This is a genomic window from Rhizobium sp. Root1334 (assembly GCF_001426665.1).
In the GTDB taxonomy this organism is placed as follows: Bacteria; Pseudomonadota; Alphaproteobacteria; order Rhizobiales; family Rhizobiaceae; genus Pararhizobium.
Genome location: NZ_LMEY01000031.1, coordinates 1 through 115,343 on the forward strand (window position 1 = coordinate 1; position 115,343 = coordinate 115,343).

104 protein-coding genes and 3 pseudogenes (1 of these 107 running past the window's edge) are annotated in these 115,343 nt (G+C 59.8%); 45 read left to right on the forward strand and 62 right to left on the reverse strand.

Features of this window, described 5'->3' with window-relative positions:
• The 10 genes from ASD36_RS28155 to ugpC form a co-directional block, all read right to left on the reverse strand.
• Positions 1 to 623, reverse strand: a 623-nt coding sequence (locus ASD36_RS28155; protein ID WP_060509529.1) for a TSUP family transporter, incomplete at its 3' end; no start/stop codon positions are given.
• 2 nt (positions 624 to 625) lie between these two features.
• The coding region (locus tag ASD36_RS31620) for an alpha-glucosidase (protein WP_244489876.1) at positions 626 to 1,962 on the reverse strand (1,337 nt) is incomplete at its 5' end.
• A gap of 786 nt (positions 1,963 to 2,748) precedes the next feature.
• On the reverse strand, positions 2,749 to 3,513 hold the full coding sequence (locus ASD36_RS28165) for an SDR family oxidoreductase (RefSeq protein ID WP_060509326.1): 765 nt from the start codon (positions 3,511 to 3,513) through the stop codon (positions 2,749 to 2,751).
• A gap of 3 nt (positions 3,514 to 3,516) precedes the next feature.
• Entirely contained in the window at positions 3,517 to 4,401 is an 885-nt protein-coding gene (locus ASD36_RS28170; protein ID WP_060509328.1) for an SMP-30/gluconolactonase/LRE family protein, read from the reverse strand.
• Between the two features lie 10 nt (positions 4,402 to 4,411).
• The gene (locus ASD36_RS28175; protein ID WP_060509330.1) at positions 4,412 to 5,215 is read right to left on the reverse strand and encodes an HpcH/HpaI aldolase/citrate lyase family protein; all 804 of its coding nucleotides are present in this window, start codon (positions 5,213 to 5,215) and stop codon (positions 4,412 to 4,414) included.
• A 10-nt stretch (positions 5,216 to 5,225) separates the two neighbouring features.
• Positions 5,226 to 6,971, reverse strand: coding sequence for an L-arabinonate dehydratase (araD, locus tag ASD36_RS28180; RefSeq protein ID WP_060509332.1), 1,746 nt, complete (start codon positions 6,969 to 6,971; stop codon positions 5,226 to 5,228).
• Entirely contained in the window at positions 6,968 to 7,822 is an 855-nt protein-coding gene (locus ASD36_RS28185) for a carbohydrate ABC transporter permease (protein ID WP_060509334.1), read from the reverse strand. The genes araD and ASD36_RS28185 overlap by 4 nt, the downstream gene beginning before the upstream one ends.
• 5 nt (positions 7,823 to 7,827) lie before the next feature.
• Positions 7,828 to 8,763, reverse strand: a complete 936-nt coding sequence (locus ASD36_RS28190) for a sugar ABC transporter permease (protein WP_060509336.1) — start codon at positions 8,761 to 8,763, stop codon at positions 7,828 to 7,830.
• Between the two features lie 144 nt (positions 8,764 to 8,907).
• Positions 8,908 to 10,143, reverse strand: coding sequence for an ABC transporter substrate-binding protein (locus ASD36_RS28195; protein WP_060509338.1), 1,236 nt, complete (start codon positions 10,141 to 10,143; stop codon positions 8,908 to 8,910).
• A gap of 59 nt (positions 10,144 to 10,202) precedes the next feature.
• Positions 10,203 to 11,279 carry a sn-glycerol-3-phosphate ABC transporter ATP-binding protein UgpC gene (ugpC, locus tag ASD36_RS28200; protein WP_060509340.1) on the reverse strand — a complete coding sequence of 359 codons (1,077 nt, stop codon included), beginning with the start codon at positions 11,277 to 11,279 and terminating at the stop codon, positions 10,203 to 10,205.
• Positions 11,280 to 11,544: 265 nt separating this feature from the next.
• Here ugpC and ASD36_RS28205 point away from each other — a divergent pair, with 265 nt between their 5' ends.
• The 5 genes from ASD36_RS28205 (at position 11,545) to ASD36_RS28225 (ending at position 19,143) form a co-directional block, all read left to right on the forward strand.
• The gene (locus ASD36_RS28205; protein ID WP_244489877.1) at positions 11,545 to 12,591 is read left to right on the forward strand and encodes a LacI family DNA-binding transcriptional regulator; all 1,047 of its coding nucleotides are present in this window, start codon (positions 11,545 to 11,547) and stop codon (positions 12,589 to 12,591) included.
• A gap of 186 nt (positions 12,592 to 12,777) precedes the next feature.
• Positions 12,778 to 13,836: an LLM class flavin-dependent oxidoreductase gene (locus ASD36_RS28210; protein ID WP_060509342.1), complete on the forward strand. Its 1,059-nt coding sequence runs from the start codon at positions 12,778 to 12,780 to the stop codon at positions 13,834 to 13,836.
• A gap of 222 nt (positions 13,837 to 14,058) precedes the next feature.
• Entirely contained in the window at positions 14,059 to 16,053 is a 1,995-nt protein-coding gene (locus ASD36_RS28215; protein ID WP_060509344.1) for an AAA family ATPase, read from the forward strand.
• Positions 16,054 to 18,006, forward strand: a complete 1,953-nt coding sequence (locus ASD36_RS28220) for a UvrD-helicase domain-containing protein (protein WP_060509345.1) — start codon at positions 16,054 to 16,056, stop codon at positions 18,004 to 18,006.
• 75 nt (positions 18,007 to 18,081) lie between these two features.
• Positions 18,082 to 19,143 carry a hypothetical protein gene (locus tag ASD36_RS28225; protein ID WP_060509347.1) on the forward strand — a complete coding sequence of 354 codons (1,062 nt, stop codon included), beginning with the start codon at positions 18,082 to 18,084 and terminating at the stop codon, positions 19,141 to 19,143.
• Positions 19,144 to 19,211: 68 nt separating this feature from the next.
• On the opposite strand, the gene ASD36_RS28230 is transcribed toward ASD36_RS28225, so the two are convergent.
• The 4 genes from ASD36_RS28230 to ASD36_RS28245 all read right to left on the reverse strand — a co-directional run bounded on the left by ASD36_RS28230 (position 19,212) and on the right by ASD36_RS28245 (position 22,349).
• Positions 19,212 to 19,880, reverse strand: coding sequence for a class I SAM-dependent methyltransferase (locus tag ASD36_RS28230; RefSeq protein ID WP_060509349.1), 669 nt, complete (start codon positions 19,878 to 19,880; stop codon positions 19,212 to 19,214).
• Positions 19,877 to 20,803, reverse strand: coding sequence for a hypothetical protein (locus tag ASD36_RS28235; protein WP_060509351.1), 927 nt, complete (start codon positions 20,801 to 20,803; stop codon positions 19,877 to 19,879). Before ASD36_RS28235 ends, ASD36_RS28230 begins: the two co-directional genes overlap by 4 nt.
• Before the next feature lie 306 nt (positions 20,804 to 21,109).
• The gene (locus ASD36_RS28240; RefSeq protein WP_060509353.1) at positions 21,110 to 21,970 is read right to left on the reverse strand and encodes an ImmA/IrrE family metallo-endopeptidase; all 861 of its coding nucleotides are present in this window, start codon (positions 21,968 to 21,970) and stop codon (positions 21,110 to 21,112) included.
• Positions 21,963 to 22,349, reverse strand: a complete 387-nt coding sequence (locus tag ASD36_RS28245; RefSeq protein ID WP_060509355.1) for a helix-turn-helix transcriptional regulator — start codon at positions 22,347 to 22,349, stop codon at positions 21,963 to 21,965. Before ASD36_RS28245 ends, ASD36_RS28240 begins: the two co-directional genes overlap by 8 nt.
• A gap of 181 nt (positions 22,350 to 22,530) precedes the next feature.
• On the opposite strand from ASD36_RS28245, the gene ASD36_RS28250 reads away from it, so the two are divergent.
• Genes ASD36_RS28250 through ASD36_RS28260 form a run of 3 tightly spaced genes read left to right on the forward strand, consistent with a single transcriptional unit; the run spans position 22,531 to position 24,546 of the window.
• Complete coding sequence (locus ASD36_RS28250) at positions 22,531 to 22,983, forward strand: multiubiquitin domain-containing protein (protein ID WP_060509357.1); 453 nt, start codon at positions 22,531 to 22,533, stop codon at positions 22,981 to 22,983.
• Positions 22,943 to 24,145 carry a ThiF family adenylyltransferase gene (locus tag ASD36_RS28255; RefSeq protein ID WP_060509359.1) on the forward strand — a complete coding sequence of 401 codons (1,203 nt, stop codon included), beginning with the start codon at positions 22,943 to 22,945 and terminating at the stop codon, positions 24,143 to 24,145. Before ASD36_RS28250 ends, ASD36_RS28255 begins: the two co-directional genes overlap by 41 nt.
• Positions 24,142 to 24,546, forward strand: coding sequence for a DUF6527 family protein (locus tag ASD36_RS28260; protein WP_060509362.1), 405 nt, complete (start codon positions 24,142 to 24,144; stop codon positions 24,544 to 24,546). Before ASD36_RS28255 ends, ASD36_RS28260 begins: the two co-directional genes overlap by 4 nt.
• Before the next feature lie 147 nt (positions 24,547 to 24,693).
• Here ASD36_RS28260 and ASD36_RS28265 read toward each other — a convergent pair whose 3' ends face one another.
• A complete protein-coding gene (locus tag ASD36_RS28265) occupies positions 24,694 to 25,245 on the reverse strand; it encodes a hypothetical protein (RefSeq protein WP_060509364.1) in 552 nt (183 codons plus the stop codon).
• 79 nt (positions 25,246 to 25,324) lie between these two features.
• Here ASD36_RS28265 and ASD36_RS28270 point away from each other — a divergent pair, with 79 nt between their 5' ends.
• Together ASD36_RS28270 and ASD36_RS28275 are read left to right on the forward strand one after the other, a co-directional pair.
• Complete coding sequence (locus tag ASD36_RS28270) at positions 25,325 to 26,926, forward strand: adenylosuccinate synthetase (protein ID WP_060509366.1); 1,602 nt, start codon at positions 25,325 to 25,327, stop codon at positions 26,924 to 26,926.
• On the forward strand, positions 26,919 to 27,608 hold the full coding sequence (locus tag ASD36_RS28275; RefSeq protein WP_060509367.1) for a hypothetical protein: 690 nt from the start codon (positions 26,919 to 26,921) through the stop codon (positions 27,606 to 27,608). The genes ASD36_RS28270 and ASD36_RS28275 overlap by 8 nt, the downstream gene beginning before the upstream one ends.
• Here the strand turns inward: ASD36_RS28275 and ASD36_RS28280 are convergent.
• Both ASD36_RS28280 and ASD36_RS28285 read right to left on the reverse strand, forming a co-directional pair.
• Positions 27,605 to 29,026, reverse strand: coding sequence for a hypothetical protein (locus ASD36_RS28280; RefSeq protein WP_244489878.1), 1,422 nt, complete (start codon positions 29,024 to 29,026; stop codon positions 27,605 to 27,607). The two genes, ASD36_RS28275 and ASD36_RS28280, sit on opposite strands and share 4 nt — an antisense overlap.
• Before the next feature lie 55 nt (positions 29,027 to 29,081).
• On the reverse strand, positions 29,082 to 30,221 hold the full coding sequence (locus ASD36_RS28285; RefSeq protein WP_060509536.1) for an RHE_PE00001 family protein: 1,140 nt from the start codon (positions 30,219 to 30,221) through the stop codon (positions 29,082 to 29,084).
• 179 nt (positions 30,222 to 30,400) lie between these two features.
• Between ASD36_RS28285 and ASD36_RS28290 the strand changes: the two genes are divergently transcribed.
• The 3 genes from ASD36_RS28290 (at position 30,401) to ASD36_RS28300 (ending at position 32,318) form a co-directional block, all read left to right on the forward strand.
• Positions 30,401 to 30,694, forward strand: a complete 294-nt coding sequence (locus tag ASD36_RS28290) for a type II toxin-antitoxin system prevent-host-death family antitoxin (RefSeq protein WP_060509369.1) — start codon at positions 30,401 to 30,403, stop codon at positions 30,692 to 30,694.
• Positions 30,691 to 31,068, forward strand: coding sequence for a type II toxin-antitoxin system VapC family toxin (locus ASD36_RS28295; protein ID WP_060509371.1), 378 nt, complete (start codon positions 30,691 to 30,693; stop codon positions 31,066 to 31,068). The genes ASD36_RS28290 and ASD36_RS28295 overlap by 4 nt, the downstream gene beginning before the upstream one ends.
• 107 nt (positions 31,069 to 31,175) lie before the next feature.
• Positions 31,176 to 32,318, forward strand: a complete 1,143-nt coding sequence (locus tag ASD36_RS28300) for a site-specific integrase (protein ID WP_060509373.1) — start codon at positions 31,176 to 31,178, stop codon at positions 32,316 to 32,318.
• A gap of 334 nt (positions 32,319 to 32,652) precedes the next feature.
• Here the strand turns inward: ASD36_RS28300 and istB are convergent, their stop codons facing one another.
• From istB to psrA, 5 genes and pseudogenes are all read right to left on the reverse strand, one after another.
• On the reverse strand, positions 32,653 to 33,411 hold the full coding sequence (istB, locus tag ASD36_RS28305) for an IS21-like element helper ATPase IstB (RefSeq protein ID WP_060509375.1): 759 nt from the start codon (positions 33,409 to 33,411) through the stop codon (positions 32,653 to 32,655).
• Positions 33,408 to 34,863, reverse strand: a pseudogene (istA, locus tag ASD36_RS28310) (IS21 family transposase). Before istA ends, istB begins: the two are co-directional and overlap by 4 nt.
• Before the next feature lie 395 nt (positions 34,864 to 35,258).
• Positions 35,259 to 36,710, reverse strand: coding sequence for a phosphonoacetaldehyde dehydrogenase (phnY, locus tag ASD36_RS28315; protein WP_060509378.1), 1,452 nt, complete (start codon positions 36,708 to 36,710; stop codon positions 35,259 to 35,261).
• A 4-nt stretch (positions 36,711 to 36,714) separates the two neighbouring features.
• Positions 36,715 to 37,965 carry a phosphonoacetate hydrolase gene (phnA, locus tag ASD36_RS28320; RefSeq protein WP_060509380.1) on the reverse strand — a complete coding sequence of 417 codons (1,251 nt, stop codon included), beginning with the start codon at positions 37,963 to 37,965 and terminating at the stop codon, positions 36,715 to 36,717.
• 12 nt (positions 37,966 to 37,977) lie between these two features.
• Positions 37,978 to 39,087 carry an iron-containing alcohol dehydrogenase PsrA gene (gene psrA, locus ASD36_RS28325; RefSeq protein ID WP_060509382.1) on the reverse strand — a complete coding sequence of 370 codons (1,110 nt, stop codon included), beginning with the start codon at positions 39,085 to 39,087 and terminating at the stop codon, positions 37,978 to 37,980.
• Between the two features lie 179 nt (positions 39,088 to 39,266).
• Here psrA and ASD36_RS28330 point away from each other — a divergent pair, with 179 nt between their 5' ends.
• A complete protein-coding gene (locus ASD36_RS28330) occupies positions 39,267 to 40,127 on the forward strand; it encodes a LysR substrate-binding domain-containing protein (protein WP_060509537.1) in 861 nt (286 codons plus the stop codon).
• 130 nt (positions 40,128 to 40,257) lie between these two features.
• Here the strand turns inward: ASD36_RS28330 and ASD36_RS28335 are convergent, their stop codons facing one another.
• From ASD36_RS28335 to ASD36_RS28355, 5 genes are read right to left on the reverse strand one after another with little or no spacing between them, the layout of a single operon-like run.
• Positions 40,258 to 41,166 carry a CehA/McbA family metallohydrolase gene (locus ASD36_RS28335; RefSeq protein ID WP_060509384.1) on the reverse strand — a complete coding sequence of 303 codons (909 nt, stop codon included), beginning with the start codon at positions 41,164 to 41,166 and terminating at the stop codon, positions 40,258 to 40,260.
• Positions 41,156 to 42,823: an ABC transporter ATP-binding protein gene (locus tag ASD36_RS28340; protein WP_060509386.1), complete on the reverse strand. Its 1,668-nt coding sequence runs from the start codon at positions 42,821 to 42,823 to the stop codon at positions 41,156 to 41,158. The genes ASD36_RS28335 and ASD36_RS28340 overlap by 11 nt, the downstream gene beginning before the upstream one ends.
• 1 nt (position 42,824) lies before the next feature.
• A complete protein-coding gene (locus ASD36_RS28345) occupies positions 42,825 to 43,709 on the reverse strand; it encodes an ABC transporter permease (RefSeq protein WP_060509389.1) in 885 nt (294 codons plus the stop codon).
• The gene (locus ASD36_RS28350; protein ID WP_156393928.1) at positions 43,702 to 44,679 is read right to left on the reverse strand and encodes an ABC transporter permease; all 978 of its coding nucleotides are present in this window, start codon (positions 44,677 to 44,679) and stop codon (positions 43,702 to 43,704) included. Before ASD36_RS28350 ends, ASD36_RS28345 begins: the two co-directional genes overlap by 8 nt.
• 54 nt (positions 44,680 to 44,733) lie before the next feature.
• Positions 44,734 to 46,536 carry an ABC transporter substrate-binding protein gene (locus ASD36_RS28355; RefSeq protein WP_162252468.1) on the reverse strand — a complete coding sequence of 601 codons (1,803 nt, stop codon included), beginning with the start codon at positions 46,534 to 46,536 and terminating at the stop codon, positions 44,734 to 44,736.
• A gap of 124 nt (positions 46,537 to 46,660) precedes the next feature.
• Between ASD36_RS28355 and phnF the strand changes: the two genes are divergently transcribed.
• Positions 46,661 to 47,410 (forward strand): phosphonate metabolism transcriptional regulator PhnF, encoded by a 750-nt coding sequence (phnF, locus tag ASD36_RS28360; RefSeq protein WP_060509395.1) that lies wholly within the window; start codon positions 46,661 to 46,663, stop codon positions 47,408 to 47,410.
• Between the two features lie 118 nt (positions 47,411 to 47,528).
• Here phnF and ASD36_RS28365 read toward each other — a convergent pair whose 3' ends face one another.
• The 6 genes from ASD36_RS28365 to ASD36_RS28390 all read right to left on the reverse strand — a co-directional run bounded on the left by ASD36_RS28365 (position 47,529) and on the right by ASD36_RS28390 (position 53,917).
• Entirely contained in the window at positions 47,529 to 48,653 is a 1,125-nt protein-coding gene (locus ASD36_RS28365) for a substrate-binding domain-containing protein (RefSeq protein ID WP_060509397.1), read from the reverse strand.
• A gap of 61 nt (positions 48,654 to 48,714) precedes the next feature.
• Positions 48,715 to 49,716, reverse strand: a complete 1,002-nt coding sequence (locus tag ASD36_RS28370) for an ABC transporter permease (RefSeq protein ID WP_060509399.1) — start codon at positions 49,714 to 49,716, stop codon at positions 48,715 to 48,717.
• Positions 49,713 to 50,693 carry an ABC transporter permease gene (locus tag ASD36_RS28375; RefSeq protein ID WP_060509401.1) on the reverse strand — a complete coding sequence of 327 codons (981 nt, stop codon included), beginning with the start codon at positions 50,691 to 50,693 and terminating at the stop codon, positions 49,713 to 49,715. The genes ASD36_RS28370 and ASD36_RS28375 overlap by 4 nt, the downstream gene beginning before the upstream one ends.
• Positions 50,690 to 52,198, reverse strand: a complete 1,509-nt coding sequence (locus ASD36_RS28380; RefSeq protein WP_082562868.1) for a sugar ABC transporter ATP-binding protein — start codon at positions 52,196 to 52,198, stop codon at positions 50,690 to 50,692. Before ASD36_RS28380 ends, ASD36_RS28375 begins: the two co-directional genes overlap by 4 nt.
• Entirely contained in the window at positions 52,195 to 53,043 is an 849-nt protein-coding gene (locus tag ASD36_RS28385; RefSeq protein WP_060509404.1) for a sugar phosphate isomerase/epimerase family protein, read from the reverse strand. The genes ASD36_RS28380 and ASD36_RS28385 overlap by 4 nt, the downstream gene beginning before the upstream one ends.
• A 7-nt stretch (positions 53,044 to 53,050) precedes the next feature.
• Positions 53,051 to 53,917, reverse strand: coding sequence for a sugar phosphate isomerase/epimerase (locus tag ASD36_RS28390; RefSeq protein WP_060509406.1), 867 nt, complete (start codon positions 53,915 to 53,917; stop codon positions 53,051 to 53,053).
• Positions 53,918 to 54,078: 161 nt separating this feature from the next.
• On the opposite strand from ASD36_RS28390, the gene ASD36_RS28395 reads away from it, so the two are divergent.
• On the forward strand, positions 54,079 to 55,113 hold the full coding sequence (locus tag ASD36_RS28395) for an AraC family transcriptional regulator (RefSeq protein ID WP_060504091.1): 1,035 nt from the start codon (positions 54,079 to 54,081) through the stop codon (positions 55,111 to 55,113).
• A 182-nt stretch (positions 55,114 to 55,295) separates the two neighbouring features.
• On the opposite strand, the gene ASD36_RS28400 is transcribed toward ASD36_RS28395, so the two are convergent.
• The 3 genes from ASD36_RS28400 to ASD36_RS28410 all read right to left on the reverse strand — a co-directional run bounded on the left by ASD36_RS28400 (position 55,296) and on the right by ASD36_RS28410 (position 58,154).
• The gene (locus tag ASD36_RS28400) at positions 55,296 to 56,579 is read right to left on the reverse strand and encodes a type II toxin-antitoxin system HipA family toxin (protein WP_060509408.1); all 1,284 of its coding nucleotides are present in this window, start codon (positions 56,577 to 56,579) and stop codon (positions 55,296 to 55,298) included.
• The gene (locus ASD36_RS28405; protein ID WP_060509410.1) at positions 56,579 to 56,923 is read right to left on the reverse strand and encodes a helix-turn-helix domain-containing protein; all 345 of its coding nucleotides are present in this window, start codon (positions 56,921 to 56,923) and stop codon (positions 56,579 to 56,581) included. Before ASD36_RS28405 ends, ASD36_RS28400 begins: the two co-directional genes overlap by 1 nt.
• 448 nt (positions 56,924 to 57,371) lie before the next feature.
• Positions 57,372 to 58,154, reverse strand: a complete 783-nt coding sequence (locus ASD36_RS28410) for an IclR family transcriptional regulator (RefSeq protein ID WP_060509412.1) — start codon at positions 58,152 to 58,154, stop codon at positions 57,372 to 57,374.
• A gap of 225 nt (positions 58,155 to 58,379) precedes the next feature.
• Here ASD36_RS28410 and ASD36_RS28415 point away from each other — a divergent pair, with 225 nt between their 5' ends.
• From ASD36_RS28415 to ASD36_RS28450, 8 genes are read left to right on the forward strand one after another with little or no spacing between them, the layout of a single operon-like run.
• The gene (locus ASD36_RS28415) at positions 58,380 to 59,453 is read left to right on the forward strand and encodes an ABC transporter substrate-binding protein (RefSeq protein ID WP_060509414.1); all 1,074 of its coding nucleotides are present in this window, start codon (positions 58,380 to 58,382) and stop codon (positions 59,451 to 59,453) included.
• 22 nt (positions 59,454 to 59,475) lie between these two features.
• Positions 59,476 to 60,984, forward strand: a complete 1,509-nt coding sequence (locus ASD36_RS28420; protein ID WP_060509416.1) for a sugar ABC transporter ATP-binding protein — start codon at positions 59,476 to 59,478, stop codon at positions 60,982 to 60,984.
• Positions 60,981 to 61,946 carry an ABC transporter permease gene (locus tag ASD36_RS28425; protein WP_060509418.1) on the forward strand — a complete coding sequence of 322 codons (966 nt, stop codon included), beginning with the start codon at positions 60,981 to 60,983 and terminating at the stop codon, positions 61,944 to 61,946. Before ASD36_RS28420 ends, ASD36_RS28425 begins: the two co-directional genes overlap by 4 nt.
• Positions 61,943 to 62,884: an ABC transporter permease gene (locus ASD36_RS28430; RefSeq protein WP_060509420.1), complete on the forward strand. Its 942-nt coding sequence runs from the start codon at positions 61,943 to 61,945 to the stop codon at positions 62,882 to 62,884. Before ASD36_RS28425 ends, ASD36_RS28430 begins: the two co-directional genes overlap by 4 nt.
• On the forward strand, positions 62,881 to 63,837 hold the full coding sequence (locus ASD36_RS28435; RefSeq protein ID WP_060509421.1) for an amidohydrolase family protein: 957 nt from the start codon (positions 62,881 to 62,883) through the stop codon (positions 63,835 to 63,837). The genes ASD36_RS28430 and ASD36_RS28435 overlap by 4 nt, the downstream gene beginning before the upstream one ends.
• The gene (locus ASD36_RS28440; protein WP_060509422.1) at positions 63,830 to 65,134 is read left to right on the forward strand and encodes an alanine racemase; all 1,305 of its coding nucleotides are present in this window, start codon (positions 63,830 to 63,832) and stop codon (positions 65,132 to 65,134) included. The genes ASD36_RS28435 and ASD36_RS28440 overlap by 8 nt, the downstream gene beginning before the upstream one ends.
• Before the next feature lie 36 nt (positions 65,135 to 65,170).
• Positions 65,171 to 65,515: a RidA family protein gene (locus ASD36_RS28445; protein WP_060509423.1), complete on the forward strand. Its 345-nt coding sequence runs from the start codon at positions 65,171 to 65,173 to the stop codon at positions 65,513 to 65,515.
• A 9-nt stretch (positions 65,516 to 65,524) separates the two neighbouring features.
• On the forward strand, positions 65,525 to 66,538 hold the full coding sequence (locus ASD36_RS28450; protein ID WP_060509425.1) for a succinylglutamate desuccinylase/aspartoacylase family protein: 1,014 nt from the start codon (positions 65,525 to 65,527) through the stop codon (positions 66,536 to 66,538).
• 219 nt (positions 66,539 to 66,757) lie between these two features.
• Here the strand turns inward: ASD36_RS28450 and ASD36_RS28455 are convergent, their stop codons facing one another.
• The 5 genes from ASD36_RS28455 to ASD36_RS28475 all read right to left on the reverse strand — a co-directional run bounded on the left by ASD36_RS28455 (position 66,758) and on the right by ASD36_RS28475 (position 72,797).
• Positions 66,758 to 67,942: a hypothetical protein gene (locus ASD36_RS28455; protein ID WP_060509540.1), complete on the reverse strand. Its 1,185-nt coding sequence runs from the start codon at positions 67,940 to 67,942 to the stop codon at positions 66,758 to 66,760.
• Positions 67,943 to 68,423: 481 nt separating this feature from the next.
• Entirely contained in the window at positions 68,424 to 69,518 is a 1,095-nt protein-coding gene (locus ASD36_RS28460; RefSeq protein ID WP_060509427.1) for an NAD(P)-binding domain-containing protein, read from the reverse strand.
• Between the two features lie 448 nt (positions 69,519 to 69,966).
• Positions 69,967 to 71,625 carry an FMN-binding glutamate synthase family protein gene (locus ASD36_RS28465; RefSeq protein ID WP_060509429.1) on the reverse strand — a complete coding sequence of 553 codons (1,659 nt, stop codon included), beginning with the start codon at positions 71,623 to 71,625 and terminating at the stop codon, positions 69,967 to 69,969.
• 211 nt (positions 71,626 to 71,836) lie between these two features.
• Positions 71,837 to 72,043 carry a hypothetical protein gene (locus ASD36_RS28470; RefSeq protein WP_060509431.1) on the reverse strand — a complete coding sequence of 69 codons (207 nt, stop codon included), beginning with the start codon at positions 72,041 to 72,043 and terminating at the stop codon, positions 71,837 to 71,839.
• A gap of 217 nt (positions 72,044 to 72,260) precedes the next feature.
• The gene (locus tag ASD36_RS28475) at positions 72,261 to 72,797 is read right to left on the reverse strand and encodes an NUDIX hydrolase (RefSeq protein WP_112834527.1); all 537 of its coding nucleotides are present in this window, start codon (positions 72,795 to 72,797) and stop codon (positions 72,261 to 72,263) included.
• A 579-nt stretch (positions 72,798 to 73,376) separates the two neighbouring features.
• On the opposite strand from ASD36_RS28475, the gene ASD36_RS28480 reads away from it, so the two are divergent.
• Entirely contained in the window at positions 73,377 to 74,297 is a 921-nt protein-coding gene (locus tag ASD36_RS28480; RefSeq protein ID WP_060509433.1) for a LysR family transcriptional regulator, read from the forward strand.
• Positions 74,298 to 74,324: 27 nt separating this feature from the next.
• Here the strand turns inward: ASD36_RS28480 and ASD36_RS28485 are convergent, their stop codons facing one another.
• The 5 genes from ASD36_RS28485 to ASD36_RS28505 form a co-directional block, all read right to left on the reverse strand.
• Positions 74,325 to 75,569 (reverse strand): Zn-dependent hydrolase, encoded by a 1,245-nt coding sequence (locus ASD36_RS28485; protein ID WP_060509435.1) that lies wholly within the window; start codon positions 75,567 to 75,569, stop codon positions 74,325 to 74,327.
• 36 nt (positions 75,570 to 75,605) lie between these two features.
• Positions 75,606 to 76,886, reverse strand: a complete 1,281-nt coding sequence (locus ASD36_RS28490; RefSeq protein WP_060509437.1) for a TRAP transporter large permease — start codon at positions 76,884 to 76,886, stop codon at positions 75,606 to 75,608.
• Positions 76,883 to 77,359, reverse strand: coding sequence for a TRAP transporter small permease (locus ASD36_RS28495; protein WP_060509438.1), 477 nt, complete (start codon positions 77,357 to 77,359; stop codon positions 76,883 to 76,885). The genes ASD36_RS28490 and ASD36_RS28495 overlap by 4 nt, the downstream gene beginning before the upstream one ends.
• 89 nt (positions 77,360 to 77,448) lie before the next feature.
• Complete coding sequence (locus ASD36_RS28500; RefSeq protein ID WP_060509440.1) at positions 77,449 to 78,447, reverse strand: DctP family TRAP transporter solute-binding subunit; 999 nt, start codon at positions 78,445 to 78,447, stop codon at positions 77,449 to 77,451.
• A 135-nt stretch (positions 78,448 to 78,582) separates the two neighbouring features.
• Entirely contained in the window at positions 78,583 to 78,975 is a 393-nt protein-coding gene (locus ASD36_RS28505; RefSeq protein WP_060504078.1) for a RidA family protein, read from the reverse strand.
• A 308-nt stretch (positions 78,976 to 79,283) separates the two neighbouring features.
• Between ASD36_RS28505 and ASD36_RS30390 the strand changes: the two genes are divergently transcribed.
• Complete coding sequence (locus tag ASD36_RS30390) at positions 79,284 to 79,487, forward strand: hypothetical protein (RefSeq protein WP_244489889.1); 204 nt, start codon at positions 79,284 to 79,286, stop codon at positions 79,485 to 79,487.
• Here the strand turns inward: ASD36_RS30390 and ASD36_RS28515 are convergent.
• Complete coding sequence (locus tag ASD36_RS28515; protein ID WP_244489879.1) at positions 79,450 to 80,673, reverse strand: patatin-like phospholipase family protein; 1,224 nt, start codon at positions 80,671 to 80,673, stop codon at positions 79,450 to 79,452. The two genes, ASD36_RS30390 and ASD36_RS28515, sit on opposite strands and share 38 nt — an antisense overlap.
• Positions 80,674 to 80,758: 85 nt before the next feature.
• Entirely contained in the window at positions 80,759 to 81,007 is a 249-nt protein-coding gene (locus tag ASD36_RS28520) for a hypothetical protein (protein ID WP_060509444.1), read from the reverse strand.
• Between the two features lie 67 nt (positions 81,008 to 81,074).
• Here ASD36_RS28520 and ASD36_RS28525 point away from each other — a divergent pair, with 67 nt between their 5' ends.
• From ASD36_RS28525 to ASD36_RS30865, 9 genes and pseudogenes are all read left to right on the forward strand, one after another.
• On the forward strand, positions 81,075 to 81,566 hold the full coding sequence (locus ASD36_RS28525) for a LysR substrate-binding domain-containing protein (RefSeq protein WP_244489880.1): 492 nt from the start codon (positions 81,075 to 81,077) through the stop codon (positions 81,564 to 81,566).
• A gap of 173 nt (positions 81,567 to 81,739) precedes the next feature.
• On the forward strand, positions 81,740 to 82,666 hold the full coding sequence (locus ASD36_RS28530) for an amino acid ABC transporter permease (protein WP_082562870.1): 927 nt from the start codon (positions 81,740 to 81,742) through the stop codon (positions 82,664 to 82,666).
• Positions 82,663 to 83,427, forward strand: a complete 765-nt coding sequence (locus tag ASD36_RS28535; protein ID WP_060509446.1) for an amino acid ABC transporter ATP-binding protein — start codon at positions 82,663 to 82,665, stop codon at positions 83,425 to 83,427. Before ASD36_RS28530 ends, ASD36_RS28535 begins: the two co-directional genes overlap by 4 nt.
• A 31-nt stretch (positions 83,428 to 83,458) precedes the next feature.
• Positions 83,459 to 84,322, forward strand: a complete 864-nt coding sequence (locus tag ASD36_RS28540) for an ABC transporter substrate-binding protein (protein WP_162252469.1) — start codon at positions 83,459 to 83,461, stop codon at positions 84,320 to 84,322.
• 22 nt (positions 84,323 to 84,344) lie between these two features.
• A complete protein-coding gene (locus ASD36_RS28545) occupies positions 84,345 to 85,130 on the forward strand; it encodes a GntR family transcriptional regulator (RefSeq protein ID WP_060509451.1) in 786 nt (261 codons plus the stop codon).
• A gap of 27 nt (positions 85,131 to 85,157) precedes the next feature.
• Positions 85,158 to 85,898, forward strand: a complete 741-nt coding sequence (locus tag ASD36_RS28550; RefSeq protein ID WP_060509454.1) for a BtpA/SgcQ family protein — start codon at positions 85,158 to 85,160, stop codon at positions 85,896 to 85,898.
• Complete coding sequence (locus ASD36_RS28555; protein WP_060509456.1) at positions 85,895 to 86,407, forward strand: ureidoglycolate lyase; 513 nt, start codon at positions 85,895 to 85,897, stop codon at positions 86,405 to 86,407. Before ASD36_RS28550 ends, ASD36_RS28555 begins: the two co-directional genes overlap by 4 nt.
• Complete coding sequence (locus ASD36_RS28560; protein ID WP_060509458.1) at positions 86,404 to 87,336, forward strand: carbohydrate kinase family protein; 933 nt, start codon at positions 86,404 to 86,406, stop codon at positions 87,334 to 87,336. Before ASD36_RS28555 ends, ASD36_RS28560 begins: the two co-directional genes overlap by 4 nt.
• An 87-nt stretch (positions 87,337 to 87,423) precedes the next feature.
• Positions 87,424 to 87,525: pseudogene (locus tag ASD36_RS30865) on the forward strand (IS5/IS1182 family transposase); the annotation flags it as partial.
• A 163-nt stretch (positions 87,526 to 87,688) separates the two neighbouring features.
• On the opposite strand, the gene ASD36_RS28565 reads toward ASD36_RS30865, so the two are convergent.
• From ASD36_RS28565 to ASD36_RS28575, 3 genes are all read right to left on the reverse strand, one after another.
• The gene (locus ASD36_RS28565) at positions 87,689 to 88,135 is read right to left on the reverse strand and encodes a DUF2721 domain-containing protein (RefSeq protein WP_060509460.1); all 447 of its coding nucleotides are present in this window, start codon (positions 88,133 to 88,135) and stop codon (positions 87,689 to 87,691) included.
• Positions 88,136 to 88,505: 370 nt separating this feature from the next.
• Complete coding sequence (locus ASD36_RS28570; RefSeq protein ID WP_156393929.1) at positions 88,506 to 89,090, reverse strand: hypothetical protein; 585 nt, start codon at positions 89,088 to 89,090, stop codon at positions 88,506 to 88,508.
• A 47-nt stretch (positions 89,091 to 89,137) separates the two neighbouring features.
• Positions 89,138 to 95,971 carry an autotransporter outer membrane beta-barrel domain-containing protein gene (locus ASD36_RS28575; RefSeq protein ID WP_060509463.1) on the reverse strand — a complete coding sequence of 2,278 codons (6,834 nt, stop codon included), beginning with the start codon at positions 95,969 to 95,971 and terminating at the stop codon, positions 89,138 to 89,140.
• 286 nt (positions 95,972 to 96,257) lie between these two features.
• On the opposite strand from ASD36_RS28575, the gene ASD36_RS28580 reads away from it, so the two are divergent.
• Together ASD36_RS28580 and ASD36_RS28585 are read left to right on the forward strand one after the other, a co-directional pair.
• Entirely contained in the window at positions 96,258 to 97,706 is a 1,449-nt protein-coding gene (locus ASD36_RS28580) for a HAMP domain-containing sensor histidine kinase (protein WP_060509465.1), read from the forward strand.
• On the forward strand, positions 97,703 to 98,398 hold the full coding sequence (locus ASD36_RS28585) for a response regulator transcription factor (RefSeq protein WP_060509467.1): 696 nt from the start codon (positions 97,703 to 97,705) through the stop codon (positions 98,396 to 98,398). The genes ASD36_RS28580 and ASD36_RS28585 overlap by 4 nt, the downstream gene beginning before the upstream one ends.
• A 93-nt stretch (positions 98,399 to 98,491) precedes the next feature.
• Here ASD36_RS28585 and ASD36_RS28590 read toward each other — a convergent pair whose 3' ends face one another.
• The 5 genes and pseudogenes from ASD36_RS28590 to ASD36_RS28605 all read right to left on the reverse strand — a co-directional run bounded on the left by ASD36_RS28590 (position 98,492) and on the right by ASD36_RS28605 (position 102,459).
• Positions 98,492 to 98,926 carry a hypothetical protein gene (locus tag ASD36_RS28590; RefSeq protein WP_060509469.1) on the reverse strand — a complete coding sequence of 145 codons (435 nt, stop codon included), beginning with the start codon at positions 98,924 to 98,926 and terminating at the stop codon, positions 98,492 to 98,494.
• A gap of 198 nt (positions 98,927 to 99,124) precedes the next feature.
• Positions 99,125 to 99,283 (reverse strand): annotated as a pseudogene (locus ASD36_RS31625) (IS6 family transposase); the annotation flags it as partial.
• A 27-nt stretch (positions 99,284 to 99,310) separates the two neighbouring features.
• Positions 99,311 to 100,093, reverse strand: coding sequence for a sulfite exporter TauE/SafE family protein (locus tag ASD36_RS28595; protein ID WP_244489882.1), 783 nt, complete (start codon positions 100,091 to 100,093; stop codon positions 99,311 to 99,313).
• Positions 100,094 to 100,097: 4 nt separating this feature from the next.
• Positions 100,098 to 100,976, reverse strand: a complete 879-nt coding sequence (locus ASD36_RS28600; RefSeq protein ID WP_060509474.1) for an MBL fold metallo-hydrolase — start codon at positions 100,974 to 100,976, stop codon at positions 100,098 to 100,100.
• A complete protein-coding gene (locus ASD36_RS28605) occupies positions 100,963 to 102,459 on the reverse strand; it encodes an aminotransferase class V-fold PLP-dependent enzyme (protein WP_060509476.1) in 1,497 nt (498 codons plus the stop codon). The genes ASD36_RS28600 and ASD36_RS28605 overlap by 14 nt, the downstream gene beginning before the upstream one ends.
• A gap of 99 nt (positions 102,460 to 102,558) precedes the next feature.
• On the opposite strand from ASD36_RS28605, the gene ASD36_RS28610 reads away from it, so the two are divergent.
• The 6 genes from ASD36_RS28610 (at position 102,559) to ASD36_RS28635 (ending at position 109,130) form a co-directional block, all read left to right on the forward strand.
• On the forward strand, positions 102,559 to 103,041 hold the full coding sequence (locus tag ASD36_RS28610; RefSeq protein ID WP_060509478.1) for an Lrp/AsnC family transcriptional regulator: 483 nt from the start codon (positions 102,559 to 102,561) through the stop codon (positions 103,039 to 103,041).
• 446 nt (positions 103,042 to 103,487) lie between these two features.
• Positions 103,488 to 104,549 (forward strand): LacI family transcriptional regulator, encoded by a 1,062-nt coding sequence (locus ASD36_RS28615; RefSeq protein ID WP_060509480.1) that lies wholly within the window; start codon positions 103,488 to 103,490, stop codon positions 104,547 to 104,549.
• Between the two features lie 29 nt (positions 104,550 to 104,578).
• Positions 104,579 to 105,325 carry a transporter substrate-binding domain-containing protein gene (locus ASD36_RS28620; protein WP_060509482.1) on the forward strand — a complete coding sequence of 249 codons (747 nt, stop codon included), beginning with the start codon at positions 104,579 to 104,581 and terminating at the stop codon, positions 105,323 to 105,325.
• A gap of 77 nt (positions 105,326 to 105,402) precedes the next feature.
• Positions 105,403 to 107,052: an amino acid ABC transporter permease gene (locus tag ASD36_RS28625; protein ID WP_060509484.1), complete on the forward strand. Its 1,650-nt coding sequence runs from the start codon at positions 105,403 to 105,405 to the stop codon at positions 107,050 to 107,052.
• A complete protein-coding gene (locus ASD36_RS28630) occupies positions 107,033 to 108,448 on the forward strand; it encodes a GH1 family beta-glucosidase (RefSeq protein WP_060509486.1) in 1,416 nt (471 codons plus the stop codon). The genes ASD36_RS28625 and ASD36_RS28630 overlap by 20 nt, the downstream gene beginning before the upstream one ends.
• 16 nt (positions 108,449 to 108,464) lie before the next feature.
• Positions 108,465 to 109,130 carry an SDR family oxidoreductase gene (locus ASD36_RS28635; RefSeq protein WP_060509544.1) on the forward strand — a complete coding sequence of 222 codons (666 nt, stop codon included), beginning with the start codon at positions 108,465 to 108,467 and terminating at the stop codon, positions 109,128 to 109,130.
• Between the two features lie 381 nt (positions 109,131 to 109,511).
• On the opposite strand, the gene ASD36_RS28640 is transcribed toward ASD36_RS28635, so the two are convergent.
• The 6 genes from ASD36_RS28640 to ASD36_RS28665 all read right to left on the reverse strand — a co-directional run bounded on the left by ASD36_RS28640 (position 109,512) and on the right by ASD36_RS28665 (position 113,637).
• Complete coding sequence (locus ASD36_RS28640; protein ID WP_244489884.1) at positions 109,512 to 110,237, reverse strand: MBL fold metallo-hydrolase; 726 nt, start codon at positions 110,235 to 110,237, stop codon at positions 109,512 to 109,514.
• Between the two features lie 8 nt (positions 110,238 to 110,245).
• On the reverse strand, positions 110,246 to 110,986 hold the full coding sequence (locus ASD36_RS28645) for an amino acid ABC transporter ATP-binding protein (RefSeq protein WP_060509488.1): 741 nt from the start codon (positions 110,984 to 110,986) through the stop codon (positions 110,246 to 110,248).
• Positions 110,987 to 111,010: 24 nt separating this feature from the next.
• On the reverse strand, positions 111,011 to 111,688 hold the full coding sequence (locus tag ASD36_RS28650; RefSeq protein ID WP_060509490.1) for an amino acid ABC transporter permease: 678 nt from the start codon (positions 111,686 to 111,688) through the stop codon (positions 111,011 to 111,013).
• Positions 111,689 to 111,704: 16 nt separating this feature from the next.
• A complete protein-coding gene (locus tag ASD36_RS28655; protein ID WP_082562861.1) occupies positions 111,705 to 112,541 on the reverse strand; it encodes a transporter substrate-binding domain-containing protein in 837 nt (278 codons plus the stop codon).
• Positions 112,542 to 112,663: 122 nt separating this feature from the next.
• Positions 112,664 to 112,966 (reverse strand): GYD domain-containing protein, encoded by a 303-nt coding sequence (locus ASD36_RS28660; protein ID WP_060504528.1) that lies wholly within the window; start codon positions 112,964 to 112,966, stop codon positions 112,664 to 112,666.
• Positions 112,963 to 113,637: an isochorismatase family cysteine hydrolase gene (locus tag ASD36_RS28665; RefSeq protein ID WP_060509492.1), complete on the reverse strand. Its 675-nt coding sequence runs from the start codon at positions 113,635 to 113,637 to the stop codon at positions 112,963 to 112,965. Before ASD36_RS28665 ends, ASD36_RS28660 begins: the two co-directional genes overlap by 4 nt.
• A gap of 108 nt (positions 113,638 to 113,745) precedes the next feature.
• Between ASD36_RS28665 and ASD36_RS28670 the strand changes: the two genes are divergently transcribed.
• Complete coding sequence (locus ASD36_RS28670; RefSeq protein WP_060509494.1) at positions 113,746 to 114,654, forward strand: LysR substrate-binding domain-containing protein; 909 nt, start codon at positions 113,746 to 113,748, stop codon at positions 114,652 to 114,654.
• A 30-nt stretch (positions 114,655 to 114,684) separates the two neighbouring features.
• Positions 114,685 to 115,343 carry the 5' portion of a LysR substrate-binding domain-containing protein gene (locus tag ASD36_RS28675; RefSeq protein WP_060504531.1) on the forward strand. The gene runs 232 nt beyond the window's last position, so only the first 659 of its 891 coding nucleotides appear in the window; its start codon is at positions 114,685 to 114,687; the stop codon falls past the right edge of the window.

The window sequence follows — 115,343 nt, forward strand, 5'->3', positions numbered from 1 at the left end:
ACCGGAACGCAGAGCAGCCCCCACCAGAAGCCGCCATGTGGTACATCGCCGGCGGCCGCGACCATGGCCAGTCGAATGACGGCATTGACGGCAAAGACCGCCACCAGCGTTTCGCGGATGCTGACCGCCGGCAATGGTTGCCGGTAGAGATGGTAGACCAGCGGCGGACCGGCGGTGGAAAACAGCCCGCCCATGAGACCGGCAACGGCGCCGAAAAACGCGAAGGAAGCGGTCGACGACCGCACCGCCAGCGGCTGAGGTTTCAGTGCAAGCTGCAGGCTCGAGGCAATGATCACGATGCCGAGCACAAGCTTCAGCCAGTCGATCGACGCCGAAACCATCACGCCCAGCAGCCAGTATCCGGCAGCAAGCGCAGCAAGGCTGGAGATGATGACCGGCCAGAATTCAGCCCAGGCAATGTCGCGCCAGCCGCGTGCCAGAACCTGCGCGGCATTGACGAGCACCAGGAAGCCGACGAGCACGGCGGCTTCCGGCAGGAGCATTAGCCCGGAAAGCCCAATGCCGCCCATCATAATCAGGCCGAAGGCAAAACCGGTCAGGGTCTGCATATAGGCGGCAACGCCCGCCAGCACCAGAAGCCCCGCGAGACCGGCAGCACTCACCGTCACAGGCCCCGAAGACCGGCGAACAGCGCCTCATTTGCGCAGCCTGGCCGGTAGAAGACGGGCGGCTGCCCGAGCGGCGCGGCAATCCGAACCTTTTCGCCGCCGGCGAATGTTTCGCCTGTCCAGGCGTGAACCCAGCGTTCGCCCCGCGGTAGATAGACGACACGATCCGCCTGCGCGGCCTCCCAGACCGGCGCGACCAGCATATCGGCGCCGTAGAGGTAGCTGTCCTGGATCGCATAGGTCTCGCGATCGTCCTGATAATGCAGGAAGAGTGGCCGCTGCACCGGCAGACCCCGCGCAACCGCCTCATCGGACAGGGATTTGAGATAGGGCGCAAGATGGGTGTAGATCCGCGTCATCCGGGCAAAGTGCGACAACACCTGCGGATCTTGATCGATCTGGACGTTTTCGCGCGGGCGATTTCCCTCGTGGCTGCGCATGACCGGCGTAAATGCCGCCATCTCGGCCCAGCGCATCAACAGCTCCGGCGTGCGGACATTGCCGAACAGGCTGGTATAGCCGCCGATATCCGAGTGGTGATAGGCGTTGCCGAGCAGGCCGGAAGACAGGGCCGCACAGATGACGGTGACCAGCCCGTCGTGACGGGAAAAATCCACCGACTGGTCGCCGCCCCACAGCAGCGGGCAATGTTTCTGGACGCCGGTGAAGCCGGCGCGCATGAAAAACAGCGCCTCACCCGTCTGGCCACGGCTTGCAACCGCCTTCGCATTGACCTCAGCCCAGAGCGTCGGCCACTGATTGTGCATCAACTTGGCATCGATGCCGTTCGAAAGATGCACGTCGATCGGCAGATATTCGCCGAAATCGGCCATCCATCCGGAAAGGCCGTAGTCCATCATCTTCTTGCCGATGATGTCCTCGGCAAACCATTCGGCCGCAGCCGCATTGGTGAAATCCACGACGCCGCAATCGAACTCGCCAAAGTCCACGAGCGCGGTCTTGCCGGCTGCATCCGTCGCGAAATAACCGGCTTTCTCCGCGATCTCAAACAGCGGGCCATCGACACAGAGATACGGGTTCACGTAGCCCAAGAACCGGATGCCGTCATCGTTCAGCTCGGCAATCCTCTGGCGCAGGCCCGGATAACGATCTTCGTTGGCCTGCCAGTCCCAGAAAAGACGTGCACCGAAAGAGGTCTGGCGCAGGCCGACCCAGTCCTCGCACCAGAGCGCGGAGACCGCGACACCGGCATCGCGCATCGCTTGAAGCCGCGAAAAGGAATTCTCCCCATCCTTCAGGCCGATGATCGCGCCGTTATACACCCAGTCGGGAAGCGGCGGCTGGCGGCCGAAACGGTCTGACAACACCTCGANCCGCGAAAAGGAATTCTCCCCATCCTTCAGGCCGATGATCGCGCCGTTATACACCCAGTCGGGAAGCGGCGGCTGGCGGCCGAAACGGTCTGACAACACCTCGAGCAGTTCGACGAATGTCGGCGCGGCGAAAAGCTCGATTCGCTCGGGGATCGCCCATATCTCAATCTCGTGAAAGGTCTTGCGGCGGAAATCGAAGACGGAATAGGCCGACGTCTCCACATGCAGCGCGTAGAGCGCCGAGGAAACATAGGTCGGCTGCGGATAGTTCGTGTTGAAATAATCGCCGCCCGCCCTGTCCTTGACGTTCGACTTGAAGGTGATCTCGCTTGTCCGGTCTCGACCGACGCCGGGTTCGGAGGTCCACATCGGGAAACGGCGGCCACGCATGTCGAGATAGGACATCTGCTCGCCGCCGCCCCAGACATGTTCGTCCTGATCCGCCACGACGCGAATCCAGAGCCGGTTCAACGATGCATCAAGCGCCTCGAGGCCGATGGTGCCCGCGTCCACGATCAGCACGAGACACGGCGGCCGGCCCGGCGCATCCGACAGGAATACCCGGTTGCCTTCTATCTCGGCATGGGCAAGCGAGCGGCGCTCGACGACATAGTCCTCGATTTCGAAATTGCCGCGATACATCTCCATGCGTTCCTCGCCATGACCAGCAAAGATCGCAGGCGCTAAGGCGCTATGATCGAGAATTGTCCGGCCGCCGAAAGAGAGCGTGAAGCCGGTTTCCGTCTGTTCGAGTTTCATCGTAATTTCTTTCACGTCTTGCATGTTCAATTCTGGGTGAGACCGGCATCGACGACGAAGTTCGCGCCGGTGCAGCCACAGCTTTCGTCGGAGCCGAGAAACAGCGCCATACGCGCCACATGGCTTGCATCCAGCCTGAATTTCAACGCCTGCAGATCGATGAACTGCTGGTTCTGCTCCGGCGAGGTCCACAGTTTCAGCTGCCGCTCGGTGACGACAGCGCCGGGCACGATGCAGTTGACCCTTATTCCGGAGGGGCCGAGTTCGCGGGCAAGCGTCTTCGTCATGCCGTTGATGGCAGCCTTGGCGGTGGTATAGCCGACCATGCCCGGACGCCCGCGCATCCAGGAAATCGAACCGAGCATGATGACCGACCCCGCTCCATTCTCCGCCATGCGCGGGCTGACGGCCTGCGTGGCGAAGAACTGGTGATCGAGATTGAGCGACAGCGCCCTGCGCCAGCTGTCCGGTTCGACATCGGCCATCGCGTGACGATCGTCCTTGCCCGCATTATTGACGAGTGTGTCGATGCCGCCGCACGCCTGCTCTATCCCGGCGATGGCAACCCGCAAGGCTGCAATGTCGGTGATATCGCAGGCGGAAAAGGTGGCACCGGTTTCTGCGGCAACCCTTGCCCCTTCGACCGCATCGATATCGATGAAAGAGACATTCGCGCCCTGCGCCGAAAATGCCTTGACCATTTCCGCGCCGATCCCCGAAGCGCCACCGGTAATCAGCACGGCGCGGCCTTGAAGAGATGCATAGCGGACGGTGTCATAGGTGGCTGGCATGGATCAGACTTCCGGATTGAAAAGAGGTTTTGACAGCCCCGCAACGTCGGTGCGCATGGCAAAGAGACCGCCGGACAGCGGGAATGCTTGAAGCTCTGCCTCGGAGCGGCCGACGCTGGCGCTGGTGCAATAGAGCGTGCACATGTCGGCACCGCCGAAGCTGACCATTGTCGGGCATTTGACGGGCAGCGGATATTCGGCCAGCAGCGCGCCGTCCGGGCTGTAGCGCTGCACCCGTCCGCCCTCGAACAGCGCCGTCCAGTAGCAGCCGTCGAGATCGATCGCACCGCCATCCGGGCGGCCCCTGTCCGTTTCGCTGCCGAAGCGGGCAAAGACCTGCCGGTTGGACGTGGTGCCGGTTTCAGGCGCGTAATCGTAGGTGTAGAGCGTGTAGCGGAGTGTGTCTGCGTGATAGAGCCGCCGGCCATCCGGCGAGAAAGCGAGGCCGTTCGAGGTCAGCAGACCATCGGCCAGTTGCGCCAATCCGTTGCGGTCATACCGGTAAAGTCCGGCAATGCCTTTTTCGCGGCTTTCATCCACGGTTCCCGCAATGAATCGGCCCATCGGATCGACCATGCCGTCGTTGAAGCGGCTGATCGCCTGGTCCTCGGGATTGTCGGCCAGCTTGCGAACCGGCTTGCCATCCGCATCGATCAGCCAGATCCCCGATCGCAAGCCCGCCACGAAACCGCCCGCTGGAACAAGTCCGATGCAGCCGACTTCTTCCGAAAGCTCAAGCGCCGTCAAGCCGCCGGCCTCCGGATCGAAACGATGAATGCAGCAGCGCTTGATATCGACGAAATACAGCACCTGCTCGGCCACCGACCACAAGGGGCATTCGCCGAGAGACGTCTTTGCGTCGAGAACGAGATCGAAGCCGGTTTGCAAGACAGTGTCCTCAATAGGCAGCGGCTGGTGCCGCGACAGGAGCCGCCTGGCCCTTCAGCACGCCGAGCCAATCGCTGGCGCGGCCGGTCATCATGGCGATATCGGAAGCGATGGCCGCGAAATCATAGCCATAGTCGAGGAAGCGCTTCACCATGTCGGGATTGGGACCGACGATGCCGACCGGCTTGCCGGCCGCATGCGCGTCCTTCGCCGCCTTCTCGATCAGGGACTGGACTTCCGGGTGGGCGATGTTGCCGATGTGGCCCATGGCGGCTGACAGGTCGCCCGGACCGACGAACAGCGCGTCTATGCCATCGACAGCCGCGATCTGCGGCAGCCGCTCGATCGCCTCCGGCGTTTCGAGCTGTACGATGGTGCAAACCTCGCCATTGGCTTTTTTCAGGTAGTCCGGGATGGTGCCGAACTTCGAACCGCGATGGATCGCCGCCACGCCACGTATGCCCTCTGGCGGATAGCGGGTATAGGACGCGGCGGCGCGGGCCTCTTCCGCCGTCTGGACGAAGGGCAGCATGACGGTGCGCGCGCCGGCATCCAACACGCGCTTGACCAATACCTGGTCATTCCAGGCGAGCCGCACGACAGCCTCCGCCGGCGTGCAGCCGATGGCGCGCAGGATGCCAGCGACGTCCGAGACCTCGACCGGCACATGTTCCATATCGACGACGAGGAAATCGAACCCGGCATAGCCGAGCGCCTCCGCCGTTGAGGGTGCCGCCGCCATCAACCAGGTGCCGAGCGGTGTTGCCCGGTCCTTTTCGGCAAGCCATGCCTTGAAATGGTTGGTCAGGCTCATGGTCGTCTCCTCAATAGATCGCGGGATCGGGCACGACGGCCGTTCCGCTCAGAAAATCGAAATCGCAGCCCTGATCGGCCTGGCTGACATGGCTCTGGTAAAGCGCCGCAAAGGACCGCTGGTAGACCGGCGGGGCGGGTTTCCACTCCGTACGCCGGCGGGCGATTTCCGCCTCATCGACCTTCATGTTGATCGTCCCGGCCGTCACGTCGAGTTCGATCAGGTCGCCGGTCTTGAGCAGCGCCAGCGGTCCACCGATGGCAGCTTCGGGAGAGACGTGCAGGATGCAGGTACCGTAATGCGTGCCGCTCATGCGGCCGTCGCAGATGCGCACCATGTCGCGGACACCCTGCTTCAAGAGCTTCTTGGGGATTGGTAGATTGCCCCATTCCGGCATGCCCGGCGCGCCGACCGGGCCGGCATTACGCAGCACGATCACCGTATCCTCGGTGACATCCAGATCGGGATCGTCCAGAGTTTTGTTCATGACGCCGGGATTATCGAAGACGATCGCCGGGCCGACATGCTTGAGGAATTTCGGATTGGCCGCTGAGGACTTCATCACCGCACCGTTCGGCGCCAGATTGCCGCGGAGCACTTCGAGCGTCTTGCCACGCGACAGCGGCACCACCGGATTGTCCTCGCCACGAATGACATCGTCGTTCCAGCAGTCGGCCCCGGCGATGTTTTCGCCAAGGTTTTTGCCGTTCACGGTCGGTCGCGACAGATCGAGCTGATGGGAAAACTTCTTCAGCAGCGCCAGAAGGCCGCCGGCGAAGTAGAAATCCTCCATCAGATATTCGCCCGACGGAAAGACATTGACAGCGACTGGCACCTTGCCGGCCATCGCCGACATGTCGTCCAGCGTCAGGTCAACCCCGGCCCGGCGTGCCATGGCGACCAGATGCACGGCCGCGTTGGTTGAGCCGCCGAGCGCCATATAGGCAACAAGGCCATTCTGGAAGCTGGCCTTGTCGAGGATGTCTGACGGCTTCAAATCCTCCCAGACCATCTCAACGATGCGCACGCCGCACGCAGACGCCATGCGCGGATGGCCGGAATCGGTCGCCGGGATCGAGGACGCGCCCGGCAAGGTCAGCCCCATCGCATCGACGATAGACGTCATGGTCGAGGCCGTGCCGATGGTGTTGCAGGTGCCGGCCGACCGCGTCATCCGGCTTTCGAGATCGACCCAGTCATCCTGCGTGATATTGCCGGCGCGAAGCTCGTCCCAGTATTTCTTGGTGTGGGTGCCGGCGCCGGTCTTCATGCCGCGCCACTGGCCATTCGACATCGGCCCCGCCGGACAATAGATAACTGGAATATCCATGGAGATCGCGCCCATCAGGAGCGCCGGCGTCGACTTGTCGCACCCGCCGAGCAGCACCGCGCCATCGACCGGATGCGAGCGCAAAAGCTCCTCGCATTCCATCGCCAAAAAATTGCGGTAGAGCATTGTCGTCGGCTTGACCATGACTTCGCCGACCGACAGCGCCGGCATCTCGACGGGATAGCCACCCGCTTGCCAAACGCCGCGTTTCACCGCCTCCGCCCGGTCGCGCAAATGCGCATGGCAGGGGCTCATCTCGCTCCAGGTGTTGATGATACCGATCACTGGCCGGCCCATGAACTCGTCGCGGCGCATGCCCATCTGCTGCGTCCGCTGCCTGTGGGCAAAGCCGCGCATGTCGTCCGAGGCAAACCAGCGCTGGCTGCGCAGTTCCGAAAGATCGCGTCTTTTCTTCACGTCGCTCATCCCTTGATGCCGCCCGCGGTCAGGCCGGAGACGACGCGCTCCTGGAAGATGACAATGAGGATGGCCACCGGTACGATGCCGACGACCAGCGCTGCAGAGATCACCGGCCAGGGGAAGGCGAACTCGCCCTGATAGAGCTGGATGCCGACCGGCAGAGTGCGCAGCGATGGATTGGAATTGAAGGACAGTGCCAGCAGGAATTCGTCCCACGCGTTGACGAATGCAAGTATCCCCGCCGTGAACACGCCCGGCGCACAGAGCGGCACCACCACCTTGAACAGCGCTCCCATGCGCGTACAGCCGTCGATCATCGCGGCATTCTCCAGATCGCGCGGAATGCCCTCGAAGAAGGAGACCAGCATCAGCGTGCAGACGGGCAGGCTCAGCACCGTGTAGGGCAGGATCAGCGCCGTCCAGCTATTCAAAAGATTGAGCGTCCGCATGATTTCGAACAGCGGCACCAGCAGCGTCACCAGCGGAAATGTCGAGACCGCGATGATTAGCGACAGGATTAGGCCGCGATAGGTCAGGTTGAGCCGGGCGAGCGCATAGGCTGCCAGCACCGAAACGAGCAGCGTCAGCGCGGTCGAAAGCAGCGCCACCATGAAGCTGTTGAACAGGAAAACATGCAACGGCTGGTCGGAAAAGGCCTGCACATAGTTCTGCACGGTAGGCGCGTGTGGAATCCAGGTGATCGGCTTGGCGGTCAGCTCGGCCTCGGTCTTCAGCGAGGTGAACAGGATCCAGAGCGCCGGGAACATGCCGTTCACCAGAAGGATGCCGGCGGCGATGAACCGCAGCGGCTTGCCGGACAGGAAGGATGTCGAACCGGGGGCGGTTAGCGTGCTCATGGTGATTACTCCTTGGTCCGGATCATGCGGAGGTAGACCGCCGTCACGCACATCGACAGCGCGAACATGACGACGGCGAGCGCAGATCCGTAGCCGAGATCGAGGAAGGACACAGTGTTCTGGTGGATGTACATGGCAAGCGTCGAGGTGGACGTGCCCGGCCCGCCACCCGTCATCATGTAAGGAATGTCGAAGGTCTGCAGAGCGGTGATGGTGCGGAAGATCAGTGCAACGACGATCGACGGTTTCAGCAGCGGCAGCGTGATTTCGAAAAACTGCCGCAGACGCCCGGCGCCGTCCACGTCCGCTGCTTCATAGAGCGAGCGCGGGATGGTTTGCAGGCCCGCAAGGATGATCAGCGCCATGAAGGACGACGTTTTCCAGATGATGGTCAGACAGATGGCGGCGAAGGCCCAGTTCGGCGAGTTGAACCAGATGATGCCTTCAAACCCGAAACGGTTCAGCACGTCGTTGACGACGCCATATTCCGAATGGAAGAACCAGGCGAAGATCAGGCCGGCGAAGGACAGCGGCAGCGCCCAGGGGATCAGCAGCGACAGGCGCACTGGCCACTGCATCGCAAACGGAAGGTTCGCCATCAGCGCGAGGCCGAGCCCGACCAGCAGGGCACCGGGAACGGTGATCAGGGTGATCAGAACCGTATTCCACGTGGTTTCCCAAAACACCGGATCGTCGATCATCAACCGGTAGTTCTCCAGCCCGACGAATTCGGCAGGAAGGCCAGAGGTGAGCGAGAGGTTGAAGACGCTGGTATAGGCCAGCCGGCAGACGGGATAGACGATGATCAGCGCCAGAAGGATCGCGGCCGGCGCCAGAAGCAGCACGGCCAGCGAACGGTCGCTGAGATCAAGCCAGCGTGTCCAGCCCGCGGGTGGGGCTTCCCCTATGTCCGTTGCCTTGAATGTGGTTGTCGTCGCCATGGTTTCGTTCCGAAGCGTTGAGAGGTCTGGACGGCAAGGCCCATGCCCCACCCCGGGCGACCGAATGGCCGCTCGTCCCGTCTCTTGAGAAGATCTCCCCTCTCGCAGCACAGGGAGGGGATGGAGCAAGGCGTTAAGGGCGCCTCACCGCAGGATGCGCTTCAGGCGTGCCTCGATCTGGTCGGCGCCATCTTCCGGCGTCGTCACCCCGGCGAGAACCGCGTTGACCGTGGTGCGGATCACTTCACTGACTTCGTTGTAGCGCGGTGTCACCGGGCGCGGCTTGGCGGTCTCGACAACCTGCAGCGCATCGGCAAACCACGGCGCACTCTTCGTCACCTCTGCATCCTGGTAAAGACCCACATAGGTCGGCAGCAGCGAGGCATTGATGGCCATGAACTTCGAAACGTCCTCAGACGACAGGTATTCGATCAGTTTCTTGGCCTCGTCCTGATGCTCGGAATAGGCAGACACGCCCCATTCCCAGCCGCCAAGGCAGGTTGCCTGCTCGCCGCCCGTCATGGCCGGCAGCTTGGCAACGCCAACCTTGCCGGCGACTGCGGATTCAGCACCTTGCGACTGCGCCCAGGCATAGGACCAGTTGACCGCGAAGATCACGTTGCCCGCCTGGAATTCCTTGCGCGTATCGTCGGTGCCGACTTCAGCGATGTTCTTCTTGGCAACGCCTTCATCGGCAAAACTCTTCCAGAGGCTCAGCGACTTGATCGCCGCATCGCGATCGAAGGTCAGGCGACCGTTGTCGGTCAGCATCTTGCCCTGGCTCCAGTACGGCAAAAGGAAAGTGCAGACGGCACCCTCGATCGCCTTGCCCTGGAAGGACAGGCCCTGCAGATCGGCATTGCCCTCGCCTTCGGCGATCTTCTTCGCCGCAACCTTCAGCTCGTCCCAGGTCTTGGGCGGCTCGATGCCGTATTTCTCCAAAAGATCCTTGCGATAGTAGAGGAACTGGGAGTCCGCGAAGGCCGGCAGGGCGATGACCTTGCCATTGACGGTGTTGGCGCCCGCATAGGCCGGCAGGTAAGACGACATGTCCTTATCCGCGAAATCACTTGTCCAGCCGGCAGCGGCAAACTGCGCCGGGCGGATGACGTCAAGGATCAGGACGTCGAGCGAAGTATCCTTGGCCGACATCACGGTGTTGAGATACTGTGCCTGGGCTTCGGACGTATTGCCGCCGGTCTCGATCTTGACCTTCACATCCGGATTGGCGGCTTCATACTTGTCGAGCGCCTTGCGCCAGACGTCCGGCTGGTGCTGGCTGGAGATGTAGATGTTCAGCGCCGTCTCGGCCGAAGCCGGCATCGCGAAAGCCAGCATCGTCCCGCAGAAAAGTGCGCCTGTTAATTTCGAAAAAGTCATGATTTCCTCCCGTTGAATATTTGGTCGCGCGGTCTTGGCATCCTCCCCGCGCGGGGTCGTCACTGGACGGCGCGTTCCGTTGCGGCGTCAAAGAGATGGATCTTTGCCGGATCCACGCCGATCTTCAGCGTTTCGCCGGCCTTGACGCGCGTCTCCGGCGGCATCCGGGCCGTCAGCGTCTCGTTGCCCACGGCGAAATGGACCAGCGTATCGGAGCCAAGCGGCTCGACGACCTGCACATGGCAGGTCAGGGCGACGTCGGATGCGCTGGCGCTAAAGTGTTCCGGGCGGATACCGACGATGAACTCGCGCCCATCGATGGCGCCTGCATGACCGGCGGCGCGGATCGCAGAGAGCGGCAGACAGTCACCGTTGGCGAAGACCAGGTTGTCGCGATCGGCCTTGGCTCTCGCAAAATTCATCGCCGGCGAGCCGACGAAACCGCCGACGAAAACGCTGGCCGGATGGTTGTAGACCTCGTCCGGCGTTCCGACTTGCTCGATCTCGCCGCCGCGCAGGATGACGATCCGGTCGGCCAGCGTCATGGCTTCGACCTGATCATGCGTCACGTAGATGATCGTCGTGCCGATCGTCTGATGCAGCTTCTTGATTTCGGTGCGGACCTGACCCCGCAATTTCGCATCGAGGTTGGACAGCGGTTCATCGAAGAGAAACACCTGCGGGCGGCGCACGATGGCGCGGCCCATGGCGACGCGTTGGCGCTGTCCGCCTGACAACTGGCCCGGCCGACGATCGAGTAGATGGGAAATGCCGAGCATGTTGGCCGCCTCATCGACCCGCGTCGCAGCCTCGCCGGCGGCAATGCCGCGGACCTTGAGGCTGAAGCCCATATTCTCTCGAACCGTCTTGTGCGGATAAAGCGCATAATCCTGAAAGACCATGGCGATATCCCGCTCGCGCGGCGCCAGCCGGTTGACGACACGATCGCCGATCCTGACCTCGCCGCCGGTGATCGTTTCCAGCCCGGCCACCATGCGCAAAGTGGTAGACTTCCCACAACCCGAAGGACCGACGAAAACCACGAACTCGCCGTCGGCGATCTCTAGATCAATGCCCTTGACGATCCGTAGGGCGCCGTAACTCTTGTCCAGCGCCCGCAGACTCACTCCCGCCATTTCAACCTCCCGAAAACGGCAACCCATCCCGTGCCGATCGCTATTTCCTGCATCAATAATAGCGCTACGATTCTATTTTGGCAAGCAGGCTCCTGTAAAATCGCCTGCCCGGGCATTGGTGAATTGGGATCAAAGCTCTTGCTCAGCGGGAAAATCAAGTTACTTCAGTTAAATAGGTCATTTCCGGAAAGGAGGAATTGTCCGGTGGAAAACCATGCGCTATCATGCACATAGATAATAGCGCTATTATTAGACTGGAAAAATAGTGAACACCGGACGCTCCGTGAAACCGACGCGCAAACGCCGCAAGATGCAGCGTGTGACGATGATGGACGTTGCTGCGCGGGCTCAAACATCGCCCTCCACTGTCTCGCTCTACCTACGCAAGCCGGATGCGGTCTCGGCCTCGGCAAGCGAGGCGATCGCCAAGGCCATAGACGCGCTCAATTATGTCCCGAACCTGATGGCCGGCGGCCTTGCGGCCGCATCTTCCCGCGCCGTCAGCATCATCGTGCCTTCCGTGCGCAATGCCTTTTTTGCTGAAACCGTCGCCACCATGCAGGCGGAACTCGGCAAGGAAAGGCTGCAGGTCCTGCTCGGTCACACAGAATACAGCGAGCGCGAGGAGGAAAACCTCGTGCGCATGGCGCTCTCCTGGGCGCCCGCCGCGATCGTGCTGACGGGGCTTGCCCACAGCAGTGCCACCAGAAAGCTCTTGCGCGGAAGCAGTGTGCCGGTGGTGGAGATATGGGAGCTCGGCTCCGAGCCGATCGAGATGGCCGTCGGCTTTCACCACGAACAGGTTGGCCGCTCGGCGGCCGCGCACCTTGTTCAACGAAATCGCCGCAACCTCGTCTTTCTCGGCGCCCGCCTGCAGGAAGACAAAAGAGCGACGCATCGTGCCGAGGGGTTTGTGGAGGAGGCCCGCAAAACCTTGGGCGTCACCGCCGAAATCATCCAGCATCCCGCGCCGTCGAGCGCCGAAGTGGGCGCCATGCTTTTGGGTGAAACCATGCGGAAATTTCCGCAGGTGGATGGCATTGCCTGCTCCAACGACCATGTGGCGCTGGGCGTGATCTTCGAATGCCAGCGGCTCGGGATCGATATTCCGGGACAGCTCTCGGTCGTCGGCTTCGGCGATCTCAGCTTCAGTGCCGCCTCCAATCCTTCGCTGACAACCATCCGCCCGCCGGGCGATCTGATCGGCACCGAGGCCGCGCGCCTGATCCTCGAACGCATCGCCCATGGCAGCGAAAGAACGCCCACGGTCATCGATACCCGCTTCACGCTGCTGCACCGTCAAAGCAGCTGAGCAAAGACAATCCACCCTGCCCTGCCATTCCGCTTCGAAAATTGATCTACGAAACGGGAGAACGGCAAAAGCGCCGTTTCTTCCTTCGACAGGGAACGGCTGATAACCAGAGACGCATGCGCCGGACGCGAGCCGACAGAGAAATGGTGCGAGAAATCGCGCCGACGAGACCGGAGACACCCATTCATGACCACCGCCTGCGAAGTAAGCTGGTTTTCCGCTCTGTGCGACGACGACTACGAGTTCCTCGGCGTTCCCGATCCGCGGCTGCAATCGAGCTTCGAACACTGTCGCGATATCGTCCTGCAGGCTGAAAGCGGCGGCTTTGACAATATTCTGCTCCCTTCCGGCTATGCGCTCGGCATCGATACGACGGCCTTTGCGTCGGCTATGGCTGCCGTTACCCGCCGGATCAAGCTGCTGATGGCGGTTCGCATCGGTGAAAACTGGCCACCGCAATTGGCACGGCAGATCGCCACCATCGACCGCATTGCCAACGGCCGCCTGTCGATCAACATCATCTCCAGCGAGATGCCGGGCGAAACCCTTGCGAGCGGCCCGCGTTATGCCCGCACCATCGAGGCCATGTCGATCCTGCGCACGCTGCTTGACGGAAAGCCGCTCGATCACGACGGAACCTTCTGCAAACTGAAGGTCGATCCGCCGCGGCTTGCGCCGGTTGCAGGGCGCTGCCCGCAATTTTATTTCGGCGGCCTGTCCGAGGATGCCCGCGAGGCCGCCGCCGAAGGCGCCGACATCTACCTGATGTGGCCAGACCGGATGGAAACCGTCCGTGCCACGATCGCCGATCTTCGCGGCCGGGCACAACAGCGTGGCCGGGCACTCCGGTTCGGCTACCGCGTGCATGTCGTCGTGCGCGAAACCGAGGCCGAAGCCCGCCTTGCTGCCGACCGGCTGCTGTCGAAACTCGATGACGCTGCTGGAGCGGCCATCCGGGCGAAATCACTCGACAGCCAGTCAGTCGGCGTCAGGCGCCAGGCCGAATTGCGCGAACAGGCCGGCAACGAGGGCTATGTCGAGGATAATCTCTGGACCGGTATCGGCCGCGCCCGTTCCGGCTGCGGTGCGGCGATCGTCGGCGATCCCGATCAAGTTCTGGCGAAACTGCAGGCCTACCGCGCCGAAGGGATCGAGGCGTTCATTCTGTCGGGCTATCCACACGCCACTGAGGCCGATCTTTTCGCCCGCAATGTCCTGCCGCGGCTGGACCATGGGCCGCTTTGACAGATGTGGAACATGGACGCCTTGAAAGGATTCGAACCCACCGCCCGCCAAGCCCAATTTGATCAAACATCTGGAAAATCGATGGCTTTCAGGTGGATCCCGTTATCATCGAACCAGCCCAAAAGCCGGGCATTCGGCTGACTTCATGCACACATTTATCTGCTCGCTTAGGTTGACACCCCCGTGCGACCTGTCAGCTTTTAGGCTGTTGGGGTGAATCGCATGTTTCTGTCAAAACTTGAAATCTCTAATTTTCGCCATTTTGGAGAGGGCGCGAATTCGCTCGTTCTCGAATTGAATAATGGGATAACCGCGCTTGTCGGAGAAAACGACGCCGGTAAGACCGCAATCGTCGACGCTATTCGCATGGTGCTTGGCACGAGAGATCAAGAATACCTGCGGGTGCAACCATCTGATTTCCATTTCTCAATAGCGGATGGCATTCGAGCAGAGCAGATCAGGATATGCTGCACATTTTCTGATCTCACCCCTGCCGATCGTGGGGCTTTCGTTGAGCACTTGTCCTATCCTGCAGATGGTGGTGCTCCCCTTTTTCAGGTCAACTGGATTGCCAAGCGCCAAGAAGCGCCGGGCGGATCTCGACGATACAACGCGACCGAGTGGCGATCGGGAATTGACGGCGAAGGCCCGGTGATCGATCCAGGGGCGCGGGCGTTGCTCACTGCGACTTATCTGCGCCCTCTCCGGGATGCTGAACGGGCGCTCTCAGCCGGCAGAGGATCCCGCCTAGCCCAGATCCTGCAGAACACGCGTGAAATCACGGCGGAAGGAGTGCCTTTCGACAAAGATGCGTTGGAGGGTCTGGACCCGAAAACCCTTAGCCTGCTCGGTCTTGCCGACTACACGAACCATCATTTCCAAGAGAATGAGGGCATAAAGAAGACGAAGGCGCGGCTCAATGACGATTTCTTGGAGCCATTGTCCTTCGTGACGGACAAGCTGACCGCCCACATTTCCGTCAACGGAAATGGCGAAGACAGTGTCCGACTTAGACAGGTTCTGGAGAAGCTCGATGTTATCGCAAACGCTCCGGGGGTTAGCGATGGTTCGCTCGGCAGGGGGCTTGGTTCGAACAATATATTGTTCATGGCGTGTGAGCTGCTGCTTCTCGCCGGTGAGGCGGATGGGTTCCCCCTGCTGATCATTGAAGAACCAGAGGCTCACCTTCACCCCCAGAGGCAATTACGATTGATGGATTTCCTGCAGAGCCAGGTCGAGAAGGTTAGGCCTGACGGGCAGAAGATACAGATAATCGTCACCACCCACAGCCCCAACCTCGCATCAGAAATAAGCCTTCAGAACATTTCTCTCCTGAAAGATCGAAAGGCATTCCTTCTGGCAAAGGGAAAAACTCTTCTGACGGATTCCGACTACCCGTTTCTGGAGCGGTATCTCGACGTCACAAAATCAAACCTGTTTTTTGCCCGCGGCGTCATGGTGGTCGAAGGGCCGGCAGAGAATATACTTCTTCCAACCCTGGCGGATCTGTTGGGCCGGAACCTCGAGCGCTACGGGGTTTCCTTGATTGACGTGAAGGGTACGGGATTAGGACGGTTCGCGCGAATCTTGCAACGTGCAAATCCGGAAGTAGACGGAGAGATCGGCATCCCCGTGAGCTGCATAACGGACATGGATGTGATGCCTGACTGCGCACCCTGGCTGGTCGGCATCCTGAAGGAAGAAGACCCCTTCCCTCAGCTGCAGGGCTCGAGGCGAAAGTGGAGAGCGAAGCGGGATTTTCCTGGAGATGGGCTCTCCGAACGACGTGTCGCCATCGAAGCGCGGGCGAGCGGGCAGCGCGTTCGAACCTTTGTCGCCAATGAATGGACGCTGGAGTATGATTTAGCCTTCTCCGGTCTAAGCGAATATGTCTGGATCGCGGCACATCTGGCCGATAACGACGATGCGCTACTCGTCGCCCCTCAGACTTTTGACGCCGAAGTCGTACAGGCAAAAAGCGACTTCAGTAATATAGCCGGGTCAGTCCCATCGAACGAGCAGCTTTGCTCAAAAGTGTATGCGCGTTTCGCAAAAGATGGTGTTTCGAAAGCCATTGCAGCCCAATATCTGGCAAGCATTCTCGCTGACGCCGTGGCAAAGGGCAGTCTAACACCGGACGGGCTGAGACGGTTGCTCCCGTCCTATCTTTTGAACGCCGTGGAACACGTAACGTCGCCATTCGAGGGAGCAGCGTAAGTGTTCATCCCTCCAGATATCATTGTCGACGATGTCGATTGGGTCTGTGGCGTCATGGGGCTGCCGAAACATGCGTTTACAGGTCTGGACGGGACGGATCCACGCATGGCTGTTCTCAGACGAACCGATAGTGTCGATGTAGAAGCCTGCCCTGGAAGCGGCAAAACCACTTTGCTGGTGGCAAAGCTGGCAATCATGGCGCGTCGATGGCGTTGGTCGCGCTCGGGAATGTGCGTGCTTTCCCATACGAATGCGGCTCGGGACGAGATCGCGAACCGGTTAAGCGCATCCCCAGAAGGAGATGCTCTCCTTCAATATCCCCACTATATCGGGACGATCCACGGGTTCGCAAACGAGTTCCTTGCGATCCCCTACCTTCGTTCAAAGAGAAACCCGATCAAGATGATCGACACGGACATCGCATTAAGCCGACGTTGGGCCAAGGTCCCACGAGCGACGAAGAGCTTCCTGGACAGAAAAAATAACGGCGATGGCCGCGCTTTCCTGCGCTACAGCCGCGCCGATTTCGGCGGAGGCAAGATGTCAACGCTTGGAGAGCATACGCCGACCTACGCAGCGGTGCGCAACATCTGCGAAGAGAGCTCTCGCGAGGGCTATTTCTGCTATGACGAACTCTTTATCTGGGCGGGAAGGCTTCTTGATGAGCAGCAGGGTGCCGCAGCCTCTCTTCGTGCCCGGTTTCCGATGCTCTTCATCGATGAGGTGCAAGACAACGACGAAAGCCAATCATCGCTGCTCTATCGGGTTTTCATGCAAGGCGGCGACCCATGCCGTCGCCAGCGGTTTGGCGATTCCAACCAGGCGATCTATCAGTCTGCCGCAGTAACAACGGGCGCCACCACCGACACGTTCCCAGGCGCCGTTCGAGCCGATTTACCGAACAGTTTTAGGTTCGGCGGAAGTATTGCGAATTTGGCGAATCCTTTGGGTTTGACGCCGCAAGGCCTGGCAGGTCTCGCACCCGGACCGCACCATCCGCCAACGATACTCCTCTTCGACGACGGTTCGGTGCGATCAGTGCTGCCGGAGTACGGTTGCCTTCTGACGGAGACCTTTTCAGACCAGGAGCTTTCTGCCGGCGTGTTCACCGCCGTCGCAGGGGTGCACAAACGCGGCGAAGATGACCGGATACCACGGTGGATGGGGCATTATGCTCCAGCCTATGATCCGGATATTTCAAGTCGAGAGGCTTACCCATCAACCTTCAGCCAGTTCCTTATGTCCGGCTACAAAGAGGCGCAGCGCACTCGGCTTTCCCATCCCGTTGCCCGCGCGGTCGCTCAAGGTATGCTGGAGCTCTTGCACCGGGCCGATCATGATTTCTCGGAGAGGAAGCCTAGGAACCCACACGCATTCCTTCTTACAGCGCTGAGCGGCGAGGCTCTTGTACGCTACAGGCAAGTTCTCGATTTTCTCGTAGTGAATGTGGCCTCAATCAGTCCATCGCTATGGAAAGACTTTGTTAGCGTTATCCTCGGGGTCATTGCCGAGGAAACGGTGGGCAAAGCGATAGGCACGAGGGATTTCCTCGAGTTTTTGGATTGGAAGCAGGTCGACGACGTTCCTGCTGGCTCGCCCGCTGTCGCGTCAAACATCTTCGCTCACCCAGCCGCAGACCCCAAGGTAAAAATCCGTCTTGGCTCAATTCACTCTGTCAAAGGGGAAACTCATACCGCGACGCTGGTTTTGGATTCATTTTTTCATGACCATCACCTGAGCGCTCTCAAACCTTGGATATTAGGCGATAAGGCAGGCAAAGGCGCCGAGGGCATTCGAATCCAAGGCCGCTTGAAGCTTCATTATGTGGCGATGACCCGGCCCGCAAAGCTTCTTTGCCTCGCTATGCGTTCGGATGTTTTTTCAGCGAACGAACGGGCGCAGCTCGTGGCCAGGGGTTGGACTGTTCGGGAGTGCCCTGCTCATGCGGTCTGAACGCCAGGCGCTAGCGAGCTGCCGGGGGATCCAACGGGGTGGCACGAAGTTAAGAGAAGCGAGGTCAATGTCGAGATGAAATGGGGCGATAGCAAACGAGATTTTGATATGATCCTAGCCATCTGGCCTGTTTACGAACCGTACAGCGGCGTATGGTTTATGGAGGAACTCGCGGTCAATAGGAACGGCGTTCCCAGATGGCGAGAGAGAAGAATTCCGTCGCCGTCGGGAGGCGTGAGTGTTGATCGCTATACGGATGGAGACATTGCGATATCCGAGAGCGCTCGAATAAACGCCCAGCTTGCAGCCGACCTGAACCAGAACCCCATGGAAGAGCATCTCCGACGCTCATTTCAGCTAAAAGCTTCTAAAGCACTTCAGGGGAAGGAGCGCCTGCGATCGGAGGAAGCGCTCATGCTGGCCGAGGCCAGACGCCGCAATGCGGCATTACGAGCTCCTAAAGCAGAGGAGCTAGCATTAACACCGAAAGCCGAGAAATATCGCGCCGCACTGGCAGCCGCGCTGGCGGAATTTCCCTACGTTACAGGCATTCGTATCGGTGCTCTGAGCACCCGGACTGCGATGATCAAATCCTACGAAGGCGTCTGGGATGTAGTCGACGGCGTGCTGTCTAAAAGGGGCGCTCTACTAATTGAGCGGTCGAAGATCGCATCCGGTTTCGGGTTGAACCCGACCGATCATTGGGGCGAAGTCAAAGCAGAGATCCGCCGGATGCTGCTTCCCCGCGCGAACCAGTTGCTGCAGCTCGCCAGTGTTCGCAGACTGCTAGACGAATCACTCGCACGAGGTGAGAAGGTTCTCGTCTGCAATGGTGTAGTCTTTTGGTATGAGGAAGCGGGTCAGGTTGGATGGCAGGTAAAGACAACCGGTGGAAGCCAGACTGAAGACAAGAATACCCTGTGGCCAGAGGGAACCATCGTGTCTGCCAACCACGGGCGACTGGTCATTCTCCCGTTCATCAAGGAAAACGGCGACCATGTGAAAGGTCACACTCGGAATGCGCCAAAAGACGGACCGGCAAAGCCGAGACACCCCAGCCAATACGTCGAAATCCCATTCAAGCAGCTGAATAATGATTTGATGATCGGGCTCTTCGGGGAACTGCCCTATGAATAATTGTCATTCTTGTTGAGCTCTCTCCGAGCGAGCACCCTGCTCGAAAGCCAATTCGGCATCAAATTACATCAGCCCAATTGCAGGGTCGCCGCCCATCCCACAGGAGCCACAGCAGATGCGCCGTTTTGGCCGCAACGGCCATCGCCCTCGATCTCGATGTAGTTTGGCACTCGAAAGCCTTGCTGCTGCAGAAACTCAAACAATTCACGCTCATCGTGTTTGTAGGTGCTCGCGCTGACTGCGCCTTTCTCAGTTGGCAATCGCGTAGAGGCATAATCGTGAGCAGAATGAACATTCGTTAGGATGAAGAGTCCGTTCTGCTTAAGCATGCGACGGACCGAAGCAAATACGGGCTTCCACTCCCTGACATGCGAAATGACGCGTGTCGCCAGAATAACATCGAATTGGTCGGCCGAATGAAAAGTCTCGATCGATCCGTGGACGAACCGAGAGGACGGCGACCGGCGCCGGGCAATTGACAACATCTCACCACTGACGTCGACGCCAACGGAATCGCGAAAGCGCTCACGCGTGGCCAGCAGGTAGGAGCCAGTGCCGCAACCGAGATCCAGAAGCCTGTCATTGGAGGTTGCGGATGGCCGACCATTGATCTGATTAAGGGCGAAAGGTGTTTCATGTGCACGCCAAAAATCCTGCCACTTCCACCCATCATAGCGGGAAGCAGCCAGATCATAGGCTCGTTCGACCTCAAATATCTCGGAAGTTGCGTTTATCATTTCGACTTCTCAAGTGATCCTATTCTGGCATCAATCGCAGACAACCTTTCAAGGATAGCCTTTACCTCATTGCTGTCAGCTTCGCCGCTGATCGTAATGCGCTCCTTGAGCGCAGCATCTGCTTCCGATCGCGCGATCTCCTTTACATCCGGGAATAACTTCCCTTTTGCAAAGTCTACTCCTGCCGTCGCCAATCCCAAAAGCACAAAAGCGGCTAGTGCCCATCCGAACGCATTTCTGATCGCCGCCGGGATGTCTTTTTTAAAATCAGCAACCGCTTCGTCCTTCGCAGACTTCGCATCCGCTTGCACCTTGGTCACCGAATCCTGTGCAAAATTTCGGATTTCTGCGATCGCCGCCACTTTTGCCTCTCCAAGCTCAGTCGACAGTTCGGCAATCTGCAAGAAACTCTTGGGTTGGTCGATTGCGAGCTGCCGCAGCGCGTCATCGTAGCGTTGGCGGCTTGTATGGCCGGTAAATGGGGAGGCGACCGCACCAATCAAGGGCATGAATATCATCTTGGCGATGGGTGTTGTCGCGCTAATCACGACAGTCGATTTGGCGAAGTTTACAAACAAACAAGCAAGATCGCCCTCATATCCCGGCTCGACCATGCTCATGTTGACGAGCATCAGCCCCTTGCGGGACAGCGAATTGGTCTGCCACCAGAAGCCAACGAGGTCTTGGGGGATTTTGACGCTCTCCCGCGTTCGAATCCAAATCATTTGCCCAGGCTTGACGGTGACCTCGGCATTGCCGTTCGTCCCTGGAAACTGGATAGGGCCTGTCGTCTCGCCGGGAATGAAGGCCACTCCGGAAACGAAGGAGTAGGAGCACTCGGTAGCCCGGCTCTTTTCCCCTCCAAGAACCAGATGTCCATTATCTATGTATTTCAAGATTTCGGAATCAGATAGAACCGCCACAATATGTCTCCCGTCTGTCGATCACTCTAAGCGATTCTCCTTGACAGACGTATAAGCGGGCGAGAGCCATTTTTCAGCAGCCTCTCAATGCCGCAACCTAGTTCCGCCGCAATTGTAAAGCTTCGCCGCGGCTATGGCGCCAGCGAAGAAATATCAACTATCGACCGCGACCGAGCAACTCGGCACGCCGCAGGCAAATTTGTCAGTATTCGTCACGAGGGGGTGCTTCGTAGTTCATTTGAAAAGCTCTGCTTGTGGCGGCCGATGTAACCAATTCGCCAGCCTAGCAACAAGTTCAGGTGCCTCCTATCGCCGCTTCCTGCGATCCGGCCAGGGCAGGTTGCCGTCAAGCTCACGCAGGCCGTAGGTCTGTTCCTCCCACTGCTTTCGCTCGAGACGCGGGGGTGGAACATCATCCTCTTCGTACCACAGCAGCGTCAGCGTCTGATCCCACTGATCGACATGCAGAACGTCTTCGAAGAGATCGCCATCGCGGTCCCAGTCTTCGAACCACTCATCGGCCTTAGCTTCTTCAGGTCCTGACGGCTTTTCGCCCGCTCGTGCGCGTGCACTATAGGAACCCTCTGGCAGGAGCGATCCGGGCCTGATCCAAGCCTTGGCTTGACGTAGACCTGCCGAGCGGGCGCTATAGCGAACCTTGCCGCCTTCGGAAACGACGAACGCGCAGTGATTTTTCGAGAAGGTTGCAAAACGCGAGCCGGTCGCAAGAAGTGAGGAGTCGAAATCATCGGCCAGGGTACCGACGGCCGCCATCCCCATTTCCGCCATGTCGACCTGCGGCTTGAAGAGTTTGTAAGGCAGGAGCAGCTCGGCGGCGAAAATGTCGCAGAAAACCTCGCCTTGGGGTCGCTTGCTGAAACTCCAGCTTGGCTGGCTGTGATCGGGAGCGATGTCCAAAACCGCGTGGGCGACCTCGTGGCAGACGGTAAACCGCTGGCGCCTGCCATTCTGATTGCAGTTCACGCAGATATTGTACTTTCCTTTCGGGGTCTTGAACGACCAGCCGTCTTCGCCATCGTTCAAGGCTTCCTTTTTGATCGTGCCGCCGATTGCTACCGCGTAGGTCTCGACCGAGATCGGCTGCGCAAGAGGGCCGCATTTGCTGATAAACGCCCGTGCTGCTGAAACAACTGACAGCTCATCCATCTTCGTCATCCATCATCATGCGCCTGATACGCGCGAGCGAGGTCGCATAGTCCGCCCGCGCGCCGCGATTCGCAACGGTGGACAGCATCTGAAGCTCATCGGAGCTAATGCTCTGATCCTTACGGACAAATTCTAGGATATTCGGATCGACGTTCGTCTGGCGCGCGAGATGGCGCAGAATGTCGTGATCACGCTTTGAGGCTGACAGCGCTTTTGCAAGCTTTTCCACGACGTCTTCTGACGGGGCTTCCTTCGCGCCTGTTTCCAGTCGGTAGATGTAGGCGTGATCGACCTCGCTGCGCTGGCCGAGATCTCTCAGGCTCAGCTTTCTTTCCTCCCTCAGGCCTTTCAACCACACGCCCAATGCTGTGTCCGGCATTCGTCCTCCTTGACAAACTCTACGTGATGCCCCATTGTTGTCTAGCTGGACAACAGGCTCTGATCTGATCGAACCAGACCAGGGCTTCTTTTGAGCCCTCTATGTTGTCCGGCCGGACACCAGGATGCCACCGGCCAGGGCGAAACGCAAGCACCGCCAAAGGCGGAAAAGGACTTACATCGTGCTGGACATTGACCTGGCGCACATCGTGCGCATCCATATCAACCGCGTGGCGATCGAGTCGCCCAACCCGACGACGGGCGAAGCGCTCTATGCGCTTGCCGAAATCCAGAAGCGCGAAAAGCTCTATCGCGAGGTTGCGGGCGATGAAGAAGATGAGCGAATTCCGCGCGATGAGACGCCGGTCCATTTGAAGCGGGATCAGCATTTTTACAGCCAGAAAGTCTTCGACATTCTCGTTAATGGCGACGACCACGAGATCGATACCAACAACATTACGTACGCGCGCGTGGTCGATCTCTATCTTGGGCAGGGCGGCCAGCCCTCAAACGAATATCTCGTCAAATACTCCCACGGCCCGGTAGAAAACCCGAGCGGCACGCTCGCACCCGGTCAGAAAGTGAAGGTGAAAGATGGAATGCGCTTTCGGGTTGCCGGAACTGGCGAATCATAATCCCTTCCTCAGGGATCTGGATGAGACGGGATATCTGATCGACTTTGTCGGTGGGTATCTCGTGATCTACGGTCTGCCCTATCTGGATGGCCAAGGCGGGCTGCACTATGGCGACTGGGTGAGCCCTCTAGATCTGGAAGGAGCGGTCATCGGCCCGCCCTCCAATCATCAGGCATGGTGGCGGGGCGTCAGGCCCTACGACCAGCAGGGGCGGGCGCTTCGGCTTGGCGGTGGCGACGGTGTCGTTACCGTGACGCCTGAGCTGATCACGACGAGTTCGTTTTCGTACAAACTGATTGATGAGCAAGGCGCGATGCGCCCATATCAGTCATTCGAGGAAAAGGTGCGGACCTACATCGATACGATTACGACGCCGGCGATCAATGCCTATCCGAACGCAACGCCTCTGCGCGCCATCGCTGTGAAGGCCGCTGTCCAGGGCTCGCCGCTGCGCTTTCCTGACACCATGTCCGCGCGCTACCATCTTAATGATCTTTCGGCGCTCTTGCGCGGCAAGAAAGTTGCGATCGTTGGCCTTGGCGGAACAGGCGCCTTCATTCTCGATTCCGTGGTCCGTACCCATCTCGCGCAGATCGCGCTGTTCGATGATGACAAGGTCCATCTCCACACGATCTTCCGATGGCCGGGCTTTATACCCGGCGCCATCGGCAAGCTAAAGGTCGAGGCCCTGGCCACACAGTATGATCATTGGCATGCGGGCATTGTGTCGGTCGCCGAACGCATCACGGCCGACAATGTCACACGGCTTGGCGAATTCGATTTCGTTTTCGTCTCGGTCGATGAGGGGCCGGCGCGGCTGCTTATCGTGGACTGGCTGAGTGAGAATGACATTCCCTTCGTCGATTGCGGCATGGGCCTCAATCGCTCAACCGTTGGGCTCAGCGGTTTCGTGCGCATTACGGGCACCGACCGTGAAGCCTTCGACAACAATCGGGGCACGGTGCGTCTTCCTGTCGAGAACGCGAAAGCTGACGAATACCGCAAGCAGGCGCAGATTCCTGAACTCAATGCCCTGAATGCCAACATGGCCGTGATCCGTTTCAAGCAGCATTTCGGGCTGCTGGACCGGGAGAGCGCTGCGACTGCCACAATCTTCGACACCGTAACCTTCGAGATGGAACCGGTGAGGGAACCCAGATGAGATTTCGCTATGAAGCTGTCGAGCGCATGCCCAAGCCTTTGATGCCCGGTGTCGTCTACCACAGCGAGGAATTCGAGATCGGAGCCCTGTTGTGCGCTTGCGGCTGCGGTCATCGTGTCTCGCTGCTGGTGCCAGACAGCCACCGAGTCACTGAACGGGATGGAATGGCGACGGTGCGCCCGTCGATTGCTGTTTGCGATGCACCATGCAATTCGCATTACATCATTACGGCCGGCGAGGTTGAGTGGCTGCGAGCTTTCAATCCGGCCTTATCGGAAGCGGTAATGCGCGAACAGATCGCACGTCATGCAAAGGGCGATCCCAAGCGTCTGTCCTTCCTGCAGCGTGTGCTGGCAGCGCTGGGGCGTGCCTGGACTTGGCTCACTTCCCTCGGTGTATAGCGATAGACCTTACGGCAGGCCGCTTCATCCCGGCTTGCCTGTTGACCTCCATGGAGCGATCTGCGTGGAAAGTATCCCCCATTTCACGTCAACCAGGACCTAAGCTTCTGGTTGACGCACAAGCATACCGACCCGCAAATGAGCGCATCACGCGCTAGTTAGCTCACTGTATTTCGCCATGAAACGGTCGTAGGCAACCGCTGGCGAAAGGAACTCGACGCGGATGTTCGCTTTTTGAATGCCAGAACCCGCGGCCCAATAGTCCGTACCGGCAGGCATTACTTGGCTTTGCTCCGCAGCCAGGACTCGTAGATCGGCTGCCTTGATCTCTGCCTTGGAGCTCGCATCCAAACCGAAGCGAGTAAAAATGGCATTCTCAACAGAGGCCTCGATCTCTCTGTATTGAGGTAATAGCTGCTTCAGCGGACGCGTGATGTCGCCAAGGAATGCCTCCGCCGCGTCATGCATTAGGGCTTCGAGTTTGAAGTCTTCGACCATATCCGAGACATGGATCGAATGTTCAGCCACCGAATAAAAACTCTTGCACTGCCCCGAGTAGCGACAAATGTTTGCCAATCCCTGTGCGATGTCGCGAATAGAAAAGTCGCTGTTCCAGGGATCCAGGAGATCAAACCATTTTCCACTAGCAAGCATTATACTCGGGCCAGATTTCATCTTTACGGCAACTTGAGCATTCATCGTTATCTCACTTGAGCGAATCAGTTCAACACTGCTACCTATGAGTGATAGTTACGCACTGTTTGGGTAGGAGCAAGGGTTGAAAAAGATAGTCGTCCTTTCGGGCCCGATTGCTGTGGGCAAAACAGCATTTTCAGATGAACTGATGCGGCGCTACCCTTGCGAAAAGGTTTCCACGGGAAAATATATCCTTAGAGTTAAGGAAGTTCCAAGTGATCGGAAAGCCCTTCAGGACGCCGGGGCGGAATTGGATCGTGAAACGGGTGGCGCTTGGGTTTCGGACGCGGCGACAGACACCATTTTGCCTCCTGATAAAAAGTACCTTCTCATCGATTCAGCTCGCACTCTCGGGCAGGTAGAGTTTCTACGAGAACGCTTCGGCCGAGAAAACGTTCATCACATACATCTCACTGCACCGCGTGATGTCCTTGTTGAGCGCTTCGAAAAGCGTCCTGCTCACCTGCGGGAAGCTCCGACCTATGATAAGGCGACGGCAGATCAGACCGAGTCTGAGGTGAACCGTCTATCAGACATCGCTGATGTCGTTGTCGCTACGGAAAAGTTTGACGTCAAATCTTGTGTGACCTTTTCGACGGCCGGCATTTTGTCGGTTGATGGTCCGGCTGGTTTCGTGGACTTGTTTGTGGGCGGGCAGTGGGGTAGCGAGGGAAAAGGCAATATTTCCGCATTGCTGGCCAAAGAGTATGACTTGCTGGTCCGGGTAGGCGGTCCGAACGCAGGCCATAAGGTGCAGGATCCCGAATACACTTACAGGCAGCTGCCATCCGGCACGGGCTCAAATCCCAGCGCGGATGTTTGTATTGCTGCAGGTTCGACGATCTCGCTGAAGCAACTCAGTCTCGAACTGGACGCCCATCCACGCCTCAAAGAAGCTGGTCTATTTATCGATCCGCAGGCGATGATTATCGAAGACGACGACATCGCTTTGGAGGAGAAGCTGCTTGATGGGATTTCCTCCACGAAACAAGGTGTTGGTGCGGCGGCAGCGCGAAAAATCATGGGCCGGGATGTTGATTTGTCCTGGGGGCCTAAAGTCCGGCTGGCCAGAGATATTCCAGAGCTTGCTAACTACATCACCGACATCCGCGAGAAAGTGGAGTTAGCACTGACGGCAGGAAGAAGGGTTATGCTTGAGGGGACCCAGGGAACTGACCTCAGCATTCATCATGGCTCTTACCCACATGTTACCTCGCGCGAGACCTCGGCGGCGGGGTGCCTGTCAGACGCAGGAATACCATTCACCCGACTAAGAAAGGTCATTCTCGTCGCCCGGACATATCCGATCCGCGTAGGGGGCGAGTCTGGCCCAATGGGAACCATGGTTACATTTGAAGAAATTGCCAAGCGGTCAGGGCTTGCCGTAGAGGCCATCAATAAGACCGAGATCGGAAGCGTTTCCGGAAAAACGAGGAGAATGGCCGAATTTAACTGGGAGCAGATCAGAAGATCAGCCTATTGGAATGGCGCGACTGATATCGCCCTGACGTTTGTGGATTACCTTGGTGCAGATAATTCTGCCGCGTCAAAATTTGATGAGCTTAACGTGGCGAGCCGAAAGTTCATTTCGGATGTCGAGCGTATATGTAATCTGCCCGTATCACTTATTTCCAAGGGCTTTGGCCGCGCGGGCCTGATTGATCGAAGGACCTGGAATGACTGAAGAAGAGTTGATTGCTACATATCCCCGTCTATATCACATGGCGCACGACGATGCTTGGCCAGCAATTCAGAAGCATGGGCTGCTGAGCGCAAGTGCGCTCCTCGACCTTTACGAGGTATCAGGGAAAGCACGTTTCGCACTGGAATCTCAGCGCCGGCCGGAGTCGGTCCCGTTGACAAAAGCGAACTTGCTTGGCGCCGTAATCCGAGATCAGAAGCCTATGCAGGACCATCTGCTGACGCGTTGCCTGCAAGATAAATTGACGCCCAAAGACTGGTATGAGCTTCTCAACTCCCGAAGCTTCTTCTGGCTATCGGCCTCTCGAGTCTGGGGACTTCTCAAGGCCCGTGCGTACAGGAACCAATCACAAACGGTTCTGACTATCGATTCAGCAGGACTAATTGCGGCACACCGAAATCGGATTTGGCTGAGCCCATTGAACAGTGGTTCGACGCTCTTCAAACCTCAACCGCGGGGCAAAGACACGTTCAAGAGGATTGAAGACTTTCCCTTCAAGGAACGATCCAAGCGACCGAAGCAAAACAATGTCGTTGAACTGGTAGTCGACCACTCCGTTCCGGATGTGGCCGCGCACGTTTTGGCGGTCCACAAGGTGCGCGGGACGGAGATCATCGAGGAAATCTGGAAAAGCGATCGGGCGGGCGACAACGATCATCCCTAGATCGTTGATCTCGCTTTCAGGCGTGCTGGATGCTTCGCCTTTCTTAGCAAATCCGCAACATGGCTCGTCAGGCCAACCTCGCCTAAGATCAGCAGGCCTTGATCGTCTTCAACGGATATCAATTTCTTCCGAAGGGCGTCGAGCCCTTCGGCCACATCAAACTCGATCCAAGACGCAGCTTCGCCGGGAACCACCACATCGGCCTCAGAACCCGTAGCTCCGCAATGAAGCTGAACGATCCAGACTATATCGCCATCATGCACCCACTCGAAGCGAACTGGACCGAGCCGGTTGGATAGGACCTTGTAAGTAGCTTGGACGTTTTCGACAACGAATGTAGGAAGGTTTTCCGGTGGTTGATGGCCGAGCATAAAGAGGTCACCCTCGCCGCGTCGACCTTCGATGATGACATGCCCCTTAGGGCCTGCAACGGCAGCACCTGAGAATTTCGCCCGTACAGCAGCTTGGCACAAAACCGAACGAATGTTCTGACCGTCCGGATCCTCCTCTTTGAGTAGGGTGAACGGATCGATCCAGCCTTTGACCGTCGTGTAGAGACCAGGCTGCGGCTCGCGCGGAGAGGTCCGCGTCCAAACCTCTGCTGAACCGGTTTCTCTGCCAAAGATGAAAGGCGCCGTCCGCCGAGCGATGACGGTGGTTTTGGGAACCGGAAGACCGAGGCTATCGGCGACTAGAAGGCCATATACCTTGTCGCCCAGATGCTGACTGAATCGATTTGGCCAGTGAACGGCAGCTGGCAAAAAATCCGAAACGTCTGGTTCGAACTCCCAAACAATAGTGTGCCGCTGATGATACCCTCTCTTCTTCGGGTGAACGCTAAATTCGACGCGAGCGTTCGGCGGAAAATTCAGGTCAGGGGAGAAACCATAAACCGTGTGGAGGATGCGCTCCCCCATATGCATGGGAAGCGAAGCAATCCCCGGCTTCTCGACACATCTCGGGGTATCATCCGGCGCAAATTCTATCAGTTGCCCCTGAAGCACGCCCGATACGCCGCCGTCATGGATATCGATGGTTTCATTGACAATCAGATGCAGGTTCTCTGTTGAAAGGCGCGAGATTATTTCCAGGACGCTTTCAACAGTTTCGAGCCCATAAACAAACTCACGGCTTCGAGGGCTACTGGGTTCATAGCTTCTCACGTTGACCATGTTGTCAGAGCTGGCGGCCAACAACGCAGCGACGGCTTCCTTCACGTCAACAAACCTGTGGTTTTCAGGATATCCTGCGACGCGGCAATAACTCTGCGACATGTCCCCCTTGGACGACGGGCGAAAACTGACGAACTGCGCCACGTTTGCGGTTGCCGCGAGAGAATTTAGGACCTCGTCCTTGTGCAGAGCCATACCCACTACCTGTTTTTGACTGACGGCTGCTCTTAGCGAAAAAAAATCCATACTGAAACCGAGAATTCCATTCTACCGCGACATTGGACGGTGGATAGCTCGATATTTAAACCACCCCCCACGCCCGAAACCTCCCCCTCCCCGTCATCTCCCTCAAGCCCAGCTCCAAAACAATCCGCCGCGCCGCCTGCGGCGTGACCTCGAGCGTCTCCGCCACCATTTTTGCCGACACCAACGGTTTGGCCATCACCAGCTCGACCAGCTCCGGCAGTCTGGACGACGTCCGCCGCCCCTCCAGTTTTCGATCCATCATCGTTTTTGCCAACATCAGCCGGTCATGTTCTTTGAGTCCGGTCTCCGCGGCGGCGATCAGTCCTTGGGCGATGGCGAGCAACCGGGTCTCCCGATCACGATGCCGGCGCCGACCGACCGGAATGGTTTTCAGGCCGAGATTGATGGCCGCCAGATGAGCCCCGGTGGTGATGCCGGCTTCGCGAAGGATCGAGGCGGCCAGCAGCCGACCGAGCCAAGGCGCGTGCTGTAGCACGGGAAGCTCGTTCCAGGCATCGAGGGCGACAATCGCCTGCAGCACCGCCGGCAGGTCTTGCACCTGCCGCAATACGCCGCGCCATTCGTCCAGCCGGGCATCCTCGTCCCAGTCGAGATCGTAGATCATCGGATCTTTGTCCTGGCCGCCGCCACGCCCGGGCCGCCTTGCGTTCGCGATTGCCGCTTCCGACCGGGCCAGCACCGCATCGATCGCGGCATAGTCGACACCCGGGAGGCTTTCGACGTCATCGACATCGTCCCCCTCACCTTCCGGATCCGACGCGTCCGCGCGCCGAATGCCGCCGGCCGTCTCTCCCTCGTCTGCACCGGTCGACGTGATGTCCGACGTTTGTCGCAAAGTTCGGATACCTTCTGCAGACAAGGCCCAGGCCGGGAGCTGAGCTGCAATGCGCCGGCGGGTGCGCAGCACGTCGCGGGCGATTGTCAGCTCATGGGTCGGTGTGCGAATATCGCGGACATCGTCGTGGAGGACGAGGTCTTCGAGATGGACGAGTTCGCCGTCGATCCACAGCGAGGCGCAGGCGTCGGCAAAGTGGGTGCGCTCAATCCAGCCCTGCCCGACCGGCGAGCGGGCGATGCGCTCGTCGAGACGCGTTAAGGCGATACCGGCACGGAAAGCCGGTTCAAAAAAACTCGAAATTTCCAATCTGCCGAGATCATAAGCCATTGATTTCATGATAAACAAAACCGCATACGAACTCTACTGGAATGTTATGGTTCCTCACATGGTACGATTGGAAGGTGAGGGTATAACCATCGATAAGTATTCCTTATCGGAAGTGATGCGTACGTCATACTTGTACGCGTGATAGGGCCGTGATACAGTGCCCTCACGGCCCAAATTCGGAGGTCCTGATGCCCCAGACTAGCTACAAGATCAGCGAAGCCCGCAAGAATTTCGCAGAAGTCCTCGAACGCGCCAACCAAGGCGAGGAAATCGTCATCATGCGCGGCAACGAAGTTTATGCTCGCATCGGTCCGGCCGCCGACGGCGGCAAGCGTCCCTTTGGCCTGCTTGGCCACCGTGGCTTGCCCGATGATCTGTTCGATACCACAGATGCCGAGCAGGCAGCCATCGACGCTGGTGATTGGAATGACGATACCGGCATCTGGCAAGGCAAACCCGGTGACAGCGACAGTCCGCAATGAAGATCCTACTCGACAGCCATGCAATGTACTGGTGGACCATCGGCAGCGATCGGCTCTCCACGAGGGCACGAACGTTGATCGAGGACAAGGCCAACAGTGTCCTCGTCAGCGCAGTATCGTTCTATGAGCTGGACAATAAGATGCGCCTGAACAAGCTCGACCTCAAGCCGCAGGAACTGCGAGCAGCCGTCACAGCCAGCGGCTTGCAGACCCTTGCCATCTCGGATCTGCATGCCGAGCTCGCAGCCGCGTTCGATTGGGATCACCGCGATCCGTGGGACCGCATTCTTGCGGCCCAGGTGCGGCTGGAGCATTGCACCTTCATCTCGACCGATCTGGCGTTCGACGCGATTCTGCACGAAAGGGTCTGGTGAAGCGCAACAGCGTTGGAGATATTGATTGAGATGGCCGTGGGAACACCTGCGAATAGTGACCAGACTTCGAACCACAACGAATTTTATGAAGAGAACGGGCTGCCCAAATGACCAGATCGTCGTCACGTTCGATCGAAAAACGCACCGAAACGTTGGACACCATCGCAGCCGTGCTGCCGCTCAAGCGGCGCGATGAGCTTGCGGAGCTGTTGACCGACCAGGATGTCGAGACGCTTCGCCATCTCGTGAATGAGGGTATGGGCGAAAACACGCTGCGCGCTCTGACTTCTGACCTTGCTTACCTACAGGCATGGTCGCTCGCCACGACGAAAAACTCTCTCCCCTGGCCGGCGCCTGAAGCGCTGCTCCTGAAATTCGTCGCCCATCACCTGTGGGATCGGGCGCAGCGAGAGCTCAATCCGGACCACGGCATGCCGGCCGGAGTTGAGGAGAGCCTGCGTGACCAAGGGTTTCTCCGCACTACCGGACCACACGCGCCCGATACAGTACGCCGGCGTCTGGCCACCTGGTCGACGTTGACGAAATGGCGTGGGCTGGCCGGTTCCTTCTCCTCGCCTGCTGTGAAATCTGCAATCCGGCTGGCCGTGCGCGCAACACCGAGACCACGCAAGCGCAAGAGTGCCAAAGCCGTAACCGGGGATGTGCTGGCCAAACTGCTCGCTACATGTGCCAGCGAAAATCTTCGCGATCTCCGCGACCGGGCCATTCTCATGGTCGGTTTTGCCTCTGGAGGAAGACGCCGCAGCGAGATCGCCGGTCTGCGCAGGGAGCAATTGACCATTGAAGCTCCGGTGACTGCCGAAGGCGGATCTTCGCTCCCCTCTCTGTCGATCCATCTCGGCAGAACCAAAACCAGCGGTGCCCAGGATGATGAGGTCGTCTATCTGACCGGCAGGCCGGTTGATGCGCTCAATGCCTGGCTTGTTGCCGCGAGAATTGAGAGCGGCACTGTGTTTCGGGCGATCGATCGCTGGGGCAACGTTTCGAAGCGCGCTATCGATCCGAAAGCGATCAACGATATTGTCAAACAGCGGTCTGCCATGGCCGGGCTGGCAGCATCGGAGTTTTCTGCACATGGGCTGCGCTCGGGATATCTGACCGAGGCGGCAAACCGCGGCATTCCCCTCCCCGAGGCGATGGAGCAGTCGCGACACCGGTCGGTACAGCAGGCGTCGAGCTATTACAATAATGCCACGCAGCGAACGGGACGCGCTGCGAGAATGCTCTAGCTGAACCATAGACATCCAGTGATTGTCCGCCTCTTGGATCAGGATGGCCCCAGTACATTATTGGGACCCAGATATACGGTAGACGATCTTCGGTTCAGGATGGTGCCAACCTGATTGGCAGAAAGCCTTCCTGATCGACCTCCAGGGCGTCAGACCACACGTAATCGCTAATAATATTGATATGCTCCCAGCCCAACGGCGATGTCAACGGCGGAGCAAAAACCGGCCACGCGGCGGAGCAATAGTCGGCCACTTGTGGCGCACGCATGAGACCTCCGGGAGGGCGTAACCCGAGCGGGGGTCTCATGCGTGCGCGTCGATTTTTGAAAGGGTTTCAGCCTGCCTTTCGGGCGCGGCTTTGGGCGAGACGATAGCTGTCGCCGTTCATCTCGAGAATGTTGACGTGGTGGGTGATGCAATCGAGCAGTGCACCAGTCAGTCGTTCCGATCCCAAGGTCTCTGTCCATTCGTCAAACGGAAGATTGCTGGTGATCAGGGTCGCGCCGCGTTCATAGCGTTGTGAGATCAGCTCGAACAGCAATTCCGCACCAGTCTTGGACAGCGGCACAAAGCCCAACTCATCGATGACGAGAAGCTGGTAGGCAGCCATTTGCTTCTGGAAGCGGAGCAGACGCCGTTCGTCACGTGCCTCCATCATCTCGCTGACCAGAGCGGCGGCCGTAGTGAAGCCTACGGACACGCCTTTCTGGCATGCGGCCAGGCCGAGACCGAGTGCAACATGCGTCTTCCCGGTACCGCTGGGACCAAGCGCAATGACATTCTCGCGTCGCTCGATCCACTCGCAGCGTGCCAGCTCGAGCACCTGCATTTTATTGAGTTTGGGGATGGCGGCGAAGTCGAAGCTGTCCAGGCTTTTGACGACCGGGAACCGTGCCGCCTTGATGCGGCGCTCGACCTTGCGGCGGTCCCGCTCGATCATTTCCCGCTCGGAAAGCCGGGTGAGGTATCCGACATGGTCCACGCCTTCGGTGGCGCACTGTCGGGCCAGCTTCTGATACTCGCGATGGAAGGTCGGCAGCTTCAGGGTTTTGAAATAATGGGAATGCAGGATCTCGGGTGCTTCCGTGCTCATGCGGCTTCTCCCGCATCGCTAGACAGAAGCCGCATATACGCCTTGGTCGAGGTCTGCTCCACGATCGCCCTCGGCAGGTATGGATAGATGGACAGGTCCAGTCTCGGCGGCCGGCGCTCCACTCGGCACAGGATCAGATGCTTGACGGCGTCGAAGCCGATTGCGCCGAGTTGGAGGGCCTGCTTCACCGCCGCATGCAGGTCCGCAACCTCGAAGCTCTCCAGCAAGCGCAGGACCTGCACATACTCACGCCGGCCATGCTTTGCCATGCGGCCTTCCATCAGGCGGCGCAGCGTGGCGAATTCCTCGGGCAGATTCCAGCCCTGGAGAGGTGCCGCCTGATCCAGTGCATTGATCTTCTGTTCGATCAGCGGCAGGTAATGCAGGGGATCGAAGATGACGTCCTCCCGCTCCCAACTCCGGGGATGGCGGGCGATGATCTCGCCGCGGCAGCCGATCACCACCTCACCGACATAGCCCCGGACCCAGACATCCTGATGGCCATAGGCGACCGGGACGGAATAGTCGTTGGTCTTGTAGCGGACCAGTGACTGTGCCGTTACCTTGACGCTGGCCTGGTCGCAGGCATCAAATGGAGATGCCGGCAAGGGGAGCATGGCGGCCAGATCGCGCTGCAGCCGCTCGCCGATCGTCTCGCTTTCGCCCCGCAGCCTATCGCGCTGGCGCTTGCGGCATTGCTTCCTCCAACCAGATGTTGAAGGCATCCCATGTCGCAAACTGCGGGATCGGCACCATGAAATTGCGCCGGGCATAGCCCACGAGGCCCTCGACACTGCCCTTGTCGTTGCCTTTGCCGGGACGACCATAGCGGTCCCGGATCAGGTAGTGGGACAGGAAGCCGCTGAACAGCGCAGCGCGCTTGCGCGTGCCGTCGGGAAGGATCTTCGCCACCAGGCAGCGGTCGTTGTCGTAGACGATCGATTGCGGCACGGCCCCGAAGAAGGCGAACGCATGGATATGGCCATCGACCCAGGCCTCAGCCACCGCCGCCGGATAGGCCCGTACATAGCAGCCGTCGCTGTGCGGCAGATCCAGCACGAAGAAGTGGGCCTTCCGCTCGACACCGCCGATCACCACCAGAGCCTCACCGAAGTCGGCCTGCCCATGGCCGGGCGGATGCGCCAGCGGCACGAACACCTCCTGGCGGCGCTGATCCCGCTCGCGCATGTAATCCTTGATGATCGTGTAGCCACCGGTGAAGCCGCGCTCGTCCCGGAGCCGGTCGAACACCCGCTTGGCCGTGTGGCGCTGCTTGCGCGGCACCTTCACGTCCTCATCGAGCCAATGATCAATTGTCGAGACGAACGCATCCAGCTTCGGCCGCCGGATCGGCAACTGACGCTGATAGCCCCGCGGCGTCGAAGACGACAACATCTTGGCCACGCTGTCGCGCGATATGTTGAATTGCTTTGCAGCCTGTCGCCGGCTCATCCCTTCCGAGACAGCCAATCGTACCTTCAGATAAAGTTCCACGGTGTAGATCCCCAGACCCTCCTGCATTCGTCGCAGAAGGGTAAATAGGTGGCCGAGTTTTACTCTGCCCGAAGCGGGACTATCCCGCCGCTACCGTGGTCGAATTTTGCACCGCCGCTCTCATGCTGTGTTCCAGTTTCATTTTTCCTCCAAGGGGACGAGACCCGCCCATGCATATGTCGCCGCGCGAAATGGCCCGAGCACCTCGCTCACGGCCTGCACATCTTCCAGTGCTGCTGCATAGCGCACCACGTTGTCGGGCAACTTGTTGCCACCTGCGCGGTCTAATCAAGGCCCAGTTGCGAACATTTACGGTCGTCTTTCTGTTTGCGTTGTTGCGCGAGGTCCCGGTTTCAGCCGTGCCAGGGCATGGACCAAGTGCGCACATTGGTGAAGCTCTTCATCGCTTCAACGACGCCTTCCTTGTAGCCAAGGCCTGAATCCTTGATCCCGCCGAACGGTGACATCTCGATGCGGTAGCCCGGAACTTCCCAGATGTTGACGGTTCCAACGTCAAGTTCGCCGATGAACCGCAACACGTAGTCAAGCCGATTGGTGCAGACCCCTGACGATAGGCCATAGGCAGTGGAATTCGAGACGCGAATGACCTCGGCAATATCGTTCGGGCACCGCACAATCGGGATGACCGGTCCAAAGGTTTCCTCACGAACGAGCTCACAGTCGAAGGGCACGTGATCAACGACTGTGGGAGAAAACAATGCGCCGTGGCGCGGGGCGCCGTGGAGAACGACAGCGCCCCGGCTCTCCGCGTCCCGCACACGGTTCTCGAAGAGAACGGCGGATCGCTCGTTTATGACTGTGCCAACGTCGGTCTGGGGATCCATCGGATCGCCGCACTTTAGCAGCGTTGCCTTCTGCGCAACGCGTTCGGCAAACGCATCTGCGATGCTCTCGACAACAAGGATGCGCTTTACCGCCGTGCAGCGCTGGCCGGAGTTTTTGGTTGCACCGCTTACAGCGAGGTCTGAAGCCTTGTCGAGATCGGCATCCTCCATGACGATCAAGGGGTCATTTCCGCCCAGTTCGAGCACGATCCGTTTGTAACCGGCGGTCGCCGCAATGTGTTTGCCGACGCGAACCGACCCAGTGAACGTCACGAGATCCGCATCCGGATCCGTGATCATCGAGTCACCCATCGTCGACGGATTACCCGTGACGACCGACAGCATCTCTGGCGGCAAGCCGGCCTCATACAGGACATCGGCGAGTGCAAGAGCGGTAAGCGGTGTCAATTCCGTTGGCTTGAGAACCAGCCTGTTGTTGGTCGCGATTGCCGGCGCAAGCTTATGGCTGACCATATTGAGCGGATGATTGAACGGCGTGATGGCAGAGATAACGCCAAGCAAAGGCAGCCGTGTGGTAAAGATCTTGCGCATCTTGCCGTTTGGCGAGATGTCGCAGGAATAGATCTCGCCGTCATCTTTGATCGTCAGCTGGGCGGCAAATGACCAGACATCGTAGGCGCGGCTGGCTTCGTAGAGCGAATCTTTCCAGCAGAGCCCCGACTCGGCAGTGATCAGCCGTGCGAAGTCTTCCCGCCGATCATGCAACAGTTCCGCGGTTCGCTGTAGAATATTTTGACGCTCGAAACGGGTCAACGCAGGTTTGAAAGCGCGTGCCTTGGCAAAGGCATCGCGAACGTGCTCCGCGCGCGCGGCTGGCACCGTGCCGACCACCGTGTTGTCATAGGGGTTGAAAACTTCGATCTGCTCATCAGTCTGGACCAGTTTCCCGGCAATACGCATGGCTTCGCGGCGCAACGGTGGATTGACGTTGGTGTTCATAGGATCACCGCACCAGATTGAGCGCGACATCGAAGACGTCGAAATTGCGAAGGGTTCGGCCGTCTGGCACATCAAACTTCCGATTGGCTATCATCGGCACCGTCTGCTCGGTCAAGCCACCGTGTGAGCGCAGTGGTTCCGTCAGCCCCGACAGGTCGTGGCGGCTCTTCGTCGTCCCCAACACTTTATGGCGGGACGAGAGAGCCACCACGTCACCAATTCGGTCGGCCGGCAACTCGAAACGCTCACAGGCTTCCGTAGCGGAAATCGCCAATTCTATTCCTTCGATCGCCTTCAGGATATCGATGATTTCGGCACAGTTTTCGGCGTCAGCATAAATGGTTGCAAAGGAACCGAGCGCGCCGTGATGTGCCACGTAAGGATCGGTGATCGGCAGAATGACTCGCGTTGTCCCAGCCCCCAAACGTGCGTCAAGAATTTCCTGAAGATACAAGACGTCCGGTTCGCCGTTCGGCAAGTGCTTGTCGTTCATTCCGTGATCAGCGGTCAGGACCAGCGTACATCCGGCGGTATCGAGCTCGCCGACATACCGGTCGAGCATTTCATAAAAGTCGTTGGCGGTCTTCGAGCCAGGTGCAGCCTTGTGCTGTACGTAGTCCGTCGTCGACAGATACATGACGTCAGGTCCAAACGTCTTCAACAGTTTCACCCCTGCGGCAAAGACAAATTCGGATAGATCCGCCGAATAAACCTCGGGAAGCGGTTGCTCGACAAATTCGAGGACATTTTCTATGCCGTTCTCGGCAATATTAGCCAGGTTCGCCTTCTCCGAGGAAAAGGCGATCGCGGTACCGGCCGAGAAATCCAGGCCCTTGCCCAGAAGCGTCCGCAACTTGTCCTTGGCAGTTACCATCGCGACCTTGAGACCGGCTTTCTGGAATTCGGCGAGGATGGTCGGCGCACGCAGGAAGCGTGCATCGTTCATCATCACCTCTTCGCCCTTCTCCCGGTCGTAGAAATAATTTCCGGCGATCCCGTGAACGGCCGGAGGCCGCCCGGTTATGATCGAGAGGTTGTTCGGATTGGTAAAGCTTGGAATGACCGAAAGTGCCGTCGTGTTTGTTCCGGTCTTGAGCAGACGATCCAGATTGGGGGCAAGGCCCGCCGCGATTGCCGCTTCGATGTATCCGGGCTCGGATCCGTCTATGCAAATTACGACCACAGGTTCGTCAGGTCGCTTGTACCTGCGGCCATTGGCAATGATGTGCATGCCGATATGCGCAATAGTATTCATGAGATCGTCTCCTTAGGCGGCGTTGGCGAGAACTGCCTCGCGGCTGCCAATGAAGTTGCGGCCGCGTTCACCCAACAGTGCATCGTTGATTGCATCGACCCAATTTTCGTGTGTGACGCCGTAATCGGTCGCCCGCGTCGAAACCCCGAGATCGGCGAGGAATGCCTCGAGACCCGTCGCCCCCTGTTCGAGATCGTCTCCGAATATCTGCATCAAAGCCGCATCGCAGGCGGCGTTCTTGCCGATCACACTGCGCAAGATCGCCGGCAGGCTGAAGGAGCAGGCAATCCCGTGGACCGTCCCGTGATGAAGGGTGAGATAGTAGGACAGCGAATGGGCGAGCGCGGTTTTGGTGTTGGAGAAGGCCAGCCCTGCAAACAGGCTCGCCTGTCCCATACGCTCGCGCAGGTTGATGTCCTGAAGGTTGCGCAGCAACGCCGGCAGGGTTGCGATGATCTCCCTTGCAGCACGAACAGCATGGTTTGTCGAAACCGGATTGGCGTTGACGTTCCAGATGCTTTCGAGAGCATGCGACAGGGCATCCAAGCCGGTGCTGAGCGTCAGAGAATGCGGCACCTGAAGGGTCAACTGTGGATCGACGATCGAATGTTCCGGATAAAGATTCGGTCGGGCGAGAGAGTATTTCTTCTTGTTTTCCGTATCCCAGACCGTTGCCCAGCAGGTAACCTCGCTTCCGGTTCCAGCTGTCGTCGGAACCGCGATAATGGGTACATTGAAAAGCGTATCGGCGCCCGCACGGCCTTCGAGGTAGGCCTGAACCCGTGCGAAGTCTTTGCCGGACGCGGCAAGAACCTTTGCGGTATCGATGACGGAACCACCACCGAGCGCAACAATGACTTCCGGTGTATTTTCGCAGGCGCCAAAGGAACGGCATGCCGTCCGCAACCCTGCGAAACTTGGATTGGGCTCCACGTCGCGCACAATTACCGACGGTTCTCCAGCGCTCAGCGAGACCTGATCGACCAGGTGATCGAAGAACGGGTGATCATTGTAGGTCAGCAGGCAGTATTTCCGCCCCCTTACTGTCTCCTTGAGAGAAGCGACCTCTCCCACCCCAAACGTCACATTGACGGGATTGAGGTATTTCCAGGATTGTGACATGGCGAAAATCTCCCACAAGCTTTTGTCCCACCTATTGAAGCGCCACGATTATCATTTGTCCAATTGGTAGTTTATTGGATTTCCATATACAAAACCTATGGACGAAAGGCCGGGTGCCAGTCATACTGAGGATGCTGATTTGTCGGTTTTCCCTCCGCAAACATATGACGTTGTTTCACATGGCTATTGTTTTCACGCACCTTCGATCCTTTCATGCGGTTGCCGAGCATCGTGGCTTCACGGCTGCCGCCAAGGCATTGCGTGTCAGCCAACCGACGGTGACGACGCAAGTGAAGGAGCTGGAAGAGCGCTATGGTGTCGAGCTGTTCTTGCGGCAGGGCCGCCGTGTAGAGCTCTCGGAAACGGGGCGATCACTCTTCGAAATCAGTGCCCGGATTATGAAACTCCACGAGGAGGCCGACGAGCTGCTTTCGAGCAGCGGGCACCTAATGACGGGGCAGTTGAAGATCGCAGCAGTCGGTCCGTTTCACGCCACGGAAATGGTGGCACGTTTCCTTTCGCAGTATCCCCTTTTCAATATCAAGATGCTGCTCGGGAACTCGGACCTTACGCTTTCGCGCATCATCGACCTTGAGGCCGACGTCGCCATTCTGGCGCATATCGTCGAGGATCCCCGCGTTCACTCAATCCCGTTCAGCACACATGAAGTCGTCGTCTTCGTCTGCTGCGAGCACCCCTGGTATCAACGCGATGAAATCAACATAAGCGAACTCGTCGGACAACCTCTGATCCTGCGGGAAACAGGGTCCACCACCCGCCGCGCTCTTGAGGCCGCGGCCGAAAGCGCAAATATCGAGATCAATCCGTTTCTTGAGATCGGTAGCCGCGAAGGAGTGTGGAAGGCCGTGGAACGCGGTCTCGGCATCGGCGTTGTCGCGGATTTCGAATTTGTCTCGCATCCAAGATTGAAGGCCATTCGGATCGCGGATGTCGACGTTAAGACCGAATACCGGCTTGCCTGCCTGCGCGAGCGGCAATGGTCGCGCAAAATCAAGGCTTTCTTTGCCACTGTTCTATGACGCTGCACCGTTGCGACCCAGCGCGGTATGGGTAAGCAACCCTCCCTCGGCACGGGGTTTCACCAGCCAATCCTGTTTGACGTGCGCCGCTGGCCGGTTTGAAGGCCAAGCGGCGCGCGTGTCTTCGGTTTTACAAATAAATGGGATTGGACCAGGCGAGTTTTCCATCGGCTGCCATGATCATGACACGGCACCAATCACCGATGAATTTTTTCAATGGGAACTGCGCTGACGTGATCTCAGCACCGGAGATTGCTTCGTTTTTCGATCCGCGCCCCACAACCATGATCTGAATTGCCGATGAGCATTCGATTTCCACGGTCTCGCCGTCGAGGCTGATATTTTTAATCGTAGGTCCCTGTGTCGAATAATAGTTACCCTCCTTCAGCGCCGCCAGCAACGCCTCGGGCTCATTTCGCTCTGCCTTTACCATCACCCAACCACCGAAGGCGTCGCGGTTCTCATCATCCTTTACGACCCAATGCGCGTCGTCGGCAGCCAGTGCATTGATCCGTCGCCCGGATTTAAGCAGGTCATCAAGGTAATAGGCACCGCCACCGCGGGCCTGTCGAACCTGGCTGGTATGGTTATAAACCTCAACGGCATGTGCTCCGGGGATTGTCTGGGCGTCTGCAACCGTCAGTCCGTACCATTCCGGATGCGGAATTGCCACAAAAGCGCCGGCGTCGAGGCAACGCTGGGCAATCTGCGGCCCGGTCTCATCGGGCATATTCGGTGCGAAATTCAGCGGAAGCCCGACCGCAAGCACGTGCCAATGCTCTCCGCCTTCAGTCCCCATTGCGTGGCATTCCGCACCGAGGATCGTCGTGAAGCCGTTGGTGCGGTATGGCGTGGTGTCGGTAATCGGATAGTCGTAGTGATGGGTGAAATGATCCGACAGGCAGATGAAGTCATAACCCCGCTCGCTGTAGCGCCTGCACACCTCCTCAGGACTGATCATGCCGTCCGAGCGCGTCGAATGCGTGTGGAGATTGCCCTTGAAGAAGCTCCCTGGGGCGGAGAATGCGTTAACTGACATGCTTGGAAGTCCTTTGCGTAGTGTGAATGGAAGCACTTGAGAACGCCTCCAGAAGTTTGCGGGTATAGGCGGAATTCGGGTTGGTCAGGATCGTGCCGGTATCGGCATAGTCGCGAATCTCACCCTTTTCGAGGACGAGAATCTGATCCGACATGTCGGCAACGACCGGTAGATCGTGCGAAATGAACAGATAGGCGGTGTTGTGCTCGCGCTGAAGCCGTTTCATCTGTTTCAGCACCTGGGCTTGAACAGTCACATCCAGTGCGGACGTAACCTCATCACACAAAACCAGGTCTGGCTTGCAGGCAAAGGCTCGGGCAATTGCCACACGTTGCTGCTGGCCTCCAGACAACTGGCGCGGAGAACGTGCGAGAAGGCCCGCGTTGAGATCGAGTTCCTCGAGCAACTCAACAACACGATCGCGACAGGCCGCACGCGTTATCCCGAAGAACATCTGCAAGGGCCGGGAGACAATTTCCTCGACGGTATGCTGCGGGTTCAGTGATGAGGCCGGATCCTGGAAGATCATCTGGATACGCCGGCGGAGCTCACGGCTGCGGTCGACGGCAAGTCCAGAAAGCGGCTTGCCATCGAAGACTATCTTACCGCCATTGCCGTCAACCAGGCCGGCGACGAGGCTGGCAAGTGTTGACTTGCCACTGCCTGACTCACCGACAATGCCGAGCGTAGAACCGGGAGAAATTGACAGGGAGATATCGCTGAGCGTCGACGCTGCCGCCGGGCGCCGCAAGATGCGACGGAGGACATTGGGGCGACTGGCGCCATAGGTGAAGTCCAGATTCCGTATGGTGAGCACCCGCGCTTCGCTCGCTACGGTCAGCGGCTCCGGCCGCGCATCCGACTTTAGCTTGGGAATGGCCGAAATAAGGGCTCTTGCGTATTCAGTCTTGGGATTGTTGAAGACCTCCCATGTCGGGCCGTCCTCAACAACCCTACCGTCTTGCATAACGAGCACCCGCTCGCACATGCGCGCAACGACATTGAGATCGTGACTGACATAGATCAGCGTTGTCTTGGTGCGCTTCTGCAGCCGGCTGATGAGATCGAGAACGTTTGATTCCACCGTCTTGTCCAACGCAGTGGTCGGTTCGTCGAGTACGATCAGTTCAGGTTCGGCAACGAGCGCAGCGGCGATGACAACGCGTTGCCGCTGCCCACCAGAGAGCTGGTGCGGATAGCGATCGAAGATAGCAGCCGGATCGGGAAGTTCCATGTCGGCCAAAATATCCAGAGCTTTGTTCTTAACCGGCAGCCCACCCGCTGCATTGTGCTGTCTGACGAGCTCCGTCAGATGCTCACCGATCGTGCGGTGCGGCGTCAGGGATGACAGGGGATTTTGAGGCACCATCGCGGCCTGTCCACCGCGGAACTTGAGCAGGGATGAATTGCCCAGATTGAAAATGTCCGCGCCGGAGACAGTGATTGCACCCTGCGCGATGCGGGCACCCGGTCGAGTATAGGCGAGAAAGGCACGAGAGAGCGAAGACTTTCCACAGCCGCTCTCACCAACGATGCCAAGCGTTGAGCCTTTCATGATCGAGAAGCTGACGTCATCGACAGCTGGCAACTCGGTGGTGGGCCCAGTCTTGTAAACAAGCGTGAGGTTGCGCACTTCAATGTGAGGAATCTGATTCATGTCAACCGAGCTCCGCCGTTGCGATGCCGAAGGCGCGCGCAAAACCGTCGACCATGAAGTTGACGCCGATGATGAGGCTAGACAGCATGATCGCCGGGAGAAGCAGGAACCACGGATCGGTGAAAACGACGCCCATGGCTTCTTGAACCATAAGGCCCCAATCCGGCGTCGGCTGGCTGATGCCCAGCCCCAGGAAGGACAAGGCACTGATGCGCAGAACGGCCGAGGAAACACGAACTGCGAGTTCAACGCCCAATAAACTGATCAGGTTCGGAAAAATCTCACGCATCAGAATCGCGAAGCGTGTTTCGCCTCGAAGCTCTGCGGCGCGCACGAAGTCCAGGCTTGCCAGGCTGATCGTCTTGGCTCTAACGACGCGTACGACGCCCCAGGTGTAAACGACAGCTACAACCGGGATCAGCGAAACAATATCCTTGCCCAGAGCCAGTGTCAGGATGGCGATCAGGATCAGATCCGGAATGGCCATCATGGCATCGACGATGCGCATGATGATTTCATCCGTGCGGCCGCCTAGATATCCGGCGACCATGCCGAGCACAGTTCCGACCGCCAATGCGATGGTCACACCAAGAAACGATACAAACAGGGCGATGCGGCCGCCCGCGATCATGCGGCTAAAGTAGTCTCTGCCGATCTGATCGGTACCCATCAGAAAATCCCAAGATGGCCGTTGCAAGGGGGCGCCCACGAGTGCACTCGTGTCATGCGGAGCGATCAGCGGCGCAAGTAGCGCGATCAGAAGATGTGCCACGACCAGAATTAGTCCGAGAAGCACCGCCGGTTCCGACAATGCGCGGCGCAGGCGCGGCGACCGGAAAACCCTTCGCGGCTGGGGTGGTCGTGTAAAGAGCGAAATATCAGCCATTTTGAAACCTCGTGCGGACGCGCGGGTCCAGCGCTAGGATCGCCAGATCGGCGATCAGGTTGGCAACGATCACCGCGAGTGCCGCAAGAAAGGCGATCGCCTGAACCGTCGGTATTTCGCGCTGCGAGATCGCGCGCAGCAGTTCGCCCCCCGCCCCCGGATATTTGAATACCGCCTCGACCACCACCGAGCCGGAAAGCAGCCCTGCGACGAAGGTGGCCGTGCCGCTGAGCATCGGGATCATGGCCGATGGCAGGGCATGCATGATGCTGATGCGCCATGTCGGAATGCCCGCCAACCTTGCGCGCTCGACATAGTCGCTGTTGAGAGCCTCCATCATGCCGGCTCGTAACAGCCTGAATTGATAGGCCGCCCCATGCACGCACAGCGCGATAACCGGCAGGATGGCGGCAGCCAGAATGGTCAACTTGGGCGCGTTGGTGGGAGCGAGGATTACCGCCGGCAAGAGACCCAGCCAGACGGCGAATACGATGACAAAGATGTTGCTGACGACGAAGTCGGGCATCGAATAGGTAAAAAGTGTCGTCGTGCTGATGGCATTGTCCAGTCGTCCGCCCGGTTTGAAGCTGGCAAGCACACCAAGTGTGATGACGATCACCAACATGACGATCAATGCCACTCCGGCCAGGATCGCCGAGTTCACCATCGGGTGCATGATACGGTCGAACACCGGTTCACGCTTGATGATGGTCGTGCCGAAATCGAACGTCATCAGACGCGTCCAGACTTCCAGGAAACGAACGGGGATAGAGCGGTCGAGCCCCAACTCTCGCCGCATATCCTCAATTTGCTGCGCCGGCATGAACGCCAGTTCGTCAGCCGGAATTGTCGCTGTGAGCGCATCGCCCGGCAGCACCTCGGTTCCCAGAAAGACAATCAGCGCCGTGAAGCTCAAGATGAAGAACGACATCAGCAAACGCCGGCCCATCATTTCAAGAATTTGTATCAATGCAGTTCCCTCCCGATGAGTATGAGAGGCGCACCGGGGCGCGCCTCTCTAATTTCAGGACTCGATCCACACATCGTCGAAACGGCTGCCCCAGTTTTGCGAATGCGACTTGATATTCTTCACGCCAGGCGCATGCGCCAGCATGTTGCGCCGTCCTCCCAGCACGATGGCAGGTGTATCCGACTGAGCGATACGCTGGCATTCACGGTACATTTCGACTCGCTTTTCAGCGCTCGGCTCGGCGATCGTCTCTGCATAGAGCTTCTTGAACGCATCGGCCTTGGCTCCCGTCCAAGCAGCCGCCTCGCTGTCATTGGTGACGAGACGTCCGAGATTGATGGCGGGATTGCGAGGACCCACGAGCGAACGCGCAGGTCTGCCGAACGGTGCATTGACCTGGACGGTATACGCGCTGAAGCCGTCGCACGGCATTTCTCTGATCTCGACGTTGATCCCGGCCTTCTTGAGTGATTCTGCCACCACCGCCATGACGCGCGGCTCCTCGGGGAAGGAGGGGCAGAAGACGATCGTCGGAAGATCCAGCCCGTTTGGGTGCCCCGCCTCTGCGAGAAGTTGTTTTGCGCGTTCAAGATCGTATGGCTTCTCCCGCGGCAGAAACTCGTGGTTCAAGCCAGACATCTGTGTATCGTTGCCGACCCAGGAGCCAGGGTCGTTGTAGACGATCGTGTTGATCGCATCGCGGTCGATACTGAGGCTGATCGCCTCGCGGATGCGCGGGTCGTTCCATACCAGATCAAGGTTCTTGGGCAGGCTGATGAGAAATTGATCGCCGCCCTTGGATTTGTGAACCAGACCGCCAGAGCTTTCATATTGGCCGGCCGTCGTTGGATCGATGTTGAAGACCACATTGAATTGCCCAGACCGGAAGCCGTTGATGGCCGTCTGCGAATTAACGACATAACCTTCCAACTCATCAACGAAAGGGCGGCCTTTAAGCCAGTAATTCTCGTTTCGGACGGCTTGAAAGCCACGCCGGTTGTCGACTTGCACGAGTTTGAACGGCCCGGTGCCGATGCCGTCTGCTAAAATCGCACCAGAGGCCGCGGCCGGCCCGATCGTCAGGCGATACTCCGCCAACGCGTAGGGGAATTCCGCATAGGGCGCATTCAGCGTGAATCGCAGTCCGTATTTGCCTTGCGCTTCGACCTTTGCAAACCACTTGTTGAGGAATGAGCTACCCTTCAACGCAATGTGCTCATTGATGGACGCAACCGCATCTTCCGATGTCATTTCCTTACCGTGGTGGAAAGTGACCCCTTCGCGCAACTTGAAGTCCCACACCGTGAGCGTATCGTCCGTAGGGCCCCAGCTCTCGGCCAGTTCTCCCTGCAAGTTGAAATCGTGATCGACCCAAAGCAGGCAATTCCAGATCGATCGGGTTAGCAAGTCGATCCAGAAATGCGGATGCCGGCCGTTATCGGACGTACCGACTGCCCAGTTGGGATAGGTCTGACCGTAGACCAGTTTACCTCCGGTCTTCGGCGCGGCCTCCTCCGGCAATGCGGCCCAGGCCGGCAATTGCGCTGAATAGGCGGCAGAGCTTCCGATCAGCGAAAAAGCGGCAAGAGCCGAGGCTCCCACGCCAATGAGTTGCAAGAAATCTCTCTTTGTTATGCTGTGCATGCTCTGACCTCCATCGACCACTTCAACATGGTCCCATTGTCGCTTGGTTGGCTTGAGATAGACAAATCTTATATATCTATCGCTACCATAGATTTTCTCGATGGATCGGCGCCACGTCTGGTGTCCAGTTCTAGTGAACCAGCTTTGCCACAGCGCTGATGCCGAACGAGGCTCTTCTACGTATGTCGCCCTTGCCTGAATGCTGGCGACCAATCTGTGGAAGGCCTCCGGTGAACTAATCGCCTCGCCAATGACAATCCCGTGACAAGCGCAGGCCTCCATGTTCCGATTGCATTAATGTCACAAGACATTCACGCCCAATCTCTAATTGGGCGATATGACAGGTAGCAACCATACAGCCGTGAGCCTCGGCCGGAACGATGATCCTGAAGATGGGCAATCTTTTGCGCGGATAGCCGACGATATTCGCCGGCGCATTCGCTCGCACGTTTTGATGGCCGGTGATCGCCTGCCCTCACAGAGGCAACTTGCCGCCGACTATTGCGCGAACCGTCATGCCGTGAGGCTGGCCATCGAGACGCTGGTGCGGGAGGGCTTCGTCACAACCCGGCATGGGAGTGGCATGTTCGTACGCCGCCTGACACTCGACTACCGTATCAAGAGCCGCACGCGCTGGTCAGACATGGTGCGCGGTAGAGGTGAGGGGGCCGATATCCGCCTGATCGACTTTGAAGAAAAGCGCGGCACCCCTGCAATCTGGAGCAGTCTTTCCTTGCAGCGAGGAGAGCGGGTTTTCGAATTTACGCTCCTGCGCGTGCTGGATGGCACACCGATTTGCCTCGCCCATCACACCGTCCCTGCCAGCCGTTTTCCTGGTCTCGACGAGAAGGTAAGATCCGTACGAAGCGTCAGCGGTCTGTTCATGGAGTACGGTATCGAGGATTATAAGCGCAGCGACACCACAATGACGTGCCGTCTTCCGGAGAAAGAAGAAATCCAGTTGTTATGCATGCAGCGGGGTCAGCCTCTGATCGTTCTTGAAGGACGCAATATCGACAAGAACGGACGGCCGTTGGAGATAAGCCGATCGAAGTGGCCAGCCGACTGTATCTCTGTGAAGATTTGAAGGGATCTTGTGACTACAGTGCGTGTTGCATGTTGGCAAAATGTTGATTGGGCTCAGAGCAGGCGTGACTGCACGTGGGGGATCGAGCCGCACGGAACGCGCGGCTCGAAGATTGTCGTTACTTCCCGCCCCAGGCTGCCGGATAGTCGGGCAGCTTTTCGCAGCCGCACATCGCGTGGTGCAGCGGCGGCATCTTGTCGTTCACATACTGGTCAAGCGTCTCGGCGGAGATCGCCGGCTGCGGCATTACCCATTCTGGCCCCGGCACCGCCTCGCCCTTCAACACCTTGACCGCCGCGATGACCGGCGTGCGCCACTGATAGGTCGGATAGGTCGGCGCGATTGCCTTGAAGCCCTCTGCCTTCCATTTCATCAGGAAGTCCTGCTGGTCCTCGCCCGTGATAATCGGCAGCGGCAGGCCGGAGTCCTCGAAGGCCTCCAGTGCGGCAACCGCTGTCGCACCGGCATCCATCCAGATCGCATCGATCGAGCCGCGTTGCAGATAGTCCTCGACGATGGACTTGGTCTTGGCGTTGTCGCCCTCGGTGAACTCCTCGCCGATGACGTTCAGGCCCTTCTCCTTGAAGATGCGCTTGGCCGCCGAAGCGCGGGTCTCCAGCACGTCAACGCCGGGCACGATGCGCAGCATCAGGACATTCGCGCCGGCCGGTGCGGTGGACGCCACGAACTCGCCAGCCTGGATGCCGAAACCGTAGCCGCCGACCGGATGGATGAAGGTCACCGGGCACTTGGTGTTGACGCCGCGGTCGAAGACGATGACCGGCAGCTGCGCACAGGCTTTTTCGACGGCAGGCGTCAGTGCGGCCGTGGTGTTCGGCGAGACGATCAGCGCCGAGCACTTGCCGCCGTTGATCAGATCATCGATGTCGGAAATCTGCTTGTCGTCGGAGCCTTCGGCATCGACGTGGATGAGCTCCTTGATCTCCGGATGCAGCTTCACCTCGGCCTGCATATTGGTCCAGCCGGTCACGCGCCAGGCATTGTTCACGCCGGCATTCGAGAAGCAGATCGTGTAGGGGCCTTCCTTCTTGTACTGCGTGGTGTCGGCCATCTGGTCACCGTAATATTGCACCCATGGCTCCCCCTCCGGACCATTGGCTTTTGCCGTCAGCATTTCGCGCTGGCGGGCAAATTCCGCGGGGTCGTCAAAGTTCAGCTGTTGGGCCTGTGCCGTGCTGGCAAGCAGGGCAACAGAAAGGGCGGCGGTCAGCAGTTTTTTCATGTCTCACTCCCATTTGATCATGATGGTCAGGTTCCTCCCGGCGGCCGGCGGCCGGCGAAATTCAGGTCCGGCCGGCGCGGTTGCGCCGGTAGGTGGCAAGCACGACGGCGACGATCAGGATCACGCCCTGCACGACGTCGCGCACCGGTTTCGGCAAGCCGATGAAATTGAGCAGCGTGAAGATCGCCGTCAGCGTCAGCGCGCCGGCAATCGAGGCCGGCACCGAGCCGCGCCCGCCGAGAAGCTGCGCCCCGCCGATGACGCAGGCGGTGATCGCCTGCAATTCGTAGCCGACGCCGACATCGGTCGAGACACCGGCAAAGCCGCCAAGCAGGATGCCAGCCGTTACGGCACTTAGCGACGAGACGACGAAGGCGATGATGCGTACCCGCTCCAAGGGAACGCCCGACATCTGTGCCGCGCGCGGATTGTCGCCGATCGCATGCAACAGACGCCCGAGATTGGTGCGGTGCATCAGCCAGAACAGGCAGAGGCCGACCACGACAAGCACGAGCAATGCGACCGGCAGGAACTGGATGAGCGGAATGCCCTGAATGTTCACGCGCCCGAAAAAGCGGAACGTATCGGGCAGGTAGCCGCGCGGCGAACCGCTCGACCACATGAACGCCGCGCCATTCAGCGTGATCATCATGCCGAGCGTCGCAATCAGCGAGGGCACCCGCAGATAGCTGACAACGAGGGCGTTGACCACGCCGACGGCAAGCCCGACGGCATACATGACCGGGATTACCCACCAGGTCGCATCGGCATTGTTGTTGAGCAGCATAGAGGAACCGACCACCGTCAGCGTGATCACCGAGCCGACCGAGAGATCGAAGCCACCGGAGACGATGACGTAGATCTGACCGGCAGCAAGGATCGCAAGCGGTGCGGCCCGCTTCAGGAAATTCATGTAGCCCGTGGGCTCGACGAAATTCGGGTTGGACAGCGTGATGGCGACAAGCAGCGCTGCGAGCACGAAGAAGACGGGATTGATCTTCGGCAGACGACCGCTGTTCGTCGCGCCGGGCGCCTTTGCGGAACCGACGGTTTCCTGGATCATGCCACTATCCTCTTCGAACGTACGGCGTAGAAAGCGACGGCGGCGACGATGATGATGCCGCGCATCACCTGCTTGGCGAAGGCATCGACGCCGGCGAGATTGAAGATCGAATCGATCAGCGAGAAGATGATGACGCCCGCGACAGTACCCCAGATTCCACCCTTGCCGCCGGACAGGATCGTACCGCCAATGACAACCACCGCGATCGACTCGAGGTCATAGGCGCCTTCCGTGCCTATCCACGGCGAGCCGGATTTCAGACGGCTTGCGAGATAGAGGCCGGCGAGTGAGGCGCAGAGGCTGCAGATGATGTGGCTTGCCATCACCACCCGCGTCGTCTTGATGCCGGCAGCGCGCGCCGTATCGCGATTGCCGCCGACCGAATAGATGTTCGAGCCGAAGCGGGTAAAGCGCAGCACGGCCCAGGCCGCCAGCACGAGGAGCACCAGCACGATGAGGCTGACCGGCAGCCCGATCACCTCGCCATAGGCGAAATACTGGAACGCATCCGGCACCGAGCCGCCGAACCGGCCATGGAACGAGGCGAGGCAGCCCTGGATGATCAATGCCATGCCGAGCGTCGCGATCAGCGGATTGACCTCCAGTTTGGTGATCATCAGCCCGTTGAGTGTGCCGACCACTGCACCCATCAGCAGCACAGCGAGAACGGCAGGTACCATCATCGCCGGATCGCCGTTCATGATCGCCGAGGAGACGACAGCAGACGCCGAGATCAGATGCGCCACCGACAGGTCGATCGATCCGACGAGGATCGCAAAGGTCTGGCCGACGGCGGTGATGCCGAGCGCGATGGAGCGGTTGAGGATGGAGACCGCCGCTTCCGGCGTCAGGAAGCGCGTGAGCCCGAGGCCGAGCGCGATCGCGATATAGATGGCGAGCGCTGCTGCAAGCAGCAAAGCCGGTGCATAGCGTTCCATGCGCCAGGCGGGACGTTTGGTGAGGGTCGCCGTGTTCATGCCGCCACCGCCTCTTCGCCGGTCGCCGCGAGCATGACATCGGCCTCCGACACGCCGCGCGGGAATGCGGCCACGAGTTCGCCGGCGCGCATCACCAGGATGCGGTCGGCAGCGCCCAGCACTTCCGGCAGGTCGGACGACACCATCATGATCGCCGTGCCCTTGCGCGCGAGATCGCGCATCAGGTGATAGATACCGGCCTTGGCATTAACATCGATGCCGCGCGTCGGCTCAATGAAAATCAACAGCCGCGGTGCCAGCGCCAGCCAGCGCGCCACAATCGCCTTCTGCTGGTTGCCGCCCGAAAGCGCCTTGATCTCCTGGGAGAAGCTGCCGGCCCTGACATCAAGATCGTGCAGCAGCTTGTTCATCTCTTCAGCTGAGGTAAACGGCGTCGCATCGGCCCTGCCGGCGAGCCCGGAAAGTGCCCTTGCCGTCAGCAAACCATTATCCGCGACCGACTGCATCAGCACCAGCGCTTCGGCCTTGCGATCGCCCGGAAGCAAGCCGATACCGGCGCGGATAGCGTCGCGTGGATTGGTGAAGAGCGCCGGATTGCCGGCAAGCAAAACCTCGCCCTCAGTGAAGGGCAAAAAACCGAAGATGGCCTGGGCGAGCGCCACCCGCCCTGCCCCCTGTAATCCGGCAAAACCGACGATCTCCCCGGCGCTCAGCTCAAAGGAAATATCCTTCAGCCGGTCGTTGCCGGCATGGCGCACGGACAGCACGACGTCGCCGATCTCCTGCGGTGTCGCAGGTGCCGCATAGAAATCGCCTATATCGCGGCCAACCATGGCGCGCACGATCGTATCGGGTTCCGGCACATGATCGAAGCTCGCGGCCGTCTCGCCGTCTTTCAGAACGGTCACCCGGTCGGCAAGCCGCGTGATCTCGCGCATGCGGTGGGTAATATAGATGATCGCGACATTCCGCTTCTTCAACGTGTCGACGAGGCCGAACAGCACCTCGCATTCCGCCTCGTTGAGCGCCGCGGTCGGCTCATCCATCACGATAACCTTCGCATCGAGCGACACTGCCTTGGCGATCTCGACCAGCTGCTGGCTCGCGACATCGAGGTCCGCCACGACCGTATCCGGCTCGATCCGGTGCGCCGAGCCGAACAGCGCCAGCACGCGCCGTGCCTCCGCGTTCATCGCCTTGTGGTCGATCAGGCCAAACCGTGTCGGCTCGCGGCCGAGAAAGATGTTTTGTGCGACGGTGCGCTCGGGCAACAACGAGAATTCCTGGTAGATCACGGCGATACCGGCGCGGATCGCCTCCAGCGGGTGGGTGAAATGCCGTTCCTCGCCGCTGACGACCACGGCGCCGCCATCCAGCCGGTAGACGCCGGAGAGGATCTTCATCAGCGTCGACTTGCCGGCGCCGTTTTCACCGGCGAGCGCATGCACTTCGCCCGGATAAGCGGAAAAACTTACGCTCTTCAGCGCCTTCACACCGGGAAAACTCTTGGTGATGCCGCGCATCTCGATTGCGGGATTGCTCATGCTGCTGCCCATGTCTTGCGAATGAACGTTGCGCTTTCGGAGAAAAGCGTCTCGAAATCCGGAAACAGCGGCCGCCAGACGCGGGTCGCCGCCGCAATCGCCGGCAGGCCGGCCCCGAAGGCCTCAAGCGTCAACCAACCGTCATAACCGATTTCCTTCAACACGGTGAATATCGCCGCGAAGTCTATGTGCCCCCGCCCTGGGATGCCACGGTCGTTTTCCGACACATGGAAAACGCCTATATCCGGGCCGATCAGCCGGATGGCCTCTTCCTGCCGGCGCTCCTCCACATTGGCATGGAACGTGTCGTACATGATCTTGAAGGCGGGATGCCCGACCCGGTCGACATAGGCGCGGGACTGTTCCATCGTGTTGAGATAATAGGTCTCGAAACGGTTGAGCGGCTCGAGGCTCAGATAGATGCCGTGGGCAGCTGCCCGCTCGGCCAGCGCGCGGTGTGCATCCGCACCGTATTTTAACTCGTCCTCGCTGGCGCCGGTGCCCGTGAAGACGCCGATCGGCGCATGAAAAGGCCCACCCATGCTTTCAGCGCCGAGCGCGATGGCGCAATCGAGCGCCCAGTCGAGATGAGCAAGCCCGCGCGCCCGAACCTCGGCATCGCCACTGATGGGACTGGCCCCCGGTGTCGGCACGATCGAGGTGGTCGAGCGGCCAAGACCGAGGGCATCGAGTTTTTTGCCCAGGCGCTCGTAGTGAGCGACCTCGCCCTTGAGGACCGGCACCTCAACGCCGTCGTAACCGAGATCGCGCAGCCGACCGATGCTATCGAAATGACTGTCCTCGACGAAATCCGTCAGGCACAGAAGGTTGATGCCGAGTTTCATGGCGCGCTCAATGCAGCTTGATGCCGAGATCACGGCAAGTGGCGCGGATCCAGGCCAGCGACTTCTCGATCATCGGCCCCGCCGCCCCTTCGCATTCAAGGCTGAGCACGCCATCATAGCCATGGTCACGCAGTTGGGCGAGGCAGGCCCTGATATTGTCGGCATTGACCCCGTCGCCGAGCGCGCAATGGCTGACGGCAATGCCGGTCAGCCCGCCGCGCACCGCATCTGCCAGCGATTGCGACACGTCCTTGACGTGGACATGGCTGACCTTGTCGATGAAACGCGGAAGAAACTCGGTCGGCTCCTGGCCGGCGATGAAGGTATTGCCGGTATCCATGTTCATACGCAGCCACTTCGAATCGACGAAGTCCAGCATGCGTGCCATGAATTCCGGGCGTGTCGTGAAATGCCCGTGCGGCTCGATATTGACGATGATCTCGTGTGCCTCCGCGACCTCGATGATCTTCTCGTAGCTGCGCTTCATCAGCGCCATCGATTCCTCTTCGCTCAAGCCCTCCGGCATGTGAAGCCCATCCGTCGTGTCGACGCAAGGGCTGCCGGCCTGCGCGGCCCAGGCGATCGATTTCAGCACATAGGGTACACCCCTAAGCGGACCGTCCTCGCCGGAAAGCGGATAGGCGGCATCGACCTGGGAGAAGCGCACGCCGTATCGGTCCATCTTGCGGCGAAGCAGCGCGGGGTCTTCGTAGAGCGCGACATGCGGCTGGTAGCCGAGGCCGTGAATCCAGCTCACGCCGTCGATCAGGCCGCACTCAATGAAGTGCACATCGTTGTCGTTCGCCCACTGCAAGCATTTTTCGAACGACCAGTAGGCCGAATTGAACGCGTCCGTGTGGAAGCCTATCCGCACCGGCAAATCCTCCCTGTTTCCCCTCCATGCCATTGAGTTTCAACGGCAAATCATCAGTGCTTCGATTTGTCACTTGATGATGGTCAAGTATTGCGCAATAAATCGTTGCCCGCGTTCGAAATAGAGGAGTGGTAAATTTTGAACATCGGCGGAGGAGAGTGATGAACAAAGCCAACAACGAACGGGCCGTCGGCCGGCCCGCTGTTTTCCGTGAGCCGGGCGCCCTGCTTTATGCCGGCAACTGCCAGGACCTGATGAAGGCGTCGCTTGCCGGACAGGTCGCGCTCAATGCCTGGACGAGGCGAGGTTATCCGGGGACGGACCTCGGCAAGGCGCTGCCACAAGTCTGCTCTGTCGGCGGCTGGGACGCGACGACGCCGCAGGACTGGGGCCTGCGCGAACATTGCAACGAGGGTGTCAAGATCGCTTATCTGGCGCGCGGTTCGCTGACCGTCACGATGGATGGCCGTAAAACCACGCTCAACGAAGGCCAGATGTTCGTCGTGCGGCCATGGCAATTGCATGCGCTCGGCGACCCGACCATCGGCGCCAGTCATATCATCTGGGTCCTGATGGATATGGGCGTGCGCCGCCCGCACGAGACCTGGCTATGGCCCGATTGGATCGGCTGGCCGGAGCGGGATCGCAAAAGGCTGAGCGAACTCCTGTCGAAAAACGAGCAGATTTCCTATCTCGCTTCACGCGACGTCACGCGCACCTTCCTGGAGATTCACGAGGTGGTCGCCGGCGGCGACATCGAGGGCGGCGAAGCGAGGCTGCGCCTGCTGATCTCGATGATGCTGCTGCAGTTCCGCCAGATGCTGGAAAGCCAGTCGCCGGTGCTGGACCTTGCCCTTGCGAGCTCGAAACGCACCGTGGAGATTTTCCTGAAACGACTACGACACGCGCTCGACGAAGACTGGACGCTGGAGAACATGGCGGCCGAGTGCAATCTCTCACGCACCCAGTTCACCCAGCATTGCCAGGTACTAACCAACATGACGCCTGTTCGCTATTTGCAGATGCTGCGACTCACGGCGGCACGCCAACTGCTCGAGAGTGGTCAGCAATCCGTTACCCACGTCGCCTTCGACTGCGGATTCTCGTCCAGCCAGTACTTTGCCACCTGCTATAAGAAGCGTTTCGGTTTTTCTCCAGTGGAGACGCCGCGACTGCAGGCAACTATGAGTGGCTGAACGCGTTTGCGGCAGGTTCCATTTTCGGGAACGGGCGGGCTTCAACGCCGGCGGTGGCCAGCAGGCCGAGCTTGCGCCAACATTCCAACCGGGTGCCCCCTTGGGGCATTGCCAGTAAGACGCGCTCCATTCGAGCACGCTCCGATCGAGAGCTGGCAAAGGGAGTTCTTCCTGCGGTAAGCCTACGACTTGCTTTCGGCGACTAACGGCATTTGGTTCATTCTGTATAACAGGTTCTCCGCGGCCTTTATCGGCAACAATGTCCTCAGCATATCAGGCCAGTTGTCGAGAGCTATCCTCACCGACTTTTTGATTTCTTTTTCGATCCAGTCCGGTTCCAACTCCAGGAAGTCGGCAATCCGGCGAAAACGATGCAGGCTGACCTTGGAAAAATCGTAAGTTCCCGCCATTTTCAATGCGAGCCGATCACCAGGGGCGAACAAGACTGTAGGGACGATATCGTAAGCCGGCGACAGCCGTACCACGCCCGGTGCTGGGAAAATAAAAGACCAGTTTTTCAGGTGGTTGTCACCGTTTCCAATGAGGACATCGGCAACCATCCTGCGAAACCCCTCAAGGACGTCAGCACGCCAGTCCGTACTAAAGCGCTTTATCATGTTCAGCATCGTTTCATAGGTCGCCATGGTGTATTTCCGCTCCCCTACCGCACCCACGATTTGAGCACCATCCTCCATATGAATGCGTTGCTCTGCACCAGGCCTGTCGAAGCGATCGACGACAAGGGCGTTTTCCCCCTCGCTGAGAAGCCTCTCATCTATGCCGTAGATATTCTTGGTCGACGTTAGGCGACAATTTGCCGTGTCAATCCCGAGCATTTTGCTGACGGTCATCGCGGCATACTCGGCCTCTGGAAGACCGGGATATTGCTTCGTTGGTACTTTCAAAATGCACCGGCCTTCGCCGGCGCGCCCCGGCGCAGTGAGCCGATCGCCATCTGCAATTGCCGAAAATTTGAGTTGAACGCCAGCCAAGGAAAATTTCACGGCTCCTTCAGGCAAAGGGGCGGCCACGCCGCGGATACTTTGAACTTCGATCGGACCAACAGACGAGGGCACCGCTGTTTCAGGCGTGACAATAATTGCTCCCGGCAAATCTGCCCCGAGACGGATCAAGAGATCGAACTGGTCGTGATCGCCAGGTCCCATCTCACTCATGACGAGATCACGCAGTGCGCCTTCGGGCAATAGGCCGGAAAACCATGGCGGCAGATAGCCATTGAGACCGATTTTGTCACCGCGACCAGCCAAACGCCTACGGGTCGCTTCTTCGTCGCCGGGGACATACCAGCTTAAACTTACAATTGGCCGCTGGTCATCGCGAAAATATGCTTCGTCCACGAAGAAGGCGGACGCGCCGGTGCTGTCGCGCGAAAGTGTACCGACGCGAACCATACTTTGGTCGGGCCGAACCAGCCTAACGGCTAAAACTGCACTCTCCTTCGCCATCAAGATTCCTCGTCATCGGAAAGATCAACAAAGAGGTTTTCGAACGTTTCGTTGTGCTCATCACCCCTTTTTGACGAGGCCCGTCTCGGGGCTAAAGACTCCGCTACATCCGCATATCGTTCCTTCGGCACCAGAAGCGGCATGACACCCAAAGCGTCGCAACAGTCGAGAAGAAGGGTCAATCGGTCCTTGCCCTTGCGGCTATGAACGAGATCTCGTTCCAATTCGGAAATCCGCGCACGGTCCCGGCCCACGCGCTGCGCAAGATCCGGCTGCGTCATCGCCCTTGCTTTACGGGTCGTCTGCAGCTGCGAACCGAGTTCTTTCGCAATATCAAGCGCCATTACGCTACTTCTCCCATTAAGAGCGTCGTTACGCTACCGAAAAACTTGACGACACGAAAGCGGAATTGCGCTCATTTGAGAACATAGATCGCAATTCCGATTTTTTGAGGTCGAAACAAGATTTCAAAAAATCGCACGCGGCCTCATCAATCAAAGACAACAACGGCAGATATTGTGGTGACGCCCCGTCTCCATCGGTCGTGGGAAATGTCCCAATGGCTTCTGATCAATGAAGATTGGTAAGCCGCAGACAGCGTAATGTCGCCCACGACAGCACTATTCTTTATTGAATGATACATGTTCCTGGCCAATCCCGGCAGGAGTTCCGCGCGCAGCTGACCAGAGACACGGCGGCGATCAGGACGCAGGCGATGGCGGTAATTTTTCGAAATGTTGCGCTTCTCAATGGCTCGGTCCTTGTCTTTTCGTATCTATCTTTTCAGCAGTCCTAAGAGGGTTGTGTGCGCGTCGCATCGCGCAGGGAAACTGCCGCCTTCATCAGGCAACTGAGATAGTGATCCCGGTTGGCAAGACCATCATCCCGTGGCGTCACCAAGCATAGTGTAGCGACGGGATGTTTGCTTTCGTCCTTCAGGGGGACCGCAAAGCAGTGCGTGAAACTGTCCACGATACTGTTGAAGGTAAAAAATCCGTCCTTCTCGGCTTGGCGCACTTCCGCCAGAAACGTTTGCGGTTCGAGCCATTCGCCATTGGGAAGCCGGAAATCCGATTTCGGGATGAAGGCAAGAATCTCTTCATTGCTGAGATGGCTGACGAGAAGCCGCCCCGAGGCCGTCCACGGGATGGGTATCAAGCGCCCCACATCTGTCGCGATTCTAAATGGGCGAGCGCCTTCTTTCACACGCACGACCATGTATTTGTTGCCATCCAGCATGCAGAACTGCGCCGTCTCGCGCGTTTCGCCAGCAAGCCACTCCAGTGCGTTCTCGCATTCGCGAGTGAAGTCAAAATGGTTCTCATAGGCCGCGCCTAGGAAATAGAGCTTTCGGCCTAGAAATACGCGGCCGTCGCCGCCCGTGAATTCGAGGATACCATTGCGCAGCAGAAGGTTGACCAACTCGTAGACCGATGAGCGCGGTGCGCCGATTTGAGCGGCGATCTCGTTCGGCTTAAGCGCTCGCCGGTTCTGCCGCAGGAAATCGAGGATTTCGAAGGCGCGATCGAGCCCGCGGGCCCGCTTTCCCCCTGCATCGTCGGCAATTGAATCCATCGTCCCATTCCCTGCGTGTCGTCGGTCAAGCTTGTCATGTGAGCCAGCCGATCTGTCAACCCGCGCATTCGCAACGCCTGAACGAAATTTTGCAGCCCCTCTTGCGGGCGGCAAAAATCAGCATAAGATCGCGACGTCCAATATTTAGATCATATGTACATTATAATGGACATTGACGGATGGCAAGCCCGGTTCTGCTGCCGCCTACAAAAAAGGGGAACTACAATGAAGACTTTTGAAAACAACCCGTCCGCCTCGCTACGCAGCCGCCTCTTCGCAGGCGCCGCCATGGCGATGGGCCTGCTGGCGCTTTCGGCCGGCACGGCATCGGCCGCCGCCAATTGCATCAAGGGTGATCGCAAGGCGCCCTATACGGTCGGCTGGGCGAACATCTATTCGGTGCCGACCTGGATGAAGCAGACGGAGGGCACGATTGCCGCCGAAGTGGAGGAACTGAAGAAGGCGGGTCTCGTGAAGGACCTGATGATCACCGACGCGCAGGGCAATGCGCAGACGCAGATCCAGCACATCCAGTCGATGATCGACGCCAATGTCGATGCCATCGTCGTCATCGCCGGTTCGTCCAATGCGCTTGACCGCGTGATTTCGGACGCCTGCGACAAGGGCATCGCCATCGTCAACTTCGACAGCCTTGTCAACACTGACAAGGTGACGGCGAAGATCAACACCGATTCCGGCGAATGGGGCGCTGGCGCTGCCAAGTGGCTTTCCGACCAGCTCGGCGGGAAGGGCAAGATCATCGTCATGAACGGCCCGGCCGGTATTTCCGTCAGCGACGACCGCCGCAAGGGCGCCCAGCCGGTGCTCGATGCCAATCCGGATCTGAAAATCATTACCGAGACGAACACGGAATACAACGCAGCACCCGCGCAAGAAGCAATGACCAGCCTGCTCTTCGCCAATCCGGAAATCGACGGCGTGCTGTCGCTTGGCGGCGCAATCTCGGCCGGCTCCATCATGGCCTTCGATCGCCAGGGCCGTGAGCAGGTGCCGGTGACGGGTGAAAATGCCCGCCAGTTCCTGGAACTCTGGAAGGAGAAAGGCCTCAAGGGCTGGGCAACTATGCAGCCGAACTGGCTCGGTGCGCTCTCGGTCTATACGGCCGTGCAGGCGCTGGAAGGCAAGGACGTGCCGGCCTTCATCAAGGTACCGCTGCCGGTCATCGACGACAGCACGATCGACAGCTACCTCGCCCGCGCCGATCAGTTCCCTGCAGACGGCTACATCTACTCGGATTACGACCAGGCGCTCTTCGACAAACTGCTCGCCCAGAAGTAATTCCCGGTCAAAGGAAGCCGTCATGACGGATCAAAAACCCCTGCTGGAAGCCCGGCAGGTGTTCAAGGGATTTTTTGGCAATCCCGTTCTGAAGGGCGTCGATATCGCCCTTCACCCGGGCAGGGTTCACGCCCTGCTCGGAGAGAACGGCGCGGGAAAATCCACTCTGATCAACCTTCTCTCCGGCGCTCTCCAGCCGGATAGCGGCACGATTGCCGTCGACGGAAAACCGGTCGGGCGTTTCAGCCCGGCCGCGGCCCGTGCGGCCGGTATCGCCGTGGTGCAGCAGGAGCTGAGCCTCACGGCGGACCTGTCGATTGCCGAAAATATCGGTCTCGGCGCCTTTCCGCGCCGCTTCGGTCTGATCGACTATGCCGAACTGCATCGCGGCGTGCGAAATGTCTGCGACATGGTTGGCCTCACCGAGCCGCTCGACATGCCCGTTGCCGATCTCGCTCTCGGCCGGCGGCAAATGGTGGAGATTGCCAAGGCGCTCTTTCGTAGGCCGCGCGTGCTGATCCTCGACGAGCCAACCTCCTCGCTTTCGGCGCATGAGGCTGGCATTCTTGCGCGCGTCATCGAGACGTTGCGCGACCGGGGAACCGCCCTTCTCTATATTTCCCACCGCCTCAACGAGGTGCAGGCGCTTTGCTCGCACGTCACGGTGCTCAAGGACGGCGGCGTCACGGCGGACCAGTCGCTGTCGGGCATCGACGGCGAGGGGCTGGTGCGCCTGATGGTCGGCCGTGAGACGGGCGATCTCTTCCCGCCGCGTGCCGCCGCCAATCCCGGCGCGTTGCGCATCAATGTCGAAGGTTTTTCCGCCGGTCTCGTGCGCGATATCGGTTTTTCCGGCCGGGCCGGCGAGATCGTCGGTATCGGCGGCCTGGTGGGACAGGGGCAGGAAGACCTGCTGCTCGGCCTCTATGGCGCCATTCCTGCCCGGGCCGCGAAGGCGGAAGTCTCTGGGAAACCGGGCCTGCCCGCCCATGTCGGTTCAGCCAATGCCGCCGGCCTCGTCTATGTGCCGGCCGACCGCAAGCATGAGGGGCTCGTCCTGCCCCATTCCATCGCGTCCAACCTGATCCTCCCCTCGCTTGGGCGTCTCGCCCGCAACGGTTTTCGCGATCGCGGCGCGGAAACGCGGCTGATCGCCGAACTTGCCAAACGGCTCACCATCAAGGGCGACGTGGCCCGCCCCGTACAGGCGCTTTCGGGCGGCAACCAACAGAAGGTGGCGCTTGCCAAATGGCTGCCGCTCGATCCTTCCGTGCTGCTGCTCAACGACCCCACGCGCGGCGTCGACATCGAAACCAAGCGGGAAATCTACCTGATGCTGCGCGGTTTCGCTGCCGAAGGGCGGCTCGTCATCATCGCCAGTTCCGACACGCCGGAACTCGTCCATCTCTGTGACCGTGTCGTGGTGCTGCGCGAGGGCCGTGTTGCCGCGGAACTCGCCGGTGAAGCGATCAGCGAAGAGGCCATCGTCGGCGCGGCCATGGGCGTCGACAGAAAGGGAACTGCCGCATGAGCGCTGTTTCATCCTCCGGCTGGCTCTATGGCGCCATCCAGCGCCGCCGCAACCGCGGTCTCGGCGGGCTCTACCTCGTCGTCGCCGCCTTTCTCATCCTCTATGCCGTGCTGTTTCCGGGTATCCTCTCGGTCGGCGGCTTCTCGAAATTCACGCAGAACTGGTTCCCGCTTGCGCTGGTGACTATGGCGCAGGCACTTCTGATGCTGAATGGCGGCATCACGCTTGCCATCGGCCCGCTCGTCAGCCTCGGCGCCGTCATCGCGGCAACGACGATGGAAGGTGTGTTCGGCGTGCCCGGCGGCATCGTCGCTGTCGCCTTCACCGGCCTAGCCATCGGCGCCGTCATCGGCGCGATCGTCGCGCATCTGAGGCTGCCTGCGATCATCGTCACGCTCGCCGGCTCCTTCATTATCACCGGTGTCGCGCTGATCCTATTGCCGCGCCCCGGCGGCTTCATTCCCGACTGGCTGTCGAACATGCTGGCCGGCCATACGCCTGTCGCCTTCCTCCTACTCGTCGTCGTTCTCCTCGCCTGGAAGGCATTCCTGGCGACGCCGCTCGGCCTCGGCATCTATGCAGCCGGTGACAATCCCGTCGGTGCCTTCCGCTCCGGCGTACCGGTCGAGCGGGCGAAGATCGTCGCCTTCGCCTTGTCCGGCCTCTTGGCGGCGCTGGCCGGCCTCTTCGTCGCGGCCCAGACGGGGTCCGGTGACCCGGTCATCGGCACGCCTTTTACGTTGAATTCCATCGCGGCGGCGGTTCTCGGTGGCGTCGGTTTTCTCGGCGGCAAGGGCACGATGCGTGGCGCGATCTGTGGCAGCCTGCTGCTCTCGGTCATGATCAACGTGATGTTCTTCCTCGGTTTCCCGCCGGTCGCGCAATACATAGCGCAAGGCCTGATCATTGTCGGCGCTGTCGCCGTGCCGGAGCTTCTGAAGTCGTGGAGGGCGAAACGATGAATGCCGTGAAATCCATTTTCCGCAATCCGCCATTGCTCACCTTCGTATTGGTGGCGCTCGTCTGGCTCGTCGCCGGCCTCACCCTACCGGGCTTCGGCGCCTACGGGCACCTGCGTTACCTCTTGGAGCTTGCCGCCGTCATCGGCATCGTCGCCGCGGGCCAGACACTGGTCATCCTGATGGGCGGCATCGATCTCTCGGTCGGCGCCGTCATCACGGTCACCGCGATCCTTTTGCCGCTGATCTCACCCATCTGGGATCCGACCGGCCTCGTCGGCATCGCGCTTGCGCTCGCCATCGCCACCGGCATCGGCTTCCTCAATGGTGCAGGTGCGGCCTATCTGCGTGTGCCGCCGATCATCATGACGCTCGCCATGGCAACGTTCCTTCAAGGTCTGCTCGTCGTGGTCGCCGGCGGCAGCGCTGTCACGGTCAGCAATCCCGCGGTCATCCTGCTCGGTCAAGCGCGGCCGTTTGGGGTTCCCTCGGGCGTGCTGCTCTGGCTCGTCGTCTCGGCCGTCGTGCTTGCCCTCATCCACCGCATGCCGATCGGCGCGCGGTTCCTTGCCATCGGCGCCAATCCGCTCGCAGCCCGCCTCTCCGGCGTCAGCCTGACGCGCAACACGCTGATCCTCTATGCGCTCTCGGGCTTTTTCGCGGGCCTTGCCGGCATCCTGGTGCTCGGCATGAACCGGCAGGGCTATGTCGGCATCGGTGATCCCTATCTCCTGACGTCGATCGCCGCCGTGGTGCTGGGTGGCAGCTCCATTCTCGGCGGGCGCGGCACCTATGCCGGCACCATTCCGGGCGCCATCCTGCTCGTCACGACGACCGCGCTGATCACCGTCGTCAATGCCTCTCCCGGCTGGCGTTCCATCATGTTCGGCACGCTGATCCTCGCACTGCTGCTCATTTCCGGCCGCGAGGCGCGGCGATGACGGCGTGCTACAGCGGGCCGGTCATCGACCCGCACCACCATCTCTGGAACCTTTCGCTCAACCGCCATCCGTGGCTGGAAAAGGCGCGGGCGACAGGCGACGAGATGGTCTTCGGTAGCCTCGCACCCATTCTCCGCGACTATGGTGTGGAGGACTACCGTAGGGATGCGGCAAATCAGAACGTCGTGGCCACGGTGCATGTCGAAGCCGGGTGGTCGGATGCGCGTCCGCTGGAGGAAAGCCGCTGGCTTGACGGTCTCGATCGCAGCACCGGCGTGGCCAGCCGCTATATCGCCCGCGTGCCGCTGGACGGTCCCGATGCCATCAGGCTGATCGAGGCGGAGGCCGCCAATCCTGCCGTTGTCGGCATCCGCGATATCGTCAGCTGGCATCCGGAACCATCGAAAAGCTTTGCCCCGTGCGCCCATCGCATGGCCGATCCCGCCTGGCGGGCTGGCCTTGCCGAACTCTCCCGCCACGGCCTCGTCTTCGACCTGATGCTCTATCCCGCGCAGATGGGCGAGGCGCTCGATCTCGTGCGCGCCTTTCCCGACACCCTCTTCGTGCTCAATCACGGCGGCAGCCCGGCCGACCGCAACGAGACCGGCATGGCGACCTGGCGCAGCGGCGTGCGTGCGCTGGGTCGCGAACCGAATGTGCGGTTGAAGATTTCCGACCTCGTAGCCTACGACAATGACTGGACGCTTACGAGCCTGTCGCCGATTATTGAGCATTGCCTCGATTGTTTCGGTCCGACGCGTGCGATGTTTGCCAGCGATTTCCCGGTCGCCGGCCTGCATGCCACCTTCGATGAAATCTACGACGTCTTCCGCACGCTGGCCGCACCGCTTTCGCTTACCGAGCAGCAAGCGCTGTTCTTCACGACCGCCAATGAAACCTACCGTCTCGAACTGGCCGAGCCTGCCCCGGCCAAGGGAGAACTGCATGTCTGACCTTCACGCCAACGCAATCTTGATCGACGACCGCATCCGCGGCTTTCCGCCGGGCCATACCGCGCTGCCGCTCGAGGCGATCGGCCAACAAGGCTGGAAGCCGTTCGATGGAACGATGGCGCTGCCGTTGATCTCGCTCGATCAGTCGGCCTTTGCAGGCAATGTCGCGGCAATGATGGCCTATGTGAAAAGCCACGGCGTCGAGATCGCACCGCACGCCAAGACGCCGATGTCCACCGCTTTGTCCGGTGCGCTGCTCGCCGCCGGCGCTTGGGGCACGACGGTGGCCGATATCCGCCAGGCCGCTGTGCTTTTGAAAGCTGGCCAGCGCCGGCTTATCCTGGCCAACGAGATCGGTGGCCCCGCCGCCGCCCGCCGCCTTGCGGCGCTGCTTGCCGGCTATCCCGATGCCGACCTGCATATCTTCATTGATTCCGCTCCGCTTGCCGCGGCGCTGCGCGATGTGTGGCAAGCGCGCTCTGATCTCCCGCCGCTTGGCCTGATGATCGAGCTCGGCGCCGGCCGCGCCGGTGCCCGCAGTGTCGAAGCCGCGACGGACATTTTGGACGTCATTCTTACTGCCGAAAACCCATCCTTCCGCCTCACCGGCGTCGCCGCCTATGAGGGAGCCGCTGCGACCGCGGATGCCGGAGAGACGCTTGCCCGGATCGACGGGCTGATGGGGCTGACCGCAGACTTCCTGCCGGAGGTTCGGGCCCGGATCGGCAAGGACCGGCCGCTTATTCTGACCGCCGGCGGTTCCGTCTTCTTTGATCGGGTCGTTGGTGGCCTGTCGGCAGCCGTTGGCGCCGATCCCGATTGCCGGCTTATCCTGCGCAGCGGCGCGATCTTCTTCCACGATCACGGCATTTACGAGCGCGGACTTGCCGGCCTTGATGCCCGCGAAGGGTTTCGCATCGGCGCGGATACCCGTTCTGCGTCGCAGGAGTTCAAACCGGCGCTCCGGGTCTGGGCAGAGGTGCTTTCACTGCCCGAACCGGGCCTTGCCATCTGCGGCATAGGCCTGCGGGACGTGGCAATCGACCAGGGCCCGCCGCGTCCGCTCGCATTCTATCGGGATGGTGCGCCGCTTGCCGACATCGCCGCGGCTACCGTGCTTCGGCTCAACGACCAGCACGCCTTCGTGGCGATCCCCGCCGGTACCGATGTCGCCATCGGCGATGTCGTTGAATTCGGCATTTCGCATCCCTGCACCTGCCTCGACCGGCACGCCATTCTGTACGGCCTCGCTTCCGACCACATGGTCACGACGGCTTATCTCACCAGCTTCGGCTAATCTCTCCTCCCAAGGCAAGAAAAGGAAACCACTCCCATGATCCAGCGTTACCAGAAGGGTTCGCGTATGAGCCAGGCCGTCAGCTATGGCGGGCTCGTTTACATCGCCGGTCAGGTCGCGGAAGATCGCAAGGCTGGCATTGAAAGCCAAACAAGCGACGTGCTCGGCAAGATCGACGCCCTCCTGAAAGAAGCCGGAACGGATCGATCGAAATTGCTTGCCGTCAACGTCTTCCTGCCTGCCATCGTCGATTTCGACGCGATGAACAGTGTCTACGATGTCTGGATCGACCCGGAAAACCCACCGGCCCGCGCCTGCGTTGAGGCTCGCCTTGCCGACCCGGACCTGCGCGTCGAGATGACCGCCGTCGCGGCACTCTGAGGCACGGCGATGCACAGCGGCCTCGTCAATCCAATCGATTTCGACAGGGACGGCCGTCAGGCCGGGCATCTCGCCATTCCCTATTCGATCGATCGTTCCCCCTATTACCAGATCCGCGTCCCGATCCTGCGCCTGAAAAACGGCGCGGGGCCGAGCCTGCTCCTGATGGCGGGCAACCATGGCGACGAATATGAAGGCGAGCTTCAGCTCGGCCGGCTGATGCGCCGGCTCGATGTCGAGACGATGCGCGGTGCTGTCACCATCCTGCCGATGGCCAATCTGCCGGCCGTAATGGCGGCAAAGCGCTGCTCGCCCTTCGACGGCGGCAATCTCAACCGGGCCTTTCCGGGCGACCCCACGGGCACGCCGACGGCGCGCATGGCGCATTTCCTCGAGCACGATCTCTTCCCACGGCATGATGCCGTGCTGGATCTCCATTCGGGCGGAACCTCCATGGCACATCTGGCCTGCACGCTCATCGAGCGGCAGGCGGATGCTGTCCGCTTTGCGCGTTCTCTGGAATTGATGCAGGCTATGGGGGCCGCCCATGCCTTCATCGCCAACAATGGGCCGGCGGCGCCGACCTCGATGGGTGCCGCCAGCCGTGCAGGCACGATCGGACTTTCGGGCGAGTTCGGCGGCGGCGGCACGGTAACACCTGAAAGCATGGCCTTCACGACGGCCGCGATCGACCGCTTGCTGATGGCAATGGGTATCGTCGATGTGCCGCAGTTGTCACGCGGGCCGCTCCCGGTGTCGTCGGGGCGGCAAATCCTGTCTCTCTCCCGGCACAGCCAAGGCATCTATGCCAATCGGCGCGGCTGGTTCGAACCGGCAGTACCGCTCGGCTCGCAAGTCGAGGCGGGCAGTCTCGCCGGTTGGTATCACGATCTCGAGCGTCTGGATCTGCCAGAACAGGAATTGCATTTCGCCGAAGGCGGTATCGTCATTTCTCAACGGCTGCATACTGACAGCCAATCCGGTGACTGCCTGATACAGGTTGCAGAGATCACAACGTCGTGAGGCCACTTAAAGAGCAACGATGACACAGGCGCTCTGTAGTCTCGTGTCAATCTTTTGATCGGCGTCGTCCGCCTAGCTCGGATCGGCGCCGATCGGGCGATGCCCGTCTATCGCCCTGATGGTTGAAACACAGGAGCGACAGACGGCATCTTGTTCGACGGGCTCACATGAATACCTTCAGCAGCCGGGACGCATCCTCAGAGCAGGCCCTCTTCTGCGTTACGCCATTGCAGCGCAGGCCGCCCTGATCCAATCGAGGCGGCCGGCTGGTATGAGGCCATAATTGTAAAAATTGGCGCCATCCGCCCCGGCATCCACGGCGGCTTTGGCGCGTTCGGCCAGTATGGACGGCTCACTCACCTCCGGATAGAAGACTCGCAAGCCAACAGCCAGGAATTTATCCGGCCCCAACTGCTCTCTGCCATTGCGGATGACATCTGCAATATCTGCTGGCTTCATGTCGTAACAGCATAGAATTGCTCCGTCGCAGACGCGGCCGACTGCTTCCAGATCAACCCCGCCCTGCCAGCCATCCTTCAGGTCAATCAGGACAATTCTGGTCGCCGGGTCAGCTGCAGCTTTTATCTCCCCAACCAGACTCGTTACAGGCTCTGTGCGCCAAGCAAGATAGGCGTGCAGGCCAGGATAGTCGCGAAAGGCGTCGATGCCAGCCTGCGGGAAGTTTGGAAACTGTTTTTGTGGCACTGTGCGGTCGCAGGTTTCCGCAATGAATTTAGCAGTCGTCTCGCGTGCGTCCTCCGCCGGAACTCCAGCCTTTTTGGCGCGTTCCATACAGTGTCTGCAAAAGCAGATGGACAACAGGAAATCATCCTCGTCATTGAGGCCAACTCCGTCCTTTTCGTGATGATATTCGTGTGCAAAGCCCATGAAATTTGGACTTTCCAGCTCCAGCATGTCCGGCTTGTAATGTGTCGTAACATCCCGGACGAGCGTGATAGCGTAGTCGCGTGCCGCTGGGCTCGAAGGACATAGGTTGTAATAGTTGGCATTGCCGAATGCATTTCGCGTGACGTGTTCAGGATGCATCATCCCAAGGCGCGTATTATGAAGGCATACCGTCCAGCACGAGACCTTGAGGCCCGTGCTCTCCCGTGCAGATGTGAGCCCCTCCAGCATGTCGCCCCGATCGATGACATTTTGGGCTGTGAGTGGAAGGATTTCCTTTCCCTGCCACATTGTAACGTCGGGCCGGAAATAGACAGTACCATCCTCCGGAAAATAGGCCTTCTGTTTTGGGCTGCGCGGCTGAAAAAAGCGGCCAGCGTGATAGGACGTCGCAAGGCTCACCGTATTGACGCCGGCGCGGGAGCCCACTTCGCTCGCGAAGTTGTCAATTCCTTGATCCTGAATGTCCCACGGGTAAGTCCAGATGGAAAGGTGCACGATGAGCCGCTCCTGAAATTGTTCAAAATTTAGAATGACTATGATTGTGTCGCGTCGGGCTGGTTGTGAGCTGACGTCGTCAGCAGGACGAAGCCCGCTGCTGATGACAGCCCAAACCAAGCTGTCCCGCCGGTAAAAAGTCCGGCGAACCTTGGCCGCTTCAACGCGTTGTAAATTCACGGCGCTCGTGGCTTGCCGCGTAGCGCCTTCCGTATGCCTTCCGCCAAAGCTTCAATCGGGATTTCGTTGTCGTTCCAGAACGAAGCTGACGGCGGTCGCCCGCTTCGAGAATCATTGAAAATGATCAAACAATTTATGACGGCTAGTCCTGCAGACGTCAATCCAATAAAACAGACAAATGTCCATTATATTGGACTTCTCTCGAAGGGCAAGCAATCCTAAGACGACATCGGGCAGAGTTGAATTGGCATTGTGCTCTCTGTGAACCGATCGCAAGTTTGACCACCCGGCCACCAGTGGATCAGACCAGGCCAAGGCGGGTGGCAAGTTCCCGCGCGGCGGCGCCGCCAGCGCGATTGGCGCCGATGGTTGAAGCCGAGGGCCCGTAGCCAACGAGATGGACGCGTGGATCCTTCTCGACCTCGGTTGCCAGTCGCCCCCCCAAGACGATACCGCCCTTTTCGCCGCGCAGCTGCAAAGGGGCGAGATGATCAAGAGAGCTGCGAAAGCCAGTTGCCCAAAGGATGACGTCGGCTCTTTGTTCCGTACCGTCAGGCCAGCGGACACCATGCTGCGTGATTTCGCTGAACATCGGCAAGCGCTTGAGCGCGCCACGCGCTGCTGCCGCCTTGAGTGCAGGCGTCCACGGAATGCCGGTGACCGAAACGACCGATCCCGGAACGAGCCCGTTCCTCACCTTGTCCTCAACAATCGCGACGGCCGCGCGGCCATCTTCCGGTGTGAAAGGCTTGTCGCGGAACTGCGGTTCTCGCCGCGTAACCCAGGTCGTCGTCGTCACCTGCGAAATCTCGTCGAGATGCTGGAGAGCGGAAATACCACTACCGACGATGACCACATGCTGGCCCGCGAATTCGGCCGCTGTCTGATAGTCGCGCGAATGAAGCTGGCGACCTTCAAACAGTTCGGCACCGGGGTAGCTTGGAATTTGGGGCGTCTCCCATGTCCCGGTGGCGTTGATAATCCCGCCGGCCGAAAATGCCTCGCGATCCGTCTCCACCCGAAGCCGGTCCAAGCGGTCGCAGACCACTCTGACCGTAACAGGACGATATATCGGCAGTTGGAACCGTTCCTCGTAGGCGGCAAAATAGCCTGGCACAGCCACCGATGCCCTCACCTCGGTCTCGCCAGGAGAGACAACATCGGAAAACGCCATGCCCGGGAGATCATGAACCCGGTTGACCGTGCTCAGGGTCAGCGACGGCCATCGATGCTGCCAGGCGCCACCCGGCTTTTCGTTTTTGTCGAGGACGATGAAATTGCGGCCAGGCCGCAGGCCGAGCTTCATAAGGTGATAGGCCGACGACAGCCCCGCCTGACCGGCACCGATCACCACGATATCGACTTTGATGGCGGCTCGCAGGCCGAGTTCCGGCACGCGGGCTCACCCTACCCTAGGCGTTGAAGGTTGCCCCGTTCGCACGTTAAAAGTCTGAATCTCTACCGCCATCATCATCTGCCTTCCCCGGTCAGCATCGGCGCCGAAAGGGGTAACGTTCAGCGTTTAAACACAACCGGTCTTTCCGGCCCAAGGGCATCCGTCTCTTGGGTGTAACCCTTTCGCGGTTTGTGTCAACGACGGAGCAACAGCAGGCCGATGGCTGGAAGGGCGCCGGATGTCCCCGCGACCGTTTGCGGTTGTCGTTCGTCGTCCTCAACCGGACGCGTTCTTGTACACGCCAGAAATCCGGTCGCGGCACGCCAAGACTGGCGCAGCCCACATCATCAAAGATCGGGATCCACCACGCTCCAGATCCGAGCGCAAACGCCATTCTAAAAGCTCAGCTCTCGAAATAGACACCTGGGCGGCCCCAATCCTCGGGCCTTTACGCCGCCTTGCGCTTTCGAAACGGTCCGTGCGGGATTTCGGGTGGCGCAAAACTGTCGGCGCCGGCGCGGTCCCAGCGATCGTGCCAATCGGCGAGTTCCGGAATTTCCGCGCCCGATACGAGGAAGCCTTCGGGCAGATAGGGAAAGGCCTCGTTGCCGTCGAGAAACTCGTTATCCTTCTGCCGGAACATGAAATGGTAGGGCATGAAATTGCTGGGATCGTTCAGGCCGGCGGCACCGGCGATTTCTCCCAGCGCCCGCATGGTGTTGCGATGGAAGCGGGCGACGCGGTCGCTCTTGTCGCCGAGGTCGATCGCGCGCTGGCGTACCGGATCCTGCGTGGCTATTCCGACCGGGCACTGGTTGGTGTGGCAGGACTGCGCCTGGATGCAGCCGATCGCGAACATGAAACCGCGCGCGGCATTGCACCAGTCCGCGCCGAGCGCCAACGTGCGGGCGATGTCGAAGGCCGACACGATCTTGCCCGCAGCCCCGATCCTGACCTGATCACGAATGCCTGCGCCCCGCAGCGTGTTGTGAACGAAGGTGAGGCCCTCAAGCATCGGCATGCCGACACGGTTGGCGAACTCGACCGGGGCAGCACCCGTCCCGCCTTCCGCGCCATCGACCACGATGAAATCCGGAACGATCCCGGTCTGCAACATGGCCTTGACCATGCTCATGAATTCCCGACGATGGCCGATGCACAATTTGAACCCGACCGGTTTGCCGCCCGAAAGTTCACGCAGTTGGCCGACGAACTGCATCAGGCCGATCGGCGTTGAAAATGTGCTGTGCGCGGCAGGCGACATGCAGTCGATACCCATCGGGATACCGCGCGCCTCGGCAATTTCGGGCGAAATCTTCGAGGCCGGAAGCATGCCGCCATGGCCAGGCTTCGCCCCCTGGCTCAGCTTGATCTCGATCATCTTGATCTGGGGATCGGCGGAAAGCTCTGCGAACTTTTCTGCAGAGAACCGGCCGTCATCGCCGCGGCAGCCGAAATAGCCCGATGCGATCTGATAGGTCAGGTCACCGCCGCCCTGCCGGTGGTAGCGGCTGATGCTGCCTTCCCCGGTGTCGTGGGCGAAACCACCCTTCCTTGCCCCGGTATTGAGGGCGAGGATGGCATTTGCCGAGAGTGAACCGAAGCTCATGGCCGAGATGTTGTAGAGACTGGCGCTATAGGGTTGCTTGCAGGCCGGGCCGCCGACACGCACCCGGAAATCCGTATCGGCAATGGTGACCGGGGTGGCGGAATGGGTGAGCCATGCATAACCGGAACCATAGACATTCTCGATCGTGCCGAAAGGCCGTTTGTCTTCCACACCCTTGGCGCGCTGATAGACGAGACCGCGATCCTGCCGGTTGAACGGAACCGCGTCATTGTCGCTTTCGATGATGTATTGGCGGATTTCCGGCCGGATGCTTTCGAGCAGGAAGCGCAGATGCCCAACCACCGGATAGTTGCGCAGGATCGCGTGCTTGCGCTGGCGCAGATCGTGAACGCCGAGAAGGAACAACGCGCCGCAAATCGCAGCGACAACGAGCAGCCAGCCATTGTAGATCAGGGCCCCGCCGAGGGAGGCAAACGTCGCCGCGCCGAAAAAGAGAAACGCTGCATAGCGTTGATTGGAAACGAAGGCCTTTACCATGATGTCTGATCCGAAAAGTCGCTGATGTCGAGGGATGTCGGTGTATCGGGGTGCGTGTAGGCATAAACGGCGAACGACACGGCACTCCCATAACCATCCTTGTGGAACCGAATGTTTAGGAAGCGGTAAAAAGCCAGTCGTTCGCCGCCGTCTCAGGTGCCTGGCGCGTTTTTATTCACAAACTCGCCAGGCACTTTTGCTGGTAACGTTCCTAGAAGCTAACGCCTTCCAGTTTCCCGATCAGCAGGTTGCGGTCCTCGATGGATTTCAGCCGCACTGTCAGGGCCATGCTTTTGACCGGCACCTGCGGCGGCAGGGACAGGGCGACGCCCGGGATGTTTTCGGTCGCCCATTGCTTGAAGCGGGGCAGCTTGTTCGGGCCGCTGATGGGGAACGAGTGGGTGTATCGGAAGCTCATTGTTGGCTCTTTCTCAAAAATGAGCAACGGCCGGGCAAGAATGGGCCGGCGTTGCTCCGCAGGTTATAGTCTCGGATCTGGCAAACTCCTGGCGCCACTCTTGCCGTCGCAGGTAGTGGCGCCAGGCTGTCAGCGTCCGGTGCTGATCCTGCGAATGGGAGAGATGAAGGCCCGTCGGCAGCGGCGGACAAAACCCGTTGGAAACATCGGAGCGTCCTCAGTTGCCGGTCGTACGCAGGGCGTTGAAGGGCAGATTGTGCCTGCCGGACCGGCTGAAGGCTTCCAGACGCTCCGGCGCGGCATCAAGTGTCCTCACGAACGCGGCAAGCTCGGCATCGTCGAGTTGGTCTGCTGCGGCCGCCAGGGAAAACCACCGGCGTTGCCTTTGCTCCTTCTCGCGCCAATGGCTGAGCGTGCCACGCACGTTCATACCGAACACGGCAACACGGCAGGGAGCCCGCGAGCCGTCGTCCAACGCCTTGACGTAGCGATAGGTCGTTACGGGCTTCGGCGAAATATCCCCGAAAATCCCGGCCTCTTCGAAGGCTTCCCGCGAAGCCGCGACGAGGGGCGAACAACCTTTCATCGGCCATCCCTTGGGCATGATCCATCGCCCCCGCCTGCGCGAGGTGATAAGCAGGACCCTCAGTTCGCCGTCGCTTCGGATGCGCCAGGGAAAAACGCCGACCTGCTGCAAATCGTCCACGCCGCTGGCTCTCAAGGGGGGGTCGTCGGCTTTCATCGAATAGCTCATCGTCCGTCGCCCCCGTCGAAACAACCGGAACGGGGCGGTCGAACATTCCATTCGCGAACGGCGCTGGACACACGACGACCAGTAATGGCGGGCGTTTTGCACCAGGGGCACCGGGTGGCAGCGCCGGGAAGTTGATGATGACAGGTGACGCAGATCGGACGGGACCGGAACACGGACATGGATACGCTCCATTGGTGCGCCGTATAGACGGCGCGACATGAACCGCACTGCTTGATCGTGTGGTTCCCGGAGCGGCGGGTCTGTGGCGGCGTTACAGAATCAAGGCTGCCTGCTCCGGGTAGGGGAGCATGCTTGATCGATGAGCCTCGACATCCTGATAATCGTGCCTATTTGCATAAGCCCTATGTGGCCGTTCAATGCAGCTCTTTCAAGAGCAAATGCGAGCCGCTGCTGGAATATGAAACTTTAAAAAGGATTATTTTTCAGGGTGCTGACCAGAGTCAACGGGTTTAGGCGATGCGGATGGAAGCGCACAACTCGCGCCGAAAGCACACGGATCTCCATTCACTCTGCTTACATCGCATTGCCGGCTTCGGTGCTAACCGCTAGGTTGGCCCGATGTTGACAGATCTTAATCTCAATCTCCTGCGGTCGTTCTTCATGATCGCCGAGGAGCGTAGTCTCACGCGGGCAGCAGCCCGGCTGAACATGAGCCAGCCATCGGTTAGCCAGGCGCTGCAGCGGCTGGAGGAATACCTGGCGTGTCAGTTGGTGCTGCGCGGGAGCCGGAAGTTTGAGCTGACGGCGCGCGGACAGAAGGTTTACGAGGAATGCGGCGAGATTTTCCGCGCAGTGGAACGCATCGGCCATCTCACGCAGGAAAAAACCGTCGAAGAATTCGGCGAGGTGCGCATCCAGATCATCTCGAACCTGGAATCCCCGCTCGTCAACGAGGCACTACGCCTCTACCACCAGCGCTATCCCTCCGTCACCTGGATCATGGAGGTCCAGAACAGTCAGGACACGATCAAGCGGATCCAGATGGAGAAATGCGGGATAGGCCTCTGCCTGCTGGCACGCCCGGTCTTCAGCTTGAGGTGCGAATTGCTGTTTCGCGAAGAGTTCAGCGTCTATTGCGGCGCGGAACATCCGTTTTTCGGCCGAAAGGAAGTGGAAAAGCGGGAGTTGCGCCAGGAATCCTTCGTGTCCTTCACCTGCGCCACCGGGGGGATGGGTCTCGAGCCCATGTCGGTGCTCAGCCAGAGCCTTGGCCTTGGCGAGCGGATCAGCGGGCAAAGCCCCAACCTCGAGGAAGTGCGGCGGATGATTGTTGCCGGGCTCGGCATCGGCATCCTGCCGCTGACGGCGGTGCATGACGAGGTGGCGAACGGCCTTCTCTGGCCGCTGGAAATCAAGGGCTATCCGCTCGGCGCCGACGTCTTCCTGGTGACGCATCCCGACTGCGCCTATTCGCGCGCGGAGCAGCATTTCATCGACCTGGTGCAGGAACTGCGTGCGCTCTATCCCGATATGCATTGAGGGTGCCTGTTCGGCACCCTCGCTCCATCAGCGGTCGGCGCGCGCCACGACAGCGTGCAACAGGACATTGAGGCCCGGTGCGAGGTCGTCGGGATCGCAGTCTTCGTCATTGTTGTGGGTGATGCCGCCCTTGCAGGGCGTGAAGATCATCGCCGTCGGGCAATGCCGGGCGAGGAAATAGGCGTCATGCCCGGCCTGGGACTGGATGTCGCGCCAGTCGTAGTTCATCCGCACTGCTTCCGCGCGAATTCCATCGACCATCGCATGATCGAAGATGTCGCCGCCCCAGAACCATTCGTCCTCGATGACCGCTTCGCAGCCGGCACGGGCCGCACTTTCGAAAACTGCGCGGCGCATCTTTTCACCCATGACCCGCGCCGTCGCGGGATCGGGATGACGGACATCGCAGATCGCCTGGGCGGTATCGGACAGGATACCAGGCTTGTTTGGCCAGGCGGCAAGCCGCGCGCCCGTCGCCTTGCCGTCGCCAACGGCGAAATCCCAGCCGATATCGTCCACCGCCGTCAGCCAACGCGCACCGGCGACCAGCGCATTGCGGCGCAGGTCCATCGGCGTCGGGCCGGTATGGGCGGTCTTGCCGGTGAAGCGCACCCGCATGCCATAGCTCGGATAGCCGCCCGTCACCACGCCGACATCGCGCTTTTCAAGGTCGAGGATCGGCCCCTGCTCGATATGCAGCTCGTAATAGGCGTCGATCTCGCCGGCGCGGCAGGGCCTGTTGCCATCATAGCCGATGCGCTCAAGCTCGGAGCCGAAACGCGCGCCATCGTCGGAGATCAGGTCCTTCACCCAATCGACATGATAAGCCCCGACGAAGCAGCCGGAGGCGACCATTGGCGGCGAGAAGCGCGCGCCCTCCTCGTTCGTCCAGTCGACGACGACGATGGGCCGGCGGGTGATATGGCCCGCATCGTTCAGCGTGCGAACGACTTCAAGCCCGGCGAGCACGCCGGCAATGCCATCGAAGCGGCCTCCGTTGATCTGCGTGTCGAGATGGCTGCCGATCAGGATGGGCGCGAGTGAGGGATCAAGACCCTCGCGCCGGCCGAAGATGTTGCCGAGTTCGTCGATCTCGACGCTGAGGCCGGCATCCCGGCACCAGCTGACGAACATGTCACGCATCCGGCGGTCGTCGTCGGTCAGCGTGAGCCGAGCGAGGCCGCCGGGGCGTCCCTTGCCGATCTCGGCGGAGCTTTCGATCGTCGACCAGAAGCGATCGATATTGACGCGGGTATCTTGTGCGAACGACATGGTTCACCTTTCAAATGCGATTGCGGACGAAACGCTTCACATGCCGAAGGACATCATCGTCATCAGACCTGGGAAGAGAACGAACAGGAACATGATGAACGTCATGACGCCGATGAACGGCAGCAGGTAGCGGAAGGAGGCCGACATCGGAATTCCGCCGGTGCGGCACGCCGCCATCAGGTCGATGCCGAGCGGCGGCGTATTGGCGCCAATTGCCAGATTGATGGTCAACAGCACGCCAAAATAGACGGGATCGATCTCGTAGACCCGCAGGACCGGCAAAAAGACCGGCGCCAGGATGAGGATGATGGCAATCGATTCCATGAAGGTGCCGAGTACGAGGACGGCAACCATCATCAGCATGAGCGCGATCGTGGCACTCTCGGTCGCGCCGGTAATGGCATTGACGACGAGTTGCGGAACCTGCTCGACCGTTAGAATCCAGCCGAACACCGAGGCGGCCGCGATGACGATAAGGATGGAACCGCTCATTTCCGTCGTGTCGCGCAGCAGGCTGAAAATCTTGGAGAGTGTCAGCTTGCGATAGACGAAGAGGCCGACCACCAGCGCATAGGCGACGCCGATGCCTGCGGCTTCCGTCGGCGTGAAGATGCCGAAGCGGATGCCACCGACGATGATGACGGGTGCCAGCAGCGCAAGCACGGATTCGCGCAGGGCCTGACCGAGACGCCCCCAGCTGAACGGCTCGCCGCCCTTCCAGCCGTTCTTGCGGGAAATCCACCAGGCGACAACCATCAGGCCGAGGCCGAGCAGGATTCCGGGGCCGATGGAATGAATGAAGAGCTGGCCGATCGACGTGCCGGTCGCCGTGCCATAGACGATCAGCACGATCGATGGCGGAATGACCGTGCCGAGCGAGCCGGCGCAGCCGAGGCCGGCTGCCGAGAAGCCCGGATGGTAACCGCGCTCCTTCATGGCCGGCAGCAGCATGGAGCCGATCGCCACGACATCCGCCACGCCCGAGCCCGAGAGGGAACCGAACATCATGCAGGCGGCGATCATCACGATGGCAAGGCCGCCGGTGCGCTGACCGACGACGGCAGCACACAGATTGACGATCCTTGGGGCCAGGCCCCCATGAACCATCAGCAAGCCGGCAAGCAGGAACAGCGGGATGGCAAGCAACGTGAAGCTGTCGATGCCCGCGACCATGCGCTGCGCGACGACCATCACCGGCAGGGCATCACCGACCAGCAGATAGGCGACCGAGGACAGCGCAAGCGCGATCACGATCGGCGCGTCGATCAACAGCAGCAGAACGAAGACGGCAAAAAGAACGAGGAGTGCGAGACTCATTTGCGCAACTCCGCGGCAACGAGGGCAATGAAGGCGGCAGCCGCGGTAACCGGCAGCGCCAGATAGGAAAGCCCGGCGGGCCAGCTCAGAACGGTCGTCTCATGCGACCAGGTCAGCCCGGTTATCTGCCATCCGGACCAGAACACGACGATCAGGAACAGGAAGGACGCCAGCCGCGCGAGAGCTGCCAGGAACGACCTGAACCGGCCGGGCTTGACCATCAGGTCGGTCAGGCCGGCGCAAAGATGCGTGTTGCGGACGAAGGCGGAAACCGCGCCGATAAACGTCACCCAGACGAGCAGCAGGCGTGGGACTTCCTCCGACCAGCGCGGCGTGAAGGAAAACGCGTATCGGCAGATGACGACGTAGACGATGATGGCGGTGAAGGTGGCGATGCCCAGGCCGCCCAGGGCACCGGCTACGCTATTTATGGCATTGGAAATCCGCGAGCGCGGTATTGGCGCGTCTTGCATGGCAGCCTCACTGGTGTTGATAAGAACGTGGCGTGCCCGCCGGGCGGGCAAGGAAATCCCGTCCGCGCTTGGCGGACGGGACGCACACGTTACTTGCGGTAGCTATCCATGACTTCGAGCAGTTCGGGACCGAAGACGTCCTTTTCGTTTTCCCAGATCGGCTTCAGCGCTTCGACGAAAGCGGCCTTGTCAACCTCATTGAACTGCATGCCCTTCGACTTCAGCTTCTCGATCAGCGCGACCTCGTTGTCGGCGACCATCTGGCGCTGCACATTGCCCCACTTGACCGCGGCTTCCTTGACGATGGCCTGGTCCTCGGGAGAAACCTGCGCCCAGGTCGTGGTCGACACTGTCAGGCAGGCCGCACCCCAGATGTGGCCGGTCATCGAGACGTATTTCTGCACTTCGTAGAAGGACGAAGCATCGATGATCGACAGCGGGTTTTCCTGCGCGTCAAAGACGCCCTGCTGCAGAGCCGAGTAAAGCTCGCCGAAGGCCAGCGGCGCGGGCTGCGCGCCGAGCGCCTCGAAGGTGGCGAGGCGCACCTTGTCCGGCGTGACGCGGATCTTGATGCCGGAAAGATCGGCCGGCTTGACGATCGGGTGTTTATTATTGGTGATGTTACGGAAGCCGTTCTCCCACCAGGCGAGAATCTCGATGCCCTTCGGGCGCAGGAGATCGGCAAGCGTGGTGCCGAGCTTACCGTCGAGAGCGGCGAAAGCCTGTTCGCGGCTGGTCCAGGCATAGGGCATCTCAATGACGCCGAACTTCGGCTCGACAAACTGGAACGAACCGCTGCCGATCAGGCCACCCTGGATGGTGCCGATCTGCATGCCTTCGATGACTTCCTTTTCCGTGCCGAGCTGGCCGGAGGGGTAGATCTCGATCTTGACGCGGCCGCTGGTCTTCTCCGCGACGTCCTTCGCAAAGTCCACCGAGGCCTTGTTCCAGCTGTGCGTGTCGGCAAGGACATGGCCGAGGCGGATCGTCGTCTCAGCCAGAGCGGCCGTATGGGCGGAGAGGCCGACCATGCCAGCGATCACTGTTGCGGCAAAGCCGCGCGAAAATTTCGATATGCCCAGTTTCATAGCACCCTCATTTGTTGTGTTTATTCTTGGCACATAAGGCGGCCGTGATTGGCTCAACGCAAATAGCCCGGCCCAATGGCAAGCATTGCGCCCGCTTATGAGAGCGGCGGCGATTTCCTGTGCACAACGACCGTGTCATCCCGCCGTCGCGATGCACTCGATCTCGATATCGAAATGCGCCCACGGCTTGATCGCAACGCAACTGCGGGCCGGAAAACCGTTCGGAAAATAGTCGCGATAGACCGCGTTCATCTCGGCGGCAAAATCGTTGTCGGTGATAAAGACCAGCGATTTGAAGACGTTGTCGAACGACGAGCCGGCGTGCCGAAGCGTGAAGGAAAGCGCTTCCATACAGGCTCGCGCCTGGGTGTCCATGTTGCCTTTGACGATCTCACCCGTCTTGAGGTCAATTGGCGGCATGCCGCAGGTGTAGAGCAGTCCGCCGACCCGCGTCAAAGCTGAGGTCGGCGCGCCGAGTTTGCGGATGGCTTCGGAAATGACAGGAATTTCAATGATTTCGTGCTTCATGGTTGATCGCCTCGTGGAGCATGGGAGATATCGCCACTCCGTCCCGCGGCAGCGATATCCTCGTTCCATACGCCCCCGGCGAAGCACGCCGCAAGTGGCCGGCTGTGGCTGGAGTATCCGTGTTTTTCTGAATCGAAGCGGATTCCCAAATCAGATTTGGGAGTCGTCACGTTATCGAGCGTTAAGCGGTCTTTGTCGCAGGCAGCCTGCTGTCAAGCCGCCGCGCCGGTGATAGCCTTCCGTTGGCCAAGCGAGACGCCGACTTGCGTCGCCTGGCGGCAATGCGCGGCGCCGGGGCCATTATTGCGATGGCCGTCAAAGCGCTTGTTCCTGATCTCGACGGCGTTAAATCGGCCAGGTACTTTGCTGCCTGGATAGGCCTGGCACCAGAGGTGCCATTCCAGCCGCGGCAAGAAGCGTCTTGGCCGCATCTCCAAGATGAGCAATCCGGAGTTGCGATCGCTTTGTCACGTATCATCGTCGATTTTCCAATCTCCGATCCGGGACTCTAAAAACCGGATATTTGGCCCACAGACTCTGCCCCAAAGCCTTCTCGTAGCCAATGCGATACACCGAGCGCATGTAGTCGGCACTGAGCGGATTTAGCATGGAATAGGGAACCTGCTCATCGATCGATGCGATATCGAGGTCGATACCGGCGCGTTTCGCAAAATTGTAAAGGGCGATAAGACCCTGTTTTGTCTGTGACTTGAGGAGTATGCCGTAAGCCCTGCCCATGATCGGCAACGCCCGCTCACGTGACATGGAGAACTCTGGAATGAGGGCGTTGTTTACGATCACGTAGATATGCAGGTTTTGACCTTTCGCCTGATCGTTGTGCGCAACGAGCAAGTGTTCAGGCAGGGTAAAAAGCTGCGCCGAGCTACCCCCGTCTGAATGCAGTTCCTCAATCTGCCTTCCATCGACCACTATTCTTATCGATACAGGGGGGAAAATTCCCGGGACGCTTGCGGATGCGATCAGTATCTGCCGAACCAGGGGCAGAGCATCCGGCCTACGACTGTCAGCAATCGCTCCAATATTCCAGACGACGGCCCGCTGGGTATCAAGGTTTGTCGTCATCACAAGGAGCCGACGCCCGCCGCGATGTTCGATCGCAATTCGGCGTAATATTTCGCCCGTGATGTTCTGTTCTACGTTGCTGCGCAGAGCATTTCCCTTGAGAAGGCCAGGAGAAAAGATGCCGGCTCCCTTCCATTCGATGTCTATGAGATCTCGCGTTTCCCCCGATAGATAGAGTCGCCTGAGCTGCTCATCATAATCGGAGCCGAGAAAGGCGAAGGGCGCTATCAAGGCACCTGTGCTCACTCCCGTTACCACCTCGAACCTCGGGCGGGTCCCAAGTTCACTCCAGGCAGACAATATGCCCACTGCGAAAGCTCCACCGGAGCCGCCCCCCGAAATGGCCAGCATAGTCGGCTTGTCCTTCAGGATGACCGGTTTCCATGGGTCATGCGTTGAAGCAGGAGATCTTGGATCATCAACATGAGTCCTGATATTCTCAAATCCGGAAATCTGGGCGCGATCAGCTTCAGATGCACTGTACGTCAGACGTTCTGGCGCCGCACATCCAGTTGAAATAACCACGGCAAAGACCAGGATGCTGGCGAGCGCGGCTCCAAGAGGCGTCTTCACACACTTTCGCTGAGCTCCCTCTCGAAGTGAGAGTTTCATCATCCATATGACTCCATTGGAGAGGGGAAACCGCGCCGCGTTTACGCTGGCAAGCCGGAGAGTACTGACTGATTAACAGCTGCTCTGTTTACGATTTCCGTGTTTCCGGATCCGTCGAGGGAAGTCTCGCTGCAGCCAATACGGCGCCCATGGCAGCGACCGCGATCGCCAGGCCTATCCAGACGCCATAGAGTTTGTGACCGAGGATAAAACCGCCGATCAATGGGGAGACGATGTCCGTCAGGGCGCCAAGTGACTGGGCAGATCCCATGACGACACCTTGGCGGTTTTCCGGTACATGGACGGACAGAGCCGCAAGGTAGGTTGGCTTTGCCATCGCATCGCCCGTGCTCACACAAAGCACCGCCAATGCGAGAAGAGGGACGGTTTTTGCAAGGCTTGCTATGCAGGTCCTGCACCAGGGCCTGCTGAACGGTTCCTACCAGATTGTGCTCATACCCTCGGTCAGCGGCGTCACCCCGCATTTCCGGACCCAACCGGTTTTTTCCGAGGTGCAGAAACTCTACTGTTCTCAAGACCATCCGCTCTTCGACACACCCGACGCCAAAATCACCGATACGCTTCTGGAGGCCCAATCCTTCGCGGGCCGCACCTATATGCTGAACGAGACGATCTGCGGCGTGGACTTCAGGTGGGCGGCGGCGACGCCGCATATGGAGGGCACGCTGCTTCTTCTCCTCTCCGGCGCCTATATCGGCTTCCTGCCCGATCACTATGCCGAGGAGTGGGTGTGCAACGGCCGCTTGCGGCTTCTGGCCCCCGAGCGCATGACCTTTAAGGATATGTTCCACATCGTCTATCCGCGCAAAAAGCCTTCTCGCGCCGCGGAGACATTGGCGCAGACCATTACCGAAAGCGCGCGCAAACCGCACTGAAATTTTCTCGGATGGCAATTGAAATTTGCGGCCGGGCAGAGGCGACGGCGAGCCTGCAGGATGCGCATCGAACCAGCGATGCAATCGACCGGTACCGAATGTTCGGTATCCGACTTGACTCCCTCCTGAAACGTGCCTAGTAAGTTGTAGGCCTAACCCTACAATTGGATGCCATGACCCAATCGCCCCCCAAACCAACGTCCGCGTTGTCCCTGCCGGATCTGCCGGGACCGGACACGCCCATTCGCCGGCTGCGCCATCCTGGGCGCTGGCTCAGCGGCATCGCCGTTATTCTGCTTCTTGCCATGATCGGCCGCGCTTTTGCCGTTGGGCAAATCCAATGGCCCGTCGTCGGAGAATTCCTGACAGCCGGCGTCATCATCACAGGTTTCGGCTGGACCCTCTTGATCTCGGCCTGCGCGCTGGTGCTCGGCGTTGTGCTTGGCTTCGTCTTCGGCATCATGCGGCATTCGGAAAATCCGATCCTGCGGTTCGCAGCCTGGCTTTACGTCTGGATATTTCGCGGCACCCCGGTTCTGCTGCAGCTTCTCATCTGGTTCAACATCGCCCTTGTCTTTCCGCGGCTCTACATTCCGGGCCTTGTCGATGAGCGCATGGTCGATGTGGTGACACCCTTCGTCGCCGCTGTTCTCGGCCTCGGCGTCAACGAAGGCTCCTATCTGACGGAAGTGGTGCGCGGCGGTATCGGCTCCGTCGATCGCGGCCAGAAGGAAGCGGCTCATACGCTCGGCATGACACCGGGTCAGACGATGCGCCGTATTATCCTGCCGCAGACCCTGCGGCTGATCCTGCCGGTTCTCGGCAACAGCGCCATTGGCATGCTGAAATTCTCGTCGCTGGCCGCGACCATCGCCATGGGCGAAATGCTCAACGCCGCACAACGGATATACTTCATCAACGGCGCCGTTATCGAGCTGCTGTTCGTCTGTGCCGTCTGGTATCTGGCCGGAACAACCGTGCTTTCCATCGGCCAGTATTATCTCGAACGCTATTTCGGCCGCGATACCGCAGCCACCACCAGGGACCGGCGTTGGTTCAAGGGTTGGGCTCGACGTCCAGCCGTCGAGGGGGAAGTATGAGTCTCGCTGTCAAGGCGGTCGGAATCCGCAAGAGTTTTGGTAGCCACGAGGTTCTCAAGGGCCTCGACCTTGAGGTTGCCTATGGCGAGGTGCTGTGCATCCTCGGCCCATCAGGCAGCGGCAAGAGTACCTTCCTGCGCTGCATCAACCATCTGGAAACGCCGAATAGCGGTTATGTCTGGATCGACGGCGCCATCATGGGTTACGCGCTCCATCGCGGCGCCCTCCAGGAGCTGCCGATCAGACAGCTGCGCGCCCAGCAGAGTCAGCTCGGCATGGTGTTCCAGCATTTCAACCTGTTCGCTCATCGCACGGTGTTGGGCAATGTCATCGAAGGCCCAATGGTCGTGCGCGGTCTCAGCCGCGCCAAGGCCGAAGCCCGCGCCATGGAACTGCTGGAACAGGTCGGCATGGCGGGAAAGGCATCCAGCTACCCGTCGCAGCTTTCCGGCGGTCAGAAGCAGCGAGTGGCAATTGCCCGATCGCTGGCGATGGAGCCGCGCGTGATGCTGTTTGACGAACCGACCAGCGCGCTTGACCCGGAATTGGTCGGCGAGGTGCTGGAAGTCATGCGCAACCTGGCGCGCGGCGGCACCACCATGATCGTCGTCACCCATGAGATCGGCTTCGCCCGTGAGGTGGCTGACCGTGTCGTGGTGATGATCGACGGAGAAATTCGCGAAACCGGCGCGCCTGGGCAGGTGCTCAGCAATCCCGGCGATCCGCGTGTGCGCAGCTTCCTAAGCCGCGTGCTGGCTTGATATCCACAGTTCAACAATGGGAGAAGAGAAAATGAAACGACTGCTACCGATGGCCCTGGCGCTCGCCTCAGCCACGTTCCTTAGCCTTGCCGCAAGCGGCGCGGTCCACGCCGCCGCCGACGAAAAGCTGGCGGCCGCCGTGCCGGAAGCCGTGCGCACCGCCGGCAAGCTAAACGTCACGATCAGCCTTGCTTATCCACCGATGGAATATAACGACGCTGGTTCGACGGAGCTGAAAGGCTTCGACATTGATCTCGCCAAGGCCATCGCCGAGCGCCTCGGCCTCGCGGCCGAGTTCCAGAACGTCGAATTCCCGCAGCTGATCCCGCAGGTCGTCACCGGCCGGTCCGACCTGATCATGACCGCATTTTCCGACAAGGTCGAACGCCAGACGCAGCTCGATTTCATTGACTATTTTAGAACCGGCAACGTCTTCTATTCGTCCGTCGATCATCAGGCCGAGATCAAGACCGAGACCGACCTCTGCGGCAAGACCGTGGCTGTGGCGACCGGCACAAGCTGGGTCACCTGGGCGGAAGAACTCGGCAAGTCCATTTGCCCCGCCGACAAGCTGATCACCGTCATCCAGATCCCGACCCAGGCCGAACACATCATGCAGATCCGCCAGGGCCGCGCGCAGGCCTCGGTGATCGGCCTCGAAGGGCTTCTCGACCTGATGAAGCAGGAACCGGGAAAATTCTACCAGATCGGCGACGTGGGCGACGTCAACCATTACGGCATCGCCTTCGCCAAGGCGAATGGCGGTCTGCGTGATGCCGTGCTGGCCGCGCTCGACGCCATGAAGGCAGATGGGACTTATACACAGATCCTTGACCGTTACGGCTTGAAACAGGCCGGCGTGGAAGAGTTCAAGATAAACGGTACCACGAAGTAACGGAACCGTTCGGGAGCCTGCCTTGACCCACCCCTCCATACCAGACGCCTCCATCGCAACAGACGAACGCTCCGATGACAGACTGTCCCGGCTGCGCCTCGACCTCTATTCGAGCGAGCAGCTTTACCGGCAGCTTTACCGGGCATTGCGCGCCGCCATTCTCAGCGGTGATTTCTCCGAGGGGGAAGCCATTCCCTCGGAAAACCAGTTGCGCGACCAGTTCGGCATCGCCCGAACGACGGTGCGCAACGCGATGGCGCTTCTGGTGTCGGAAGGGTTGGTTCAGCAGGTTCGTGGCCGGGGCACGATCGTTTCGCATCGGCCGATCAGCCACAATATCTGGAATTTCGGCAGCTTTACCGAACTGGCGCGCCGGCAAGGCCTGCGTCCGGTTACGCGGGTACTCGAACACCGGGTGGAAAACGGTGAACTGCTGCTGGTGCGTGCGCGCGGCCTTGCCAATGATGAAACGATAAACTGGCTGAACGTCGATAGATCTCGGTTGGATCTTGCCCTTTACCCCGGCATCGACCGCAACGATTTCGCGGCGCAATCGCTCTATGAGGTATTGCGCCGCGATTATGATCGCCACCCCCTCCGCTCGGAACTGCTGCTGACCGTCGTGCCGCCGTCCGATCGCCTGCGGGAGGTCTTTGCCCCGGCACTGGATGTGCCGGGCTATCTTTGCGCCAGCGGGGATGTACTCGACGCCGACGACCGGTTGGTGGAGCGTACGTCGATCGTCTACTCGCCGGCCGTCCAGATGAAATTCGCCACCCGCTGGGGGCGTGATACCGCGCCGGCTTGAAAGCCGCGCGACGCAGGAGAACAACTTATGAGCCGTTTCGACGAGACTTTTATCAACCCAAAACCCATTCTCGGGATGCTGCATCTGGCTGGTGACGGCCCAAAGGCCAAGCTCACCCAGGCCGAGGAAGAAGCCCGCATCATGGCCGGTGAGGGAGTCGACGGTCTCGTGGTCGAGAATTATTTCGGCGATGCCGAGGATGTCGAGCGAGTGCTGGAGCGACTGTGCGGCCTTGATCTTGGCACCCGTATTGGCGTCAATGTGCTGCGGGACAACGTGCGCGCCTTCGCACTCGCCAAGCGGTTTCCGGTCTCGTTCATCCAGGTCGATTCCGTCGCCGGTCATCTGCCGCTGGAACAGGATGCGCCCTTCGCCGCCGATCTCGCCGCGCATCGGGAAAGCGTTTCAGCGCTGCTGCTCGGCGGCGTCCGGTTCAAATACCAGCCGATCCTGTCGGGACGGCCCGAAGAAGAGGACGTCCGTATCGGCGCATCCCGTTGTGACGGCCTGGTAGTGACCTCGGACGCGACCGGCCAGCCGACCGACATGGACAAGGTGGCACGCTTTCGCACCGCAACCGGCGGGACCGTCCCGCTCCTGATCGGCGCCGGCCTGACCGAAACCAACGCCGCCGAACAACTGGCGTATGCAGATGGCGCCGTCGTCGGCAGCTGGTTCAAGCACGACCACAAGGATACCGGCCGCGTCGAGGCCGCCCATGTCGCCCGTCTGATGCGGGCTGTTCGCGCCACAAGGCATGCCGCATGAGCGCGCCGGATACCATTGTCGCTCGTCCGGTAACGCCCGAGAATTTTGCCCGTTTCGGCAGGGTCTACGATCTCACCAATGATACCGACCCCAAAGCGATCTGGACCGCCGGCGACGGCTGGAGCGATGGTTTTACCAAAACATCGCTGATCGAGGGTTCCGGCCATCTTGGGGTGACGCGTGGCGGCGGCGCCCCGTGGAACTGTACGGCAATGGAACGTCATCCGGGTACCGAGGAAGCGATCTTCTGCGCTGCCCAGCCGGTCATTCTTGCCGTTGCCCCCGCATCGGACACCAATGCAGCCAAACGGGACGAAATCGAAGCTTTTGTGATTGCGCCCGGTCAGGCGGTGGTGATGCATCGTGGCGTCTGGCACGACGCTTGCCGGGGCCTTTCCGATCCTACGGCCTATTACTGGATGGCGGTTTGCGGTCTCGGCGAAAGCCCCTGGGTCCCGGTTGCAGGTGGGCCAAGGCGAATTCAAGCGGACCCGGAGGAAAATACATGACCGCCTTTTTCATCGGCGACGTGGCAATCGACGAGTATTACACCGCCGATCGCTGGCCAGGCCGGGCCGACAAGGGCATGGTCACCGAACTGCCCGCCGAAATCGGCGGCTCCATCGCCAATGCCGCCGTTGTCCATGCGGGGCTGGGCGGTGAGACGCAGTTCATCTCGTTGTTGAACGATAGCCCACTGTCACAGCGGCTGATCGCCGACCTGCGGAAGAACGGCGTCGGTGTCGATCACATGCTGACAGATCAGAGCATTCCGGAATCGCGCAATCTGATCTTTCTCGTCGACGGAGAGCATATCGTGCTGACCGTCGAAATGGGCGAGCAGCCGATGTGGCTGGCATCTGAAACTCTTGAGTCGCTGCGCCAGCCGGGCTTTCTCTACACGACGCTTTACCGTGCCCGCCGGTTGCATGCGCAAACCGAGAATGACGTCTTGAAGCAGGCAGCGCTTCTGGCCGATCTACGTCACCATGGCCGCCTCACCATCTTCGATCTCGACGTTGGTGGCTGTACGCTCGAAGACATGCCCTATCTCATTGGTGCTGCCGTCGTCATTTTCAATCAGGTTGGCTTCCGCGCCGCTTTCGGTCATGACGACATCAACCGTATCGGCGACTGGATGCGAGACCACCAGATCGGCTGGGTCGTGCGTACGCTCGCCGCAGACGGCGCCGAGGCGCGCAACAGCGAGACAGTTCTGCACACGGCGGGATTTCAGGTCGATGTCATCGACGTCACCGGCGCCGGCGACACCTTTGGCGGCACGCTGACCTGGTGTCTTACGCAAGGCCAACATTTCAACGAAGCACTCGACTTCGCCGTCGCTGCAGCCTCCCGCTCGGTCACTATCCATGGGCCGCGCAGTGGCAAGGCAAGCGTTGCTGAAGTGAACCGGTGGCGCGACGACGGATGCCGGTAGCGCCTTTTGCGCGGGTGTCCGGATTGGCGTGTTGATTTGTGTCTCCCTCAATCTGAACGCTGGATTGAGGGATGCGATGTCACATCGGCGTCACGCCGCAAGACCCGTGGCGGCCAGCACCGTTCTTCCGATCTGACGATCCGGACCGCTTTGACCCTGGGCTTGTTGTTCGGCCTGCCGCTGCGCCAAGTCGTCTCGTGCTCAGCAGTCGAAGACCGCCTTGGCTGAGTTGCCTTCAAACGAATGCTTGCCTGTGCCCCCGAAATCCGATCGCGGCAAGCCAAGGTTAGCGTAGCCCACGTCATCAAGGATCGAAATCCGCCATGCTCCAAATCCGAGCACAAACGCTATTCTAGTCCTCGAATACTCGGTCAATGCGGATCTGCCGCAACAGGTTCCGTCCGGCGATAAGCAGTTCAAACAGGAATGCAACGAGCGATCCAATGAGCGAGATGATGGCACCACCAAAGAACCAAAAGAGGTTTTCTTGGCGCAGTCCCATGGCAAGAGCGCCGGCGAGTAGATTCAAGATTGCGCCGCCGGTGCAAATGCCGGCCATCACTCCAAGTACCACCGCAACCTCAAGTGCAAGTGCCCGTCGCCGCAGATACGCGAGCTGCATTCGTGACAGCTTGCTTTGCTTGCCCCTATCCGCAACCTCGTTCAGCCGGTCCGATACTCTCCCGAGGCGAGTCGTGTAGATGCTGACAAAGCCTGCGGTACCAGCAAGCAAAAAAACTGGTGCAAGGGATGTCTGTATGACAGAGGCAAGGTCGCTGACGACAGGCGGCGTGTGCATGAGTACCTCTTAGAAACAAATTGACTGCCACGCGATAAGCGTTGACATCAGTAAATGTGATCCACGACGTAGCGCGCATCATGAGGCCGGCCGCAGGCCTGCCGGAACCGTCGGTCCGCCCGATCCGCTTGATGCAGCTTTGCATCGATAGCCTATCGACCACTTTGGGCGCCGGTCAATGCTACCTCATCATCCGGTGCCTTGACGACTTTACGCTGTGTGAATCCGACAAGCTCGGCCGCGAGCGAGCTAAAAAGCCCCCGGCAATTTCTGAAAGTATCATCCCGTCGGCCTGACGAAGCTTCATGGCGATCATTTGCGCCATATGTTTTTGCTGCTTCATCGCGGCTCACTGGCTCATGGGCATCCTTCAGGACGGACCATTTTTCAGAGCGCTGTCCAACACGGTCCAGCGGCGGGACCGACCCTTGGAACTGATGAAGTATAGGACGCCGTATGCGACAACCGTGGAATCGATAAGGAAGGCCGCAAAATAACCCGCTATCCACGGCTCCCCGAGATTACTTAAATACAGATAGACCATGAATGCCTTCTCGAGGATGCTGAATACCATGGTCTCAAATCGCAACCACGGACGGAACCCCGCGACCACCATCAGCACGCCAATTCCGAAGATCATGATTCCCCAGTGTCGCAGGGCCGGTACGCTGGAAGGCGTGAAATCGACAAGTCCACCGAGCATCGGTGTGATGAGTTTGACGTCGAGCGCAAACGGCAATGTCCCACAGGTCGCCAAACCGAAAACAATGAGAAACCATTTGATGGTTTTGGCAATGAAGGTGTCCAAAGTGCACATCGTTATCCGCCGGACGGTTGGAGGAAAAGTTAGGCGAAGGGCAATCGGCGGCCCGTCACAAGAGCGGCCGACGACAGCCGGATCCAAGGCTTCCGGGCTCTTTCCATCGCATACTTCCTCGCCTTTCGAATTCTGCATCGTGGATGCGCCATCCCCGGCGAAAGTCGCAATGGCCCTCTCTCCCGTCAGAATTTGTAGCCCAGGCGTAGCGTACCGCCGTGGCTCGTGTAGGTGTCGGAAAACGAGCCCTGGTAACTCATGCGCAAACTAAGCCCGTCATCGCTCGTCAGATCGATGCCCGCAGTCAGCCGGCCCACCACATTGGCCAGCGGCACTGCGCTGTCGAAGGTGCCGATCCCGGCCGGTGCATTGGCCAGCCGCGCTGACGTATCCCAGCTATCGACGCTGCTGAAACTCACTCCCGCGGCGGCGAACGCCCGCATGGATGTCGTCTCGCTGACCTCCACCTGTGTGCCGACCTCAATGGCCGGAGTCGCGTGGAAACTCCATTGACCAGCGCCGTCGACCAGCAGATCAAGCGCGCCGGCTCCCGACTCGCGATAGCCGTCAGCATGAGAATAGATTAGGTCGAGATCCACCAATGGCCGCACATAGTACGAGCCCTGCGCAAAGGTGTAGGCCGCACGCACACGGGCGCTGACATTGTAGATATTCGGATCGCCCTCGGCCTGACCGGCGAAGCCCGGGATACGGATCGCGCGGGTGTTGTCGTACCAGCCGTAACTGCCGGCGATGGCACCCGACAACAGCCAGGGGCCAGCCTGATGCTTGAGCGAGGCACCAGCATAGACAATATCACCGTCAGCACTGACCCTGCCGTCGTCCCCGCGGATGGCGCTGCGGTCGTAGCCGCCGGCAAAACCGACGAACCAGTCCGGCGATACCTCGACCTGGACCCCGGCTTGCATTGCATAAGTCTTGGTATTAAAGCCCGACACCCCGTCCATGGCCTTCTGATCGAGTGTCTGGGCGCCTGCCTGGCTCCATGCGCAGCTCGTCTCGGTCAGGAACAAGGTGCCGGGGGCAAACATCGGGCAGCTCAAAAGCAGGTCAAGGCGTTGCTGCGTTAACGCGATGCTGCCTGCGGCGGCCGCCCCCGAAATACCGGGCGATATATCGGAAAGGGCCGATCGGTAGCTGGCGGAAGTGTCGTCGGCGAGGGAGCCGAGCGTGCCAAATAGCGTGCCGAAGGAACCTCCGCCCATATCCCAGATCTCCTGCAGGTGATCGGCGACGTTGCTCTGGTCTTCGTTCAGCGTAAAGCCGGGTTCGGCGAAGTGTGCCGACTCCGCCGAAACCGACAGCTCGTTTCCTGCCTGGGTGATGGCGTAGTCGAAGAGTGCCGACTGGGCGCTCAGCGAATGGTCCAGGGTGCCTGCGACGGTGAGGAACGGCAGACTGATGTCAGGCAGGACGCTGATGGCGTTCACCGCGAACTTGCCGTCCAGCGTCGCGTCACCCTCGATGGTCAGACGATCCATGCGGGAGCCGGCGAAGTCGGCGGTGAGCGCCAGTATGCCGCCTGTGTCCTGCGTGAGGTCGCCTGTGATCCTTGTGGCGTCGACGCCATCAGAGTGACCGATCATCAACCGGCCGTGATTCATCACGTCAGCCTCGTAAATCTCCGCATCCGTCAACAGGCCCCCTGTCCCATTGACGATGGAGATGGCCATGTCTTGGCCGACGCGGCCCGCCTTCGGCATGGCGTCGCCGGTGGATATCTTGCCGGTCGGCGCGTCACCCTCCACGCTCACCTGGCTCACGCTGCCGCTGATCGTGCCGTAGTTGAATGCAGTCAGGGTGCTGCCCGCTGGCGACGTTCTACCGGGGGTATATTTGACGGCGATCCCTGAAGCAGCCGAGACACTGCCTCCGGCATTGACAGTCAGCAGGTTGTCCTTGCCTCCCGAGACCAAAACGCCAGCGCCATTGTCGCCGGAGCCGCCGGTCACAGAACCATCAACGGTCACGTTTATCTTGCCGTTGTTGTTCGTCCCGGCATCGCTCTGTGCGAATATGCCGATCGAATCCTTGCCAGTCGCCTGGATACTCCTGCCGGCATCAAGGGACACCGTCACATCGCCGCTTTTGCCGGTCGACGAGAGATTGCCATTGGAGCCGATGAAGGCGCCGCTCGCGTTACCGCCGAAACCGCCGCCGCCGCCGATCGACTGCGCCAGGACGCCGAAGGCGTAGTCGCCAGTCGTGATGATATCACCGTCGATCATGACGGTGACGTCGTTGCCGTCACCGTTATTGCCGGGGCTCATTCCGTTGAAAGAGAGCGAAGCACCCGAGACGCTGCCGCCAATGCCGCCGCCGCCGCCGATCGACTGGGCCACAATGCCATGGGCGGCCAGGCCTCCCGTATGGATCGCGCTGTCGTTGGTCAGATCGACCATGACGACACCACCGTCTATTGTTCCACCGCCCGCGCCACCGACGACGAGCGAGCCGATGCTGTCGGCTTCACCGGCACCGCCGATGCCGCCACCACCGCCGATCGACTGCGCGACAATGCCATGGGCCCGGTCACCATAGGTGTCCACGCTGCCGCCGTAGTTCAGATCGATTTCGCCACCACTGCCGCCGACACCACCGCTACCGCCGACAACAAGATCGATGGCGTGGCTATCGTCGTCGCCGGCCGCGTTGCTGCTTCCGGCGCCGCCGACACCACCGCCCCCACCGATCGATTGGGCCAGGACGCCGATCGAATCGTCGCCCTTGGTCTGCAGCGAAAGCCAGCTTGCCGCAGCGACTGTAATTTTGCCGCCATCGCCGCCAGCGCCACCGCTACCGCCGATGCCGCCGCCGACCGTGATCCCGCCGACTGCCTGATCGGAGCCATCGCCACCCTGACCGCCGCCACCGCCGATCGACTGCAGCAGCACACCATGCGCGCTATAACCAGCGGTAGCGATACCAGCGGTGCCTTGGTCACTGTCGAAGGTGATCGTCACCGCGCCACCATTGCCGCCGCCGCCGCCGTGACCGCCGACGCCCACGTCAATGCTTGCGGTCGCCTTGCTGCCGGACATGCTGGAGGTGCCGGCTGTACCGCCGCCGCCGCCAATTGATTGCGCGACGATGCCGTCAGCCCAGTCACCAGTGGTGGTGATGTGGCCTGCATGTGTCAGTGTAACCGTGTTGCCATGGGCGGCAGTACCGCCTGCTCCACCCACGCCAACTGAGAAATTGTATTTGCTGTCTTCGTCATCGGGCTCGTCCGAATCGTCGGACGTGGCGGACGCCATCGAACCGCCGAGCCCGCCGCCACCGCCAATGGACTGAGCCAGCACCCCGTCGGCATCGCCACCGAAAGTAGCGATATTGCCCGCTGTTTTGACGTTGATGACACCCCCGTCGCCGCCGCCACCACCGGTACGGCCGACGGAAACCGTGACGTTGGCGGAAATCTCACCGTCGGGTGCTTCCGGATCAGCCCCTTCCTCTTCGCCGCCGGGCAGGCTGGCGCTGCCCGACAGGCCGACACTGACGCCTTGCGATGTTCCGCCACCGCCGCCGATCGACTGGACGAGCAGGCCGCGGGCGCCGGAACCATTGGTCTGCACGTTGGTGCCATTCTCAAACTGCACGGTCGCGTCACCGCCGGCGCCGCCGCCACTGCCCGAGCCACCGACCCCGACATTTGCCGTGAGGTTGAAGCCGCTGCCGATCTGCTTGCTGTTGACGCTGCCAATGCCACCATTGCCGCCGCCGCCGCCGATCGACTGCACCACGACTGCATTGGCATAGTCGTCGGCAGTCGCCACCCAGGCGGTGTCGTTGAGATCGACCGTGGCAGTACCGCCGTCGCCGCCGCCGCTGCCTGAGCCACCGACCGAGACGCCGATATCGGCGCTGATCGTGTCCACCGTGCCGGCGGTCGCTGCCATCGATGACGCACTGCCGCCATTGCCGCCGCCGCCGCCGATCGATTGTGCCACAAGGCCATGCGACGACGCGCCTTTTGTGGAGATCCCGGTGTTGCCGTCCAGTGTCAGCGACACGTCGCCGCCGGTATGGGTCGATCCGCCGCTGCCGCCAACGGCCGTGGCCACGCTCATCGCCAGAGAGACGTCTTCGCCGGTCGGCACCGCCACGGTGAGTGCATCGGCAATCGAGGAACCGCCATTGCCGCCACCACCGCTGATAGACTGCGCCAGCACGCCGATCGCGTCAGTCACGTCGCCGCCGTCCTGGCCGGTCTGGATGACACTATCGGTCAGGTGTACGGCCACTTCTTGACTGTAGCCGCCGGACCCACCGGTGCCGCCCACTGCCACAGATGCCGTGAAGCCTATATCGGCGGCATAGGAGCTGGCGGAACCGCCATTGCCACCGCCGCCGCCAATCGACTGCGCCACGATGCCCGCGGCGTGCGAGCCCTGGGTCGTCAGGTACAGGCCCTGGAAGGCGACATTCACAGTGTTTGCGTAGCCGCCGCCGCCGCCGCCACCACCGATCTGGAAGCTACCGAGCCCGGCATCGCCGCCCGTGGCGTTGCCGCCATTGCCGCCGCCGCCGCCGATCGACTGCGCGAGAATGCCGACAGCGCCAGAACCTGCGGTCGCCACCGTCACGGCCTGCGGCGCTCCGGAGACTGTGGGGCAATCGCCGCCGGAATTTACATTGGTGACGCAGACCCATCCGCCGCTACCGCCGCCCGAGGCCGTGCCGCCGACGCCCAGTGCCGGAACACCCACCGACAGGTCGATCACATTGCCGCCGTTGCCGCCGCCTCCGCCGATCGATTGTGCCATGATCGCATGCGACATCTCCCCCTGCGTCGTGATCGAGCCGCCAGTCAGCAATACGTTTGCATGGCTGCCGGAGCCGCCAGCCTCGCCCGAGCCTCCGACGGTCGCGATGCCCTTCGCTCCGCCACCCGAACCACCGCCGCCGCCGATCGACTGTGCCATGATGCCGATCGCCGCGTCGCCGGCCGTGCTGATGGCGCCCGAACTCTCGACCTCGGCAGTGCCGGCATAGTTGCCGCTGCCGCCGGAACCGCCGATCGACAGGATGCCGCCCGTCATACCGGCGGCACCGCCGCCGCCGCTGATCGATTGCGCGATGATGCCGTGCGCCGAATAGCCGGAGGTGGTGATCACGCCGGAATTCTGGACACTGGCCGTCTCGGCTTCCCCGCCGTCGCCACCATCACCGCCCAGCTCGAGCGTCAGCCCATCGGCGATCCCGCCGGTGCCGCCGCTGCCGCCGATCGACTGCACCAGAATGCCGTAGGAATGCTCGCCCGAGGTGTTGATCGTTCCGCCAGCATTGTTGATGGTCGCGATGTTACCATTGCCGCCGTTACCGCCATTGCCCGCACCACCACCGAGCACGTCGGTGAAGTCGCCGCCGGTGCCGCCCCCGCCGCCGATCGAATGCAAGGTGACTGCAGCCGAAAAATCCCCAACTGTCGTGATCTGGGCGCCACTCGTCATATACGCGCCAACGGAACCGGCATCGCCACCGTAGCCGCCACCGCCGCTCGTGCCGACAACGGCCGTATCGTCGCCGCCGGTGCCGCCCTGACCGCCAATACTCCCGCCCAGCAGGCCGTAGGCCTGGTCGCCATCGGTCTTGATGGCGCCGTGGACGTTCATCTGAATCTCGCCGACGGCACCGCCGTTACCGCCCGAGCTGTCCTTCTCACCGTTTGCGCCGTCACCACCGCGCCCGCCCAAAGCCAGCGCGGCTATGCCGACAACATTGTCACCTTGGGTCGAAACCGTGGCGCCCGACTGGAGGGTCAGGGTCGAGTCGAAGGCGGAGCCGCTCCCACCGCGGCCTCCGGTCGTTGACTTCGTACCCTCGCCGCCGTCACCACCCTGACTGATCGCAACGATGCCGCCTGACAGTTCGTTCATGCCGACACCGGTGGCAACCACGGTTATATCGGAATATGTGCTGATATTGATCTGGTCACCGTCTGCGCCGTCGCCGCCATGGTCAGACGAGTCATGAGAATCCGTGCCGTCACCGCCCTGGCTCAGCGCATAGATGCCGCGCACACTGCCCGCGTCGTTCGCGTAGATGCTGATCGCGCCGGTGGATCCGTTATCGGACGGACTGTTCACGATATCGATGGAGCCGCCCGCGCCGCCCGCGCCGTTGTCGTCGCCGCCTGCTTGGCCGGTGGATTCGGCGGCAAGGCCCCAGACATAGTCCAGTCCGTTCAATGGGTTGGTCTCGCTGCCGAGATTCACTTGTCCGGTATTGGTGATATTGATGGTACCGCCGCCGCCGCCGGCACCACCCGACTGGTCGCCCGCCGCGCCGCTATTCTGTTCGCCGCCGACACCGCCCTTGCTTACAGCAAAGATGCCGGCCATGCCTCTCGACGTGTTCGAGTTGAGAGATTCTACGGCCAGCGCCCCGTAGTTGGTGATCGTTATCGCGCCTCCAGCCCCTCCAGCCCCGCCGTTGGATTTGTAGTTGTCGTTATCCCAATCCCCGTCGCCGCCGAAGCTCGTCGCCGAAATCAAGCTGCCGATCGAGCCTGGATCTGTCGAGCTCGTCAGGGTTATGGAGCCGGAATTGGTGATCGTCACGGAACCGCCCGCGCCAGCGCTTCCCTCGTCGACGCCTGCGCCACCCATTGTATAGGTCATGATGACGCCGCCGACGGATTCCGACGGCACTGTGTAAGGCAGGCTTGCGCCGGCTGTATACGAGGCCTGGGTGTCGAGCGTTATGTTCGCCCCGGGCTCGCCGTCCTTTTTATCGTCTTCATCAGCACCGCTGTCGCCCCAACAGGCGGACCACGTGTATCCATAGTCGGCCTGGCCGATTGTCTGGGTCGCGGCCCCGGTGCAGCCCGCATACGCATTGCCGGCCACGGTTGCGCCGCCGAGACCCAAGGCCAGCACCATCAGCAGACGCGATGTGTTTCGATCGGACAAGACTGCCGCCTGGTCGCTACGCCTGGATGAAGGGAGGGATGATGATCTGTGACGGATCTTTCCGGTGCGTACAACATGCCTCATGCGATGAGCCCCCCAAAAGTGAAGCGAACGATAAGGCGACAAGGACAGAAGATTCAACCGAACAAAACGATTCAATTCTGACCAAATCCTGCATGCGACGTTCGGTGTACGTTCCTTGGGATTTGCCGGTCGATGACAACCAAACATCATTCGATCAATTCAGCTGAATTCCTACAAATTCTTACATCACTTGATTATTCTTGCGTCCGAGCTCGTCTCCTGCCAGCTATATGTTGTTTTCTTACGTGACTTGCAGCAGCAGGAGCCACTGTAAAAATGCTCAAGAATGCTTGATCTCAAGACAATCCTGGTCGTTAATCTGGCGACTGCCAGCCTGCAGGCGGTCGTCTGGATTTTTGTCTGGCTTGCCTGGCGGCATCTCTACGAACTCAAGCTTCTTGCAGCGGGGTTTACCGCAATTGCCATAGGGCTTCTCTTGATGATTTTGAGGGCCGAACAACCGGCAGCATGGTCCATCGTGCTGCACAACACGGTTATCAAACTTGGTCTAGTCCTGCTCGCCGAAGGGCTGGCGCGCTTCCTGGGCCAACCCCGCCACACTTGGATCGGAATCTCGCTGCTGATTTTTCAGGTCGTGGTCTGGAGCATCGCCCTTGCCGTCGATCCGGGGAACCTTGCCCACCGCATCCACTCATCGACCCTTTTCACGATCATCATGATGTCCGTGATGTGCCTGGCGCTCCTGCGTGACCGGACACAACCCTGGCTTTTACGATGGTTTACGATTGTGGTACTGGGCGAATATATCGCAGCCAGTATAGTTCACAGCGCCATCGAGTATTGGAATCCGGCAGCGGCCCAAGACATCACGGTCCTCGACAATCGCAACGCGTGGTACCTGTTGCAGGGCGTTCTATTTCTGATCGCTCTGTTCGCCTGCCTCCTCTTCATGGTCAGTTCGCGACTATCAGCGGCCCTGCGCGAAAAGAACGACGCTTTGTCCCGGGAAGTGGTGGAACGCAGGAGCCTTGAAAAGCAATTGAGTACCAGCCTCGAAACCGAACGCGCCCTTCGTGAAGAACAGGCCGACTTCATGCGCATTGTCAGTCACGAGTTTCGGACGCCCCTGGCGGTCATCCGAAATGCCGCCGACATGATCGGCCTTGTCGGAGACCGATCGCGTGAAGCAACAATGGAACGGCTTTCCGGAATTGGTGAGGCGCTGGACCGGCTGTTCTCGCTGATTGATCGCTTCATGACGAACGACCGCGACAATGGCTTTCGACCGCAATCGATGCAGATCGGATCTCTCCTGGCCGATGTGCAGTTGCATTTCGACATGACCGGGCGGGGTGAACGGTTGCATTTCAAGACGGGCGGCGAAGCAACTTCGATTTTCGTCGATCCCGATATGCTGGCAACCGTCGTCATCAATCTCATCGACAACGCGCTCAAATATTCGCCCGAGACCCAGCCCATTCACATTGATACCCTGTCGGCACATGGCTCCGTCGTTATCCAGGTGTCTGATCGCGGTATCGGCATACCGAAAGCTGAGTTGCACAAGATTGGCCGCCGCTTCTTCCGAGCCTCGAACGCCAAGGCCGGAAGCGGGACCGGGCTTGGTCTTTACTCTTCCCGTAAGCTTCTGGCCTATCATGGCGGCGCATTGGAGTTGCACCCCCGTGAAGGAGGGGGAACGGCGGCTGTGGCGCGCGTGCCTGTGTTGAACGGAGCGACAGAGCCCGCCCTGCAAGAGGAGTTGGTGACTTGACCCGCATTTTGATCGTCGAGGACGAACAGCGGCTGCGCAAGGATCTGGTTGATTTCCTGGGATTGTGCGGTTTCACGGCCGAAGGGACTGCGACAGCAGACGGCTTGCGCCGGGCACTGGCAAATGATGAGCCACCTGACGTGATCATCCTCGATGTCGGGCTGCCTGATGGCAATGGGTTCGACCTGGCCAGCGAAATCCGCGGAACCTATCGTTGTGGAATCATCATGTTGACAGCTCTTGGCGACGGCGACGACCGTATTCGAGGCTTTGAAAGCGGTGCTGACATTTATCTCGTCAAGCACAGTACCTTGCGGGAGATCGAAGCCGCGATCCGGAGCCTGCTTCGGCGAACAGGGGATCAGGCTGATTTTGCGGACAACACGGCAGGTAAATGGGCGCTGGACAGCAGAAACTGGACCCTCACGGCGCCGAACCAGCGTTCACTCAAGCTAACGGCAACCGAGTTCGCGCTTGTCAGGACGCTTTGCAAACATGACGGTGGTGTTTGCGCGCGCAAGGAGCTGGCGGAAACCATTGCCCGCCCCAAAACCCATTTCGACAACCGGCACCTGGATGCAGTCGTAAGCCGCCTTCGCCGCAAGATAGGCGAGCAGACCAACCTGGAAGTGCCAATCAAGGTGGTCTATGGCGTTGGTTATACCTTCACAGCCCCGGCAGTCTTGCAATGAAGCTCCGGCGCGAGACCGGCGTGACACGAAGGCCGCCAAGCAGTTGCTCATCAGGCAATCCAGCGGAACTTTCACCATTTTGCCTGGTGGCTTCTACCTCGAAACGAATTTCCCCTCGTAGCGTGCGCGGAAGTTCCGGCGTTCGGAATCCTGCACAAAGCACACGAAAATCAACTCAAGATCGGAATCGCTATCTACACGCCCGAGAATGCTCAGCGTAACAACGACCGCGCCAGGATAATTTGAGCCAAGCTGGATCGCCGCCGCGGTGATCTCATTAAGCGACGGCCCGCTCTGCTGGTCGTTGCATAAATATACAGTCCAAAACTGCGCCTTCTCCCAGATGCCACGCAACGCATCGACGACTTCCTGTTTGAATTCTTCTGCGTCCATATCATTCGGCCGTGAGAAGGTATGGCCGCCGTGGACACTGAAGTAACCGTCGAATGCCGGAGTTCCCGATAGAGAAGTCTCTATTCTCTCGAACGCAGCATCTGCATCTATGAAGGTGCGAAAGAAGATGGCCATTGGCCCTCCAAATTAGGCGTAATGTCAGGTCAACCTGATTGTGATGGACGGCCATTGAGGGCGAATCTGGTTCGCAGGGTTCACGGCGAAGCTTGCCTGGACCTGAAGGAGACGTTCCTGATTGCCGGACGAACCGGGGTCATGCACGTTGTGGCGACCCTGCTCCTCTAAGAGGGATCAGATCTGATCAACCTTTCCACGCCCGAATTTCGCCACCCAAAGCCGGACCCTTTGATGCGAGACCAAGACCCCACGGGCAGCCAGCAAGCCCTCGACCATTCGCAGGCAGAGAGGTAGGCTGAAATTGAGCCACACGGCGTTGGCAATGATTTCAACGAGAGAGCAATGGTGCCACAGTGAACGGCAGGCTGGCGTGCCTTTCGATCACAATGCAGCAGCGCTTTGCCAAATCACGTAGATGCTGACAGTGAAGATGACCCAACGAAAAATAACGGCTAGTGCGGTGCGATGGCTGGCAAGATGGCCGGCCGCAATCGTCCCAACGATCCCCCCGCCCATGCCTCCGGCGATAAAGTATCCGGCCATCAGCCAATCGACATAACCCGACAGGGCATAGTTCACCGCTGTCGTGAGCCCGAACGTGCCGACGGCGAACAGGGATGTGCCGACCGCGTTGATGAGAGGCATTCGGGTCGATAGCAGCAGCCCAGGCACAATCAGAAACCCGCCTCCGATGCCAAAGAACCCGGAACCGAACCCAGTTGCGAGCGCGACCGCACCAGTTTTGCCCTGCGTTTGTATTGTCAACGAACGAGCGGTGATGTCCGCTTGGTTCTGCACATTGCGCATTGCAAAGCTGACGAACATCATCAACAGGCCAAAGGCGAACAACAGGCTCTGGCCGTTCACGAATTTACCGAAGCTAGAACCGAGATAGGCGCCGAGGGCGCCGGCAAATGCAAAGATCAGTGCGCAGCGCCACCAGACATGGCCCTTGATCGCGTGGCCGATCAGATTGAGGTAGGCGTTAACCGAGACGCAAAGCGCCCCGGTTCCGATCGCCGTATGAACGTCGCGGATGCCAACCACATAGACGAGGAGTGGCGTCGCTAATATCGACCCGCCGCCTCCGATCAGACCCAGCACGCAGCCAATCAGCGATCCGGAAGCGATTGCGAGAAGGACCTGGTGGAGCGAACCGTCCAAGTGGTCAAGCTCCCCATACCGACCCGGGAAGGGCATCGAGCGGGATCTTCAAGTAACGCCGGCCGTTCTCCTCGCAGGCAGGCAGTTCTCCGCCGCGAATATTGATCTGCAGCGCATGCAGTATGAGCTTAGGCATTGGCAAGGTTGCATCACGCGCCTCGCGCAGTCTGACAAAGTCCGTCATGGACCGGCCTGCGACATGGGGATTGCTAGCCTTCTGCTCGGCGATAGAGCTTTCCCAAAGCGCCTCACGCCCGCCTGGCCGATAGTCATGGCCAGTGAACAACCGGGTTTCCTCGGGCAGGTTCAGGATATCGTTGATCGATTTCCAAAGATCGGTGGCGTTGCCGCCGGGGAAATCCGCGCGCGCGGAACCGCTATCGGGCATGAAGAGCGTGTCGTGGATGAAGGCGGCGTCGCCAATCAGATAAGTGATCGAGGCCAGCGTATGCCCCGGCGAATGCATCACTCGAACGTCGAGATCACCGATCTTGAAGGTTTCTGCGCCGGCAAACAGACGATCCCATTGCGACCCGTCGCAGGCGAAATCCGGCCAGTTATAGATCTGCGCCCAGATTTTCTGCACGTCTCTGACATGCTCGCCGATCGCGGTGGGGGCACCGGTCTTGGCCTTCAGGTATCGCGCTGCGGAAAAATGATCCGCATGCGGATGGGTATCCAGGATCCACACGACCTGAAGGCCGTGGCTACGAACGTGGTCGAGGATGGCGTCGGCGTTGGCGGTGGCCGTCGAGCCCGACTTCTCGTCGAAATCGAGAACCGGATCGATGATGGCGCACTGGCGGGTATTCGGACAGGCGACGACATACTGAATACTGCCGGTACGGGCATCGTAGAAGCCTTTGACCTCAGGCTGCAGCATGAACGGAGCCTTTCCTGACTTCTGCTCGCGGAGAGAAGATCGCCCGGCTAGGATCGACATCGTAGTCGGCCTCGAAATCCGCAGCATCCATGGAGATCTGCGCGACCGAATCGAGAATGAACTGCACCTTGTCGTCTGGCAGCAGAACGCTGAAGTTCAGCCGAATGAACCCCGGCTTTTCGATTTCATCACCGGACAGGATGGCCTGACGGATAGTCTCGGACTGTTCGTAGTCGATCGACAGCAGCCGATGCACGTAAGGGCCGGCACAGGCACAGCCGCCGCGGGCCTGGATGCCGAACCGGTCGCTCAGCATGCGGGTCACCAGTTGCTGGTGGACATGGCCCCCCTTGCTGTTCTTCACACGGAAGGAAAAGATCGGCAGCCGATCCGGCTCCACGAGACCGAGAATTTCCAGTTGCGGCAGGCCTTTCCAGGCATCGAACGCGCGCTGCGCCAGTTCGCGGTTGCGCGCGGTCATGGCTTCGGCACCGATTGCCTCCTTGACGATGAAGGCAAGTGCTGCACGGATATCGCCGACGACATTCGGCGTGCCTGCCTCTTCGCGGGATTCAACGCTGTCGGAATAATCATGCGTCTGTGGCGAGACGAACTTGACCGTTCCACCGCCCGGCCACGAGGGTTTGTCAGTTGCCAGGCTGTCGCGGCGAAGGATCAGGATGCCCGAGGCACCTGGGCCGCCGATGAACTTGTGCGGCGAGACCACGATCGCATCGATCTCGGCGCCGGGTGCCGGCGTCATGGAAATCGGCAGGTAGGGACCGGCGCCGGCATAGTCCCAGATCATCCTGGCACCCGCGGCCTTGACCATCGCAGTGATCGCCGCGACATCACTGATGATGCCAGTGATGTTGGAGGCCGCAGACAGGCTGCAGATGGTCAGATCCGCGCCAGTGTCCTCAAGTGCAGCCTTTAGAAGCGACAGATCAGGACCGCCCTGCGGATGCTCGGCGATTTCGATGATCTCCGCGCCGCTTTCGCGCCAGGGCAGGATGTTTGAGTGGTGTTCGTAAGGGCCGATAATGACGCGGGCATGTTTGCCAGCCGCAACCATCGCGGTGACACCGAACAGTTTGACTAGGCGGTTGATACCCGCGGTCGCGCCGGAGCCGGTAAAGATCACCGCATGCTGGTCCGTCGAACCACAGAGTTCACCGATCAGTGCGCGTGCTTGCCGACGCATACGGGTCATGAAGCCACCGCAATAGGACGCTTCCGTATGGCTATTGGCGTAATAGGGGAGCACTTCCTCAAGCACGAAGCTCTCGATCTGGTGAAGCGCTCGACCCGATGCGACATAGTCGGCATAGACCAGCGGCTTGTCACCATAAGGCCCGCAAACCCTCGCCTTCGCGCCAACGAGACCATCGCGCAACTCGGCAATAACGTCCGCAACATTCAGGCTTTGACGAAACCTCGTCAGAGGAGAGCTCTGTTTCGGCACGGGTTGAGCAAGGTCCACGGTGATCTCCTGACATCAATCTATTGACGCAGATCGTATCCTGCTCCACGATCAAATAAGTCACCTATTTTTTGCCTATTTTACGAGAGAACGTGTCATATGAGCGGTGAATCATTCAAAATAGATGATTTTGATATGAAGATTTTGTCCGCCATGCAAAGCAATGCCAGCCTGTCGCAGCGTGACCTCGCCGACAAGGTCGGTATGTCCCAAAATGCGTGCTGGCGCCGCCTGCAGCGCCTTCACGCATCCGGTCTCATCCGCGGCACGCATAGTGAGATCGATCTGAAGGCTCTCGGGCTCGACCTGACCGTTTTTGTGATGATCCGCACCCGCCACCATTCAAAGGAATGGATCGATGGTTTTCGCGCCCATGTGGAACGCCTGCCTGAGGTGATCGACTTCTACCGGATCGGCGGTGACTGGGACTACCTGATCAAGGTCGTGACCCGCGGCATGTCGGGATATGACGCTTTTTACCAGAAACTCATCACGAACTTCGATCTTGCCACTGTCACCGGCTTCTTTTCGATGGAAGCGATCATCAACAATCGCCCGGCCGATTTAAGCCGACTTCGTTAAAGGTTGGCGCTGCCTTAACTTGTCGCAATTCGCGGTGAGGATTTACATCCGCGTTTCAGGCAGCGATCGGCCATAAATCCCCGGGAATCAAGCCGATTCCGAGCAGAAACCTTCTGCAATCGACCGCCCGTTGTCAGCGACAAACTCCCTCTGCTCTTCGGGGAAGACTCTCGCTCAATTCACAAATTTCCGAAACATTCGCAGATGTGACCCGCCGAAATGTTATCTCTGCATTGCCTACGGAGATCCATATTAAAATTTCCTAAAATGTTGATAACGCTGGCAATTTCGTCTCTCTATCAAATGCTCGGATGGCTCGTATGTTCGCCACGTATGCACCTGCCTCTCACGTAGATCTCAAAATAAAAACGATTTTATTCTTGTTGAAAACGTTTTTATTGCCTGATACGAGTCCCGTCATCAGGTCGGCGAGCTGGGAGGCATGCATGGCAGAAACTGAATCAGCGCGCCGTACACCGCCGACCATCAAGACGCTGGCCGATCTCACCGGCTATTCCATCGCCACCATTTCCAAAGCACTCAGGGACTCGCCCGTCGTTGCTCAGGCAACCAAGGATGCGATCTTCAAGGCGGCACAGGAGGTCGGCTATCAGGCCAATGCCCGCGGCATGGCGCTTCGAACCGGCAAGACCTATCAGGCGGCGGTGCTGATGCCGGTGACCGCGGTGCGCGAGTATGAATGGGACGGTGTCGAATACACCCAGATCCTCAGCGGCATCAGCCAGGCGCTGGAAGGGTCCGACTATCGCATCTCCGTTCATGTCATCCGTGACACCCAGGATGGCTGCGACATGGCGCGCCGGATCATGGATCAGGGCCTTGCCGATGGTATCATCTTTTCCGGTATCCTCGCCGACGATCCGCGCATCGATCTTCTGGTCGAAAGCGGCTTTCCCTTCGTGTCGCTCGGCCGCTGCCGCAAGCCGCTCACCTACGCGCATGTCGATATCGACAATGAATGGGCAGCCTTTGCCGCCACGGAACGGCTGATTGCCGGCGGTCATCACCGCATCGCGCTGATCAACCCTCAGCGCCCCCTCTCCTACGCGATGGACAGGATCGACGGTTTTTCCCGCGCATTTGCGCAAGCCCGGCTTCAGACACCGGCGGACCTGATCGCCGAAGGGGACCTGTCGACCCGCTTTGGCCGCGAAAGTGCGCTTGACCTGCTGCAGCGGCCGGAACCGCCGACAGCCTTCATCTGCATCAACGAATCCACGACGCTTGGCGTACTCTCGGGGCTTGGCAGCCTCGGGTTACAGGCGGGCACCGATATCGACGTCATCGCTTACGACGATATCAATGTCAGCGCCTATTTCACGCCGCCGATCACGACCTTTTACCAACCCATCGAAGTCCTCGGCAGGACGCTCGGAGAATTCCTGTTGCAGCGGATGGCGGGAGGAGATCCGCAGACGCTGAAACAGGTTTTCAGGCCAACCCTGATCGAAAGGCAACCCGACAATCTCGGCGCGCGCCCGGCCTGACACCCATTCACAAACGGAGGAGAACGAACGTGAAGACATATCTGATTGCCCTTGCCATGGCAGCACTTGCGGCCGGCGTTTCGCATGCAGCCGATCTCGGCGGCAAGCTTCTGAAGGTCGGTTCCGACACAACCTCGCCGCCGATGGAAAGCATCGATCCGGCCAGCGGCCAGATCGTCGGCTTCGACGTCGATGTGGTCAATGCCATCTGCGCCAAGATCAACTGCCAGGCCGAGTTCGTCACCACCGGCTGGGACGGCATCTTCGCGGCACTCGATCAGGGCAGCTTCGATCTCGTCGCCTCCGGCGTTTCGATCACCGACGAACGCAAGAAGGCGATGGACTTTTCCGACCCCTATATCGTCAACAGTCAGGCCGTGCTGATGCGCGTCGCCGACCAAGGAATTTCACTGGATGACTTCAAGTCGCAGGGCAAGAAGCTCTCGGCGCAGGCCAATACGACAGACGCACAGGTTGCCGAAGGCATCGTGGGCAAGGAAAACGTCGCCGCATACGATAGCTTCTCAGCCTCCGTCATCGCCCTGAAGAACAAGGATGTCGACGGCGTCGTCATCAATGGCGCCAACGCTGCGGCCTATGAGCGCGAGTTTGCCGGCGAACTTGTCGTCGCCATCAAGGATCTGCAGTCCGACCCGCTCGGCCTCGTCTTCCGCAAGGACGACGCCAACATCGCCGCCTTTAATGAAGGCCTGAAGGCGATCAAGGACGACGGCACGCTCGATCAGCTGATCGGCAAATACTGGGGCCTCAAGTAAGCCCGGCGAACCCGGAGCGTTCGCGCTCCGGGAACCGCTCTCCAAAATGTTTCCGAACCACTCCTGCGGAGGAATGAATGTCATTCCTGAAACGCGTGCGGCCCAGCAATCTCATCATCCTGACCGCGCTACCCTTCATCATCTACCTGTTCACGTCCTCGGCAGATTATCAGCGCTCGCTGCGCGCCATCCTTGGCGTCGAGAATGGTTCGTCCGCCTTCGTGCCCGGTTTCCTGGCGTTGGCGATCGCCTTTTCGTCCGGCATTGCCCTGCTTGCCTTCTCGCGCGCCAAGTCAAACCGGCAGCAGCTGGCGCTCGGCTGCGCCGCGCTTAATCTGATGGCGGCGGCAACAATTCTTGCCAGCGGCGCCATTCATCCGTTTGCCGCTTCGGTCGTTGCCAATGGCGTGGATTCCTTTACCTCGACACTCGTCGTCAAGGGTGTCACCCCCCGGCAGCTGACCGAGGCCGCCGATCTCACGCTGCGCCAGGTCGAAGCCATCCTCTACCCTGCCTATTTTATCCTGACGTTGATTGGCCTTGGCCTTTTCATCGCAGCACGGCACAAAGGCCCCGAGAACGGTCTGCGCCGCACCGGACGCTGGATTATCGGCCTGATCAATGGCGCTGGCGCCGCCGGTCTGTTCTTCTTCGCCCATATTGCCTTTGCCGCCGGGGTCGCCACGACCATTCGCGCCGCCGTTGCCGCCTATCTTCTCGCAGCACTGATGGGCTTGGTCTGGGTTGGACTGCTGCAACTGCATTACAAGAAGCGGACGGGCCAGCTGTTCACGGCCGCAACGCTGCTTCTGGCACTGGCAGCCACCTGGTTCCTCACCCAGCCGCGCGACAGCTTCGTGCTGACCGGGACACTGACCGGCAAGGTCGCTATCGTCAGCAATACCCCGTCATCGCTGATCGGCGCCGTTCGCTATGGCCAGTATCCGGGCGGACCGGCGACCGAAACGCCGGTGAGAACCTTCCTCGGCCCCACCGAAGCGATCGCCGCGCTCGCAAAGAAAGAAGATGTCAGCGCGGCCCTTCTACCAGCTGCCTCAGTCCCAGCCGGCTCGCCCGTGCTCTGGCAGACGGAAACGCTGAACGACCGTGACCGCTCGACGGGCATCACTATCGCCGTGCTGGCGATCATTCTCGGCCTGCTCACCTTCGGCGGTTTTCTGCACAGAAGGCATCCATTGGCAATCGGCTCGGAATTCATCGTCGATACCATTCGCGGCATCCCGATGCTGGTGATCGTGCTCTATGTCGGCCTGCCGCTCAGTGGTGCGCTGAAGGATGCGACGCAGGGTGTCGTCGATCCGCCGAACCTCGTGCGCGGTATCGTCGCCATGGCGGTCGCCTATTCCGCCTATCTTGCCGAAATCTTCCGCTCCGGCATCAACGCCATTCCCGCAGGCCAGGTGGAGGCCGCGTATAGTATCGGCCTTACCCGCTGGCAGGCGGCCCGTCTCGTCGTCCTGCCGCAGGCGTTCCGGATCATCATCCCGCCGCTCGGCAACGAGCTGATCGCCATTCTCAAGGACACCTCGCTCCTGTCCATCCTGTCGATCCGCGATATCACCCAGCGCATGCGCGAGTTCCAGTCGGCAAGTTTCCTGCCGTTTGCTCCCTACAACTCGGCTGCCATCTTCTACATCGTCCTGACGCTTGCCGCGGCAAGCCTCGTCAACACCATCGAGAGAAAATATGACGTCAAACATCGCTAATGACCGCAAGATTCTTGAAGCACACGCAGCAGGTCTCGTACTGCCGCAGGGCTTCGTCTTCGGCGCCGCCACCTCCGCCTACCAGATCGAGGGCGCGCCTTTTGAAGACGGCAAGGGCGAAAGCATCTGGGACCGCTTCTGCAAGGTGCCTGGCGTCATCGTCGACGCGTCCAGCGGCGATGTCGCCTGCGATCACTACCATCGCTGGGGCGATGACATCGCTGTCCTGAAAGCCATGGGGCTTGGCGCCTACCGGTTTTCCTTTGCCTGGGCACGGCTGATCCCGGACGGCTCCGGCGCCGTCAACCAGAAGGGCATTGCTTTCTATGACCGGCTGATCGACGATCTGCTCGCCGCCGGGATCGAGCCCTATGCGACGCTCTATCACTGGGATCTGCCGCAGGCGCTGCAGGATCGCGGCGGCTGGTACAATCGCGAAACAACTGAGCATTTCGCCGATTATGCCGCCGTCGCCACCCGCGCCTTCGGCGACCGCGTCAAGAAATGGACGACGCTCAACGAGCCCTGGACATTCTGCTGGTCGGGTCATGCCAGCGGTGAGGATGCGCCCGGTCTTTTCGACGGCACCAAGGGCGGCGTCACCGCCAGCCATCATGCTCTGCTCGCCCATGGCCGCGCAGTGCCCGTCATTCGTTCAGAAGTTCCGGACGCCGCGGTCGGCATCGTTTTCGATCTCAACGTGACGGAGCCCGCAACCGGCGATCCGCGCGATGTCGCTGCAGCCAGACGCTTCGACGGCGCCCAGAACCGCTGGTTCCTCGATGCGGTGTTCAAGGGCAGCTATCCGCAGGACATGCTCGACCTCTATGGCGATCTGCTGCCCCCGATCCATGCGGACGACAATGCCATCATTGCCGCCCCGGTCGATTATCTCGGCGTCAATATCTACCGCAGGTCCGTCATGGCCGAAGGCACGGAGCTGGCCCCGCTGAATTTCCAGCGCGTACAGCCGGAAGGCACCTATTCCGCGGTGAACTACGAAATCTGGCCGCGCTGCATCTACGATGTGCTGCACTATGTGCATGAGAATTACGGACCGAAGGAAATCTACATTTCGGAAAACGGCGTTGCCACCGCACCGGAAACCGTATCCGCTGACGGCCATGTCTGGGACGACATTCGCGCCGCCTATTATGTCGACCATCTCGATTATGTCGCCAAGGCCGCCAGCGAAGGCGTGCCGGTCAAGGGGTACTTCGCCTGGACGCTGACCGACAATTTCGAATGGGCCTATGGCTACACGACGCCGTTCGGCATCACCCATGTTGATTTCGATACGCAGGTAAGGACGATCAAATATTCAGGCGAAATCTACGGCCGGATCGCAGCACAGAGCCATTCGGAATCGGCAAGGAGCGCTGGTAGTGGCCGCTGAAGGCATTCAGTCAACGGTGTTGATTACAGGTGCCAAGCGCGGCCTCGGCCGCGTGATGGCACAGCAATATGCAGCGGCCGGTTGGCGTGTGATCGCTTGCTGCCGCGCCATGACACCGGCGGCCGAAGACGGCATCGTGCCGGAGACGCTCGACGTGGCCGACCCGGCATCCATTCTCGATCTGGCGCGCCGCCTGGATGGTATGCCGATCGACGTGCTGATCAACAATGCCGGCATCCGTGGCGATACCGGCGGACTTCAATCGCTGGAGCCTGACGATTTCCTGGAGGTCATGCGCATCAACACAATCGGGCCCCTGCTCGTGACACGCGCGCTTTTGCCGAACCTGCTGTCCGGCAAACGAAAAATTGTTGCCAATATCAGCAGCCGTGCCGGCTCGATCGCCGAGGGCACGCTGGATGACGACGATGGTGATTATGCATATCGCTGCTCAAAGGCGAGCCTAAACATGGCAACCGTCAAACTCGCTCAGGACCTGCGTGCCGACGGCATCACAGTTGTGTCGCTGCATCCGGGATGGGTGAAAACCGACATGGGCGGCGATGACGCCGTCGTGCCCGTCGCAGATAGCGCTACGGGATTGCGCCGTATCATCGATGGAGCCACGCTGGCGGACAGTGCCGGCTTCCGCGCCTTCGATGGACAAGCCGTTTCCTGGTGAGGATTAGGCTGGCCGGAAGCCCCGGTCAGCCTAGCGCCAATCCTGTCTGCGCGTCGAACAAATAAAGCGCATCCTCGTCAAAGCTGAAGAGCATCGATCAAAATGTGGGATCTGGTGGGATGACCAGATTTACCCGTGATCCTCTTTATCTTCGCCGCCGATTGCTCTTGGCAGAGTAGAAGGCGAAAGTAGTCATGCGACCGCTGTGCGCTAATTTTCGAAGTTACCCCATTGCTGACATCGTTAGAGCACGTCGAAAGGTTAGGTGGTGAGACGTAACTTAGATCGCACGCGCGGCTGCGCGATTTCGGCGTGGACCGCGCCCCTCTGGCAGTGCTCACGATGCTCAGACTTTCATCGCGCGGGAAGAGGTCGGTCCTTTCAGCATCCTTTCGAATGGAGGTAAGTCACGGCGATCTCGCGCAGCCGCTCTCTCCCAAACGCCGGTCCATGCCCTCCGTGAACGAGGTCTGCGTCAAGCTCTGCCAGTCGTTTCATGGTGCCTTTGTAGTCTTCGACGTTGCATCCCGGCAGATCATCCACCAGACCTCCTTCGTATATGGCGTCTCCGCTAAAGAACTCCCCCGTCCTCTGGTCGAGCAGCCCGATGGATCCGGGAGAATGGCCGGGAAGATGCAAAACCGTGTAACAGGCGTCGCCGATGTCGATGGCGTCGTTCTCCGCCAGCACCCTGGTGAGCGGTGCGGGTGTAATTCTGTAGGTTGCCGGCGTCATTCCCCCGGGAGCTGCTGCGATCAAGGCGTCCGGCTGCCTGCGAAAATAGCCGGCGAGCGTGTCGGCATCCGGCATGAGCGCGAAGGCCTCGGCCTCAACTGTGTGGCCAAGCCGGTCTTCGAATTCGTGGAACGAGCCGACATGATCAACGTGAACGTGAGTTGCTACCGCGAGCACCGGCTTGCCATAAGGAATGCCTAACGCGCTCCCCAGATTGGCGAGGCCCACGCCGAAATCGATGACGAGGTCGGCGTCCTTGCCGATGACATGGAATACATTGGCCTGAAAGAACTTATGGACATGAGGCTCCCAGACGCGGGTGAGCCGATCCGAAATCCTCTCCTTTGAAAACCAGTTCGTGTTGGTCAACATGGCCTCGCTCAATGCAGCAGCTTGCCGAGGAAGCGCTTTGTGCGCTCGTGTGTCGGTGCGGAAAACAGGATGCCGGGCTTGTTGCGCTCGATGATCTGGCCCCCATCCATGAAGACGACTTCACTCGCGACCTCGCGCGCGAAATTCATCTCGTGGGTGACGCAAACCATGGTCATGCCGTCAGCTGCGAGCGAGATCATCGTGTCGAGCACCTCTTTGACCATTTCAGGATCGAGTGCTGAGGTCGGCTCATCGAACAGCATGATGCTTGGGTTCATGCAGAGGGCACGTGCAATCGCGACCCGCTGCTGCTGGCCGCCGGAAAGCTGGCCCGGATATTTGTCAGCCTTTTCCGGAATGTGCACACGTTCGAGATATTTCATCGCCACCTCGACTGCCTGCTTTTTCGGCAGCTTGCGCACCCAGCGCTGGGCAACCGTGCAGTTTTCCAGAACCGTCAGGTGCGGGAACAGGTTGAAGTGTTGAAAGACCATGCCCACGTCGCTTCGCACGCGATCGATGCGCTTGAGGTGGCTGGTGAGCTCGACGCCATTGACGACAATCGAGCCCTGCTGATGCTCCTCCAGACGGTTCATACAGCGGATCAGCGTCGATTTTCCCGAGCCTGATGGGCCGCAGATGACAATGCGCTCGCCCTTGTTCACGGCCAAATCAATGCTCTTAAGGACCTGGAAAGTTCCGTACCATTTGCTGACGCCAGAAACCTGAATTGCGGTTTGCGTGTTCATATCCACCCCATGGGTTTACGGCTATCAGCGGTAGCCCCGCGAAAGCACATGTTCGATGCGGTTCTGGGCGAGCGTCAGCACAGAAACGATGACAAGATAGTAGACAAGGGCTGCACCGTACCATTCGAGGAAGCGGAAGCTGGTGGCGATCGCGAATTGCGACACGGTCATCAGTTCCTTCAGCGAGATCACGGTCGCAAGCGACGTGGCCTTCAATAGCGAGATGAACTCGTTCATCAGCGCGGGAACCGCGATCCTGAGCGCCTGCGGCATGGTGATAATCAGAAAGATCTGCCAGCGATGCATACCGAGCGCGGCCGCGCCCTCTCGTTGTCCATGCCCCACAGCGGCAAAGGCGCTGCGCAGGATTTCTGCCAGATAGGCGATCTGGATCAACGATAGCGCCAAGAAGGCCGCGAAGAACGGCGTGAACCAGCCTGCCCGGAAGATTTCGGAAATCTGTGGCAGGCCGTTCCACACAAACAGCAGAACGAGGAGTGCGGGTGCGCCGCGAAACAGCCAAACATAGAGCGTTGCCAGCCATCGGGCAGAGCGGCGCGGTGAGCCTGCCATGGAGCCAAGTCCCATGCCAAGCGCGAGGGACACAGCCATGACGCAGAGAGAGAGGCCGATCGTCAGGAGTGCCCCCTTAAAAAGGGGGGCACTGAAGATCGCCTGCAGGAAGAGGTCGAGGTCGAACAACGTGGACCACCTATCGTCAGTTCACGTCGTGGGCAACGTCGGTCGAAGCTTCCGGCAGGTTCCACTTCTTGAGGAACGCCTTCATCTCGCCGCTCGCCTGCAGAGCCTCGATCGCCTCCTTCAGCATCTGCCGGTCGCCATCGCTCTTGCGCAGGTAGATGCCGTAGTTTTCGCTTTCATCGTAAGTATAAGGAATGGCCAGTCGACCCGGCACCTGAAGCATACGATATGCAGCTGTCGTATCCTGCGTGATCGTTGCGGTCGCGCGGCCGACCAGGATTTGCTCGATCACGCCGGACGCGGACGGGTAGGTCTGCGCCTGGATTGGCTCCTTGCCGGCAGCTTCCAATTCGGCATTGAGATCGGCCACCGTCTTTTCGTAAGTCGTGCCGGCCTCGATCGCCATGATCTTGCCGCTAACATCGGCCGGGACCTTTGTCTCCGAGTCGTTCGCCGCAGTGACCAGTACGACGTGAGAGCCGAAATACGGGATGCCGTCATATTTTTCCAGGCGGGCCGGCGTGATCATGATGCCGCTTGCAACAAGGTCGCAGCGCTTGGAATCGAGCGAAGGAAGCAGGCCCTTGAAGTCGCCGACGACATATTCGGCCTTAGCACCCCAGCGCTTGGCGATCGCGTCCATGACGTCAATCTCGAAGCCAATCAGGTCCTTATCACCGGGATTTTCATAATACTCCATCGGCGGGAATTCGCCGCTGGTGCATATCTTCAAGATGCCGCCCGATACAAAATCGGGCTTTTGGTCGGCGGAAAGAGCTGTACCGGCGCTGAGAAAAGCGGCAAACATTGTACCTGCCACAAAAGTCAATTTCGTTCCCAGTGTTGCTTTCATCGTGGTCGTGTTCCCTTGTTTTTGGTTTCTTGGATCAGCCTTTAGTGAAGTCGTATACGAGCGCCATTCGCAAACAAGCTAAATGTTTTCATCAAAAATCCGCAGAAAAACTAAACTTTTCGCTAGCCTACGGCATTTAGAATCTGGCCATATGTCTCTGTGTCGAATGCCGGGAGGATAAGCGGCTCGACATGTCCGTCGCGGCGCGCGGTGAGGACGTATTGCATCATCGCTTCATTGCTCGGCATTTCAAAAACCTGCATGAAATCATAGTTTCCAAGCAGGGCGTAAAAGGCGATCGACCGCCCGCCGAGAGCTGCGACGCGGTCCTCGCTTACCTTCCGGCGTTTTGCGCTGTCGGTCAGTTCGGTGAGCCCCTTCTGCGTGAGGCGCATCAGGGAGACGTATTTTCGGATCTCGCTCATCGTTTGGAATTTTCCAGTCTTTTCAAACCAGCGAGCACCGCTGCGGTATCGGTCAGCGCGCCGAAAATGCCGTTCTCGACTGTGACCATGTGCAAGGCAGCCTCATGCGCATATTGATCGCCGCTGGCGCAGGCATCCGAGATTGTCAGGCACTGGAAATTCCGGTCGCAGGCTTCGCGCAGTGTCGTGTGGACGCAAACGTCGGTGGTGCAGCCGGAAAAAAGCAGGTGTGTAATGCCCTGCGCGCGCAACACATGCTCGAAATCGGTGTAGGTGAAGGCGCTGTTGCAGGTCTTGTCGACAATGATGTCCTGCGGACGCACGTCGAGTTCAGGAACGATCTGAAAACCGGGGCTGGACCGTAGCAGCGCAGTCGTACCCTCTAGACCCGACCGCTGCCGGCGCCATTTTTCGTAAGGGGTCATATCCGCAAAGTCTTCGCGATACCCCTGCCGGGTTTGAATGATCAGGATGCCCGCCTCGCGGCAGGCAGCGATGAGCTGGTTCACCGCGGGAAGGATCGCGCGAAGGGGCGCTGGATCATAACCCTGGCGGGCGAAATAACCCGTGGTGGAAAGGAAATCCTCCTGCAGGTCGATGACAACAAGCGCCGTTTTGCGAGCATCGAGATTGCCGTCATAGGGATAGTCGAATGGTTTTGCCGAGATCATTAGAAAGCTCCTCTTTGCAGATTGGATAGCACCCTTAACAGTTTTAAAAAATCAATTTAAAATCACCAATATCGTTCTATAATACTAAACGATCAGCCGGATATCCAGATGAGCCGCCTCCCGCCCTACCTGCAATATCTCCCCGCGTTCGAAGCGACTGCGCGCCTCGGCAGCGTGAGGCAGGCGGCGGCGGAATTGCACCTCAGTCCGAGCGCGATTTCGTTGCAACTCAAGAAGCTGAGCGATGCGACAGGCATCATCCTGCTCCGGAAGTCAGGCCGGAATGTCGCGCTCACCCAGGCAGGCAGGGATTTTTCGCAGACCGTCGCCATATCCCTCGGCCAGCTCGATACGGCCACGCGGACATCGCGGAAACTGATCTCCGGAGACCATCCCGCATCACTGTCGGTTTCGGTACCGACTGCGCTCGGGATCGCATGGCTGACAGCGACCCTCGTCGATTTTGCTCAGGGGCACGGCATTTCCAACCTCACCATTAACGAGGCGATCACCGCAGCAGAGGTCGATTGGGCGGAAAACGACATGGCGATCGTCTACGATAATCCGCCGTTCACCGGAAAATACTGGCGCTCGCTTAGCGAGGTCCGGCTCTGCGCCGTGTGTTCGCCAACTTTGTTCCCTCGGCTCGACCTGCGCAATCGCGACGGGAAACTAAGCTCCGTCGCGCTACTACATGAAGATGACGGCGGGGAATGGGCGAAATGGTCCGTCGCGGCCCGGATCGCCCTTGAAGGCAATACACGTGTCCGGGTGAACTCAGTAGCGCAGGCGATCGCTTCCGCTGTTCAGGGCCGCGGCGTGGCACTCGTTTCGGATGTGCTGACGCGAAACTTCCTGAGCGAAGGGCGGCTTATCCAGCCGTTCTCCACTACGATCAATGCGGCGCGGGAATATTATATTGTCTGCCCGGTTGACCGCGCGAACGACCCCATCCTGCGGACGCTGGCCGATCGTGTGGTCGAGCAGTTGCGTCCAGGACGGGATCAAAATGCTTGATCCGTTGAACGCCGATTGAGGAAGAATTCGATGTCGCTGCCACCCCTTCATGCATTTCGTGTCTTTGAGAGCGTCGCGCGGCTCGGTAATGTCAGTGCGGCGGCAGCGGAGCTGCATGTGACGCCGGGTGCTGTCAGCCAGCAGATCCGGGCCCTGCAAGTGACACTGGGCGTCGACCTCTTCCAGAAACGCGGCAGACAACTGGCTTTGACCCCGAGCGGAAGCCAACTCCAGCGCTCGGTGGCAAGCGCCATGGACGCCATTCACACCGGCGTGCGCCAGCTCTCGGTGCATAAATATGGCGGAGCACCAAAGCAGGCCCTGACCATCTCCATTCCGCAAGTTCATGGTGTTGCCTGGCTTGCCACCCGACTTTTCACTTTTATGGAGGAAAGCCCCAGTTTCCAATTGAAGGTTCTTACTTCCAGCCGCTTCCATGACGTTGACTGGCGCAAGACCGATGTCGCGATCGTTTATGGCATGCCACCGTGGCCGGGCTTCTGGTGGCGCCTGCTCCACGGAATCCGCATGACTCCGGTTTGCAGCCCCCAGCTCCTGCGCGGACCGAACGCCATCCGACAACCCTCCGATCTCGCCTATCATCGACTGCTGCACGAAGACGACGGTTCGCAATGGCGTCGCTGGCAGGCTGAAGCGGGCATTCCCTATGCTGGTGAGGCCGATGTGCA

Bases quoted from the DNA above. Each gene is read 5' to 3' on its own strand.
- ASD36_RS28165 (WP_060509326.1), bottom strand. From the start codon at position 3,513: ATGCCAGCCACCTATGACACCGTCCGCTATGCATCTCTTCAAGGCCGC.
- ASD36_RS28175 (WP_060509330.1), bottom strand. From the start codon at position 5,215: ATGAGCCTGACCAACCATTTCAAGGCATGGCTTGCCGAAAAGGACCGG.
- araD (WP_060509332.1), bottom strand. From the start codon at position 6,971: ATGAGCGACGTGAAGAAAAGACGCGATCTTTCGGAACTGCGCAGCCAG.
- ASD36_RS28185 (WP_060509334.1), bottom strand. From the start codon at position 7,822: ATGAGCACGCTAACCGCCCCCGGTTCGACATCCTTCCTGTCCGGCAAG.
- ASD36_RS28190 (WP_060509336.1), bottom strand. From the start codon at position 8,763: ATGGCGACGACAACCACATTCAAGGCAACGGACATAGGGGAAGCCCCA.
- ASD36_RS28195 (WP_060509338.1), bottom strand. From the start codon at position 10,143: ATGACTTTTTCGAAATTAACAGGCGCACTTTTCTGCGGGACGATGCTG.
- ugpC (WP_060509340.1), bottom strand. From the start codon at position 11,279: ATGGCGGGAGTGAGTCTGCGGGCGCTGGACAAGAGTTACGGCGCCCTA.
- ASD36_RS28210 (WP_060509342.1), top strand. From the start codon at position 12,778: ATGACCACCGCCTGCGAAGTAAGCTGGTTTTCCGCTCTGTGCGACGAC.
- ASD36_RS28215 (WP_060509344.1), top strand. From the start codon at position 14,059: ATGTTTCTGTCAAAACTTGAAATCTCTAATTTTCGCCATTTTGGAGAG.
- ASD36_RS28225 (WP_060509347.1), top strand. From the start codon at position 18,082: ATGAAATGGGGCGATAGCAAACGAGATTTTGATATGATCCTAGCCATC.
- ASD36_RS28230 (WP_060509349.1), bottom strand. From the start codon at position 19,880: ATGATAAACGCAACTTCCGAGATATTTGAGGTCGAACGAGCCTATGAT.
- ASD36_RS28240 (WP_060509353.1), bottom strand. From the start codon at position 21,970: ATGGATGAGCTGTCAGTTGTTTCAGCAGCACGGGCGTTTATCAGCAAA.
- ASD36_RS28245 (WP_060509355.1), bottom strand. From the start codon at position 22,349: ATGCCGGACACAGCATTGGGCGTGTGGTTGAAAGGCCTGAGGGAGGAA.
- ASD36_RS28255 (WP_060509359.1), top strand. From the start codon at position 22,943: ATGGAATGCGCTTTCGGGTTGCCGGAACTGGCGAATCATAATCCCTTC.
- ASD36_RS28260 (WP_060509362.1), top strand. From the start codon at position 24,142: ATGAGATTTCGCTATGAAGCTGTCGAGCGCATGCCCAAGCCTTTGATG.
- ASD36_RS28265 (WP_060509364.1), bottom strand. From the start codon at position 25,245: ATGAATGCTCAAGTTGCCGTAAAGATGAAATCTGGCCCGAGTATAATG.
- ASD36_RS28275 (WP_060509367.1), top strand. From the start codon at position 26,919: ATGACTGAAGAAGAGTTGATTGCTACATATCCCCGTCTATATCACATG.
- ASD36_RS28280 (WP_244489878.1), bottom strand. From the start codon at position 29,026: ATGGATTTTTTTTCGCTAAGAGCAGCCGTCAGTCAAAAACAGGTAGTG.
- ASD36_RS28285 (WP_060509536.1), bottom strand. From the start codon at position 30,221: ATGAAATCAATGGCTTATGATCTCGGCAGATTGGAAATTTCGAGTTTT.
- ASD36_RS28290 (WP_060509369.1), top strand. From the start codon at position 30,401: ATGCCCCAGACTAGCTACAAGATCAGCGAAGCCCGCAAGAATTTCGCA.
- ASD36_RS28295 (WP_060509371.1), top strand. From the start codon at position 30,691: ATGAAGATCCTACTCGACAGCCATGCAATGTACTGGTGGACCATCGGC.
- ASD36_RS28300 (WP_060509373.1), top strand. From the start codon at position 31,176: ATGACCAGATCGTCGTCACGTTCGATCGAAAAACGCACCGAAACGTTG.
- istB (WP_060509375.1), bottom strand. From the start codon at position 33,411: ATGAGCACGGAAGCACCCGAGATCCTGCATTCCCATTATTTCAAAACC.
- phnY (WP_060509378.1), bottom strand. From the start codon at position 36,710: ATGAACACCAACGTCAATCCACCGTTGCGCCGCGAAGCCATGCGTATT.
- phnA (WP_060509380.1), bottom strand. From the start codon at position 37,965: ATGAATACTATTGCGCATATCGGCATGCACATCATTGCCAATGGCCGC.
- psrA (WP_060509382.1), bottom strand. From the start codon at position 39,087: ATGTCACAATCCTGGAAATACCTCAATCCCGTCAATGTGACGTTTGGG.
- ASD36_RS28330 (WP_060509537.1), top strand. From the start codon at position 39,267: ATGGCTATTGTTTTCACGCACCTTCGATCCTTTCATGCGGTTGCCGAG.
- ASD36_RS28335 (WP_060509384.1), bottom strand. From the start codon at position 41,166: ATGTCAGTTAACGCATTCTCCGCCCCAGGGAGCTTCTTCAAGGGCAAT.
- ASD36_RS28340 (WP_060509386.1), bottom strand. From the start codon at position 42,823: ATGAATCAGATTCCTCACATTGAAGTGCGCAACCTCACGCTTGTTTAC.
- ASD36_RS28345 (WP_060509389.1), bottom strand. From the start codon at position 43,709: ATGGCTGATATTTCGCTCTTTACACGACCACCCCAGCCGCGAAGGGTT.
- phnF (WP_060509395.1), top strand. From the start codon at position 46,661: ATGACAGGTAGCAACCATACAGCCGTGAGCCTCGGCCGGAACGATGAT.
- ASD36_RS28365 (WP_060509397.1), bottom strand. From the start codon at position 48,653: ATGAAAAAACTGCTGACCGCCGCCCTTTCTGTTGCCCTGCTTGCCAGC.
- ASD36_RS28370 (WP_060509399.1), bottom strand. From the start codon at position 49,716: ATGATCCAGGAAACCGTCGGTTCCGCAAAGGCGCCCGGCGCGACGAAC.
- ASD36_RS28375 (WP_060509401.1), bottom strand. From the start codon at position 50,693: ATGAACACGGCGACCCTCACCAAACGTCCCGCCTGGCGCATGGAACGC.
- ASD36_RS28380 (WP_082562868.1), bottom strand. From the start codon at position 52,198: ATGAGCAATCCCGCAATCGAGATGCGCGGCATCACCAAGAGTTTTCCC.
- ASD36_RS28385 (WP_060509404.1), bottom strand. From the start codon at position 53,043: ATGAAACTCGGCATCAACCTTCTGTGCCTGACGGATTTCGTCGAGGAC.
- ASD36_RS28395 (WP_060504091.1), top strand. From the start codon at position 54,079: ATGAACAAAGCCAACAACGAACGGGCCGTCGGCCGGCCCGCTGTTTTC.
- ASD36_RS28400 (WP_060509408.1), bottom strand. From the start codon at position 56,579: ATGGCGAAGGAGAGTGCAGTTTTAGCCGTTAGGCTGGTTCGGCCCGAC.
- ASD36_RS28405 (WP_060509410.1), bottom strand. From the start codon at position 56,923: ATGGCGCTTGATATTGCGAAAGAACTCGGTTCGCAGCTGCAGACGACC.
- ASD36_RS28410 (WP_060509412.1), bottom strand. From the start codon at position 58,154: ATGGATTCAATTGCCGACGATGCAGGGGGAAAGCGGGCCCGCGGGCTC.
- ASD36_RS28415 (WP_060509414.1), top strand. From the start codon at position 58,380: ATGAAGACTTTTGAAAACAACCCGTCCGCCTCGCTACGCAGCCGCCTC.
- ASD36_RS28420 (WP_060509416.1), top strand. From the start codon at position 59,476: ATGACGGATCAAAAACCCCTGCTGGAAGCCCGGCAGGTGTTCAAGGGA.
- ASD36_RS28425 (WP_060509418.1), top strand. From the start codon at position 60,981: ATGAGCGCTGTTTCATCCTCCGGCTGGCTCTATGGCGCCATCCAGCGC.
- ASD36_RS28430 (WP_060509420.1), top strand. From the start codon at position 61,943: ATGAATGCCGTGAAATCCATTTTCCGCAATCCGCCATTGCTCACCTTC.
- ASD36_RS28435 (WP_060509421.1), top strand. From the start codon at position 62,881: ATGACGGCGTGCTACAGCGGGCCGGTCATCGACCCGCACCACCATCTC.
- ASD36_RS28440 (WP_060509422.1), top strand. From the start codon at position 63,830: ATGTCTGACCTTCACGCCAACGCAATCTTGATCGACGACCGCATCCGC.
- ASD36_RS28445 (WP_060509423.1), top strand. From the start codon at position 65,171: ATGATCCAGCGTTACCAGAAGGGTTCGCGTATGAGCCAGGCCGTCAGC.
- ASD36_RS28450 (WP_060509425.1), top strand. From the start codon at position 65,525: ATGCACAGCGGCCTCGTCAATCCAATCGATTTCGACAGGGACGGCCGT.
- ASD36_RS28465 (WP_060509429.1), bottom strand. From the start codon at position 71,625: ATGGTAAAGGCCTTCGTTTCCAATCAACGCTATGCAGCGTTTCTCTTT.
- ASD36_RS28470 (WP_060509431.1), bottom strand. From the start codon at position 72,043: ATGAGCTTCCGATACACCCACTCGTTCCCCATCAGCGGCCCGAACAAG.
- ASD36_RS28475 (WP_112834527.1), bottom strand. From the start codon at position 72,797: ATGAGCTATTCGATGAAAGCCGACGACCCCCCCTTGAGAGCCAGCGGC.
- ASD36_RS28480 (WP_060509433.1), top strand. From the start codon at position 73,377: ATGTTGACAGATCTTAATCTCAATCTCCTGCGGTCGTTCTTCATGATC.
- ASD36_RS28485 (WP_060509435.1), bottom strand. From the start codon at position 75,569: ATGTCGTTCGCACAAGATACCCGCGTCAATATCGATCGCTTCTGGTCG.
- ASD36_RS28490 (WP_060509437.1), bottom strand. From the start codon at position 76,886: ATGAGTCTCGCACTCCTCGTTCTTTTTGCCGTCTTCGTTCTGCTGCTG.
- ASD36_RS28495 (WP_060509438.1), bottom strand. From the start codon at position 77,359: ATGCAAGACGCGCCAATACCGCGCTCGCGGATTTCCAATGCCATAAAT.
- ASD36_RS28500 (WP_060509440.1), bottom strand. From the start codon at position 78,447: ATGAAACTGGGCATATCGAAATTTTCGCGCGGCTTTGCCGCAACAGTG.
- ASD36_RS28505 (WP_060504078.1), bottom strand. From the start codon at position 78,975: ATGAAGCACGAAATCATTGAAATTCCTGTCATTTCCGAAGCCATCCGC.
- ASD36_RS30390 (WP_244489889.1), top strand. From the start codon at position 79,284: ATGGCCGTCAAAGCGCTTGTTCCTGATCTCGACGGCGTTAAATCGGCC.
- ASD36_RS28515 (WP_244489879.1), bottom strand. From the start codon at position 80,673: ATGATGAAACTCTCACTTCGAGAGGGAGCTCAGCGAAAGTGTGTGAAG.
- ASD36_RS28520 (WP_060509444.1), bottom strand. From the start codon at position 81,007: ATGGCAAAGCCAACCTACCTTGCGGCTCTGTCCGTCCATGTACCGGAA.
- ASD36_RS28525 (WP_244489880.1), top strand. From the start codon at position 81,075: ATGCAGGTCCTGCACCAGGGCCTGCTGAACGGTTCCTACCAGATTGTG.
- ASD36_RS28530 (WP_082562870.1), top strand. From the start codon at position 81,740: ATGACCCAATCGCCCCCCAAACCAACGTCCGCGTTGTCCCTGCCGGAT.
- ASD36_RS28535 (WP_060509446.1), top strand. From the start codon at position 82,663: ATGAGTCTCGCTGTCAAGGCGGTCGGAATCCGCAAGAGTTTTGGTAGC.
- ASD36_RS28540 (WP_162252469.1), top strand. From the start codon at position 83,459: ATGAAACGACTGCTACCGATGGCCCTGGCGCTCGCCTCAGCCACGTTC.
- ASD36_RS28550 (WP_060509454.1), top strand. From the start codon at position 85,158: ATGAGCCGTTTCGACGAGACTTTTATCAACCCAAAACCCATTCTCGGG.
- ASD36_RS28555 (WP_060509456.1), top strand. From the start codon at position 85,895: ATGAGCGCGCCGGATACCATTGTCGCTCGTCCGGTAACGCCCGAGAAT.
- ASD36_RS28560 (WP_060509458.1), top strand. From the start codon at position 86,404: ATGACCGCCTTTTTCATCGGCGACGTGGCAATCGACGAGTATTACACC.
- ASD36_RS28565 (WP_060509460.1), bottom strand. From the start codon at position 88,135: ATGCACACGCCGCCTGTCGTCAGCGACCTTGCCTCTGTCATACAGACA.
- ASD36_RS28570 (WP_156393929.1), bottom strand. From the start codon at position 89,090: ATGCAGAATTCGAAAGGCGAGGAAGTATGCGATGGAAAGAGCCCGGAA.
- ASD36_RS28575 (WP_060509463.1), bottom strand. From the start codon at position 95,971: ATGAGGCATGTTGTACGCACCGGAAAGATCCGTCACAGATCATCATCC.
- ASD36_RS28580 (WP_060509465.1), top strand. From the start codon at position 96,258: ATGCTTGATCTCAAGACAATCCTGGTCGTTAATCTGGCGACTGCCAGC.
- ASD36_RS28590 (WP_060509469.1), bottom strand. From the start codon at position 98,926: ATGGCCATCTTCTTTCGCACCTTCATAGATGCAGATGCTGCGTTCGAG.
- ASD36_RS28600 (WP_060509474.1), bottom strand. From the start codon at position 100,976: ATGCTGCAGCCTGAGGTCAAAGGCTTCTACGATGCCCGTACCGGCAGT.
- ASD36_RS28610 (WP_060509478.1), top strand. From the start codon at position 102,559: ATGAGCGGTGAATCATTCAAAATAGATGATTTTGATATGAAGATTTTG.
- ASD36_RS28615 (WP_060509480.1), top strand. From the start codon at position 103,488: ATGGCAGAAACTGAATCAGCGCGCCGTACACCGCCGACCATCAAGACG.
- ASD36_RS28625 (WP_060509484.1), top strand. From the start codon at position 105,403: ATGTCATTCCTGAAACGCGTGCGGCCCAGCAATCTCATCATCCTGACC.
- ASD36_RS28630 (WP_060509486.1), top strand. From the start codon at position 107,033: ATGACGTCAAACATCGCTAATGACCGCAAGATTCTTGAAGCACACGCA.
- ASD36_RS28640 (WP_244489884.1), bottom strand. From the start codon at position 110,237: ATGTTGACCAACACGAACTGGTTTTCAAAGGAGAGGATTTCGGATCGG.
- ASD36_RS28645 (WP_060509488.1), bottom strand. From the start codon at position 110,986: ATGAACACGCAAACCGCAATTCAGGTTTCTGGCGTCAGCAAATGGTAC.
- ASD36_RS28655 (WP_082562861.1), bottom strand. From the start codon at position 112,541: ATGAAAGCAACACTGGGAACGAAATTGACTTTTGTGGCAGGTACAATG.
- ASD36_RS28660 (WP_060504528.1), bottom strand. From the start codon at position 112,966: ATGAGCGAGATCCGAAAATACGTCTCCCTGATGCGCCTCACGCAGAAG.
- ASD36_RS28665 (WP_060509492.1), bottom strand. From the start codon at position 113,637: ATGATCTCGGCAAAACCATTCGACTATCCCTATGACGGCAATCTCGAT.
- ASD36_RS28670 (WP_060509494.1), top strand. From the start codon at position 113,746: ATGAGCCGCCTCCCGCCCTACCTGCAATATCTCCCCGCGTTCGAAGCG.